The sequence below is a fragment of the Bacillus pfraonensis genome (assembly GCF_050768835.1).
In the GTDB taxonomy this organism is placed as follows: Bacteria; Bacillota; Bacilli; order Bacillales; family Bacillaceae_G; genus Bacillus_A; species Bacillus_A pfraonensis.
Genome location: NZ_JAHCDO010000014.1, coordinates 1 through 115343, shown reverse-complemented (window position 1 = coordinate 115343; position 115343 = coordinate 1). Strand labels below are relative to the sequence as shown.

Below are 115343 nucleotides of genomic sequence, written 5' to 3'. Positions count from 1 at the left end.
CAGTAGCCATTGGCGTTCCAATATTTGCAGTTGATAGCTTGCAACAAGCAGGAATTGAATTATTGCAACAATTTGTTGCTCCTGGCAAAACGATTGCCCTTGTTGGTTCATCTGGTGTAGGTAAATCTACTTTGTTAAACGCGTTAATGGGAAGCGAAGTTGCAAAAATAGGCGGTATTCGTGAAGAGGATAGTAAAGGGCGACATACTACGACTCATCGTGAGTTGTTCCAATTACCGAGTGGTGGTTTAGTGATCGATACGCCAGGGATGAGAGAGCTCCAACTATGGGAAGGAAGCGAAGCGATCCATGCTACGTTTTCTGATATTGAAGAATTAGCAAAGGGTTGCCGTTTTCGGAATTGTGAACATGAGAATGAGCCGGGGTGTGCGATTCGCAATGCTATTGAGAATGGTGTTTTAGTGGCAAAACGTTTGCAGAATTATAAAAAGCTGCAAAAAGAGATTGCATATGCAATGAGAAAACAAGATCCGGTGCTTGCGCGTGCTGAACGGGGGAAGTGGAAAAAAATAGCGAAGCAGAATCGGAAAAAGTAGGAATAGAATGAGAAACCAAAAGCTAATAAAATGCTTTTGGTTTTTTGTTATTTATTTTATCCCACTATTTTAGAACAGTAAGACTCCTATCTCAAAATTAAGCGAAAGCAAAGAAGTTAGATGGGTCTTACTGCCCGTAAAAGTTATAAGTTGAAAAATAGAAAATTATCGTCGAAAAATAAAGGAATTTGTTGTATACGTGTATAATTGTTGTAAAGTAGACTATGTATAAAGGAGAAGATTATGGGAGTGTACTGGGGAACAAAAAGACATTCTTGGCTTAGCTATGTCTCATTTTGGGTAAGTATTTCATTTTTTCTTATCTTTTTGATTGAAGTGTTTGTGTTTAAAACACTTTTAAATAGTTCAAATGGTATCGCGCAATTTATTAAATATTTTTATTTTATATTTGTGCCATTAAATATCGTGATTAGTTTAAGACTATTGTTTAAAAAGAATGAAAAGAAAATATTGCCGATTTTTAGTTTTATTGTATCATTACTCTTTGCAAGCTTAATAGCGGTATTAGCTTTAGCTGCGACAGGAAAAGTATTTTAATGGAAAACAAACAGGGATGATAAATATCATTCCTGTTTTGTTTTTGTGGATTCCTATTATAGCAGGAAAGTTATTAGGCAGATGAATAAGGAAAGAGAAGTGATGTATGGTACAATAACCTTGATAGTGATAGAGAAAAAGGGTATATAAAATACTCATTGTTTTTTAGTAAGAGAGGGGTTATCTTATGCTATACGAGGATTTGATGTTATTATTTCAAGCTGCTCCAATGGAAGATGGGAAAAATGGCTGGAGATATGTAATCCAAGAAGAAGATGGTAAGTATTCAATTGTTAATAGTGTATCAACAGAACATATGAATGTAGAGTTATTTTTTAATGAATATGACGAGTTACGAATTACTTTATATAAAGAGGGTCAGCCAATTACAACCATACAACGAATAGCAATCTTAAAAACCGAGTTAGAAGAGGATGAAGACGGAGTTCAATTTGTTTTAGAGCGTATGCCAAGCCGAATGATTCGATTACAATTCAAACCATTTCTCGCAGTGGAAATGGGGCTATATTGGGAAATCTGTGAAGATTGTGAGTGAAAAAGCATCCGTACATAACGGATGCTTTTTACTATGTTTTTTCTAGTTGTTTATATGCGATTATTGGAAGCAGAATAATGCTCACCCATCCGATGATTGGATACAAGATGTGAAGAAGTTCACTGTAACCAATATAGCTAAAGGCATAACTAATTAATAAAATAAAATAAACAATATTGTTGCTCTTCCAACCAGTGATAGATTGCATTTGTTTTGTCATCCCAAATACATTTCCAACTAATGTGGTAAACACTTCTCCGAAAATAATAAGGACGAAGAAAAAATGAAAAGTAGCATTAAACCTTCTTACTACTTCAGCCATGGGAATGTTATATTGATAAAATTGATCAACAGATAAAATGGCTAAATGACTACATAATAAAATAAAGCATAGTCCCGCTCCTCCTAAAATTCCACCCCATAGAATCGCCTTTCGATCTTTTACTTCACTTGCTAAGGGTACGAGAACACTTTGGGCGAGAGAAAGATTTAAGGCGACATATGTAAGTGGACTTGTTACCCACTTCATATTCCAGTCTTCTGTAGGAACAGTGTTAAGAATAGGTGTTGTACCATGAATAAAAGTTGTAATAGCAAGTCCGATAATGAAAATCATCATAATGGGTACGACAAGTGTATTTACTTCAAATACACCTTGCAATCCTCGGCTACCAATGATGATACATGCGATAACTGTAATGAAAATACCGAGTTGTCGTGGAAGACGAAGTTGTTCTTCGAATACAGCGCCAGCACCTGATAGCATAACACTTGTTACACCAAAAAGCACGAGTAATAACAAAGTGTTTATCACGTTTCCAAATACATCACCAAACAAATATCTGTTAAATTCCTGAGCAGAAAATGCACCGATTTGTGAAGAAAGTAACATCATTTTTGTACCTAGCCAAATGAAAAAAATTCCACTTATGCATATTCCAATTGTTCCATACAATCCGTTAATCGTAAAAAATTCAACAATTTCTCGCCCAGTTGCAAATCCAGCCCCGACGACAGTTCCAATATAAGTAGCAGCAACTTTTTTAGCTACTTGCCATTGCTGATTATCCATGTAATCCCTCTTTCTACTATGATGAGCTTGACCTATTATTATGCATATGTGTGAGCTTGGACAATTAGACATATGAAGTAAAAGAAAGGAGGCATGGATTTTCAACATTAGGGAATGATTAAAGTTGTTGCAACTTTGTTACATATAAGCGGATAATTTGGACGAGTAGGGAATTTATGGTACAATAAGAATGTATTATTAAAAGAGAATGATTATAAAATAATAAGAGGAGTGGATTGAATGAGTACGAAAACAAATGTTGTTGAAGTATTAAACAAGCAGGTAGCAAACTGGAATGTGTTATATGTAAAACTCCATAACTATCACTGGTATGTAACAGGCCCACACTTCTTTACATTACATGAAAAATTTGAAGAGTTTTATACAGAAGCAGCAACGTATATTGATGAACTAGCAGAACGTATTTTGGCGCTAGAAGGAAAACCATTAGCAACAATGAAAGAGTACTTAGAAACATCGACAGTACATGAAGGTTCAAGTAAGGAATCAGCTGAAGAAATGGTACAAGCATTAGTAAATGATTTTTCAGCAATTATTCAAGAATTAAAAGAAGGTATGGAAGTAGCGGGTGAAGCTGGAGATGAAACATCAGCAGATATGCTATTAGCGATTCATACAACATTAGAACAACATGTTTGGATGTTAAGTGCATTTTTAAAATAAGCTATAAAAAACCTATTGAAAATTCTTTCAATAGGTTTTTTTATGATTTTTCAGCTTTCCTTTTATGGTATAATATAGTAAAAGGAGGCGATGCAATGTTTCGCTTTTTCAAAAGTGGAAAAGAGGAGAGGCAAATTACGAAAGATGAATTAGAGCAAGCCATGGCTCAGTTTCTAGAAAAAAACGCAAATATTGTTTATACAGTATTAGTCAATGAAGATTATACAGTGAATTATGATTTGTTAAAGCCGTATTTACCAGCATTTCCTACAAATACGTTCATTATAACGAAGGAAACGCTTGAGGTATTTGAACATACAGAGGATAATTTAGAACTAGTAAAAGAGATTGATATTGTGCAAAGAGCAGTAGACCAATATGTTACAGAAAAAGAAATGTTTCCTATTGTAGAAAATGATCAAGATCGTCTCATATGTGGAATGAAACTAGCACCATATTTAGATCGCATATTAAAGCGGAAATTATATATTTCAGAGAAACATTATTTAGTTTCAAGTAAACCAGATAAGAGCAAAAAGAATATTGTTTAACAAAAAACAACAATTTATAAATTGTTGTTTTTTGTTTTTAAGAAATTTGAATGAGGTTATATATCGATTAATAGATTGATTATTCTGTCAAATTATGATTAAATGATAAAAGAGTAGCAGAAAGGAGTGATGTATAATGAAAAATTATAATTTAATTCATGAACGGTGCCCTAAGGATAGCGGTAGCTACTGTTAATAGATGGCGAGACTATCATAGTGCTCATCTGCTGAAGCCTTAAGATGATATAAAAGTTTTTAGAGAAAAAGGTTACGGGAGGTAATGATCGATGAGTAGCATCACTTATATTGGTTTGTTAAATGGAACATTAGAATGTTATGTAAAGAACGGTAGTTTGGAAGCGTATCAATATATTGCAAAAAACGCTGATAAAGTAACTGATGGTAATAAGGCTCAAATATATAATTTTAAATATGCATTAGCAAGCGCATCTGGGCTTGAGAAAGAAGCTTTACATATAATGAAAGAAGCGATTATAGAAAATAAGTTTTGGTATGGCCATGAGTATTTAATGACAGACGATGATTTGAAACCTCTTCATAGATATGAAGAATTTCATCAGATGATTCAGCTCTGTAAAGAGAGAGAAGAGCTAGCAAAGAAGTCTGAACAATTTCATTTGAAAATGCTACAAGGAAATAGCAAGATTCATAACAATTTATTCATTGCATTGCATGGGGATCAAGAAAATATAAAGATAGCAGAGCCATATTGGCAATCAGCTGTGTCTCAAGGTTATTTATTAGCATTGCCGCAGTCGTCTCAAATTCAATTTTCAGAAGGATATGTTTGGGGTAATGTGGAAAAAGGGTCCCAGGAGTTAAAGGTACATTATGAAAGTATTATAGCGAACAATTATGGTGAGCCAGGTCATACAATTATCGGGGGATTTTCTGCTGGTGCAAGGGTAGCGCTACATACAATATTAACAGAAAATATAGAAGTAAAAGGATTTATTTTCGTAGCACCATGGCTCCCTGAAGTTGAAGAGTGGGAAAAATTGTTGAACACATTAAAAGATAGAAATATCAAAGGATATATTGTTTGTGGAGATCAGGATGAAGATTGCTTTGAATGTACACAGAAGTTTGTGGCATTATTAAAAAAGAAAAATGTAGAGTATAAATATAAAGTTATAGAAGGCTTAAAACATGATTATCCAGAAAATTTTGAAGAAACCTTACAAGAAGCAGTTAGATATATTAAGGGGACAGATTTATAATATACAAAAAAGGGGTCCATCTAGTGTGATGGACCTTTTTTGTATATTATAAATTAAAAGCTTCTGCTAATAAACGATACGATTTTAATTTATCCTCAAATTGATGAGTGATGGTTACAATCATGAATTCTTCTGTATTATATGCTTTACTCAATTCCATGATTTGCTTTTTTACTTGTGTCTGATCTCCAACGATTATACGTTGACGATTTTCTTTGATGCGGAAAAAGTCATAGGCATTGTAAGGATAGTTTTGTGCTGTTTCAATGGAAGGCGTACCAGTTGTACGTTTTCCTTGTTCTAATAATAAAATTGATAAATCTAGACTAGACGCGATTTTCTCGGCATCTTCATTTGTTTCTCCGCAAACAACAAAAATGGAAACAATTGATTTTGGCTTGTCTCCTAAGAAAGATGGCTGGAATTGTTCTTGATAAGCTTTCATCACTTCAGGGCCACCATAGCCGTTAATAAACTGAGCAAAGGCAAAAGCAGCTCCTTGTTTTGCTGCTATCATAGCGCTTTCTCCACTTGATCCGAGCATCCATATTTCAGGTGCAGTAGGAATACTAGGTGAAACTTTTAGATTTGCATATTGGTGGTTTTCAGGAATTTTATCATGTAGGTACATTGCTACATCTTGTATTTGCTCAGGATATTGATCAAGAGAAATCATTTTTCCTTCTTGTAACGCACGTGTTGCGATGGGCATACCACCTGGTGCTCTACCTACTCCAAGGTCAATTCGATTCGGATAAAGTGCCTCTAATACCCGGAAGTTCTCAGCTACTTTGTATGAGCTGTAGTGAGGAAGCATAACGCCGCCGGATCCCACACGGATACGATTTGTTTTCGCTGCAATATGAGATATGAGCACTTCAGGACTTGAACCAGCTAAACTGACAGAATTATGATGTTCAGATACCCAAAAGCGAGTAAATCCTAGTTTTTCAACTTCCTGTGCAAGTGTTACGGTATTGGAAAAAGCTTCAGTTGCTGTACTGCCATCAGAAATAGGTGATTGATCTAATACGCTTAATTTTATCATAGAATATACCTCTCTATCTTAATGTACATTCTATTATATATTTACTTACGAAAAATGCGTAAAGAAATGCTCAAAGAAACAAGCGAATGTTTTCACATCCGCTTGTTATGAGAAATTCCTCGTTCATAATGATTCATGTCCACTAAAGTTAAAATATAGTCGTAGTTATCGATCTCCATCTTAATTTGATTTCGATCCTCTTCAGTTAAATTTACATTTAATAATTTTTTACATAATAATTGTTTTTTCAATTCTAAATGTTTTTTTGTTTCAAGATAGTCGTAAGTACGTTTCATTTGAATCAATCCTTTCCTTACATTTCCTATCTATATTTTCATTATATGATAAGAAAGATGGAATGAGAGCAAATCTCTGTGAATTATTAGTGAATATTCAGAAATATAATGTGTTGTTCTACTATGCTTGTGAATACAATTCAGAGAATCACTGTTTTGTATTTTTAAAGTAAGGGGTGGAATGATGCGAGTGCATACACAATCCCATGTTGTAACTGATGAAATGCTGAAAATTATTGATAAAGGACTACCGAAAACAGTAGAGCCAAAACAAATCATTATAATTGGTGCTGGAATGGCTGGTTTAGTATCAGCATCGTTACTTAAGAGTGCAGGACATCATGTAAAAATCTTAGAAGCGAATAATCGTATAGGAGGCCGAATTGAGACGATTAGAATGGAGGATAATGGATTATATTTAGATGTTGGAGCAATGCGTATTCCTTATATACATACACTAACGATGGCTTATATAAGAAAATTCGGGCTACAAGTAACTCCTTTTATTAATCGAAATGAGACAGATATTATTTATGTGAATGGTAGAAAAACAACATTAAGACAGTATGAAAAGACCCCTAGTGTATTACGTTATCCGGTAGCAATGAATGAGGAAGGAAAAACATCTGAGGAATTATTATTACTAGCAGTGCAGCCAATTATTGACTTCATTAAAAGAAATCCAGATAAAAATTGGAGAATTGTTGAAAAAGACTTTGGGAAGTATTCAACAGCACAGTTTTTAAAGTATCATCCTTATCAGTATAATACTTACTTTTCACCAGTAACAATTGAGATGATTGGTGTACTTTTAGATTTAGAAGGATTTTTAGAAAGATCATTTGTTGAAACATTACGTTTTATATATATACTGCAGGAAGAAAGTGGTTTTTGTGAAATTACAGGGGGCAATGATCAGCTTCCAAAAGCTTTTTTACCTCAGTTACAGGATGATATTATATATAATCAAAAATTGATGAAGCTTCATCAACATGAAAAAGGAGTAACAGCATATTGTAGGCATGAAGAAACGTTTGAATATAGTAGCATAACAGGTGATTTAGTTATTACGACAATTCCGTTTTCCACAATGCGTTTTGTTGAAATTGATCCTTTCGATTCTGTATCACATGAAAAGTGGAAAGCAATTCGTGAACTACATTATATGGCGGCTACGAAAATAGGAATTCAATTTAAAAGCCGTTTTTGGGAAGAGCAGGGCCAACTAGGGGGGAGGATTATTACAGATTTACCAATACGCTATGCGTATTATCCGAGCTATGGTATTGGGACTAAGGGACCTGCTATGATGCTCGGAAGCTATACATGGTCATACGATGCATTATTATGGGACGGATTATCAAAAGGTGATCGTATTTATTATACATTACAAAACTTAGCGACTATATTAGGTGGTCAAGTGTATGATGAATTTATGTCAGGAGTAGCAAAAAACTGGACATTGGACCCGTATGCATTAGGGGGATTTGCGATTTTTCAAGCGGGTCAAGAAACAGAACTGCAACCAGCTATTGTAAAGCCTGAAGGGAAAATATATTTTGCAGGAGATCATACGACGCTTTATCATGGATGGATACAAGGAGCCATTGAGTCTGGAATACGTACAGCGGTAGAGGTGAATCAATTGAGGTAGCGGAGCTTATAGTGTTTATTTCTTTGAAGGGAATGACTTAGCAACGAAAAATGATGGGAGAGGTATGTTATCTTAACGATTTTTGATGCGGGAAAATATGGGTAATTTGAAAAATCAGAAAAAATAATTTACTATATGTTTAAGATTAAATATTATTATGTATAAAAAAACAAGGGGTGCTTGTAATGAATCCGTTATTACTTGATTTTCCTTCTGAATTTTACACAGACAGGCTTTTTGTTCGAATGCCGAAACCAGGGGATGGAAAAGCAGTCTATGAAGCTATCAATGCATCGATAGAAGAACTAAAACCGTGGATGGTGTTCGCTCAAAAGGAGCAAACAGAAGAAGAAATCGAAGCGAGTATAAGAAGGTCGCATATTCAATTTTTACAACGTGAAGATTTGAGATTACTAGTATTTTTAAAAGAAACAGGTGAATTTGTAGCTTCTGCTGGATTGCATCGTATTGATTGGGAAATACCCAAATTTGAAATTGGATATTGGATAGATGCTCGCTTTGGTGGAAAAGGTTATATGACAGAAGCGGCGCAAGGGATTATGAACTATGCTTTTACTGAGTTAAAGGCAAACCGGATAGAGATTCGTTGTGATTCACGAAATGTAAAAAGTAGAGCGATACCTGAGAGGTTGGGTTTCAACTTAGAAGGAATTTTAGAAAGTAATAGTGTAGCAGTAGATGGTAAGGGACTCAGAGATACGTGTGTGTTTGCGATGACAAGAAACAAATATGAGAAAGCAGAGCTATAATGTATTAGCTCTGCTTTTTTAATGGTATCCTTGATAAGGAAAAGACTCATGAAGCAGTAATTCTATTTGTTCCTCAAATGTAGGATTTTGTTTATAATACAAATCTTTTATTTGCAAATCATGGTACAGGGTGTCCATTCGAACTTTCAAAAATGGTAAACCACTGTTGGCGATCTAGTGTAAGTTTTGTAGCTTCGACCGCTGTTTTCACACGGTCTAGCTTACCCGAACCGACGATTGGCATCATGTTTGCTGGATGGGCAAGTAGCCATGCATACATGACAATATCGATGCTCTCAACATGTAGTTCATTTGCAATCTTTTGTAAAGTTTCTCGTAAGCGTACAGCACGTTCGTTTTGTCCTGTAAAGATTTCTCCACCAGCAAGAGGAGACCAAATCATAGGTGCGATTCTTTTTTCTTGACATAGATCAATCGTCCCTTTTTCAAAATGTTCAAGTTGCATCGCAGATACTTCAATTTGGTTGGTAACAAGCGGGAAATCTAAATATGAGCTAAGCATATTAAATTGAGAAGGTAAAAAATTAGATACACCAAAATGACGTACTTTTCCCTCTTGTTTTAAATGTGTGAAACCTTCTGCAACTTCACTTGGGTCCATAAATGGATCGGGACGATGAATCAGTAACAAATCAATATAATCAGTATGTAAGTTTTGAAGTGATTGCTCTGCACTTTTCACGATATGTTCAGCATTAGTATTATAGTGAGCAACATATCGTTCTGGAAATTTCGGTGATGGGGGAGCGATTCCACATTTAGTGACAATCTGCATGTTATCACGTAAAGAAGGTTGTAATTGTAATGCTTCCCCAAATAATGATTCACACGTATATCCCCCGTAAATATCAGCGTGGTCAAAAGTTGTAATCCCCATATCCATACAATTTTGGATAAAAGAAAGTACTTCTTGTTTTGATATATTCCATTCTGCTAAACGCCAAAACCCTTGAATGATACGAGAAAATTCAAGGTTACTAGCCATTTGAATTCGTTCCATTTTGAGTAGACCCCCTTGATGAATGATAATGTTTTTGAAAAGGCTTTCTTGTTCGGTACTATTATATAGTTATTAGACTGTACTTACAATGGATATGTCTTTGGTGTAAAAAATGATCTTATTGTATGAATGGGCAGTAAACCTACGCCTAAAGGGTAAGAGAGAAACTAGGAAGGTGGATGAGGATTACTACCTTAAAAATTAAAATTTCATCGTATCTATATGGTATAATGTACGAAGATATAGTTATAAGAAGATGTCTTTTAGTTAATTAAAATGTATGCAAACGTAGTCATAAGCGATATAACATAATCACAAGGAGCTGATTATGTGGGAAAACATTATAAACCGAAAGTATTCTCTGAATCATTAAATGTCTTTGTGTTGACTTTACAACGTTGAGATAATCAAGGGAAATGAAAGCCTTTCTCCGCAAGAAGAACTTGTTCAAGATATGATTTCTATTCTTCATATTTTTAGTTGTAGAATTTACGGTTTAAGAAAATATAAAAAGAAAATCAAAGAGGATGAGGATGTTGAAAAAAGCATACAAAACAGAAATCAAACTCACTGATATTCAAAAAGACAAAGTTATTCAAACGATTGGAGTAAGTCGATATATTTACAGCTTCTATATCGCCCATAATAAAGAAATATACGAAAAAGAAATTCATCAGTGGAATGGAATTTTCTAAGTGGTTGAATAACGAATATATTCCGAATCATAGAGATAAAATGTGGATCAAAGAAGTATCTTCTAAAGCAACGAAACAAGCTATTATGAATGGAGAAAAAGCATTTAAAAATTTTTTCAAAGGAAAAACAAAATTTCCCCGTTTCAAAAAGAAGCGAGACCAAGATGTGAAATGTTATTTTCCGAAAAATAACAAAACAGATTGGATCGTCGAACGACATCGCATTAAAATACCTACCATTGGATGGGTACGATTAAAAGAATTTGGTTACATCCCCACGAATGCTACGGTAAGTAGTGGAATTGTTTCTCAAAAAACAGGTACATTCTTTGTATCTGTACTTTGTGAAGTGGATACAAAGAATACGCAAATAAACACACAAGATGGTATAGGTGTAGATATTAGAATTAAAGATTTTGCAATTTGTAGTCATGACATTACTTTTAAAAATATCAATACAACACAGAAAATAAAAAGATTAGAAAAATCTTTAAAACGACAACAAAAATCTTTAAGTCGTAAATATGAACATATAAAAAAGAGAGGTGAAAACTCTGCCACTAAAAAGAATATCAATAGACAAATCCTAGTGATACAAAAACTTCATAATCACCTTGCGAACATCCGCGAGGAATATATTAGATATGTTGTAAATACTTTAGTGAAAGCCAAACCGAAGTATATAACAATTGAAGATTTGCATGTTAAAGGGATGATGAAAAATCGTCATTTGTCTCGTGCAGTATTTGTACAGAAATTCTATCGCTTTAGAGAATGGTTGACGTATAGATGCAATGAATATGGTATCGAATTAAGAATAGTACATCGTTTTTATCCTAGTTCGAAAACATGTTCTTGTTGTGGATATAAAAAAGTTGACCTACGTTTATCTGATAGAATTTTTAAATGTGATAACTGCGATGTTGAAATGGATAGAGACTTTAACGCAAGTCTAAATTTGAAATATGCAATAGAATATACGATCATCACATCTCGATAACGTATATATGTAGGGTGGGCTACATCCGAATTTACGCTTGTGGAGTGCTATATCAAATTGTGGTAGCGAGTAAGTGGCGAAGCGAGGCACATAGAAGCAAGAATGATCTAACGTAGATGATTATGTTTGTCTATGTTTTTAGTAGCAGATGTACGAAATGATTCCAGTAACAATTTTAACTGGTTTTCTTGGATCTGGGAAAACAACATTATTAAATCGTATCTTGTCGGAAGAACATGGTAAGAAACTAGCGGTCATTGTAAATGAAATAGGTCAAATTGGTATCGATAACCAACTGATTATGAATGTAGAAGAAGAAATTATGGAAATGACAAATGGTTGTTTATGCTGTACAGTGCGTGAAGACCTACTTGTTGCTTTAAAACAATTATTGGATGTAAAAGCAGAGGGGAAAATGGATTTTGATGGCCTAGTGATTGAAACGACAGGTCTTGCGAATCCAGGACCGATTATCCAAACGTTCTTTTTAGATCCGGTTATTCAATCAGCATACAAAATTAATGGCGTTGTGACTGTGGTAGATAGTTATCATATACATAAACATTTTGAAAAAGGATTAGAAGCAAAAGAGCAGATTGCCTTTGCTGATATGATTTTAGTAAATAAAGTAGATTTAATTGAAGAAGCGAAAAAGGAAGAACTTCTTACTGAGTTACAAGGGATTAATCCGACGGCAAAATTAATTCCGACGACAAATTGTGAAGTAGATATCCCTGCTTTATTAGAAATTCAAACGTTTAAAACGCGTGATACATTAGAAATTTATCCGCATAAAGAGCACCATCATTTAGAAGGTGTGAAATCATTTGTATTACGTGAAGAGCGTCCACTTGATTTGCAAAAGTTAAACGAATGGATGTCAGCTGTTGTTCAAGAGTTAGGAGAGTATTTATATCGATATAAAGGAATTCTTTTGATTGATGGAGTAGATCGCCGCATTGTTTTCCAAGGTGTTCATACATTATTTGCTGCTTCTTATGATAGAGAGTGGAAAGAGGGAGAAAAGCGAGTGAGTGAAGTGGTCTTTATTGGGAAAGACATTAATAAAGAATGGTTCCAAGAACATTTTAAAGAATGTGTAAAATAAGCCTGCTAATTTAGCAGGCTTGTTTTTTATCTATAAGCAATTCCATCACAACACCAACAACGGGCCCATCATCATCAATATCACCAGTTAAGTGAAAGCCGAAAGACTCATATAGTTTCATTGCTAGTTTGTTTTCTGGATGTAAGCTTAAATAAATCTTTTTACATTGAAATTTTTGTTGTAAATACTGAATTAGCAGGCGGAGAAACTGTTTCGCATAGCCATTTCCTTGAAAATGGTGATCAATCATAAAACGATCTAGCCATACGCTATCATCTTTTGCTGAATGCCAACCATACATTGCGTATCCAATAAGTGTCTCTGCATCATACAAGCCTACTGACGTTCCATTTCCTTCATATAGAGATTCTGCTAAAGAAAATGCATTACTTTCGATAAAGTGTTGCTGCTCCTTTGCTACGTCTAAAGCAGCGACTGAACGCCAATTATTTGCTGTTACTTCACAAATGTGAAGATTCATAGTTCCAACTCGCTTTCATAAAATGTTATATCTTTAAAGCTAATATGGATAATTTTACTTGTTATTCCGTTTAAGTCAAGCAGTAGCCTATGAAAAAGACAGTTGAAAAAATTCCAACTGTCTGAAAGGTAAAGATATTTAGTTTGTAGCTTCTTTTAAAGCATTCATGTTTTCTTCCATTAATGTGAAGTAATCTTTATTTTGCTTTGCATCATCTTCAGAGATAGTAGCAAGATGATTTAAGCGTAAAATTTTCGTTCCCGTTTCTTTTTGAATTACTTCTGCTACTTTTGGAGTAGAGAATGTTTCAAAAAGAATATACTTCAAACCATGCTCTTTTGCTGTTTTTGTAATATTAGCAAGTTCTTTTTGTGACGGTTCATCGGAAGCTGAGATTCCAGCAACTGGAATTTGTTTTAAGCCATAGCGTTTTTCCCAGTATCCATATGCAGCGTGAGAAACTAGAATATCTTTCGTTTTTGCATCTGAAACAACAGATTTAAAATGATCATCTAAATCAGTGAACTTTGTTTGCAGGGCAGCGAAGTTTTTTTCAAACTCTTTTTTATGATCCGGTTGCAATTCTATGAGTGCATCTTTAATTTTTTCAGCTTGCTTCATCGCAAGTGTCGGGTCTAGCCATACGTGTGGATCTTTGTCATGATGGTGATGTTCTTCCTCTTTATGACCTTCTTCGTGCTCATGATGTTCTTCTTCTGATGAAGCGATAAGATCAAAGCCTTTAGATGCATTAACAACTTTTACATTCTCTTTTGTTAATGTTTTTTCCATTTTTTCTGCAAACGGTTCTAATTCTGCACCGTTATATACGAAAAGGTCTGCTTTCGCAACTTGAACCGTTTGTTTTTGCGTTGGCTCATATGTATGAGAGTCAGCGCCAGGTGGATAAATTGTTTCAACATTTACATAGTCGCCACCGATTTTTTTAGTGAAATCAGCAAGTGGAAAAATGGTTGTATACACAGAAAGTTTTCCGTCTTTTTTGGCCACTCCGTCTTTTTGGTTGGAACATCCAGCAAAAATTAATGTGAAAATAAGTATAAAAGAAAACACTATTAACTTTTTCTTCATGTCATTCTCCTCTTTTCTTTCTTTTCCAATTTTATTTTCTCCAAAAGTAAGAGAAAAAACATCTTTTTGTTACAAAACGTAATAATTCCGTTTTAAGTTGCGAACTTAGTATAATACATCTCTGCGAAAGTTGCAATAAATAATAATCATTCCGATTTGATTTTGTTATAAATTTGTCAAAAAGAACAGTATTATTTTTCTGTTTATTGCATATGTGACAATACTACTTTCATATATTGGGGTAGAGGGTATAAAAAGGAGATGAGAGATTGGATTACTTGATGGAAGCAATTTTATTAGTGCTAGCAATAGTCTTGCCATTGACATGTGTTTTGATTTTTTTAAAAACATTAATAGGTAATCTCGGCGATTCTACAAATATAACGAAACTACCACAAGAGAAAGAAAACGAAAAAGAGTAAGCAAAGCACTTGCATCATGCAGAGTGCTTTGCTTATGATAAAATAAGATAAAGGAAAACTCTCACAAGTGGGAGTTATGCTACCCGTTCAGACGGGATAAAAGTAGATAAAGAGGTATAAAAGTAGATGAACAAACGAACAGCCTTAGTACTGGGAGCAAGTGGTTTAGTTGGACAAGAAGTGACGCAGCTATTACTTGATTCAGATTACTATGACTCGGTTATGATTTTTGTCAGAAAACCACTGCGATGGGAACATGAAAAGTTGCAGCAGAAACAAGTCGATTTTTCTATATTAGAAGAGTATAAAGAATTTTTTGCTGTTGATGATGTCTTTAGCTGTCTTGGGACAACAATTAAGAAAGCAAAAACGAAAGCGAATTTTAAAAAAGTAGACTATGAATATACATTACGAGCAGCTTGTTTAGCAGAAAAGCAAGGTGTGCAAAATTTTCTTGTTATTTCTTCTATGGGGGCCAATCCAAAATCACTTTTCTTTTATTCACAAGTAAAAGGAAAGATGGAGGAAGAACTTCAAAAGTTGGTGATTGGTGGGATTCATATATTTAGACCATCACTACTACTTGGAGATCGAGAAGAATTTCGTTTTGGAGAAAGAATGGCTGAGAAGATATTTGGCGTCGTACCATTTGTATTTAATGGTACTTTAAAAAAGTATAAGCCAATTACAGCTGAGCAGGTTGCAAAAGGGATGTATTTAGCAGCATTACGTGAAGAATCTGGTGTTCATATTTATAATTCCACAAAGATTACAATGATGAAATAATGAGAACGAGAAGGGGAATCCCTTCTCGTTTTTATGTCGTATTAGCGGCGAGTTGGGGCTATTTTACCATGAGCACGTTGATATTGGCGTGGCTCTTGTAATTCAAATCCAAGTTCATTGGCTGCTGTTCTTGGAAAATATGGATTACGAAGTAACTCGCGACCAATAAAGATTAAGTCTGCCTCATTATTTGCTAAAATTTCTTCTGCTTGTATACCACTTGTAATGAGTCCTACTGCACCTGTCGCGATGTCCACTTGTTCTTTTATATGACTTGCATATTTTACTTGATAGCTAGGGTAAACGTCGATGTGAGCAGGGACAACTGCACCAGAGCTACAATCAATTACATCTACGCCTTGTTCTTTCATCCATTTTGCAAACTGAACATAGTCATGTACTGTTAATCCTTCAGGATGATAGTCATTTGCAGAAATACGGACGAATAAAGGGCCATTCCAAACTTCATTTACAGCATCAATGATTTCTCTTAAGAAACGGTAACGGTTTTCAGGAGATCCACCATATTCATCAGTTCGTTTGTTTGATAATGGAGAAAGAAATTCATTAATGAGATAGCCATGAGCCGCGTGGAGTTCAATAATATCGAACCCGGCTTGTTTGGAACGGTATGCAGCATCTTGAAAAGCGGAAATTGTCTTTTGGATTAGCTGTTTATTCATTTCTACTGGAATTTTCATTGTATCATTAAACGCAATAGCTGAGGGTGCTACAGCATCTGTATGTAAATCAGCTTTTCGTCCAGCATGTGCTAACTGAATAGCTGATTTTGCGCCATTTTCATGGATGAGTGACACCGTTTTTTGTAACTCTGGAATATGATTAAGATTCCATATACCTAAATCTTTATTAGAAATACGTCCCTCAGGTAAAACGGCTGTAGCTTCAAGCATAACAAGGCCTACTTGACCAGCTGCTCGAGATGCATAATGAATATGATGGAAATTTGTAACCTTTCCATCCTCGTTTTCTGAAGAGTACATACACATCGGTGACATAACAATACGATTTTTTAATGTAATATTTTTAATCGTATAAGGTGAAAAAAGATGATAGTCCATAGTTATTCCCCCTTTTGCAGTTTCCTCTATTGTAGCATTATCATTTTTGTTTCCATAATGAAACGCTTATTCTCGAAATTTTGTACATATATGTTACAATGATTGAAATGAATTAAATTGGAGGATAGGGGCATGTACCGAGCGTATTATGATAGCGAAATAGGTTTGCTTGAAATCACTGCAAATGATGAAGGAATTACGTCTGTTATTTTTGTAGAGGAACGAAAAGAAGAGACTAAAAATCAAATTGTAGAACAGTGTCTTACTGAATTAGATGAATATTTTCATCAAAAGCGAACGGAATTTACAGTACCATTGTCAGCGATTGGAACACAATTTCAAAAGAGTGTTTGGGATGCACTTTATACGATTCCATATGGAGTGAGTGCTTCTTATCTAGATATTGCGAAAAAGGTTGGTAACACAAAGGCAGTGCGAGCGATTGGAGGAGCGAATAGTCGCAATCCGATTTCTATTATCGTTCCGTGTCATCGAGTAATTGGAAAAAGTGGAAAGTTAGTTGGCTATGCAGGTGGCCTATGGCGAAAAGAATGGTTATTAAAACATGAGGGGATTTTGAAATAATGATGAAACTTTTTGCTTTAAAATGAATGGTTTCATCTATTATTTATGGGAATGTATCATCGTATGAAAGGCTCTTTCTTCAATTAACTAAGTCTTTAAGTAGGTTGAACAACAGAAATATAAGTAGGGGATAAATCACGGAAAGAGGGATTATTTTGCGTTGTATAAATTGTGGGAATCCTTGTCCTGACGGTCAGTTCAATTGTGAAGATTGTCAGCAAGTTTTACATAATAGAACAAAAGAGGAAATCTCACCAATTGAAAAAGATATGGAACAATATGTGGGAGCACACTATCCGTATTATAAAAGAAAATGGGACAAAGAAAAGAAACGAATAGCAGGATGGAGCTGGAATGGATGGGCTGCTATTTTTAATGTTGGATGGCTTGGATATCGAAAGTATTACTTACCTGCTTGTTTATTTGTAATCTTATTAGTAGCTTGTGATGCATTCTCATATTATATGGGATTCAATGTGGCACTTCCAATTATTAATATGGTTCCGCTTACTTTTTTATTACTCATTTTAATGATGATAGGAATCGGAATTTTTGCTAATGGGTTATATTATCGATTTGCTGAGCGGAAAATATATCGGATAAAAGCAAGAGGAATAAAGAATGAAGATGTTGAAGATTATCTTATTCGTGATAGTGGTGGAACAAGTAAGATGGGAGCGGCTATTGTTACAATTTTGACAGCTGCAAGTATATTTATGAGTCACTTTTTCTTTCCGACAGATCAAGATGTTATTCAAAAAGTACGAACAAGTTCTCTTTATGAGTATCCTTTCTTTTCTATTGGGGAATCGTTTGAACAGTACTTTCAGCAACCCAACTGGGTGTATTATCGTGGGGAGGATGGACTAGAATTAGTAGAATTTCATGGATACAATGGTGGAATGACAAGACAGAAAATTGTTATTCAATTTGTTGTCGATTACAGGTTACATGAAATTGAACCATATTCTCTTACAGTTAACGGTGAGCCACAAGATGAAAATGAATTCTTAAAAATGCTGGAAGATGTGTTTCGTACGCAAAATCTGTTTGAGTTGGATGATGGACTACACAAAGATGAAAAAAAAGAAATGTTATAAGAAATGAATGTAAAAGCAGATGGAGTAGCTTTTACATTCATTTCTTTTTTGTTTTATACTAGAAAAACATTTGAAATAATCAGAATTTTTTGTATAATACTATCATACATGCTTTATTGTATACATACAGATTGGGGGAAGGAAGAATGAAGAAAAAAGTTTCAACGCTTGCGGCACTTGCATTATCAACAAGTATGTTCGTTGCAGGTTGCGGGGATGGGGAGAAAGCATCGACAACGAAGAAAGAAACGAACAAGGGAATGGCCGACAAACAAGTGCTAAATTTACTAGAAGCAGCAGAAATTCCTTCGATGGATACGTCAAAATCAACAGATTCCGTATCATTCCGAGTATTTGTTAATGCAATGGAGGGTTTATATCGGTTAGATAAAGACAATAAACCAACTCCAGGTATGGCAAAAGATGTGAAAATTAGTGAGGATAAGAAAACATACACGTTTGAATTACGAGATGCAAAATGGTCGAATGGTGAACCCGTTCGTGCACAAGATTTTGTATATGGCTGGCAACGTGCGCTTGATAAAGCAACAGCGGCTGAATATGCATTTATTTTATTTGATGTGAAAAACGCACAAAAAGTAAATAAAGGAGAATTACCATTAGATCAATTAGGTGTTAAAGCAAAAGACGATAAAACATTAGTAGTTGAACTAGAGCAACCAGCACCGTACTTTCTTGAACTTACATCTTTCCCAACATTTTTCCCTTTAAATGAGAAGTTCGTTAAAGAGCATGGGGCAAATTATGCATTAGAAGCTGATAAAATTTTATATAATGGACCATTTACGTTAAGTGAGTGGAAACATGAACAAAGTTATCAATTAAAGAAAAATCCAAACTATTGGGATAAAGACACTGTAAAACTAGAAGAGATTAACGTTAGTATTGTCAAGGAAACGAGCACAGGTGTGAACCTGTATGATAGTGATCAAGCAGATCGTGTCATTTTAACTTCTGAGTTTGTAGATAAATATAAAAAGAGCAAAGCAGATGAGTTTAAAACGAAATTAGACCCACGTATGTATTTCTTACGCTTTAATCAGCAAAATCCAACTTTTAAAAACCAAAAGGTGAGAGAAGCAATTGATTTAGCTTATGACAAAAAAGGGATTGCGAATGTCATTTTAAATAATGGTTCATTACCAGCATATTTCTTAGTACCAGAAAAATTTACAACGGGTCCAGATGGGAAGGATTTCCGTACAGTTAATAAAAATTTCCGTGACAGCAAAGATAATGTAGAAAAAGCGAAAAAGTTATGGGAAGAAGCGAAAAAAGAATTGGGACAAGATACAATTACAGTTGAATTACTAAACGATGATGATGGTAGTCGGAAAAAAGTTGGCGACTTTATTAAAGAAGAGCTTGAGAAAAATTTACCTGGAATTAAAGTGAATTTAAAACAACAACCATATAAACAAAAATTAGATTTAGAGAAAAAATTACAGTATGAGTTTTCTTTATCGGCATGGAGTCCGGATTATCCAGATCCAATGACGTATATTGACATGTTTGTGACAGGAAGTTCATTTAATGAAATGGCGTACTCAAATCCAAAATATGATGACTTAGTTGCTAAGTCAAAAGGTGAGTTGTTAAAAGACGATGCTGCACGCTGGAAAGCACTGGCTGAAGCAGAAAAAATCTTAATTGGAGAAGATGTTGCAATTTCACCTACTTATCAGCAAAGTACCGCATATTTGGAAAAACCATATGTAAAAGGAATTGCAAACCATACATTCGGTGGAGATTTTAGTTATAAATGGGCATATGTTACAAAAAAATAGTACAATAAGAGGTGAGCGAATATTCGCTCATCTCTTATTTTGTAAGGAGGATTTATGTTGATAAATGGCCTTAATCATCTTTGTTTTTCAGTTTCAGATTTAGAAGAGTCTATTCAATTTTATGAAACAGTATTAGAGGGGAAGTTATTAGTAAAAGGAAAAAAACTTGCATATTTTGATGTATGTGGAGTTTGGATCGCGCTCAATGAAGAAGTAGATATTCCGAGAAGCGAAATTCATCAATCATATACACATCTTGCGTTTTCTGTTGAACAAGCGGACTTTGATAAGCTACTACAGCGATTAAAAGAAAATGAAATTCATATTTTAGAAGGCAGAGAACGTGATGTAAGAGATTGTCAGTCTATTTATTTTATTGATCCAGATGGACATAAATTTGAATTCCATTCAGGTACATTGCAGGACCGCTTAAAGTATTATAAGGAAGCAAAACCACATATGAAATTTTATTGTTGAAATAAAGGGGGCAGGGAAGAATATGCATGCGCTTGTTGTTGGAGGGACAGGGATGCTAAAAAAAGTGTCCGTTTGGCTTTGTAATCAAGGTTTTTACATTTCTGTTATGGGACGAGATAGAGATAGGTTAGAAGGTGTGAAAGATACATGTAATGCCCCAGACAATGTTACATGTATTTCTCTTGATTACCATGACAGTAACACTTTAAAACAATCTATTAAAGATACTATTAAACAAAATGGTCCTATCACATTAGTAGTAGCTTGGATACATTCAACTGCTAAAAAGGCGCTGAAAGTAATTTGTGAAGAAATTGAATTACATTCTAAATCATATAGTCTGTTTCATATATTAGGGAGTAGTGCTTCTCGATTGGAACGCCGAAAAATAGAGAGTCCTTTATGTAATTATCATAGAGTTATATTAGGATTTATTTTACAAGGTGAATATTCAAGATGGTTGACTCATGAAGAAATTGCTGAAGGGGTTATAGCAGGAATTCAGAGTAAAGAAGATGAGTGTATTGTAGGGACAATAGAGCCATGGGGATTACGACCAATTTAATGAGGAGGAAGGAAACGAATGAAAACGACTTTATATGTAACACGTCATGGAGAGACAGAATGGAATATAGCAAAGCGTATGCAAGGAAGAAAGAACTCGAATTTAACTGAGAAAGGAATGCTACAAGCAAAACAGTTAGGGGAACGTATAAAAGATATACCACTTCATGCGATATATAGCAGTCCAAGTGGAAGAACCATGCATACCGCAGAGTTAATCAAGGGTGAGCGAAGTATCCCGATTATAGCTGATGAACATTTTTACGAGATTAATATGGGGAGCTGGGAAGGACAAATGTTAGCGGATTTGGAAGCGCAGTATCCGGAGGAAGTACATACATTTTGGAATGAACCACATCGTTTTTGTTCGACATCCGGTGAGAATTTTTATGATGTGTATAATCGAGTGATAGAAGGAGTAAACTTTCTTTTAGAAAAACATAAAGAGCAAAATATTTTAATTGTATCACATGCAGCAGCGGCAAAATTGCTGGTAGGGCACTTCGCTGGTCTTTCTGTTGAAAAAGTGTGGGATGATCCATTTATGCATAGTGCAAGCCTAAGTATTATTGAATTTGAAGAGAAAAAGTCTAGTGTGAAACAGTTTGCCGATATCAGTCATTTCCAGCAAGTATAAAAAGACCGCGAGAGCGGTCTTTTTACATTTATTTTTAACAGGAAGGCATAAAGGATTAGCAATTACGCTTTTTATACCAGAAGTGATCGAATTTTTTTCTTTTGCGGGATGAATGTTTACTGTCATCGCATTCATGGCATCTTGTATGACAGTCGTCATCACAAGATGAATGTTTACGATGATCACAATCATGATCACGATAAAATACAGTTTTTTTACAGAATGATCGTTTAGTCCAGAAAAATTTCTTTTCAAAACGAACACATTTCGTAATGAGTTTACATTTTTTCACACGTGTAATTTTTGTAACAAATGTACATTTTTTTACACGTGTAACTTTTGTAACAAATGTCCATTTTTTTATATGAGTACATTTTGTTCTTGGACATCCGCAATCTTCTTTTGAATGACAATCATCGTCACAATCAAAAGTACTTGGATCCTGATGTAAAAACTCCTCCATCCCTGCACTTTTGATTTCTTCAACGGCTTTTCGAATATCACGTTTCATAGAAATCCTCCCTATCACTAATTAAAATGAAAAAGTGGCCTTTTGTGGCCTTTTACATTAATCATGATATGAAAGTGTTTATCATCCTGTATGTGACAAGAGTTTAATTTTCATAGAAAATAGATATATAGCGGATGTATGGACAAAATTATGAGCATACATTGAATGAAGAGAAAGAGAAAAAGAAAAAGAAGGGATGGGAGAACATGTTGCCTTCTTATGACTTTTTTATTCATCCAATGTATCTTGTTGAACTAAAAAAGGACATTTGGTCTGATAATCCAGTGCCTGCTAAGTTAACGTACGGAAAAAGAAAGTATGATATTGACATTGTATACCGTGGAGCGCATATTCGAGAATTTGATAAAAAATCATATCAAGTTATGTTCTATAAACCGAAACAATTTCAAGGGGTAAAAGAGTTTCATTTGAATTCAGAGTTCAAGGATCCGTCACTTATAAGAAATAAATTATCACTTGACTTCTTTAGTGATATTGGTGTGCTCTCGCCAAAATCTCAGCATGTTTTTATCAAAATGAATGGTCAAATTCAAGGCGTATATTTACAATTAGAATCTGTTGATGAAAACTTCTTGAAAAGTCGTAAATTACCGAGTGGATCAATTTATTATGCAATTGATGATGATGCGAATTTTTCATTAATAAGTGAGCGTGAAAAGGATGTTAAAACAAATCTATCTGCAGGTTACGAGTTTAAATGTGCAAATGAACATAGTGAAGAGCAACTTAGTGAATTTGTTTATCAGGCCAATGTGCTATCACGAGAAAAATATGAAAAAGGAATTGTAAATTATCTTGATGTTGAAAAGTATTTGCGGTGGTTAGCAGGTGTTATTTTGACTCAAAACTTTGATGGTTTTGTTCATAACTATGCATTGTATCATAATGATGAAACGAGTTTATTTGAAATAATCCCATGGGACTATGACGCTACATGGGGACGTGATGTAGAGGGAAGGCCACTTAACCATGAATACATTCGAATCCAAGGATATAATACGTTGAGTGCCAGAATTCTTGATATACCGGTATTTCGAAAACAATACCGCAATATTCTTGAAGAAATTTTGGAAGAAAAATTCACAATTTCTTTTATAAAGCCGAAAGTAGATGGGATGTGTGAAGCGATTCGTCCATATCTTATACAAGATCCCTATATGAAAGATAAAATAGATATTTTTGATCAAGAAGCAGAGTTTATTTTTCAATATATAAACAAGCGGCGTGAATATATACATGAACATTTAGATGAGTTGTCATAAAGTGAAAGTTTAATCAGTGGGGGGCTTACTGCTCGCAAATATATAAATGTGGATTGAAAGACCTACATAAACCCCTTCCTTTTATGTAGGAGAGAGGATCCGCTCATGGGTAGTCGCCCATGTCATGTGAAAACAGAAGGAGAAAACGAGTGAAGACCTTCTTTTCTTTTCATAACCGTGGCTTATATGTCGGAAAATTAAAATGGATATATATAGCAAGATAAAACAAGAAAGAGGTTGATATATTGTCAATCTCTTTCTTGTTTTATAGAAATTCAAATTAAAAAATCGATATTAAACTCTTTCTTTTTAGGCGAAGAGCATCCGGTTATGCATAGAAACAATCGTATCCTCTTCCGTCCCATGTCAAGTCAAAATAGGGAGAGAACATGAGTGCAAGTTACAAGTTGCCTTTTCTTCTTCGTAGCAGCAACCTGTATGTCGGGAAATCAAAATAGATTAATATATTTCATAAAAAACACTAGACTTTTATAAAATTATTTGATTTCTTTTAAATTTTTCGTGAATAGGATACTATTTGTGTAGGTGAGGTAAATAAATGCAAATATTATATTATTTATAGGATGGTGAGAATATGGAAGCGAAATGGATCGATTGGGTAAAACAAATACAAGCCATTGCTCAGGCGGGTTTAACGTATTCAAAAGATGTGTATGATATTGAACGTTTCGGGCAATTACGTGATCTTTCAGTTACGATGATGTCTCATTATACGAAGACTGATTGGGAAGTGGTAGAAAAATTATTTGCTAATGAAACAGGTTATCAAACACCGAAAGTAGATATTCGGGCTGTCGTATATAAGGATGATAAATTATTATTTGTGAAAGAAACAAGTGATGGAAAATGGGCTCTTCCAGGTGGATGGGCGGATGTTGGTTATACGCCAACAGAAGTGGCAGCAAAAGAGGTTTGGGAAGAAACGGGCTATAAAGTTGACCATTTTCGATTATTAGCAGTATTTGACAAAGAAAAGCATTTTCCATCGCCAGCAGCAACACATGTATATAAAATATTCATTGGTTGTGAAATCGTTGGAGGAGAAAAACAAACAGGTATTGAAACAGAGGAAATAAACTTTTTTGGTGAAAACGAAATCCCAGAGTTATCAACCGCTAGAAATACAGAGTGGCAAATTAAAGAAATGTTTGCTTGTATGAAAGATAGAAATAAAAATGCCATACTTGATTAAGAAAAAGGTGTACAGGTAATATTTAGTATCTTTCACCGTGTATAAATCTCTTTTTTCCTCTACTTGTGCCTGGTATATTTGTAAAGAAGTGTACATATTTTGGTAGAGAATGAGGAATATATTGGCATACATAAATCTTTGTGAGATAATAGGAGGGTATGTGAACAGAAAAGGAGATAGGAAAGCAAATGTTAGCGAATTTAATAGAGCAGTTGTTGCAATTTTTTGCAAGTTTAGGATACTTTGGTGTTGCCTTAGGTTTAATGATTGAAGTTATTCCAAGTGAGATTGTCCTTTCTTATGCTGGCTTTTTAGTCGCGCAAGGTAAAATAAGTTTCATTGGTGCAGTAATCGCCGGTACAATTGGTGGTACTTTAGCACAAATCTTTTTATACTGGTTAGGGTATTACGGAGGACGTCCAGTAGTTGAAAAGTATGGTAAATATTTATTGATTAACAAGCATCACTTAGATGTAGCTGAAAGTTGGTTTAAACGTTATGGCGCGGGAGTAATCTTCTCTGCTCGCTTTATCCCAATTGTACGACATGCCATTTCAATACCAGCCGGATTAGCGAAAATGCCATTAAAACTTTTCACAGTATATACGGTAGTTGCGATTATCCCATGGTCAATTCTCTTTATTTATTTAGGAGAAAAACTAGGTGGAAACTGGCGTCATATTAAAGAATATGCAGCTGATTATACGCATTACATAATTATTGGAGCAGTCCTCTTTATAGCACTTTATTTCGGTTTGAAAGTTTTGAAAAAGAGAAAAACTGTTCGTTAAAGTCAATGATTTCATTGGCTTTTTTTCATGTGTTTTAGTTCTAAAATAAAGAAGTTGTCCATAATGTGTAATAATAAAGCGTAGCGGAGGAATGAAATGAAAGGATCACCGTTTTTACGTGGAACATTATTTTTAACGATGGCAACGATGATATCTAAAATGCTCGGATTTATATATGTTATTCCGTTTACGGCAATGGTTGGTACGAGCGGATATGTATTATATACGTACGCATATCGGCCGTATACAATTATGTTAAGTATTGCAACGATGGGATTGCCACTTGCTGTTTCTAAAATGGTTTCAAAATATGATGAGCTAAATGATTATCATACGGTAAAACGGGTGTTGAAAAGTGGAATGTTTTTCATGATTTTTATGGGAACTGTTTCATTTCTAGTTCTTTATATGTTAGCTCCATATCTTGCAAAGCTAGTGATTGATGGAAGTGATCAAACTGGTAATAGTATGACTGCTGTTACGTACAATATTCAAATTGTTAGTTTTGCCTTATTGATTGTACCAGTGATGAGCTTATTACGTGGTTTTTTTCAAGGGTTTCAATCTATGGGACCGTCAGCATCTAGTGTAGTTGTGGAACAGTTTTTTCGTGTGTTAACAATTTTAATAGGAAGCTTTGTTGTGTTGCATGTTTTGAAAGCATCTGTTTCGTTAGCTGTTGGAGTTTCAACTTTTGGAGCATTTATGGGAGCGGCAGCGGGATTGACTGTTTTGATTGGGTTTTATATGAAAAGGCGGAAATACTTAAAACAAAAAGAGGTTGCAAGTATTCCGCAAACAACGAAGTCTTTTTTTGCTTTATATAAAGAGCTATTTACGTATTCAATCCCATTTGTTGCTGTTGGACTAGCGATTCCGTTGTATCAAACAATTGATACGTTTACAATCAATAAACTGTTAATAGAGATAGGGTATGTACAAAGTGAAGCAGAAAAAATAAATGCGATTATTGGGCTTGTCCAAATGGTTGTACTGATTCCTGTATCTGTTGCAACAGCTTTTAGTATGTCTCTTGTTCCTGAGATGACGAAAGCTTATATAGCTGGAAATGAACAATTATTGTATAAACATTTTACGAAAACAAATTTACTTGTTGTAGGGATTACCATTCCGGCAGCAATTGGAATGATGATATTAGCAAAACCTATCTACACTCTTTTATTTGGAATAGGAAATGATCCAAGTGTAGGAAGTGTGGTCTTACAGTACTATGCACCAGCATGTATATTGTTTTCGTTATTTACAGTTACTGCTGCGATGTTGCAAGGGGTTAATCAGCAACAAAAAACAGTTCTAGGTTTAATCTTAGGAATTATAGTAAAGGTCGTACTAAATATTGTATTATTGCCGCATTTTGACTATACCAGTTTTATTATCTCAACATATGCAGGCTACACTGTTTCAGTGACGTTTAACTTGTGGATGCTTTCTAAATATGTTATAAAGGCAACATGAGCTTTCGAAAAGGCAGAGCAATCTCTGTCTTTTTCTATTTTGAAAGAAATTGTGAAGAAAAGCGTTTTCAAAATAATTTTCTATTGAAATTTGAACGTTTGTTTCATATGCTGAAAATAGCGGTTCAAAAACTGTTGTTTAAGTGAGGTAGATTCCCACATGTAAAAAGAATCGGGGTGATAGTATGTTAAATATTTATTTAACAGACCGAAACGGAAAACTACAAGAAATAGAGGAAATTCAAAAAGGTTGTTGGATTAATGTACTCCATCCAACAGAAGAAGAAATTCAATTTCTCGTGCAAACATTGAATGTAGAATTGGATTTTATTAAAGACCCTTTGGATGATGAAGAACGATCAAGGATTGAAAAAGAGGACGATAATGCATTAATTATCGTTGATATTCCCACAGTAAGGCACGATGAAGAAGGAAATTCAATATACGATACAATCCCAATTGGTATGATTGTAATGCCGGAATGTTTCGTTACAATCTGTTTAGAAGAAAATCCGATTTTTGAGCGATTTATTAATCAACGTATTAAAGAATTTTATACTTTTAAAAAGACTCGTTTTGCACTTCAGCTCTTATATACGATTTCTACTTATTATTTACGATATTTAAAACAAATTAACCGAAAAACAATCGACTTAGAGCACGAGTTAAATAAGTCGATGAAAAATAAAGAAATCTTTACATTATTAGGACTTGAAAAGAGTTTAGTATATTTTACAACATCTTTAAAAGCAAACAAAATTGTTATTCAAAAGTTAATGCGTAATAATACGTTTATTAAAATGTATGAAGATGATCAAGATTTATTAGAAGATGTACTAATTGAAAATAAACAGGCCATTGAGATGGCTGAAATATATAGTAATATTTTAAGTGGTATGATGAATACGTTTAGCTCAGTTATTTCAAATAACTTAAACAGTGTCATGAAGCTCTTAACTTCCATTACCATTATCTTGTCACTACCGACGATGGTTTCGAGTTTTTTCGGAATGAACGTAGAAATCCCACTTGGTAATAATCCGCATGGTTTTATAATTGTAATGATTATATGTGCAACATTATCTTGCACTTTAGCGTTTATTTTTTGGAAAAAACGTTATTTTTAACGTTCAAGAAAGCTGCTCTAGCATAGTTGTGAAACTGCGCTAGAGCAGCTTTTTTGCTATAATAAAGTTTTTTTACATAAGAAATATGTATAAAGGGCAGGCGCTGTATTTTTATTATTAAATTTGTATAGGACTTGTTCAAATAATGAATTGAGGTTAAAATTACATATTGTTAATGAAAAGATGGAGGAAATACATCATGGAATTGTTTCAGTTACCGAAAGCATTCCTGCAAATGAATACGATCTTTATCTCAATTTTAATTGAAGCACTACCATTTGTGCTAATTGGTGTATTTATTTCAGGATTCATTCAAATGTTTGTGACAGAAGATATGGTGGCAAAATGGATGCCAAAAAATCGATTTCTGTCTGTATTATTGGCTACTTTTCTTGGCATGATGTTTCCAGGTTGTGAATGTGGAATCGTTCCGATTGTAAGGCGTTTAATTGGGAAAGGTGTCCCGCCATATGCTGGAATTGCATTTATGTTAACAGGGCCAATTATTAACCCGGTTGTATTATTTGCAACGTATGTTGCATTTGGAAGTAGTATGCATATGGTATGGTATCGTTCCATTGTTGCTATCATTGTAGCGATTATTGTTGGACTTATATTATCGTTTATGTTTAAAGATCATCAACTACGTGATGAACATTTCCCAGAAGTGGATCATAAGCGTCCGCTGCGTAAAAAAATGTGGGATGTTTGTACACATGCGGTTGAAGAGTTTTTCTCAATGGGAAAATACTTAGTTATGGGAGCTTTAATTGCTGCTGCAGTTCAAACCTTTGTACAAACTTCAACACTGCTCGCAATTGGACAAGGTCCATTTTCTTCAACAGCGGTTATGATGGGACTTGCATATATTTTATCTCTATGTTCAGAAGCGGATGCTTTTATTGCTTCCTCGTTCCAAAGTACGTTTTCAACAGCGTCACTTGTCGCGTTCCTCGTATATGGACCGATGGTGGATATTAAAAATATGTTTATGATGCTTGCGACATTTAAAACGCGATTTGTAATTGTTGTGACTGTTACCGTCACACTCGTTGTTTATGCAAGCTCACTACTCATTTATGCGATGGGGTGGTAGGTTATGTTTCGAGCATATATTTTACTCGGTTTTACAATTTTAATAGCGCAACTTCATATTTCTGGAAATATAACGAAATATATTAATATGAAGTATTCGTATTTATCAACAACTGCTGCAATCATTTTAGGGTTTTTAACGATTGTTCAAATTATTATTGTGTTCCAAAAAGAACACGGGGAGAAAGCAGAAGAGCATGCTTGTGGCTGTGACCATAATCACTGTGGACATGATCATTCAAAAGATGAAAATACATGGTGGAAACGTACTTTTTCTTATACCTTATTTTGTTTTCCTATTATTACAGGGTTATTCTTTCCAATCGCGACATTAGATTCGGATATTGTGAAAGCAAAAGGGTTTCATTTTCCAGTTTCACAGCCGGATAGTCAAGATCCATTTATGAGAAGACAATTTCTAAGACCGGATACGAGTATTTATTATGCGAAAGAAGGATACAGAGATGTAATGGAGAAAGGGAAAAAGCAATTTGTAAATAAAGATAAAGTTGCTTTAAATGATGAGAACTTCTTAAAAGGAATGGAAACAATCTATAATTATCCTGGAGAATTTACAGGAAAGAAACTTACTTTTAAAGGATTTGTCTTCAGAGATGTTTCTGCAAAGAAAGAGCAATATTTCTTATTCCGCTTTGGCATTATTCATTGCGTAGCCGATTCAGGTGTATATGGTATGCTGGTGAAAAAACCAGAGGAAGTAGAATGGAAAAATGATGATTGGATTGAAGTAGAAGGTGAAATTTCAACTGAATTTTATCAACCATTCCACGCAAATATTCCGGTTTTAGAAGTAACAAAGTGGAATAAAGTGGAACAGCCGAAAGAACAATATGTGTTTAGGGGAGCCGATTGATTATAATCGGTTCTTTTTTTATTGCAACGTTATTAACTTTATAATTGACATGTAATGAAAAGCGGACACCTAAATTTAGGTGTCCGCTCTTATAGTTTTTTCATCTACATATCGCCTTAGAGGAGCTAATTAGCAAAAGCAAGCAGCACCGACGATAATTAAGAGGATAAATAGTACAACAAGTAACGCAAATCCATTTCCATGTGCGAAGCCCATTTTATTTCCTCCTTTTATTGTAAGATACAACATACAATATGCAAATTCACTTTTGTTTGACATGGACATATATCACGAAATTGTGGATTTTTCTTGTATGTTAACGTAAGAAAAAGGAAAGATATAGAAATAACGGCTTTTGAAGAAAGGGTTTTATCCATGAAAAAATATATAGCTATCTTGTTATGTATCATAGGGGTATTCATATGGATGAACATCGATCTAGAAATGGGGAAGAAAATGACTAATGGACTTGAAAAAGCAGAAATTCGACATGGTAATTTTCAATTGTATACAAACGGGGAAGATTTGAATCGAAACTTGTTTGAAGATATAAATCGTGCCCAAAAGTATGTCTATGTTCATTTTTATATTGTAGGTAAGGATGAAGTGAGTCGCAATTTTTTACACCTATTAGAGAGTAAAGCAGCAAGTGGTGTAGATGTGAAATTATCGGTGGACCGAATTGGTGGCTATAAAATTAAGAAAAAGGTGATTCAACGCTTAAAAGAAAAGGGTGTTAAGTTTACTTTTAGTAAAAAACCTAAATTAAAGAATCTTTTTTATTCACTGCATCAACGTAATCATCGCCGGATTGCAGTGATTGATGGGAAAGTTTCTTATATTGGTGGGTTTAACATTGGAGAGGAGTATCTCGGAAAGGATCCTAAATTCGGGAGATGGCGTGATTATCAACTGCGTATTGAAGGAGATGGAGCAGTTGATATGGAGCGGAAATTTGCAGAAGATTGGCATGCGGATACTGGTGAAAAGCTTTCTTTATATAAAGGGGCTTCTATACAAGGAAGTGCAAAATATCAGTATATATTTTCTGATGGAAAAGGATTTTGGAAAGAGTATAGTGCACTATTGAAGCAGGCTAAAAAGTCAATTGTCATTGCAACGCCATACTTTGTACCAGGAAAAGAAATGATAAGTGTTTTGCAAGAGGCATTACAGCGTGGAGTTGCTGTAAAGATTCTTGTCCCTTTTAAAAGTGATGCACTGTTATTAAAACAAGCTGCTTATCCACATTTAAAAAAGATGCTAGATGCTGGAGCGGAAATTTATCAATATCGAGAGGGCTTTTTTCATGGGAAGGTGACAATCATTGATGATATAAGTGCTGATGTAGGGACAGCAAATTTTGATATGCGTAGTTTTTATATAAATACAGAGTCAGACTGTTTTATCTATGATAAAGCAGTTGTTGCGGAAGTATGGGGGAAATTACAAAAGGATTTTCATGATTCTAAACGATTAACAGACAAAGATTTTGACAAAATTAGTAGTTGGGATTGGTTTTTAGCAAAGGCGGCAAATGTTCTGGCTTTCTATTTATAGGCATATATTTAGAAGAAAGGGGGAGCTATAGTATGAGATGTATGGAAGAATTAATGAAGTGTAGTTATGAAGTAATTTATATGATCGGTGAGTGTATGAATAAGGTGAGAGATGAAGAGTTAGGAGATATATTAAAACAACATTTACCGTATATTTTACAAGCTTACAATGAACAGGTGAATTTTCAAGAGGGTGAAAATGTACAGCATATTATTTGTGAACAACTAAAATCTCCCCTTATCCAAAATAATATATCTATGAGAAACACTGGTAAAAGTGATACCGAAATTGCTATTGCCTATATTTCAAATTTAAAAAGATTAGCACTTCGGTTCGCTCAAGTTGCAGTAGAAGTTGCGAATCCAGAGTTTCGATTTTTTCTGGAAAGTTGCTTCGTTAAAATGAATCGTTATGCATATAGCGTATGGCAATATGTTGTGAAAAAAGAATATAAGATAGAGAGTATATTTGAGGATGAAAAACATGCTTAAAGAAAGTATATAATAAAATACGAATTATAAATTGTAATGAAAGAGAAGAGGATCTTCTCTTTTTTTATTTGATTGTAAATCTGGATTTGTAATTAAATGTAAAATTCAAAAAAATAATAGTAAATAGTACATTTGATGCAATATATGAAGAAAGTCGTTTTTTTCAGTAATCAAAAAATAAGGGGTAAGGCGAATAAAATATGAAGAGATATTTATAGTTGAAATTGTTGTAGGTAGTGAAATGGTAGCTAGGCATGAAATCAAAGAACATGATGTTACGAAGGTAATTAAAAAACTTGCGAATCAATATGTGGACAAGTATGAATCAGGTTCACCTCATAACTAGAAAGCTATGTAAAAGAATATAAAGCGAGTTAACAAAGATAGAGATAGTAATCCTACTTATATTAGTATTTTAAAGTATTAAATAAGGAGGAATTAGGTGACTGTCTATAGAGTGATTTGTGTTTTATGAAAGAGAAAATGTAAACAGTAGCTTAAGGTATGGTGAAGTGCTAATTTAAATCTGGATTATGTTTAGTACTTGATTTGTATAGAGAATTTGTTCGATAACAAGATGTGAGGCATCTAAAGCGAAGTAGACATCAACTTGATAGGATCCTGTCAAGTTGATGTCTTAAGTTCGTCTAGATTATATTATTGTTTATATTCTGCGTTATATGAATTTTCACCTGAATGGACAGATAGAAGAGTATTGGCATATCCAACAAGGCGATTCACAATTTCATCTGAAATTGCATAAACGAGGCGATGTAGCTCTTTTTTATGTAAAGATGGATCATCAAAAATAATGGTAGTATTAATAAAAATATGTTGTGTATCATAAAGATTATAATGGATGATTGTTTTTCCTGGTGCCCCTCCTGTTAGAGGGTCTTTAAAATTAGGTAAAAATATATACCATTCTTCTGCGGTAGGAGATCGGAAATTTTTAGTGAATGTCATACCTTTAATTTCATTTTCAATTTGTTTCTTAAGATCCGCATCTAAAACGTCAACTATGTTATTTTTCAAAGTTCATTCCTTCTTTCTAAATTAATTAATAGGCTGAGGCCAGATTTGATATAGTGAAAAACAATGAAAATCGATAGAGGGGATAAAAAGGGTTTGTAGTTAGAATTTACAGTTTCAATCTACATAATGTGTCTTAATGATTTATATTTTATCTGAAGTATAAAGGAACGATTTAGTGAAAGTAAAGGAGTAAGATCAAGATACGTAATAAGCCTCTTACAAAAGTATTTCTGATTATTGGTGCGTTGTTTGATATTGAATAGGCACAATTTAGTATTAGGGATTTGAATGTAAAGAATGGATCGCTTATTTTGAACAAAATTGTGAGGATAAGTTAAAAAATACGACATTCGCATAAAGAATGTCGTATTTTTATTGTTTTTAAAGTATGATTGTTACGGGATGATGCTAAAAATTATAAGCTTTTTACCATTCCACCGTCAACAAGGAAAGATTGTCCGGTCATGTATGTATTTGCATCGGATACAAGGAAGGTAGCAAATGCTGCAAATTCACTAGGGTGGCCGTATCTTCCAAGAGGTATAATCGCTTCATATTGTTTTTGAATCTCTTCTGCCGTAATTCCACGTTTTTCGGCAGCTGTTTTATCTAAAGAAGCAACACGATCTGTAGCAATACGCCCTGGAGCAATCGTATTAATTAAGATATTATATGGAGCAAGTTCAGATGCTAACGTTTTTGCTAAACCTGTAATTCCCACGCGGAATGTATTTGATAATAGTAGTCCAGGGATAGGCTCTTTAATAGAAGACGAAGCAATGTTAATAATTTTGCCGCCTTGCTGTTTCATATATGGAAGTACTTCACGAATCATACGAACGTAACTTAATAAATTGAGTTCAAATGAATTGTACCAATCGTCGTCTGTTAATTGTTCAAATGTACCAGGCTTAGGACCGCCAGCATTGTTTACTAAAATATCAATTGTACCAAAGGTTTGTACAGTATGTTCTACCGCCTGTTTTATGCTTTCTTTATTTGTAACATCACAAACTGTATACATGGCAGTACCTTTATTAAGAGTAATTAATTCTGTTTGTAAAGATGCTAACTTTTCTTCATTACGACTCAGCAGCATAACGTTTGTTCCTTCTTTTATGAGCTCCGTAGCAATTGCTTTTCCTAACCCTTGACTAGAAGCGACAACGAGAGCAGTTTTTCCAGCTAATCCAAGTTCCATATGTATCAACCTTTCTGTTTTATAGTACTTTTATTATATGTTAAAACACTACGAAATTAAAAAAATAAGGTTTGTGTTATCAGAAAATTTACAAACATTTACCGTATCTTTACTCTTTTCTCATATTTCCTTCAAAAAAGAGAAGTAATATGAGATTGTACATATTCTATCAAAAGGGGGATGAGCAAATGAATAAATGGGTTAAATCTTTAACTGTAATGGCACTTGCGAGCTCTTTATTTCTGGTAGGTTGTAATAATAATGGTGATGAAAAGAAAAAAGATGAAGAAACAACACAGCAAGATGAAAAGAAAGATCAGGAAACGAGTAAAGATAGCAATTCTTCAGATTCAAAGGAAAAAAATAATAGCATAGTATTGTATAGTGGAGCTTCCTCAAGTGATGAGGAAGCTTTTTTAGTTGTATATTTTTCATTTTTGAGAAAAAATAGAGAGAAATAGAGAATAAGGAGCAGAGAGATGAAAATATGCATATTTGGAGCAACTGGAAGAGTTGGGTCACAATTAATGAAACTAGCATTAAAAGATTCACATGATGTCACAGTATTAGTTCGTAATCAAAATAAGCTTGTAGTAAAACATAACAATCTACATATAGTAGAAGGGGATGTATTACAGGAAAATGATGTGAAGAAAGCGTTAAAGGGGGCTGATATCGTTTTAAGTGCTCTTGGAACTGATGGGAATGGAACCTTATCGGACAGTATGCCTAGTATTATAAAACATATGAAAGAAGATAAGATAATAAGGATTATTACAATAGGAACTGCTGGCATTTTACAAGCACGAACAAATCCGAAGATATATCGGTTTCAATCGGATGAATCAAAAAGAAGAAGTACAATAGCTGCTGAGGATCATTTATCAGCTTATGTAGCATTAAAAAATAGTGGACTATGCTGGACAGTTGTTTGTCCTACACATTTAGTTGATGGTGAAGAAACAGGGACATACCGGACAGAGATAAATATGTTACCACTGGATGGATCGAAAATTACGGTAGGAGATACGGCGCGTTTTGCGTGGTCTTTAATCAAAGAACAAGTATATGAAAATAGCCGCGTAGGTATTGCATATTAAAAAACCATCCCTGAAAAGGGATGGTTAAAAAAGAATGTAACATACAAAAATGATAATCATAATAATTTGTAAAATCGCTTTTGCCACTGTACTGCTTAAAAAGCCGACGACTGTAGCAATTCCAACCATAAACGCTTCTTGCGGTGTTTTTTTATGCATTATTTCTGTCACGAAAACTGATAGAAATGGAATGATAATGAGACCAAATGGTGGGAAGAAAAAGGAACCGACAATAATAGAAATCATTCCCACACGTTCGCTCCATTTGGTACTTCCGTATTTTTTTAAGAAGTATCCATTTGCAATAAAATCAGCAACGAAAATAATAATGGTAAAAACGATTTGAAGGACCCAAAAACTTGTTGTTAGCTCCCCGTCATTTATACCAAAATGATAAATAAGATATCCAGCCCACAGTGCAAGTATGCCAGGGATAATCGGATAGATAAACGCAATAAACGATATGATAAAACAAGCAATTATACAAAGTGTTAATAAAACAGTCACTTTATATCTCCTTTTTACTATCTAGTTTATGTACAGCAACTTTCTTAATTTGATGCCCATCAAGCTCTAATGCTTTAAATTGGAAACCAGCATATTCAATTGAATAGCCAACTTCGATATTTAAATCGATGGACTGAGATAGAAGCCAGCCACCAATTGTATCTAAATCACTATCATCAATATGTAAACCAAACATATCATTTACTTCTGAAATGAGTACTTTTCCATCTAGTACAGTGAGTTTTGGTGTGCGTTTTTCAATCATTGGTGATTCATCTGTATCAAATTCATCTTGAATTTCACCAATAATTTCTTCAATAATATCCTCCATCGTCAATAGCCCAGCTGTCCCGCCATATTCATCCATTACAATTGCCATTTGCACACGGTTCTTCTGAAGATGAATTAATGTTTTACGGATAGGCACTGTTTCAAATACAGTTAAGACTGGATGTATATAAGCTTCTAAAGGTTTATGAATCCCCTTCGTTTGATCGTGAAAAATTTCTTTTGTATTTAGCATCCCGATAATATCATCTTTATCTTTTTCAATAATCGGATAACGTGTATATTTCTCAGATGCCACGATGTCCATATTTTCTTCTAATGTATTTTCGATAGATAGACAAACCATTTCTGTACGAGGTACCATAATCTCTTTGGCAACACGATCATCAAATTCGAAAATATTATTTACATATTTATATTCAGTTTGATTAATTTCACCACTTTTAAAGCTTTCACCTAAAATCAATCGTAATTCTTCTTCTGAGTGAGCAAGTTCATTTTCTTTTGCTGGTTCTAAGCCGAATAGTTTTGTAAAGAATACGGCTGTACTATTAAGCAACCAAATGAAAGGATACATGATTCGATCAAACCAAATGAGTGGCTTAGCAAATTTCAATGCAATTACTTCAGCTTTTTGAATCGCGAAAGATTTTGGAACAAGTTCCCCTAATACGACATGGAAAAAAGTAATGATACTAAATGCAATGATGAACGATAGTGTATTAGCCATTGCACCAGTAATGTTTACTTTTTCAAATAAGGGGCGTAGTAAGTGTTCTACAGTTGGTTCGCCAAGCCAACCGAGTCCTAAAGAAGTGATGGTAATACCAAGCTGACATGCTGATAAGTATACATCTAAGTTAGAAACAACACTTCTGGCAGCTAATGCTTGCTTATTTCCTTCATTTGCAAGCTGATCAATTCGACTTTTTCGTACTTTTACCACCGCAAATTCAGATGCCACGAAAAAGCCAGAAATGAGAATAAGTACAAAAATGAGAAAAATATTTAATATGTCCAAGTGTGTTCTCTACTCCGAAGTGGGAATAAAGATGTCACCTCCTGCAAGTATGTTATACTTTTATAATAAATCGAAATGAAAATAATAGTCAAAGGAAATGAGTAAATATTGGAATGTTTTTCTAAACATTCATAAATTTGTTGGTATTTTACCCTGAATAAAAGGGGAATAACCCTCCATTTTGAAAAGGAGGGAGATTGTTTAAAGTTAATTTATTTAATCATTGTTTTTGAGATAGTGTAAGTTTGATGTTTAGACTGGTTTGTTGTCCATGCGGATTGAAGAAAGGAAAGAATGATATACGGAATATAAATGAGTAGCAGTCCAATTGTAACAACAGTTGGTGAATTCCCTCCAAATTGAATAATAAATTGCAGTAATCCTTTCGTATGAAAAATACATTCCATATAAAAGAATGACAGAATAATGGAGCTTAAAATAGATTTATGATTTGAAGCTATTGCCATAAATAACGTATTAATGAGGAACGATGAATCACGTATATTATGTTCTTCAGTGTTATTTAAAAACGGAATCCATTTTTTGATTGCTTGTATAACGATAATCATTGATGTACTACATATGATGATGAGGGAAGAAAGAAATGGAATGGTTATGTACCTTGCAATGTATAAAGAAATTAAAACAATAGAACATTGTAATAGAGCCGTACTGAATGAGTATGGAATCCAGCGCAATATTGAAATGTATTTTTTAAATTGTTTTGGTGCCTTTAAGAATAAACGCCCAATCGCTAAGCTGATAAAAAAACCAATTGCCAGTGTGAGTGTAAAGCGAATGATTGATAAAAAGTATACTTCCCACACATAAGGGAATAGCAGGGGAGAGTGTCCTGGAACATGGAGCGTTGTGGTAATAGGTTGAGATGAAAAAAGAATGGATTCATGCACCCAATCAATCATTGGAATAGAAATGGACGGGAAATGAGCAAAATTATAAAAAATCCCAAGTAAACCTTTTAAATAAGAAGATTCATGGGTTAATAATACAGCGGGAAGAGGGCTTATGATAAGAATGATTAGGAATCCAGCTAAAAAGCGATATGTGTAAGAACGAAATAATGAAGACATAATTGTTCACCTACTCTTAGAATATTCAGAAAATTCTTATTCTTATTCTAACGTTTTTTTGGATAAGTTACAATATCTTTTTCTTTATATATGGGTATGAGTTGCGATGCCAAGTAATTCATTTACAGGAAGTCTATAATTATTTGTAAAATTAAACGCAGTGATAAAAAGTAAAAGTCCATTTATAAAGGGAAACTTCCATCAGTGGAGGATTCATCCTTCAATGATGGAAAGCTTCATGAATGAGGATATTACTTCCAGTTCATGCGAGATAATTTTTTTCAGTCAGCAATTAGGTACAGAATGATTAACTATTAACTTTATCAAAAAATGAATCATTCATGAACAAATCATGACAACAATACGAAAAGTTTTCAGAAAAGTGAAATAAAATATTTATTTTTTTCTGAAAATATAATATAGTTATGGCACAGAAAGTATTTTAACATAAGGAGGCTTTTTATGAGGATTAAAGGAAACTATGTGCCTAAAAAAGAAGTACTATTTTGTTCAAATTCATTTACAGTTGGAGAAGCGCTGGACCATTTAAATAAAACTGGTTATCGTTGTGTACCAGTTTTAGATGCAAAACAAGAGAAATTTCTAGGAAATGTGTACAAAGTAGATATTTTAGAATATAAAGGATCGTTAGAAGATAATTTATCAGAATTGTTAAATGATAAAGAAGGGTATGTGAGGGAAGATTCTTCTTTCTTCAAAGTATTCTTTACTATTAAGAAGTTACCATACTTATCAGTAGTAGATGAAAAAGGGATATTCTTGGGGATTTTAACTCATAAAAAGGTGTTTGAACTATTAGAAGATGCATGGGGAGTTCATTCTAGTGTATACTCTGTCATGGTTGGAACGCAAGATTATAATGGAGCCATTCAAAAGTTATCCACCGTTTTAAAAAAATATAGTGGTATTCAAAGTTTAATGACATTTGACAATAATGCTTTATTAGTGCGTAGAATTATGTTCACACTAGGTGAAGAATTTAAGGCAGAAGAGTTAGAGATTTTATTAAAGGATTTAGAAGATCATGGATTTCGTGTTGTATACGTAGAAGAAATGAATAATCCACGTCAAGTAGAAACAATAGAGTAGGGGATGAAAGGCCATCTGTATGATTTAGATGGCTTTTCATTATATGTAGGAAAAGAAAGTTTATCTTTATTTTAAAATAATAAAATGAAAAGTTGCTTATTTGTTTATAAAATATTTTTCTAAAAGAATAATGCAAGGTTTGCATACTATTTAGTTTTTCGAAAAATTTCATATAAAAAATATGTTTCTATTTTTCAACTAAATGTGTTACTATATGTGTGACAAAAGCAAAGAGGTCTGACCTATTAACTCTGTGATATAACACTATAATGTTTTGAATATTCAAAAAAATCAAAATTATTAATCGGAGTAAGAAAAGGGGAAATGGAGAAATTATGGGGAAAGACATTGCTTTTTAAGGGGCATAAATAATCACTATGGATAGAGAGGAGGATGCATAGCATATTGTGAAAGAGATAAAAACAATAAAGACATGCTATGCAAAAGAGAGATGAAGGGACGATTAAGGCCAGGAGATACAATAGCAATCGGTTTAATGTTATTTGCATTATTTTTAGGAGCAGGAAATTTAATTTTCCCGCCGGTATTAGGACAACAGGCAGGAGAAAATGTTTGGATTGCTACAATTGGATTCCTTGTGACAGGAGTCGGACTTCCTCTATTAGCTGTAACGGCTGTCGCTTTTGTAGAAGGGGACTTGAAAGCGCTATCTTCTAGAGTTCACCCTATATTTGCATTTATTTTTCCACTGATTAGTTATTTAGCAATTGGACCATTCTTTGCCATCCCACGTACAGGAGCGGTTTCTTTTGAAATGGGGATGAAACCATTTTTAACGGAAGCGTTTGTGTCAGAATGGTACATGTTGTTTCTCTACACAGCAGTTTTCTTCGGTATTACTTGGTATTTATCACTAAATCCATCGAAATTAATTGATTGGTTTGGAAAGTTTCTTACTCCACTATTAGTATTAATTGTCGCTGTAATTGTAGGTAAAGCTATAATTGATCCAATTGGAACTCCTGCTGCACCGATAGAAGCATATAAAGATACTGCATTTTTCGGTGGATTTATTCAAGGATACTTAACGATGGATGCGATTAGTGCACTTGTATTTGGTATAGTTGTTGTACAAGTTATTCGTTCGAAAGGGATAAAAGAAAGCGAACAAATCGCAAAAGTAACAATTATATCTGGGGTTATTGCTGTATTAGGTTTAACGTTAATCTATTTATCACTTGCTTATCTTGGTTCGACAAGTACGTCACTTGGCGTTTCTGATAATGGAGGTCTTATTTTAACGAAAGTTGTAAATGAGTTATATGGAACGAGTGGAAAAATATTATTAGGCCTTGTTATTACACTTGCTTGTTTAACAACTTCAGTTGGACTTACATCAGCGTGTGCAGGATTCTTTACAAAGTTATTCCCTAAATTATCACATAAAACGATTGTAACATTAGTATGTGTGTTTAGTTTAGTTGTATCAAACCTAGGATTAACACAGCTTATTGCTGTAACATTACCAGTATTGATGATTATTTATCCTGTTGCGATTGTATTAATTGCACTGTCTTATTTCCATAAATGGATTGGACAGCGAAATACAATATATATTGGTGCAATTTTAGGGGCACTCGTTATTAGTCTATTTAACGGTTTAGAAAGTGCAAATATTAAGTTTGATGCCATAACAAATGTGTTGCAAATGCTTCCTTTATATAAGGAAGGAATTGGTTGGTTACTGCCATCATGTATTGGTGGAGTAATTGGTTACTTCTTATATAGACCAAACGAATTAAGTGAGTTACAAAAGAAAGGTGCTTAGGCATCTTTTTTTTTAGAGGAAATTCATATGTTTTGTCTAAATATTAGCTTGGAAGGATTGATAAAATGGCTAATTTTGAAAACTTTTTACAGTTAGATGTACGTGTGGGAACGATAAAAAAGCAGAAGAGTTTAAAGAAGCTCGTGTACCTGCGATTACATTAGAAATTGACTTTGGTGAGCTTGGTATGAAGCAGTCCAGTGCTGAAATAGACTGTAAGGTCGTTAAGGTGGGGAGTTCATATCGGAAGTGCTTGTGCTAGGAGGAGTGCCAGAACAAGGAGATGTAATCTTGCTTCAGCCAGATATAGAAATCCCTAATGGAACACCAATTAGTTAATAGGGGAGAGGATTAAGTATGGATGTTGGAAATGTCTATTTAGAATGTGCGATTTCAAACTTCAAGGCGATGCAAAAGCAAGGAGAAAGGACGCTTTCACAGTTATCATATGAACAAATAAGTTGGACACCTCATGAAGAAGCAAACAGTATTGCAATTATAATCAAACATTTACATGGAAATATGCGTTCGAGATGGACGGATTTTTTAACGACAGATGGTGAAAAGCTAGATCGAAATCGTGATGGTGAATTTGAAGGGGGCTATGCTTCAAAAGCAGAAGCGCTAATAGCATGGAAAGTAGGGTGGGAATATGTTTTTCAAGCGCTGCAATCATTAACACCACAAGACCTTTTAAAGATCGTGCATATTCGGGGTGAAGCGCATAGTGTTATGCAAGCGATTGAGAGACAAATCGCTCATTATGCATCACATATCGGACAAATTATTTACGTTGGAAAATTGCTGAAAGAAAAAGAGTGGGAGTGTTTAAGTATTCCAAAGGGGCAGTCTAATCGTTATTTTCAAAAGTGACGTTCAATATAATAGTAAGAAATAAAACGATATAGAACAGGCACTAAAAAAATAATCCAAATGATCGATAGTTCTGTTATTGTTAGAATAGCCCCTATAGCGAGAGTATACCAAATGAAATATACTCCAAATAGCGTATTAATAGGAATAAAACTAGAAAAGAAAAATTGTTGGCTAAAGCAAGTATTGTGAAATAAGTAGATGCGTACGTAGAACATTGTGGTAATAAGATCTTGCTTTCTGACAATTTTTTTCTGGTATTTATGACATATAAAAGTTGGTCGCATTTTTACACTCCATTTAGAATAAGTATTATGTCCTTCTTAAACTTGTTACTAGTTTATAAATAAGGAGATATAAAGAATACACTCCAATATAAGCTCCAGTGATGAGAAATAATGGGTTCAACAAGATACCGTGAATGGTTGTCATAAATACTAAGCCGTGCAGCACAACATCATATATGTTAAAAGCGATTAGTATACCAAGTATATATAATGAAAGGTACGCGCAAATATCTAAGAAAACACGGATTTTAGGGTGTGCTGCAAATAATAAAAAAATACCTGATAAAACAATAGGAACTATACTAATAATTAGCTTCAATTCATTTCACCTCTATGACAATATAGCCGAAATTTAGGCGGTCTATTCTCTATAGCTTGTACATAAGTTGGAACAGAGAGGGTGATGTTATGAATCGAGGCTTTTTTTATGTCAAATTAACAAGTGTACGTAAGCTTATTTTATTTGTTGTCTTTATGATGTTAGCAACCTTTTTCCTTATTAGTATGATGGTGACTTCATTGAAAGAAACAAAGTCAGCATATTTATATAATTGGTTAAATGAGTTATCAATGAATGGATATATGTATGTGATTGGAAAGGAAAATCATTATTTTACACAAGAATATCGAAATTTAAATCAAGACTTTTCGATTTCATCTTTTCTTTTTTCAACAGCGACAAATATTCGATTTGATGATGTACGTAGTTTCGTTGGGAAGGAACTTCCTGGGTTTGGAAAATACGATACGGAAATTGTCATTGCTGGTGAAGGGACAAATTATTCTAACTTACCTATCGAGTCGAGCGTTCCACTTGAAGAAGTGGTGAAAGAACGAACAGGAGAAACCGGACAAGTTCCGAAAGTGGATCCAAATAAAGAGAAAAAGGAACCTGCACAAACAACCGGAAAAAGACAAGTTGCATTTATCTATCATTCTCATAGTTGGGAGTCTTATTTACCTTTATTAAATTTAACAAATGATCCAGATCCGAATAAGGCAACAAGTTCTGTGACGAATATTTCTATACTTGGAGAACGGTTTCGTGACCAATTAGCAAATGAAGGAATAGGAGCAGTTAATGATAAAACAGATGTTGGGAAAAAGTTGATTAGTAAGGGGTTAAATAGTAATAGCTCTTATAAAATGTCTCGGGAAATTGTACAGGAGGCAATGGCAGGAAATAAAGAGTTACAATACTTTTTTGATTTGCACCGAGATAGTGCCCGTAAAAATGTCACGACAAAAGCAATTGGAGATAAATCGTATGCGAAGCTTGCTTTTGTCATTGGAAAAGGGAATAAAAATTACGCCAAAAACTTACAATTAGCAACTGCACTACATGAAGCGATTAATAAGAAATATCCAGGGGTAAGTCGAGGAGTTATACAAAAGGGGTTTCAAACAGGAAACGGTGTTTATAATCAGGACTTGTCAGGACAAGCAATTTTAATTGAAGTAGGAGGTGTAGATAATACATCTGAAGAATTAAATCATTCCATTGATGTATTGGCGAAAGCATTTAGTGAATATTTTTGGCAAGCAGAGAAGGTGAATGGATGAACGTAAGCGGGGTGCTTACGTTTCTTTTTGTGTTCACAAAGAAGAGAAAAATAGGAATCAAGCTCTTTTTATAAATAAAATTTCACCTTCATTATACTGATATCGAAATTTGTCTATTTCTCCTATGAAAAATAGAAAGGTATTTCATAAAAAAATAGCGAAATGCTCTTTATAGATAAAACTTTTACATTATAAAATCGACAGGGTGATAGAGATGATACGAGACATTCAAGTAGAGGACGCAGCAGCATTTTTACAGTTAGGAAAACAATTGGATGGAGAAACTTCTTTTATGTTATTTGAACCAGGGGAACGGAATATGACAGTGAAGCAGCAAGAAAATATGATTAAACGCTTTATAGAAAACTATAATTCTACAATATTTGTAGTAGTAGAAGGTGAGCAATTAGTCGGGTTTATTTTAGCTAATGGTGGTAATGCGCAAAGAAACAAACATGCAGCAGCGATTGTAATTGGGATTTTACAAGCGTATAGCGGAAAAGGAATTGGAACCATGCTGTTTAAAGAAATTGAAAAGTGGGCAAGATTACATGATGTATGGCGTTTGGAGTTAACAGTAATGGCCCACAATACAAGAGCACAGGCACTATATAAAAAAGTAGGTTTTGAACAAGAAGGTGTCAAAAAAGCTTCTCTTATCATCGATGGAAAGGATGTCGACGAGTATTATATGGCCAAATTATTAAAATAAGAGGTCGTTTTATGAAAAAAAGATGGACACTGCTGAGTGTCGTAGTAGTTGCAATTATTATTGGAGTAGCAGGCATTAATTATAAGATGTATAAAGATAAGCAAGCACAAGAAGTGAATAGTATTGTTACATTTCCAAAAGAGCAAGAAACCATCGCTAAAGTAGAAGGAGATATTGCAGTTGTGAATAATCCGGATTCTACACTTGTACTTGTAAATAAAAGCAGACGGTTACCGGATCGTTACAAGCCGCAAGATTTAGTCATTCCCAAAGTGCGTTACTCAAGTGAAGGGGATCAAGAGAAGAAAAAAATGAGGAAAGAAGCAGCACAGGCACTTGAAAACATGTTCAAGCAAGGTGATCAAGAGAGAATTTTTCTCTTTGCGGTCTCAGGGTTCAGATCTTTTGACCGGCAAAAAGCATTAAATACAATGTATAAGATTCAAGATGGAGAAGCGAAAACAGCGATGTCCAGTGCGATTCCAGGAACAAGTGAACATCAAACGGGACTTGCGATGGATATTACATCACAATCTGCCAAGTTTCAATTAGAAACCATTTTTGGGGATACAAAAGAAGGAAAATGGCTTGCTGAAAATGCGCATAAATTTGGTTTTGTCATTCGGTATACAAAAGAGAAGGAATCGATTACTGGTTATCGGTATGAACCGTGGCACGTACGTTATGTAGGGAATCCACAAGCTACGTATTTATATGAAAATCAACTTACCTTAGAAGAAGCAATGAAATAATCAATTGCGGGGAGAGGATATAGATGACGATGTTATATAAGAAAAAGGTGTACGCATATATTACAAGGGAAACAGAAGGAGTTATGCAGTTGCTTGTTTTTACACATCGTGATATGCCGGAAGCAGGTATACAAGTTCCAGGTGGTACAGTTGATGAAGGAGAAAAATTAGAAGAAGCAGCATTACGTGAAGTGTTAGAAGAGTCGGGTTTACGGCATGTATATATAGAACGCTTCATTGGTGATTATATCATTCATGTGAAAGAAAAACAGGAATATCAAAAACGCCACTTTTTTCATATTTCGTTGCTAACAGATGTAAAAGATACATGGGAACATATCGTAAGTGCAGGAGAGGAAGATGAGGGTCTAACATTTTGTTATGAGTGGATTGATATAACAAAATGTCCTGTATTGGCAGGGAATCAAGGGGAATTTATTCATTTACTTGAAGAGATGTATGTGAAATAGAAGGGTTGTTTATTAAAAAGCGTTTTAGGCAGAGGTTGTTCGTCTAAGACGCTTTTTTATTTTCCTTGAAATGGATAGCTGAAGGCTTTTTGGAATCACTTTAGCAAGTACTGATTTTAGCGAAGGGACTGCACATGCATTGGAACAAGCTGCAAACAAACCATAGAAGAGCTCCGAATTTATCATAAATACAATGCAAAAAGGATAGGGTGCCCTATCCTTTTCCTATTCTGTAAAATTTCATATGTCAAAAAACAGTGAGATTAAAGAGAAACATCCTTGCCTTGCTGTTTCGTATGTTTTAACAAAATAAAAGATAAACAAGCAGAACATAAAATGAGAAAAGCAGCAATGATATATATTGTCCGGACGCCGAACATATCGGTAATAATACCGACGCTTAGCATAGAAAGTCCGGAAACAGCCGAAGTAAGTGTGCCGTGAGCTGTATATATTTTTGATAATAGAGGTGGTGGCACGCTTGATTGTAAAACGGTTGTTTGAGAAATATCTCTAATTTGATAAGCAGGTCCCATTAGAAGGCAAAGAAGCAGTGCAATAAATCCGTTGCTTGTTATGCCATATAAGAAAGTGAGTACGCTAAATAGAAGTGATCCTAAAGCCATTGAGCGTATTAAGTTATTTTGAATATACGTACTTATTCGCCATGCTAATAATCCTCCAATTAATGTTCCCATATAATAGCTGGTGTTGATATATCCCCACCATTCTTCTCCTTTATGAAGAGCAGTTGTTACATAAGCCATCGTAATACCGCCAATCCAAATCGTTCCGGCAAACGTTTCAATTAAGTCCATATATGTAACTGTGCGTAAGGAAGAGTACTGAAATAACAGTTTCCATCCTTCTAGTAATACAGCTGATTTGGAGGCTGATTTTTCCACTTTTTGTTCAGTTTGTACAGCATGCAATGAAACATATAATGTGATACATCCAAAAATCATTAATATGTTGTTAATCATAAGTGTAGAAGTAGCACCAATAAAAAGGACAACTACACTTGTGAACGAATAAGCAGCTGCCTGAACAATTTGTGTTGAAAAGGAAAAGATACTATTTACTTTTACTAACTTTTCTTGGGGCGCTAGGCGTGGAATAACAGCGTATAATAAAGGAGAGCTCCAGCCTCCGCATAATGAAATGAGAATAATAAAAGTAAGAAGGACAGTAATGTTAGATGATAATAAAGGGAATAGCACGCTTAAAAGAATCAAAAGGAAAGTCTTAATCCCTTGTAATGTAAAAAGTAATGAATAGGATCGGAAACGATTCATTATAAGTGGCGCAGATGTACTAGCAATAAGGCTCGCGATAACTCCCAATAATGGAAAAAGGGCAGTGGTGGTAGCTGATTTTGTTGTCATATAGATATGAGTAGTAACAATCATCACATAAACAACATCAGCGAGAGTGATGCACATTTTAGAAAACCAATAAAGGGATATTGATTGTTGGGGCAATATAGATATCTCCTTTTCATAAATGATTATTTTTTTATATTTATTTTAATTTACAGATTCATTTTTTGAAAGAATTTTATTTTTTGTAACTTTTATATAGGAATTTTCATGTATAATAAAGAATATATTAATATAATATTTTAGTAATACTCATGGTAACAGTGAATATGTATAGCAGCTTCCGTTGAAACGTCCCGTATTCATGAGGAGGACGTGATAAACAATTCTTTTTTTCATATACATATAGAAAATAAAAAAGAAAGTGAGGGTTGCATATGGCTGGATGGGTAATTTGGTTTATTATAGCTGGTATTTTATTTATTGCAGAAATGTTATCGATTACCTTTTACATGTTATGGCTTGGAATTGGAGCGGTTGTCGGAGGTCTAATTGCACTATTTGCCCCAGAAGCACTATTCTTACAAGTTGTTGTAGGGGCAGTTGTGAGTTTAACATTGACTTTCTTTACGAAACGAATCTCTAAAAATTTTCGAGAGGCAAAAGGGTTTACTGATACTGTCGATAAACTGGCTGGTAAAAAGGGAATTATCATGCAAGCGATTACAAGTGAAGAAAATGGAATTGTGAAAGTGGATGGAGATACTTGGACTGCGATTTCAGATGTTCCCATTTCCGCTGGAGAAAAAGTCATTGTTATAAAAAGGAGCAGCACTGTTTTACATGTGAAAAAGGAGAGTGAGTAAAAATGGTAGCATTAACATTAACGATTATTTTTGCATTAATTGTTGTTGTATTTGTAGCGTTAACAATTAAAATCATTTCGCAACAAAAGGTGGCAGTTGTTGAAAGGTTTGGTAAATTCCAACGTATCATGCATCCGGGGTTAAATATTTTAATTCCTATTGTAGATCGCGTTCGTGTTTATCATGATTTACGTATTCAACAAACAAATGTCCCACCGCAAAAAGTGATTACGAAAGATAACGTACAAGTAGAAATTGATACGATTATTTTCTATCAAATCGTGGAACCGGAACTTGCAACATACGGTATTTCAAATTATGAATATGGTGTTCGTAATATTACATCTGCAACAATGCGTCAAATTATCGGTAAGATGGAACTAGATGAAACATTATCAGGACGTGAAAAGATTTCAACAGAAATTCGTTTAGCACTTGATGAAGCAACAGAAAAATGGGGCGTTCGCATTGAGCGTGTGGAAGTAGTGGATATTAATCCGCCAAAAGATGTGCAAGCAGCAATGGAAAAACAAATGAAAGCAGAGCGTAATAAGCGTGCAATTATTTTAGAAGCAGAAGCAGCAAAACAAGATAAAGTCCTTCGAGCTGAAGGGGAAAAACAAAGTAAAATTTTAATGGCTGAAGGGGATAAAGAAGCACGTATTCGCGAAGCCGAAGGTATACGAGAAGCAAAAGAGCTAGAAGCGCAAGGGGAAGCAAGAGCGATTGAAACAATTGCGAAAGCAGAACAAAATCGTATTGAATTAATACGTGCAGCGGATTTAGATGAACGAGTTCTTGCATATAAATCTTTTGAATCATTAGCTGAGGTTGCGAAAGGACCTGCTAATAAAGTCTTCATTCCATCAAATGCAATTGAAACACTGGGTACACTAGGTGCAATTGGAGAGATTTTTAAAGAAAAACAAGCGAAGAAATTGCCTTCTTCTGATACACCGAAAGAACAATAGCAACGAGAAAGAGAAATGGGTCACCATTTCTCTTTTTTTAGGGAGGATGATATGAAACAAGCTTTCAAAGTTTTGTACGGCTGTAGCATTTATTTCAATTTGGTGCTTGATGATGAAAGATATTATTTTCAATACATACTTAAATTATTCTGTTTGGTTACATTGTCTGTATATCGTTTGTTTTTTTGTAAGTTCTATGAACGCGTATAGGTTAGATAAAAAGGTATTTGCATTACTATTCTTTTTAGCAGCTATATTAAATGTAACAAGTCTAGTGAAAATGTATATTATATAAAGCTTGTACATAACCATGTATAAAGAGGGTGATACATTGAAAAAATATGCAACTCGTATACATGGAAAGAAATTTTTATTTTTAATCTTATCATATGTATTTGTAGTGATAGTAGCGGCGTCTATTGTAACTTCATTTTTACATACAATGAAATCTTATTATGCGAGTCAGTGGTTTGGTAAAGTTTCGATGCAAGGTTTTGTGCAAATGTTTGAGAGTGAGAATCGCTATTTCGCATCGGATTATTTTAAAACAAATAAACGAGAATCAATTGGGAATGTATTATTTTCTATTGCAACGGACCTTAAAATACAAGATTTAAGGACGTTTGTTGGGAAAGAAGTACCGGGGATGTCAAAGTACTATTCTCATATTATCGTAGCTGGAGAAGGAACGGATTATACGAATATTCCGAATGAATCGAGTGTCCCGATTGAAGAGGTAACGAAAGAGCGGGAAGTGGCAAAAGATAAAGTCACAGAAGCAGACAAAAAGAATCCCATACAAAAAAATAAAAGTGATGTAAAAGGTGAAAAAGCTGTATATATTTATCACACACATAGCTGGGAATCCTTTTATCCACTGTTACCTGGGGCGAAAAATCCGTCAAGTCCTGATGTGAATGTTTCGCTTTTAGGGGAACGTCTAAAAGAACAGTTGGAGGGACAGGGAATACCGGTTCTTCATGATAAAACAAACATGGGGGATTTATTAGCGAATAAGAAATGGAAATGGTATCAAGCATATACCGCATCTCATGGATATGTGAAAGAAGCGTTGGCACAAAATAAAAATATTATGTTTCCGATTGATATTCATAGAGATGATCAGCGAAAGAATGTGACGACAAAAGTAATTAATGGAAAATCTTATGCGAGACTGTATTTTATTATTGGAATGGAGAATAAAGGACGCTCCCATAATGAAAAGATTGCAAGAGCAATAAATTCATATTTAGATGAAAATTATTACGGATTAAGTAGAGGGATTTTCCCGAAATATAAAAAGGACGGAAATGGGGTTTATAATCAAGATTTATCTCAAAATGCCATGCTTATTGAAGTTGGTGGTGTTGATAATACGTTGGAAGAGCTGTATAACACCATTGATGTTTTAACAGAGGCATTTAGTAAGTATTACTGGGATGCGGAGAAGGTGAATGGATGATGTGAAAGGAGCAGGGAAACTGTTCCTTTTTTATATGTCTCTTAAAAAAATTACTAGAATTTCATAATATGAAATAAGGTAGTAGTTTTGACTTGAGTTTGGTTTATAATAATTTAAAATTCTGTCGATTGAAGAGGGTGACTAGAATTTCTAAATTTATTTGTATAGTAAACTTCAAAATGTATATATTGGAGGGGAAAACATGGCGATTCGAACAGGGGCTCAGTATATCGAAGGATTAAAGGCGAGAAATCCTGAAATTTGGATTGGTGGAAGAAGGGTAACGGATGTTGTAAATGAAGATGTTTTTCGGGAACCAATTTTACAAATTGCAAACCTATATGATATGCAACATGATCCAAAATATCAAGATAAAATTACTCACATATGTGAAGAGACAGGGGAACGGGTTTCGAATGCATTTTTAGTACCAAGAAATTATGAGGATTTAAAATCACGCCGAGAATTATTTGAGGTGTGGGCAAAAGCGACGTTTGGTTTAATGGGAAGAACGCCGGACTTTTTAAATGTTACGGTCACTTCAATGGCAAGTAACTCTTGGTTCTTTGAAAAATTCGATCCTGAATGGGGGAAAAATATAAAAAATTATTATAGACATATACGTGATCAAGATTTGTTTTTAACGCATGCGATTATTAATCCACAAAATGATCGAAGCAAAGCTTCGCACCAGCAAGAAGATGCAACGATGCATTTAGGTGTAGTGAAAGAAACAGCGGAAGGAATGTATGTAAGTGGTGCGAAAATGCTAGCGACACTTGCCCCAATTACAGATGAAGTAATCATTTACTCCTATCCAAGTTTTAAACCAGGTGATGAACGTCATGCGATTTCTTTTGCAGTTCCAATTGATGCACCAGGATTAAGGATTCTTTGTCGCGAGCCAATGCAAGATGGTAAACGTTCTTTATTTGACCATCCACTGGCATCAAGATTCGAGGAAATGGATGCATTACTTGTTTTTCGTAATGTATTCATCCCTTGGGATAAAGTATTCATTTATCAAAGTGTAGAAGCTGGGAATCAACTGTATCCGAAAACAGGAATTGGGCATCAGCCTGCACATCAATCGGGAGTAAGAGGCCTGGTGAAACTTTCTTTTGCAGCTGAAGTAGCTATAAAGCTGGCAGATTCAATTGGAGTGGATGGTTTTTTAAATGTACAAAATCAGCTAGCGGAACTTATGCAAGATGTAGAAACAATTCGTGCGCTCTTACAAGTAGCAGAATATGAGTATGAAACGAATGCATATGGAGAAGCTGTTCCTGCAAGGCTACCTCTTGATACAATACGTAGTTTATTACCAAAAATGTATCCACGGGCTATTGAAATTATCCAAACCATTGGTGCTGGTGGACTGTTAATGTCACCAACAGGTGCTGATTTTATGAATCCGGAGATTCAAGATGATATGCATAAATATTATATCGGGCGTGAAGGGGTATCTTCTGAGGAACGTGTGCGCTTATTTAAATTAGCTTGGGATTTATGTGGCGAAGCTTTTGGACAACGTTTATTGCAATATGAACGTTATTATTCCGGCGACCCAGTTCGAAAAATGGGTATGTTCTATAATGCGTATAAAAAACAACAATCTCTATCGCTTGTGAATAATGCCTTGCAAACAAGTTCGTCTGAAAGTGCATTAAGTTAACTCTTAAATGATTGCGCTTACATTTTTAAATGGAAAAGGAAGGAGCAACAAATAGATAACAAGAATTTTACTGTTAGGGTGTAAATCTTCTTATATGTTTAGCTATATATGAACCTGAAAATATGTAACTGGAATAGGGGAGGTAAGTTGTTTTGATCGCTTCTATCAGTAAAATTTGTAAAATTCTAAATTGTTTCACTGGTGATGATCCAGTATTAGGAAACTCTGAAATTGCAGCGAAATTAAATATGAATCCTAGTACAGTTCACCATCTTGTTCGTACATTATGTGAAGAAGGGATGCTCATTCGAGATGAACAAAGAAAATACCGATTAGGTTGGAAATTGTTAGAGTGGGGCAATCAAGTAATGTTTCAACAAGAAATTTATAGTGGGGCAATTCCAATTGTAGAGGAACTTGTGAAGAAATTTAATGGAACAGTGCATATCGGTATGTTTGACCGTGGGGACGTTGTATTTATTTTGAAAGTTTCATCAAAGGATTCAGTTCAAATTTCAACTCATGTTGGATCTAGAAAGCCCGCATATTGTACAAGTACAGGGAAAGTACTTCTTTCATTTAACCCTTCTTCCTTAGAGTACACTTCAGAACATGGGCTTTTGCCAAGGGCACCAAATACGATTACTTGTATGAAAAAATTTCAAAAGGAGTTACAGACAATTCGTGAGCAGGGATATTCCATAAGTGATAACGAAAATGAGCACGGTTTATATGGTATTGCAGCTCCTATCCGTTCTTATACGGGAAGAACCGTTGCTGCTCTTAATATTGTTGGCCCCATATCGTATATGCAAGGAAGCAATCGCCAAATCATGATTCGAAGTGTAATGAATACGGCAAACTTGATTTCAAAGGAATTCGGTTATTTGGATATTTGATTCCGATTGTAAAAGAGAGGTGAAAATCATTTATATACATGATCATCGCATACCTGAATTAACAAAATCAATTATCTCAATCGGTGCTTTTGATGGTGTTCATAAAGGACATCAGACAGTTATTAGAAATGCGGTAGAGAAATCTAAAGAACTACAGATTACAAATGTCGTGTATACATTTGATCCACCACCACGTGCTTATTTTCAAGGAGCTCAAGTATTAACATCAATCGATGAGAAATTAAATCGATTTGAAGAGCTTGGGGTTGAACATGTAATTGTGATTCGTTTTGATGAATCGTATGTAAAGAGAACGGCTAGTCACTTTATTCAAGAGTTACAAAGATTATGTCTAGCTAAAATTTATGTAGGAGAAGATTTTCGATTTGGAAAAAATCGAGTGGGGAGTATAGAGCTACTGAAAAAATATTTCGATGTTTCTATTGTTGAAGAGATTTGTTGTGAAGATGGGGAACGAATTTCTTCAACGAGGATCCGGAATCATTTATTTCAAGGAGAATTACAGAGGTCTCATTCCTTATTAGGATGGCCTATGAAAACAATATGAATGAATTATAAGGAGGAAAAAATATGTCAAAAACATTACAATCTTTTAATTTACTAAAATGGATTGATGAAAATAAGGAGTTATTGAAACCACCGGTGAATAACAAGGTGATTTGGCAAGATTCAGAGTTTATTGCCATGATTTTAGGGGGACCAAATAAAAGACGTGATTTCCATGTGGATCCTTCAGATGAATTCTTTTATCAAATAAAAGGTGAATGTTATGTGGAATGTATTACGGAAGAAGGAAAACGTGAAGTCGTTACAGTGAAAGAAGGTGACGTGTTTATGTTGCCAGCTATGGTACCGCACTCACCGCATCGCGTTGCAGACACATATGGATTAGTAATTGAAAGAAAGCGTAAGCAAGGAGAACTTGAAGATTTTGTTTGGTTCTGTGATGAATGTAATCATGAAATGCATCGTGTACGCGTTCAATTAAGCGATATTGAAAAACAAGTAAAAGAAGCAATTCATAGCTTTAATTCAAATAAAGAAATTCGAGCGTGTAAAAACTGTGGACATATTATGCCGGAAGAAGTGGAGGAATGGAAGTGCGAATAGATTTTCATACACATATTATTCCTGAGATATTTCCGGATTTTGAAGAGAAGTTTGGTGGTGGTCGGTGGCCGATATTAAATCGAACCTGTACATGTGGTGCGGCGATTATGGTTGGAGGGAAGAATTTTCGTGATGTGACAGACCAAGTATGGTGTCCGGAGAAAAGAATTGAAGATATGAACCGCGAAGGTGTTGATATACAAGTATTATCACCGATCCCTGTTACATTTTCTTATTGGGCAAAACCAGAAGAAGCTGAAGCAATGGCGCGTATTCAAAATGATTTTATTGCGGAAACAGTCGCCGCATATCCAGATCGTTTCGTTGGGTTAGGGACAGTGCCGATGCAAGATGGAGAAACCGCAGTTCGTGAGATGGAGCGATGCATAAAGGAATTACAGTTACATGGAATTGAAATTGGAACGAATGTAAATGGAAAAAATTTGGATGATCCTTCATTTATCGAATTTTTCCGAATGGCTGAAAAATGGCAGGTGCCAATTTTTATTCACCCGTGGGAAACGTTAGGACGAGATAGAATGCCACATCATAATTTTATGTATACCGTTGGGATGCCGAGTGAAACAGCTCTTGCAGCAGCTACACTTATTTGGAGCGGCATGATGGAGAAATTTCCAGGGTTAAAGATTTGTTTTGCTCATGGTGGAGGTTCTTTCCCTTATATTTTGCCGCGATTAGATCAAGGCTGGCAAGTATGGCCACATCTAAGGTTAACTACATATCCGCCTAGCTATTACGCAAAGAAATTTTATTTCGATTCTCTAAACTATGATCCTATGAATCTTAAATATATGATTGAGCGATTTGGGCACGAAAAGATTTTTATGGGATCGGATTATCCATTTTTACTAAGAGAGATTCATCCAGGTAAAGTAATTGATGAGACACTTGAGTTATCAGAGGAGCAAAAGGAAGCGATGCTTGGCGGAAATGCAGCGAACTTCTTAAATATTGATATGAAAAAAAGAGGTGTAGTATATGCAAAAAGTACAAACACCAGAGAGTAAATTAAATGAAATGGGACTCATGCTACCAGCTATTCGTCCAGTGGTGGGGAATTATGTTGGATGTGTAAGAGTAGGGAATTTATTATTTACAGCTGGACAAGGTGTTGACCAGTACCACGGGAAATTAGGTAAGGATGTATCAATAGAAGATGGATATAAGGCAGCAAGACAGTCAATGTTGAACTTATTAAGTGTCGTAAAGAATGAACTAGGTGATTTAAATAAGGTAAAACGAGTTGTGAAGTTACTTGGTTTTATCAATAGTACGGAAGATTTTATTGATCAACCAAAAGTGATGAACGGGGCATCAGATTTATTAGTAGACGTTTTTGGAGAAAAGGGGAAACATGCTCGTTCGGCTGTGGGAATGGCTCAATTACCAAATAATACAACAATTGAAATCGAGATGATTTTAGAAATTGAAGAGTAGGAGGCAAGAATATGAATAAAGAACTATTAGCTGAAAAAATAAAAGTAAAAGATGCAAAGTTATTTATTGATGGTCAATATGTTGATGCGCTGTCCGGCGAAACGTTTGATACATTCAATCCATCAACAAATAGCAAGCTTGCCTCTGTTGCACAAGCAAATGAAGAGGACGCTAAGCGAGCAATAGACGTGGCAGGGCGCACATTTACAAGTGGTATCTGGAGTAAAATGCCTGTGGAAGAACGCTCAGCTATTTTATGCAAAATGTCAGATTTGATTATGGACAAGGTAGATGAATTAGCGTATATAGAGACACTTGATGTCGGAAAACCAATAAAAGAAAGTCGTGGCTTTGATATTCCGCGGTCTGCCCATAATTTTCGTTTCTTTGCTGAGATGGCAAAGTATATGGTGCATGAACATTATGATAAACATAACTTTATGTCGTATGCAAAATATGCACCAGCAGGGGTAACGAGCTTAATTATTCCTTGGAATTTACCATTTATGCAGATGACATGGAAGGCGTCAGCTGCGTTAGCTGCTGGTAATACAGTCGTTGTAAAACCAGCATCATACACGCCACTAAGTGCAATCATGCTTGGCGAAATTGCGAATGAGGCTGGGTTACCTCCAGGTGTATTAAATATCATTACAGGACCAGGAAGTACGGTAGGAACGAAAATGACGACGCACTCCTCTGTAAGACGTATTTCATTTGTTGGAGAGAGTAATACAGGAAAAACGATTATGCGGAATGCTTCGGAAAATTTAATACCAGTTTCATTAGAATTAGGCGGGAAATCAGCAAATATTGTATTCGAAGATGCTGACTTAGATGAAGCGGTACAAGGATCAGTTGAAGCAATTTACCGAAATCAAGGAGAAATTTGCTTAGCTGGTTCTAGGTTGCTTGTGCAAGAAAGCATCTATGAACAATTTCTAGAGAAGTTTATAACAGCGGTGAAAAAGATAAAAGTAGGAGATCCTCTTGATGAAGATACAGATATGGGAGCACTGGTTTCAAAATCACATTTAGAAACAGTTGATCAATACGTACAAATAGGTCTTTCAGAAGGAGCGAAATTAGCTCACGGCGGAAAAAGAATCGAAAGTTTAGCACAAGGGAATTTCTATGAACCAACTGTACTATATGATGTTGATAATTGTATGCGTGTAGCTCAAGAAGAGATTTTTGGTCCAGTTTTAGTTGTTATACCATTTAAAACAGAAGAAGATGCAATTCGTATCGCAAATGATTCTATTTATGGTTTAGCAGGAGTTGTTTGGACAAATGATTTGAGAAGAGCACAGCGAGTTGTTTCGCAAATTGATTCAGGACTATTATGGATTAATTGTTGGTATGTGCGAGATTTGCGTACCCCATTTGGTGGTTCTAAGGCAAGTGGTATTGGCCGCGAAGGTGGACGACACAGCTTTGAATTTTATACAGAAGCAAAGACAGTTACGATGAAATTATAAAGTGAATCTTCCATCAGTGGAATAGTATTTCCACTGATGTGTTATAAATATAGATTTTAAAAATGAGGTGAGATATATGCAAGTGTTAGTAAAGAAATTAGCAGATGAATTATTGCAGGCAGAACAATCATGTAAACCAATTTCTCCTTTTACGGAAAGATATCCAAATCTATCAGTTTCAGATTCGTATAACATTCAGCTCGAAGTAGTGGGACAAAAGTTAAAACAAGGCCGTACGGTGATTGGAAAGAAAGTCGGACTTACGAGTGATGCAATGCAGCGAATGCTTGGAGTAGATGAACCGGATTACGGACATTTGCTAGATGATATGAAAGTAGAAAGTGGAAGTGTAATCTCAGTAGATTCATTTGTATCCCCAAAAGTAGAGGCGGAAATTGGATTTGTTTTAGCAGAGGATTTAAGTGGACCTAATATTACATATGTGGATGTGTTAATGGCAACGAAGTATGTTGTACCTACGCTTGAAATCATTGATAGTCGTATTGCAGATTGGAAGATTAAGCTCGTTGATACAGTAGCAGATAACGGCTCATCAGCGAAAGTTGTGGTTGGTAATCAGTTTTCAAACGTATCAGAAGTAGATTTGCGTACAGCTGGAATGACGCTCTATAAAAATAATAGTTTAATTGCTACTGGTGCAGGAGCAGCGGCATTAGGGCATCCTGCGCAAGCTGTTGCTTGGTTAGCGAATAAACTTAGCGAATTTCAAATTTCATTGAAAGCTGGAGAATTAATTTTACCAGGTGCATTATCAGGAGCTGTTTCGGTTGAATGTAATGATGTTATTCAAGCTGATTTTGGCTCTCTTGGTTCAGTGTCTATTAAATTTGTATAATTCTATGGTTGTTTGAAAAGGAGGGGAATATATGTGGGAAAAGTGAAGGCGGCTATTATAGGCTCTGGAAATATCGGTACGGATTTAATGTATAAAGTAAGAAAAAGTGAAGTCATTGAAATGGCTGCTATGATAGGGATAGATTCTGAATCAGACGGATTAAAGAGAGCGAAGAAAGAAGGGTATGAGATTTTTGATACTGGTATACAAGCAATCATTGAGAACCCTAGCATAGCGGATATTATATTTGATGCTACTTCAGCGAAAGCTCATATGTATCATGCAGAAGTTTTAAAAGAGTTAGGGAAGTTAGTAATAGATTTGACACCAGCGGCATGTGGACCATTTGTTTGTCCAGCTATACAAGAAGGTAATGATGTAGATGCGCGAAACGTCAATATGATTACATGTGGTGGGCAAGCAACAATTCCAATTGTTCATGCTATTAACGAAGTGGCGGATGTTACGTACGCGGAGATAGTTGCTACAATTTCTAGTTTAAGTGCAGGCCCAGGTACACGGGCAAATATCGATGAATTTACAATTACAACAAAGCGGGGAATTGAAGAAATTGGGGGAGCTGATTACGGAAAAGCACTTATTATATTAAATCCTGCAGATCCCCCTATCTTAATGAGAGATACAGTATATTGTGAAGTTAAGCATATGGATGAATTATCAATTAGTCAAGCAATCTACAAGATGATTGAAGTAGTGAAATCGTATGTTCCAGGATATGCTTTAAAACAAGAACCGATGTTTGATGGGAACCGTGTGACTGTATTTTTAGAGGTAGAAGGAGCTGGGGATTACTTTCCTCATTACGCTGGTAATTTAGATATTATGACAGCAGCGGCATTGAAAGTTGGTGAGAGGTTTGCAGCACGAATAATCAGGGAGCAGAAGCGAGGTGTAATGAATGAAACGAAATAGCGATATGCCAATTAAAATAACGGAAGTTTGTTTGCGTGATGGAAGTCATGTGATGAGGCATCAATTTACAGAGGAACAAGTTCGTTCTGTCACTAGAGCGTTGGATGAGGCTGGTATGCATTATATTGAAGTTAGCCATGGAGATGGATTAGGTGGTTCTACGCTGCAATATGGAAAATCGTTAGTAGATGAAATGAAACTCATTGAAGTAGCAGTAGAAGAGTGTAAACAGGCCAAGGTAGCTGTTTTACTTATTCCTGGAATTGGTACAATCCATGAATTAAAACAAGCACGAAGTATTGGAGCAAGCTTTGTTCGTGTAGCAACTCATGTAACGGAAGCGGATGTTTCTGCACAACATATTCATTTTGCACGGGAGTTAGGTATGGAAGTATGCGGATTTTTAATGATGGCACATTCTGCCCCTGTTGAAAAATTAGTAGAACAAGCAAAGCTTATGGAAAGTTACGGGGCACAAGCTGTTTATGTAACGGATTCAGCTGGAGCTTTATTACCACATGAAGTACGGGAACGTATTCAGGCATTACGTCAATCTTTAAATATCGAAATTGGTTTTCATGGTCATAATAATCTTTCTGTTGCAGTAGCAAATACAATTGCTGCAATTGAAGAAGGGGCAACGCGCATTGATGGCAGTGTCCGTTGTCTTGGAGCAGGGGCAGGGAATGCACAAACAGAGGTATTATTAGCTGTGCTAGATCGGATGGGATATAAGTTAGATATAGATTTGTATAAAATGCTGGACTTGGCAGAAGACATTGTTGCTCCTTTGTTACCAGGACCGCAAGAAATCCAAAAAGGCAGTCTAGTTATGGGATATGCTGGTGTATATTCAAGCTTCTTACTACATGCTGAGAGAGCTGCTCATAGATTTAATGTAGATGCTCGTGATATTTTAATAGAACTTGGTAGACGAAAAGTAGTTGGTGGACAAGAAGATATGATTTTGGATGTAGCAGCTGAATTAGCGAAGAGAAAAATGGAGGTGTAAAATATGGCTTTAGTTAAAGGCGCAGATTCAGAGATTATTGAATATTTACTTCAGGCAGAGAGAGAACGAAAAGAAGTGGTAAAGGTAACGGATCAGCATCCTGATTTAACAGTAGAAGATGCTTACATATTACAAAAACGATTAATTGAACAAAAGATAAAAAAGGGATCCAAACGAGTTGGTATAAAGCTTGGATTAACGAGTAAAGCGAAGCAACAAATGATGGGGATCGAGGAAGCGATTTACGGTTATTTATTAGATAATATGTTAGCTTTTGAATGGGTTCCGGTTCAGTATGAATCATTGATTCATCCAAAAGTAGAGCCGGAGATTGCCTTTTTAATGGGAGAGGATTTACAAGGCACTAACGTTACAGCAGCTGATGTATTAAAGGCAACAAAATATGTTACGCCAGCGTTGGAAATTATCGATAGTCGTTATCTGAATTTTAAGTTTACATTACCTGATGTAATTGCAGATAATTGTTCATCTTCAAAATTTTTACTAGGAAGTAAGTGGGTTAACACTCAGGAAGTAGACTTAGCCAATGTTGGAATGGTGATGTCGAAAAACGGTAAAGTGGCTACAACGGGAACAGGAGCAGCTGTACTTGGGCATCCTGCATCGGCAATTGCTTGGGCAGTAAATAAGCTTGGGTTACAAGATGAAGGGTTAAAAAAGGGTGATATTGTGCTAAGTGGAGCGTTGTCTGAAGCAGTTGCTTTCAAAGCTGGTGACGCTATGATTGCGCAGTTTGATGGTTTAGGTAGTGTATCGATGTTTTGTGAATAAACAGTAAAGTGAGAGATGGATATGCCAATTGTACAAATTCAAGTGATTGAGGGTAGAAAACAGGAGCAGATTCACGATCTCATTTCAAATGTTACAGATGCAGTCGCGAAAAGTTTGAATGTGGACGCTGAACGTGTACGTGTACTAGTAAATGAAATCCCGGGTTCGCATTGGGGAGTTGGAGGAAAAGTAAGAGGTAGTGTGGAAGAAAAATAATATTTGTAAGTAAAAGCAATTCTTTATGATAAATGAAGAATTGCTTTTTTGTTTTGATATGACGGAAAATTATATTTACAATTGTATTAGTATAAAGAAATTTGTTAATGGGAGAGAAGAGGTAATATGTATAAAGTTGTCTTTTTTGATGTTGATGGCACTTTATTAAGTGAAATTGATAGAAGTATGCATGCAAGTACGAAAGAAGCCATACGGAGAGTAATTGATAAAGGTATCAAAGTAGTAGTTACAACAGGAAGGCCTTACAGTTTATGTTTAGAATTTAAAGAGTTAGGTGTTGATACGTTTATTTCCGCAAATGGTGCACATATCAAATGTAATGACACAGTTATACATAAATCAGTGCTTTCGAGAGAAACAGTTCATGATATCACAACTTTTGCTGAGATAAATGGTCATAGTGTTTCTTATTTTACAGAGGAGTTCGCAATGAATGGTGTAGCTTCTAATGATGAACGGGTAATGAAAGCGCTAAAAGAGACTTTGCATCTACAACAATATCCTGAAAAGATGAAATCACTTTTAGGAGAGGTGTATTGTGTGTGCTTGTATGCAGATGAAACAGAAGCTCAAAAATTTCTAGAAAAATTTCCGAATCTTAAATTTGAGCGTTTTCATAACTATGTGATGAATGTACTTGAAGATACTGAAGTTTCGAAGTTAACAGCTATTAAAAAGGTATTGGAATATCTAAATGTTTGTAAATCGGAAGCAATTGCTTTTGGAGACGGTGGAAATGATGTTGATATGTTAGAGTATGTAGGGTTAGGAATTGCGATGGGAAATGGAGGAGAAAGGCTAAAGGAAAAGGCAGACTTTGTTACAAAAAAGGCAAGTGAAGGCGGGATAGCCTATGCATTAAAGGAGTTTAGTGTCATTTAAGTTGATGCAATCCAGCTTGAACAAACATTGTAATTCTCCTTATCTCCATATATAATAGTTTCTTGAGAGTATTATATCACATTAAAAATTTTGAAAATTCTAGTAGTTTGACTAGAAAAATGAAAAGTATTATATTGTAAAAGGTCATATGAAACGAGAAATAGAATGGAAAGCAATTATTGAGTTAGGAGTTTAGACCAATGAGTTCGAGATATGGAAGAGATACAATTGTTGAAGTAAATTTAGATGCTATAAAACATAATGTAAGAGAATTTGAAAAACGTGTAAACGATAAAAATATTGAAATGATGGCAGCTGTAAAAGCAAATGCATACGGACACGGGGCGGTTGAAGTCGCAAAAGCAGCAATTGAGGCAGGAGTGAATCAACTTGCTGTTGCTTTTGTAGATGAAGGTATTGAGCTACGCGAGGCAGGAATTTCTGTACCGATATTAATTTTAGGGTATACACCAGTAGAAGCTGCTAAAGATGCTGTTGAATATGATATTATGATGACGGTATATAGAATAGAAGATTTAAAAGAAATTAATGAAAATGCTAAGGAAATTGGAAAAAAAGCGCGTATTCAAGTAAAAATCGATACAGGAATGAGCCGTATCGGTTTGCAAGAAGAAGAAATCGTGCCGTTTTTAGAAGAACTAAAAAACATGAAGTATGTGGAAGTAGAAGGTATATTTACACATTATTCTACAGCTGATGAAATAGATAAAACATATACAAATATGCAAACAAGTTTATTCGAGAAGGCTGTCGATATAGCGAAGAAAATGGGTATTCATCTTCCGTATATCCATAGTTCAAACAGTGCGGGATCAATGGAACTAAGCAATACATTTCAAAATATGGTTCGTGTTGGAATTGGGATTTATGGTATGTATCCTTCAAAAGAAGTAGATCATACCGTTGTGTCATTGCAGCCAGCATTAGCATTAAAGTCAAAAGTAGCACATATTAAACATGCGAAAAAAAATCGTGGTGTAAGTTATGGGAATACGTATGTGACAACGGGTGAAGAATGGATTGCAACTGTTCCGATTGGCTATGCAGACGGTTATAATCGCCAATTGTCTAATAAAGGATATGCATTAATAAATGGTATTCGTGTACCTGTAATTGGCCGTGTTTGTATGGATCAATTGATGCTAGATGTTACGAAAGCGATGCCTGTACATGTAGGGGATGAAGTAGTTTTTTATGGTACACAAGGTGAGGAAGAAATCGCTGTAGAAGAAATTGCAGATATGCTTGGAACGATTAACTATGAAGTAACTTGTATGCTAGATAGAAGAATACCGCGTGTATATAAGGAAAATGGTGAAACTACTGCCGTTGTGAATATATTAAGAAATAAATGAAATAGAAAAGACTGAATCGTTAAGGTTCAGTCTTTTCTATTTCATATTAATTTTTAAAACTGGGCGCACGCCGTAACCAGCCACACTGACATTTGCGTAGCTACGAATACTGCAACTTGTACCGACAAAAAATGCACGCGAAGGCTTATTTCCTTGTGTTCGCAGCCACCACCAGGAACAGCCAACTTCTTCACCGTTTCTGATGATATAGTTATCTTTGTTCGTTTTATCATATACATATAAGCTACATCCATCGTTTTTTTAAATTTTGGCAAAGTCCGTTCCAATGGCGCGCCGCAAATCATTGCCGTGTATATCAGATAAATCCTTTATCTCGGTAACGCTAAGCAAAAAAACTTTGTCCTTGGTATCTGGGGTGCCTTCTCCATTGTCCATGCAATGAGTCGTCTTTATAAACTCCTTTTCGGCGGCAGTGAATGCGGTGTTATAGAATTCACTGTTCAGCCACTTGCGCAAATCACAGTCATGCCATGTAATATCCACGCAATCACGCCACTTAATATCCGCTGACTCGCCATGATATCTTCTGCAGTCCAAAAAATACTCGCTCAAAATAAATAATTCGTTATCTGAACTTTTCAACACCCTCCATTTTATCGGTGTTTTATCTGTTCCCTCCGCTGTATGTGGATAAGTACCAAAAGTAATGACTTCACCCGGCTTTATATTCTCGTCTAGCATAATAGCTTCCTCCTGATTCGTTTCTAATTTAATTATATAACATTGATGCAAGTGCTTTATGCCACCAAGAATTCTGAAGAGTATTTTAGAAAAAGGCGGGATGTTGTAACCATTCCTCTAAATCCACATTTCCTTGAACGGATAATAATCGATATAAATATCGGTATGGTGCTCTGCATCGTTCTAAATAGGGAATGGGCAGTATTGTTTCGTAACCTTTCCGGAAAGCGTTGGCCTCTTTTTCTGTAAATACATATTCTAATCCGATAAAGTCAAGCTCTCTTGGTGCAACCACGTAAGCCTCAGTATCTACTAATCCAGTAATCTCTATACCATCTGTTAAAAATTGAGTTGGGTCCATGTCGGTTAAAATAAGAGTTGTTTCTTTTGGTGTCGGTAGTGCATAAAGTTGTGATTGAAAAACTTCGAATGAGTCATTTATTTTAGAATTATTAGAGTAAAACATAGTTACAAGTTGTTTACTTACGTCTGTTATATGTTGGTGAAATTTATGAAGTGGAATTTGAAAAGTTCCAGACGGATTTCCAATATAATTTGCTTTATACTGATGGATTTGTGCTAAGCCTTTTCCAAGGTTATATAAGATAGAATCGGGTTGTCCTATAAATGATGTGAGTACTTGACCGTTTAACTTTTCAACAACAACATACTCTCGCTCTAATGTATGTTTCTGTAATATTTTCGGAATAGGGAGTGTTGTATGCTTTTGTAACAATGTATGTATTATCTCGAGATCATGTACGTTTCTTGGATCAATTCCAAATAAATTTTTACACCCCCACCAAAAATCATTATTTGGTTCCTCTTTCATTTTAGAAGTGCGGACGATTACTTCTTCCTTCTCTGTTTTTACGAGCCAGACATCGCTTGCATGATTTTCGTATCCTGGATGTAATGTGTCTATTGATAGAATAGGGGAAGTAAAGAGTTGTTGGAACATGAAGATTCTCCTTTTTCTGTAAAGTTAATAAATTCATTATATAACATAATGGAAAAAGAGGGATAATCCACTTAGATTATACATATTTGAACACAACAATAGTGTATTTAATTATTTAAAGAGTGTTACAAGACCATGATGAAGTGGTCTTGTTCGTTTTTGAAGTATTTTACTTTTTGATTTTTGAAAGATAGGGACATAGCTGAGTACTGATGTTATATAAAAAATTGTATTTCTTCATTTTTATATGAATTATCTGAATAATATTTTTCAATCTTTTATTTTTAATATTAGTGATATATGAGTAGGAAATGAACGAAAGAATTTGAATTTATTTTTTAGAGGGAATGATGAAATGAGTTTGATTAGAAATATATTTCTCAATAATGAATGTAAGATAATATATGAAAAATTAAGAAATTTTCATATATAATAGGTATCGATTAATTAATAAAATTAATTATTAGATTAATATTGTTAATTATTAAAAAGGAGAGGTTATTATGGCGAGAGTTCTTGTAATTCATTTTCCTGGAGAAGGGCATATTAATCCGACAATAGCAGTTTTAAGTGAGTTAATACAAAGAGGTGAAGAAGTTGTTGCGTATTGTATTGAGGAATATAGAAATAAAATTGAAGTAACAGGTGCCGAATTTCGAACATATGAAAACTTTCTGTCACAAATCAATATAATGAATCGAATAAATGAAGGGAGTAGCCCTTTGGAAATGCTATCTAAAATGATTGCAGCGACAGATAGCATTGTGAGCGAGATTCTAGAGGAAATAAAGGAAGAACAATATGATTATGTTTTGTATGATAATCACTTCGCAGTAGGACACATTATAGCAAATGTGTTGCAGTTACCGAAAATATCCTCATGTACAACTTTTGCTTTTAATCATTACATTTCTTTTCATGATAACGTTGAAAGTAGAAAAATAGATGAAAGCTCTCCATTGTATCAATCTTGCGTATTAGGGATGCAAAAATGGGAAGAGAAATATGGCATTCAATGCAATAGTTTATATGATATTATGAATCATCCAGGAGATATTACGATTGTGTATACTTCTAAACAATATCAACCCCATTCCCATGTGTTTGATAATTCTTATAAATTTGTCGGTCCATCTATTGCTATACGTAAAGATGTTGGGAGTTTTTCGGTTGCCAGGTTAAAAAAGAAGCCAGTTATTTTCATTTCAATGGGAACCGTCTTTAACGAGCAACCGGAATTATACGAAAAATGCTTTGATGCATTTCAAGATATTGGTGCAACTGTTTTGTTAGTAGTTGGTAAAAAAATAAATATAAGTCAGTTTGAAAAAATTCCAGCAAATTTTCAAGTGTATAACTATGTACCACAGTTACAAGTCCTGCAACATACAGATGTATTTATTACACATGGAGGAATGAATAGTTCTAGTGAGGCTTTATATTACGGTGTTCCATTAGTTGTCATTCCCGTTACGGGAGATCAGCCATTGGTAGCTAAACGAGTAGAGGAGTTAGGAGCAGGAATTCAGTTGGATCGTACTAAGTTGACTGTTGAAATGCTACGTGAAGTAGTAGAGAAAGTGATAAATGATAAGAAATTCAAAGAAAATAGCTGCGAAGTTGGAGAGTCTTTACAGGCGGCAGGTGGCTATAAAAGGGCAGTTGATGAAATATTTAAATTTAAAAAAGAGGCTCTATCTAGTTTCCTTCAAAAATAAATAGGAAATCCATAAAAACACACTTCTACAAAAGTGTGTTTTTTAGATTGAAGTGTAAATAATATTGAAAAAAATACCAAAAAAGTGAAGGGTTTGTGTATATAAAGTAATTCCTTTGTATTTCCAGAAAAAATTCAGTATGATAATACTAAGAAAATATATCTGTTTTGGGGGTAATCAATGAAAAAAATATTTGAATATGTGTTATTAACAATTGGATCGATTATTGTAGCTGGCTCATTGGAGTTGATTTTGGCACCCAATGGACTAGTAGACGGTGGGGTAACAGCTATCTCCATTATGGCAAATAAAGTTGCTGGATTGCCGTTGTACGGTGTGTTCTTAGGACTTAACATTCCTATTTTATTATTTACTGCAAAAGTAATGGGGAAAAAGTTCTTTATTCGTACGTCCTATGCAAATATTGTAACGACCCTTGGTTTAATCTACTTAAAGCCATTTCCAGCTATCACAACATCTGAATTATTAATTGTCTTGTATGGCGGAGTGTTATTTGGGGTTGGTGTTGGAATTGTTGTGAAGATGGGCGGTGCAATTGACGGATCAGAAATGTTAGCGGTCTGGATGAACAAGCATTTTAAAGTGCCGATTAGTACATTTTTACTTGCTGTAAATGCTGTTATTTTTGTGTTTGTTGCTATTTTATTTTCAATCGAGCAAGCAATGTTCTCACTCGCAATTTTCTATATTGTTACGAAGATGATTGACTTCATATTAGATGGTATTAATCAAGGCAAGAGTGTCATGATTATTTCGAGTAAAAATAAAGAAATTGGTGAACTTCTTATGAAGGAGTTACAACTTTCTGTTACGTATCTACATGGAGAAGGTGGTTTTTTAGGGGAACATCAGAGAATTATCTATTGTATTACAAATCGTTTTATTTATCCCAAAATGAAAGATCTCGTTCTCTCTGTAGATTCAAGTGCCATCATTGAAGCTTCTTATTCAACGGAAACAACTGGTGTGAAACGTCCAGGAATTTCATCACGTTCAGGGCAAACATCAAATGATTAGACCAAAAACTGTTCCTTGCAATTATTTGTGCGAGGAACAGTTTTTTTGTCTAAACCAAGCTTTTTTTAATAATGTTACAACAGTTTCAATTGAATCGATTGGTATCCCTCCAAAGCCTAGTAATACATAAGCTTCTTTTTGTAAGTTATTTACTGAATCGTATATGGATAGAGGGTAAAGTTTTACATGTTTTTCAGCAGCTGATTGAATGAGTTCTTGTTCAGTCATGCCGTTATGAACACGGAGCACAATGTGAAGCCCAGATTGATCTCCAAGTATATCGACATTCGTGCCCATTTGGTTCATAAGTGATTTCACTAATCTATGATGTTTTTTCTTATATAATGTACGAACGCGGTTTAAGTGCCGATCCCAATCTCCTTTTTGAATAAAGATAGCAAGAGCAAGCTGTTGCATTTTAGAAACTGTTTGTTTGAAAATACCACCAAGTTCCTTATAAGCCTCTAAAAGGTGATTAGGAAGAACGATATAGCCCATTCGTAAAGATGGTAAAAATGATTTTGAAAAAGTCCCCATGTAAATAACACGTTCATTTGTATCAAGTCCTTGTAATGAAGGGATAGGTTTTCCAACGTAGCGAAACTCTCCGTCGTAATCGTCTTCAATAATATAACCTTGCTTAGCGTTGGCCCACTTTAATAACTCAAGTCGCTTTGATAAAGGCATAATCATGCCGTATGGAAATTGATGAGAAGGGGTAACGTAAGCAACGTTCGCATTGCAATCATTAAGAGATGAAATGTTGATTCCTTTCTCATCTAATGGGACAGGGTAGCTGAGAAGACCGCAGCTTTGAATGATAGCTTTTACACGATGAAACCCAGGGTTTTCTATGGCGTATGATTTTTGCTTGCCAAGTAATTGTAAGAGTAGCCAAAGAAGGGGTTGTGTACCAGCACCAATAATAATTTGCTTAGGTGTGCAATGAACTCCCCGAGCATGATATAAATACTTTGCAATGTGAGCGCGAAGTATTTGTTCTCCTTGTGGATCTTCTTTTGTAAATAAGTCGTTTTCATATTGAAGTAAAGATTCTTGTATTGCTCTTTTCCAATTTGAGAGTGGAAAAGCTGTTTGATCGATATTGCCTTGGCTACAATCAAAATGAATGAGTTCGTTTCCTGTTGTTTCTAATGGATAAGATCGTTTTTGTTGTTTATTAGGGATAACATCTACATCTACTTCAGCCACAAATATACCGCGCTTTGGTTTACTCTCTACATAGCCTTCCGCGGCTAACTGTTGATAAGCGGATTCGATTGTAATACGGCTAATACCAAGTTGTAACGCTAAATTTCGATGAGAAGGGAGACGGGTTTCAGAAGGGAGTGTTCCCTTTAATATTTCTTGTTTCATATACTCGTAAATTTGTATATAGATAGGTGTTTGACTTTCTGATTGTAGAGGGATAATTAAATCCATTGTATACACTCTCCTTTAAAGCTGGCCTTGTAAAAAAGAAATGAACTGCCACTTCAGAACAGGGCAGACTTTAATTAAAATAATGATATAACATTTAGAAAATTTTATAAATAGTTAGGAGAGATTACTGATGAATGTGAAGGAAATACAAACAGAAGAACAACTAGATGAGGTATTACCTGTTTTACAACAATTACGAACTGCACTTACAAAAGAGGAAGCTCAATCTTTATTTCGTCAGATGAAAGAAGAAAATTACCAACTGTTTTCTTTATGTAATGAAGATGGTGAAGCTGTTAGTCTTGCTGGTGTAGCTGTTTGTACGAATTTCTATAATAAGAAACATGTTTTTGTATATGATCTTGTAACAGCAGAGGCGTATCGGTCGAAAGGGTATGGTGAAGAATTGCTATCATATATAGAAAAATGGGGAAAAGAACAAGGCTGTACTTGTATTGCTCTAACATCAGCTTTTTCGCGTATAGATGCTCACCGTTTTTATGAGCGAGAAGGTTATGAAAAGGTAAGTTATTCATTTCATAAAGAGTTATAATAGAGAAGAAAATAGTAGATTCTAGATGCGATAACATATAGAATCTACTATTTTTAGTTATAGCAGAAATAAATTATAAAAAAGGTACGATAAGTTTCTTGTCGAATAGTTTTCATGACATAATAAAGGAATATTTAAATGTGTAGAAAGTTGTAAATGAAAAAAGGAGCGTCTATATTGGATAAAATAAAAAAAATATCAATTCCAAATGAGGGAAGAGTTATTGTTATTTCTGATATTCATGGCGAATTAGAGCTTTTAAAAAAATTATTAAGCAAAGTTAACTTTAGTACAGAGGATTATTTAATCATTAATGGTGATCTTTGTGAAAAAGGAAGAAATAGTATAGGTGTTGTAAACTATGTTAGGGAGCTTGAGGCTCATAATCCAAACGTACATGTGATTGAAGGGAATTGTGAAGCAATAGTTGATGCTCTCTTAAATGAAAATCCAGGGTTAATAAACTATTTATGTACGAGAAAGTACTCTATATTTAATGAATGGCTTGATCAATTAGGTTTTCATATTAACGAAGAGACGGATATTCGTGAGGTAAAAGAGAAATTAACGAGTCACTTTTCAATAGAAATAAAATGGCTTACAGAATTGCCGACTGTAATTGAAACAGATGACTATATTTTTGTGCACGCAGGACTTGAAGATATAGAAGATTGGAAGAAGACTGAACGGAAACATGCGATTGCAATGCCGGAGTTTTATACGAAATCACATCGTGCAAATAAGTATGCAATCGTTGGGCACTGGCCTGTTGTCAATTATTCTGAAGAGGCGCCATCTAATAATCCAGTTATCGATGAACATAAGAAAATAATTGCGATTGATGGGGGAAATGCGATTAAAGAAGCGGGACAATTAAATGCATTTATCATTCATAGATCAATTTCTACAGATGTGTTTTCATATACATATGTAGATCATTTTCCGCGATATGAAATATTAGCAGATTTTGATGCAGAACCAATGATGCAAGGCGGAGTTACGTATCCGCATTATCATATTGTACCAGTTGAAACAAATGTTGATTTTACAATATGTAAACAACTAGAAACAAAGAAATGCTTATATGTTAAAAATGAATATATAAAGCAAAATGAATCAGACGATTATACTGTTAAAACGGATATTTCTTGTGCACAAATCAGTGTAAGGAAAGGTGATATTGTTTCGCTTATTGATGATAGCTGTACGGGATATGATTTAATTAAAAAAGATGGTGTGGAAGGCTGGATAGAGAAGGGACTTCTTCTTAAAGTGAAAGAGAAGGAATTAAAAGTATATAGATAAAAAATAGGAGGAAGAATATCCTCCTATTTTTTATCTTGTAGACTTTGGGAGCGCATTCGTATTTCATCTAATTTGTTGCGAAGTTCATCTTCTAAATTAAAATCAAAAAAGTTAGCTAACTTACATAAATAAGCTAGACAATCAGCAAGCTCTTTACCAAGATTTTCACGAATTTCTTCCTTCGCTTGAGCATATGCTTCATGTTCAGAAACGCCTTCTTTTTTTAGTTGTTCAGTTCTGTAAAAGAGTGCCCGAAATTCCTCGGCGACTTCAGCGACCTCTGTCGTCAATAACATATGAATATATAGGAGAAATTCTTTACTGTGCTGAAATTCATTGCGTCTATCATTGTGACTCCATCCCATTTCTTCTTGAAATTGTTGATATAGTTCTTGAACATGTTTCATAATAAATTCCTCCAAAATGATATAACAGCAGTTTCGTCTAATCACATTTTTACAAATGTAGAGAAGACTGTTTTCGTTCTTCTGAAGAAACAAACGAAAAAGAATCTTTATTTTCTACATATATTTTTTGATCCTGAACAGGTTGTATCATAACTGTTTGGAAATTTCTTGATTTTAGTGCGTCTTGAATTCCAGTTGTCATGAGTTTAATGAAGAGTATTGTAATAAAGAATGTAATGAGTGTATAAAAAATAATCCATAATGAAAGATTCATTTCATAACGATTTAATCCGATAAGACCTGCCCAATCATTTGAGAGTGAAACGGGTTTGAACTCACCTTGGTCCACTTCTTTCAGTTGTACCCCGCCGATCACAATGTTAAGTAATGCCAAGTGAATCGTGAGTATGAGTGTTTGTACAATATGCTCCATAAATAAAACAAATATACGATCGATTAATAAGACACGTAAGTGTTTCTTTATAATATGGAAACGGCTTGCCCCCATTAATTGTGAACTTAATATATAATCTTTTTGCATAAATTCATCAACTTCTGATGAAATATATAACGAAATTGTAGGGAGAGCAATAAAAATGAGTATAATAGCTTGATAAAGTGCAAATGGGATATTTGGGCTTAGTCGATCCGCGTTTGATGTAATTACAATATTGACCGGTGTAATAAGTATAAATGCAATAAATACAGTTGGAATATAATAAAATACCTCTGAACATGCCTGAAAAAATCTTTTACATTTTGCGCCGTATAAACTTAATAGAACGCCTAAACATGTCCCAAATAAAATACGGAAAAAACTAATTACGATAGCGAATACAATTGTAAATTTCGCTCCGTCTAAAATTTGTAAGAAGATAGAATCCCCGAAACGGTCAGAGCCAAAAGGTGGCATTAAAGATGGTGGAAAGGGTGCCTTTCCAAGTAACTCATTCTTGTCATTATAAAGCAACAGAGGTGCTTGGGGTATACTATCTTTAAAGAAAAAACTATAAATAAAGCTAGCAATAACTAATGAGAAAAGATAAATGAATCCGACTAAAAAGCGTTTTGATTTCCAAATAGATTTCATAAAGTTTCTCCTTTCATTTGCTTTTGCCACCTATTCATCATGAAAGAAATGATTTGAAAGAGTATATAAAATGGTAAAATAATCATGATAAGTATGATAAATGTAGCAGCGGGTGAAATGAATGCTTTACTAAATAAAAATTGAATAATGCCTTTCATATTAAAAACAAATTCTAAAACGAACAAGTTAGAAAGCAAGAAAACAAAAATTGTTTTTAAATGATGGAAAAAGTGAATCGATATATTTTTGAATAAATGAATGCATAGTATATAACTTGATGAAAGGCCCTTTCCATATGCAACCTCTACATATTGTTTTTCATGTTCTTCTTTTATGTATAACACCATCATCCGAAACATTTGTAATGTAGGTAAGACTGCTAAAGATAAACTAGGAAGTAAATAAGCTCGATTTTCATTAAAAGAGATAATTGTGACAGGAGATTCTCCAAATTTCTGAAGTACCCAAATGAAAAATATTTGTAAACAAATCATCATCATCATATCAGGGATCGCTTCTAATATAAAAATAAATCTGTTAATCCATTTTTTAATAGAATCTTTCGCCAAAAAATAGAAAAAAGCCATGCTAGATGAAAGAAAAAGTGCAAGAAAAAAAGCTGCAAATAAAACAGTAAATGAATATACGTAAGGTTCTAAAACAGTTGGGAATAATGGTACTTCTTTTACATTACCAAACTTTGCGTCTGACGTTAAAACTACGAGGGATTCAGGGGAGAATACCTGTTTGAACATAGTGAAAATTTGTTTGAAAAATATAATTGGTTGAAAAGTGAAGCCGCCTTGCGTGACAAGTAAATAAGGTAGATTTAGTAATAGTAAAAGTGATAAAACAATGGATGAAAGTTTTATCACAAATTGAGATGTTTTGTTTAACATCAAATCCCTCCGTCGACTTTTTACAATATTATACAATAAATGACTTTATTATTGTTTGATTTTTCCAAAAAATAAATATAATATTATTAATATGTTTAATTCTAATATTCGATTTAATGGCATGGGAGGCAAATATGGAACGTATATATATGCAAGGGGAAAAAGTGATAGTAAGAAAAATAGAAGAGAAAGATATACAGTCGTTATATTCACAAATATATAAGGAAGAAGAACCTGAGTGGAAGAAGTGGGATGCGCCGTACTTTCCGTTTTCAATTCAGGAATATTCCGTGTACAAAGAAAATTTACAAGCACGATTAAAAGATGAACCATTATCTCAGCTTATTGTTGAGAATGAGGGGGAAATAATCGGAACTGTAGGTTTCTATTGGGAGTACAAGCCAACGCGTTGGCTAGAAATCGGGATTACCATTTATGAACCAGCGTATTGGAATGGAGGATATGGTACAGAAGCTTTGCGATTATATAGAGATTTGCTATTTAGGAATATGGAAATTGGTAGAGTTGGATTAACGACGTGGTCTGGAAATGAGCGAATGATAAAAGTTGCAGAAAAAATTGGGATGAAGCTAGAGGGGAGAATGCGGAAATGTCGCTATTACCAAGGGACATATTATGATTCTATTCGAATGGGGATGATACGTGAAGAGTGGGAAGCGTTAAAAAAGTTGAAGGAGTGAAGAGGGATGTATGCTGTTATTGCTACATTTGATGAAATATTTTCAAAGCACGTGAAAGAGATTAGAGAGGAACGAATAGATATTGGACATAACGAAGACATAGAACCTCATATTACATTAGCAGATTATCATACTTTGGATTTAAAACTGTATAGAGAGGAATTAGAAAAATTTACAGAACATATAGGGTGCTTTCCAGTTAGATTTTCTTCTGTTGGTACATTTCCTACAAATGGAACTATTTTTCTCGCACCAACAGTAACGGGAAGATTGTTAGAACTTCATCAATCATTCCATAATCATTTCGCGGATTTTCATGATCAGCCGCAGTCATATTATGTACCTGAGAAATGGGTACCGCATTGTACGATTGCAAACCGTTTAGACAAAGAACAGTTTATCCGTGTAATGGAATTTGTATATAAAGATTTCAGCGCACAAAAGGCAGTTGTAGAAAGTTTAAAATTAATTAAAGTAAACTATGAAAATGGTAATCCAGTTTCCTGTAACATATTAGCAGAATACAATTTGAAAAGAACGGAGACATCAAGATGACGTATGTAGTTAGAGATATGAACGCAAAGGATATTGCCGTTGTACAAAATGTGGCGAAAGTGGCTTGGCATGATACATATAAAGGAATTATTCCACAGGGGATTCAAGATGAATTTTTAGAGCGAGCGTATTCAAATGAAATGATGAAACGACGTATGGAACATTCGCACATATTCGTAGCAGAAATAGATGATCAAATTGTTGGATTTGCCAATTTTTCACCTATTAAATATCAAAATGAAGCGGAATTAGGAGCGATTTATATATTACCGGGACACCAAGGAAAAGGGGTTGGTACAGCTTTATTGCAAAGAGGTATTACCCTTTTAGAAGGTGTTCGAAAGATTTATATCCATGTAGAAGCCGCGAATGAAAAAGGGAAGTGCTTTTATGAAGCAAAGGGCTTTGCAGCTTTAGAGCAATTTGAAGAGAATTTTGAAGGGCATAAGTTGCAAACTATAAAAATGGTTTTATATACATAAAGAATAAAGCTAAAAGGAATTACATAATAAGAAGCAGCTGTGTCCCAGCTGCTTCTTATTGTGTAAGGAGAAGGGGAGTGTAGGTGAAAGTACAATCAGTGCATGTTGTGTTCTGATGGGATGAAGGGAAATTTCATGAAACAAGTATAGAAACAGGGTTTATGGTAATTGTAATGGAGTCAGAGAGTTTGGCTGGCAATATATGAATACCAATTGTAGAAATAGAAGAGGGAGATAATGGCAGAAAAAGTTTGGGATTTTTAATCCGTGATAAACAAGTTTTTATACAAGGAATTAAGGAGTATGTGTAAGGAAAATAGGATAATATATTCAAAAAAATTATATTTAACTATAATTTGGTAAAAAAATAATATATCGTAAAATGTTGATTTTAATATATATTTAGAATGATTGAAAAATTCCTTTTCAATTTATTATTATTATTCTATAATTATCCAGGTAGAGTTAAATTTTAGTTGATTCTACTAAATCATTCATTATTAAGGGGGAAATTTTAATGGCTGGACAAATTCGTATGAGTCCTGAGGAGCTTAAAGCAAAATCTGCTTTATATGGGCAAAGCTCTCAACAAATTGATGACATTCTTCGTAAATTACAAGGGTTACAGAATGAATTGCGAGGGGAATGGGAAGGGCGTGCTTTCGAAGGTTTTGATCGACAATTTAATGAATTAAGACCGAAAGTAGAAAACTTCGCACAATTATTACATGAGATTAATGTTCAACTTTCAAAAACTGCAGAAGCAGTCGCTTCTCATGATGAAGAGTTGTCACGTAATTTCGGCTTGAAATAAGAAACACTGATATTCTCTACATAAAAAGAAGGTTTCAAAGTTAGCCATGCGACTTCTGTTGTATGGCTAACTTACTTTCAAGAAAAGAATAAATTTTAATTTTTATGTGTAATAGGCAGGTTTTAGATTTTTTTATTCGCAGGAGTGATAAGTATTGAAAAAGTTTAAGTGGAGTGTCTTGTTGTTTATCGTGTTAGCTCTTGTATTTGCAACAGGGACGTCCTATTTAGCTTTAAATAAAAAGCTAAAGAAAGAAGATGAAAAAAACACTCCAAAAATGACGGTTGCTTTAGTAAATGAAGACCAAGGAACGGTATTTGAGGGAAACAAAATAGCGTTTGGAGATCAGTTTATAAAAAACATCAATAAAGACAATAATCAAGAGTGGTATGTAGTCAGTCGTGGGGTAGCAGAAAGTGGTTTGAAAAATAATAACTATAATATGATGATTGTAATTCCAAATGACTTTTCTAGAAAGGCTGTGTCAATTCATGCTGAAGCACCAGAGAAATTAACTTTAAGTTATAAAGTAAATGCAACTGGAAATAAAGAGTTAAAAACAGAAGCAGAAAAGACGGCAGCATCGATTTTAGAAGATTTTAATCGACGTATTATAGATGTTTATTTCGCTAGCATTATTGGGAAATTACAAGCTGCACAGGATAACGTTGGGGCAATTGTAGATAAAGAACAAGCACATATGAAAGTATATAAAACAGATGTACATAGTCCTTTGGCAAACTATACACAACAATTTAAAACAGTACAAGATTATACAGGTGTCTCGGTTGATAGTTTTAAAGGGTTTCAAGGGGTATTACAAAGGTTTGGGCAAACAATTGATGAGGGTGCGAAATCTAATGTTTCTTATTTAGATGGTTTCGGTAATCTCCAAAACTTGCAGACAAACAATAATTTGTTAGCAAATAATTTTTCAAATCAGCTCAATCTGTTTACTAGCGATCTCAACACAAATGATGTGTTAAAGCAATTAAGTGCATTAGAATCGGCGAATAAAGTAATAGCAAGCCATTTCAATGACTCAGATAAACAATCTGATGTTTTATCCGACTCAATGGCAATTCAACAATATTTAGCAGATGTCACGAATAAAATGAAAAGTTATGATGCGGAGCTAGCGGATAAGCTAAAGACAAATATCCAGGAAACAATCAATGAGAAATTAAAAGCAAAGCTGTCGGGTAATGATAAAAAAGAGATATATTTAAATACTTTAATGCAACAACCAAACGATCAAATTAAGAAACAAATTGAAAGTTTGATAAATAAGTTAGCAAGTATGAATGTTGAAGAAATTGATGGACTCACATTACCTGATGAGACAAAAACGCAACTGAAAAATGTAGTGAAAGTTTCTGAGAAGTATAGTGAAGAAAATGACTTCCATTATGAAGGCTCTAACGATATTCCATTAGAAAATACAATCAAGAATATTAAGAAGGGCTTAGCTACTGATGGAATTACTTTTGAAGATAAAGAAAAAATTTCAAAAATGGATGCAGAGCAAACGTTTAGTTTACAACTTCCAGAGGGATTTGAACTGTATTCAGGTACTGAATCTTTAATGATTAATGGGCAAGACCATACTGCAGACTATTTAAGTAATGGAAGCGTCAAGCTATCTCCCCAAGAAGCAGGGGACTTATCTGTTAGTGTGCATGTCAAATTATCAGATGAAAACGCAAATATTGATGTTTTTAAACCAGTAACATGGAAATGGGATTTGACTCATACTGCTGAAAAAACAACACCTTATCCAAAACCTGAAGTTACTTCTCCTGTTGATCCAGAAACAAACAATGGGAGTAATAGTGAACAAAATAGTCAAGTCGTTCAGCTAACAAATCGTGTGAAAACACCAGTACAGTCGATTAAACAATTGACTGATAGTACTACTGGCAATGAAACAACAAAGCCTAATAAAGATGGTGACAAGAAGCCAGGTGAAGGCGGCGGTACAACGGATCCAACGAAGCCAGGTGAAGGCGGCGGTACAACGGATCCAACGAAGCCAGGTGAAGGCGGCGGTACAACGGATCCAACGAAGCCAGGTGAAGGTGGCGGCACAACGAACCCAACGAATCCGGGTGAAGGTGGCGGCACAACGGATCCAACGAAGCCAGGTGAAGGCGACGGTACAACGGATCCAACGAAGCCAGGTGAAGGTGGTGGTACAACGGATCCAACGAAGCCAGGTGAAGGCGGCGGCACAACGGACCCAACGAAGCCAGGTGAAGGCGGCGGTACAACGGATCCAACGAAGCCAGGTGAAGGTGGCGGTACAACCGATCCAGGTGATGGAAATAAATACGGTGAAAAAACAGAACGTACAAATGACCATATTGTCCATCAGAAATCGGAAAATCTATCTTCAGCATCAGTAGCGGATGGTTTAATGAAGGATGCTGTAAACACAGTAAAAAATTATGAAGAATTATTAGGCCTATACCAACTATATTATGGGCTCGATATGAAAACAGAAGATTTATCAGGACAGTTAGAAACAGCATCGTTAAAAAATCTTGCTACACCAAATTCTCTTTATTACATGTTAAATAAACAAAATGTAATAGATATGATTACAAATCTTGTTTCATCTGAGATTCATGCAGAAGTTACGTCTGATATGGATCAAGTAAAACAAAAAATTAATGATTTACAAGTAATAGCTAACAATGCTAGCCAAAATTCAGATCGTTTAGCAGAAACATTTAAGCAAACATCAGAACAAGCTAATGTCATGAATACGAACTTAGCTGAGTATTTAAATGGTGCAGCGAAGTGGCGTGAAAATAGCTTGAAGCTGATGGAGGAACAAAAAGTATTAATAAGTAATCGTGAGGGAGAACAGACAGCTATATTAGCATTAGATACTGGGTTGAAATCGTTATTCACGCAGAGTCAATCGCTAGCTGAAAGTTCCAAAGGGACGTTGTTAGCCTCTGATGAGGTATATAAAACATTTGATCAAATTAATAATCAAGCAAAAGAGATTCAAGATAGTGGTGTAACGATTGTGTCAAAAGCTGATACATTATTAAACAATTTAACTGAAAAAGTATCAGATGATAAATCATTCTCGAAAAACTTCAGTAAAGTATTAGCGAATAGCCGCATTGGTGAACGACAAAATGAACAGTTATACCAATTTTTAGCGAATCCAGTTTTAAAACAAAATGATGGTGTTATTACAGCTGGAAATACCTTCACACCATATTTAATTGTATTAGTATGTTTTATTGTTTCTTTATTTACGTCATACGCGATTGCGAATCAAGAAAGAAAGCGGAGTCAAAAAGATGATTTTGAAGAGAAATTATCGATTTTAGATATGAACTTACCAGTTACGGCAATTACATTTGGAATAGCTATTGTTGAAGGAATAATAATTGGTATGATCGCTGGAAAACTATTGGAATTCAGCGGGAACCAAAAGTTAATTTGGATCGCCTTTATAACAATTACAATGATGGCTTTTGTCTTTGTTTCAACATATCTATTACGTCAAATAAAAATGATAGGTATGTTTATCTTATTGACATCCTTAAGTCTGTATTTATTTTTAACAGAAGCTGTTGGAGTCAAAGTAACTAAGACATCCCATCTTGGTAAGTTACGCGAATTTTCACCACTACAGTATATAGAAGACTTCTTCAACAATTTTATAAGTGGTAAAAATGATGGGCATGTCACTTTCGCAGTACTTCTTGTAATCGCAATTGTTGGATTTATTATGAATTTATTTGTATGGCATAAAAGGTGGGAGGAAAATAAGGACGATGATGAAACAGTGCATAAAGCTAGTTAAGTTATCATTTGTCTTTTTTCTTTTCTTGTTTGCCGCGTTACCCATGAGGGGCGCGGCAGACAGTTACCTGAATGACAATGGTAAACTTGAGTTTAAAGTGGATCGTGTACACCAAGAGAATCAAGAAGGAAATGAAAAAGGGCAACAAGAGACAGAACTTGATAAAGCGGCCATTCAACTATTTAACCCAGAAGTTGAAAAGCAAATTCATGAAAAACAAAAGAAAGAAACGAAAGAGATGAAAGAGTTGAATGACTCTTTATTTTTAAATACGAAAAAAATAGATGATATGAAAGACACACAGCAAAGCTTATTTTCAAAAGATTATAATGTGAAGGAAAGTTCTGGTGAAATAGATAGTAGCCAAGCAAAAACGGAAGAACCAATTAGTCCAACATTGATTGGATTAATCATTATTGGGATTATATTCATTTTTATTGGATTTGGAATCATCATTCGGAAAATTTTGATGTAAGGAGAATCACGAATGGCTATACAAACACATATTAACGTCACTGTTGATTTTCATAAATGGAATGGAAATACATACGATTTACGAATTCCAAATCATCAATCTGTTAAATATTTGCTTAAAAATTTAATTGAAACATTGAATATCGAACAATACGATACATCAAATCATGTAATTAAAGTTGTGAATAAATCGTTATTATTAACAGATGATGATAGATTGGTAGATTATCAAATAACAGATGGGGATATATTACAAGTAATATAAATTACATAATTATGAACAAAGCACGTAGCCTATTCAATGGAAATAGGTTTATGGTGAAAAAGGAGAAGAGGTAGAACATGACGGAGAAAATAATTCAGATTGATTCAATGGAGTATCGATTTGAAATAGAAGAAGATACTTGGAAATTAGAACTTGCTAAATCACAAACGCAAGTAAAAGATAACCGTCAATTGGAGTTATTAACAGATGTATCATCTATTTTTCTACCAGTAACTATAGAAGAACAAGATGATACATTTATTTTTACATATACAATAGAAAAGAATTTATTGAAATGGGGAGATTTAAAGGGATTAGGAAGAAATGAAAAATTACGTTTAATTCGAAATGTAGCCCATTTTCAAAAGTATTTACATAGAAGAATAACTTTCTTTTTACACCCTGACAATTTAGTATTTGATGCAAATTTAATGCCATTTATTATACATCGCGGAATTCGAGATATTGTCCCGCCAAAACCACTAACAGAAGATCAATTTTTATTCCAATACAAATGCCTTATTGTAGCGCTGTTTTCTAAAAAACATAGTTATGATGATTTATATGCTGGTTTATTAGAAAATGCAAAAGAAACGACATTTGAACAGAATGTCGTGAACATGGAAAGCTTTGAGGAATTGCTACAGTTTATTGAAGTGAATTTTCTAAAGGAACAAGAAAAGGCAGAAAAAACAATGCAGCTTGTTCCGAAAAAACAGTTTCAATTATTTAAATACTTAGCATTCTCGTTTGCGGCAGCAACAGTTATTCTAGCAGCACCAGTCGTTTACTATACCTTTATGAAAGTACCCTATCAAAATAAGCTTTTAGAAGCGAATAAAAATTTCCTAGCAACGGATTATGACAAAGTAATTAATAATTTGAGCGAAGAAGAGTTTGAAACATTACCATTCGCATCTAAATATGAGTTAGCGTATTCCTACTTGAAAGTAGAAAAACTATCTGATGCGCAAAAAGCAGCAATTATGAAAAATGTTACTTTAAAAAGTGATGAAAAGTATTTATTGTACTGGATTTATAACGGAAAAGGTAATTTTGATAAATCGTTAGATTTAGCGAAAAGTGTCGATGATCCACAATTAATTATGTATGGGTTAATTAAACAAATAGAAGCAGTAAAAAATAATCCGGATTTACCAGGAAAAGAGCGCGATGAAAAGCTAAAAACATTTGAACAACAATTAAATGAATATGAGAAAAAATATAGGGATTCATCCGATGAAAAAGATATATCGAATACAGAAAAGGCAAAGTAAACGGAGGGAGCTTTTGCTGAATACTGGATATATAAGCAACAAGAAAAGATAGGGAGTACGTATACATCCAACCTACGTATGTAAACTCCTTATAGATAGAGCGAACAAAAGGAGAAGTGGAGAAGTATGGAGCAGCTACTTGCACTAAGTTACGGCAATCGGTTACATAAATGCCGCTTGCATCCAACTGAACGGCCTACAGTGACGATTGGGAAAGAATGGTCAAATCATATTACTGATTTTGATTTAGAGGAATCATTAGTACTGAATTGGGATAATGAATTGGCTGCTTGGAAAATAGAAGAGAAAACTCTTTATTTTAATAAAGCAAATACGATTCAATTAAAAAATGGCAAAACAATGCGTATTTGGATTGCAACGGTAGAAGAAATGATTGTATATGATACATCAGGAAAACTTTCCATAGCAGTTAGTACAAATGACTATGATGACATAACAATTCAAGATACTGCTACAGATATTTTGTTTATTCGTGAAACTTTAAGTGAGCCCTTTAAAATAAACGTGTATGAAGGGAATGTGTTTCATAATTATTCTAAGTTAGAAGAGGCAGCTGAATTAGAAACGGGCGATCACTTATATTTTGATGGCATAACAATTCAAATGGGAAATGAAGATGTGCAAATATTCGGAGTGAAGAATCGGGTGAATTCCCAATTACCTAGTCTACTAGAAGCGGATAACTTATATCATGATGAGTATCCAGATTATCATCGTTCACCACGAATTATTTATCGTGAACCAGTTGAAAAAATGAAAATTGCAAGACCTTCCAGCAAACCAACAAAACCGACTGAACAATTAGCGAGAATTATTGCTCCATCTCTCGTAATGATTGCGGTAACTGTATTGTTATCTATATTCCAGTCATACGGCTTATTCATTTTTGCATCGCTAGCAATGACGATTGTGACTGTTGTTGTTTCGATCACATCGTACATAAAAAACTTAAAGCAATACAAAATTGATATTGCCGAGCGAGATAAGAGTTATAGGGAATACTTAGTACAAAAAACAAAGGATCTGTATGCTGAAAGTGAGAAACAACGTCATGCACTTCATTATCATTATCCAGACGTTATAGAAATTCGACAAATGGCGATAGAAGTGAATCCTCGTATATACGAAAAAACGATCATGCACCACGATTTCTTAACATACCGAGCAGGAAAAGGAAATGCGGATTCTAGTTTTGAAATTGAGTTTAATGAAGAAGAATTTAGTCAATTTAAAGATGAACTCACTGCAATGGCACGTGAGTTAAGGCAGCAATATCTTTCTTTAGCAGACGTTCCAGTTGTAACAGATTTAATGAATGGACCAGTTGGCTATATTGGACAACGTTCGTTAGTACTAGAACAATTACAACTATTAGTGATGCAAACCGCTTTATTCCATAGTTATTATGACTTACAGTTTATTACTGTTTTTCCTGAAGAGGAGAAGAAAAAGTGGGATTGGATGCGCTGGCTCCCGCATGCAAGTGTAAGAGATATTAATGTGCGCGGTTTTGTATACCATGACCGAAGTCGAGACCAAGTACTGAATAGCTTATATCAAATATTAAAAGAACGAAAACTGAAAGTAGATGAAAAAAGCAATTCAAGTGAAAAAATACATTTTTCACCGCATTATGTTGTCCTTATAACGGACGAAAAACTCATCTTAGATCACGTTGTAATGGAATTCTTTAATGAGGATCCAACTGATTTAGGTGTATCGCTTGTGTTCGTTCAAGATGTGATGCAAAGCTTACCAGAGCATGTGAAGACAGTTGTAGATATAAGAGACTCGAAAAAAGGAAATATTATTTTAGAACAAGGAGAACTTGTTAATCGTCAGTTCGTACCAGATCATTTTCCGGAAGGATTTAACTTAGAAGATGTGTCACGCGCACTTGCACCACTCAATCATTTACAAAATTTAAAAAATAGTATTCCAGAAAGTGTTACATTCTTAGAAATGTACGGCGTCGAAAAAGTGAATGAGCTAAATATTACAAGCCGCTGGGCAAAAAATGCCGCTCATAAATCATTAGCTGTTCCTCTTGGTCTTCGTGGTAAAGAGGACATTGTAAATTTAAACTTACATGAAAAAGCACACGGACCACACGGGTTAATCGCTGGTACAACAGGTTCTGGTAAGTCGGAGATTATTCAGTCATATATCCTATCTCTTGCAGTCAATTTCCATCCGTATGAAGTTGCCTTTCTATTAATTGACTATAAGGGTGGGGGTATGGCGAACTTATTTAGAAATCTGCCACACTTATTAGGAACGATTACGAACTTAGATGGTGCGCAAAGTATGCGTGCACTTGCTTCAATTAAAGCAGAATTACAAAAACGCCAACGCTTATTTGGCGAAAATAATGTGAATCATATTAACCAATACCAAAAGCTATACAAAGAAGGCGCTGTAACAGAACCAATGCCGCATCTATTCTTAATTAGTGATGAGTTCGCGGAGCTGAAGGCAGAACAGCCAGACTTTATGAAAGAATTAGTTTCCACAGCGCGTATTGGTCGTTCTCTTGGTATTCATTTAATACTCGCTACGCAAAAGCCAAGCGGGGTTGTCGATGACCAAATTTGGAGTAACTCGAAATTTAAACTAGCGCTTAAAGTGCAAAACACGTCAGACAGTAATGAAATATTAAAAACACCTGATGCAGCAGAAATTACACTGCCAGGACGAGCATACTTACAGGTCGGAAATAATGAAATCTATGAATTATTCCAATCTGCATGGAGCGGTGCTGATTACGTAGAAGATAAGGACGATCAAGATCGTCTTGATACAACCATTTATGCGATCAACGACTTAGGTCAATATGAAATCTTAAGTGAAGACTTAAGTGGACTTGGAAATAACAAAGAAGTTGCAACCGTACCAAGCGAACTGGATGCAGTTATCGATTATATTCATGATTACGCAGAAGATAGACAAATCGAAGCACTCGCAAGACCGTGGTTACCACCGCTTCCAGAAAAAATATTCCTGCAAGACTTACACCCAGTTCACTTTAAAGAAGCATGGAATGAAGCGAAGAAACCATTGCAAGCAACAGTTGGTTTACTAGACCAACCTGAATTACAGTCACAAACACCATTAACATTAGACATAAGTAAAGATGGACACGTTGCCGTCTTCTCAAGTCCAGGTTACGGTAAATCAACATTCTTACAATCTGTCATTATGGATGTAGCGCGTCAAAATAGTCCGGAGCATTTGCATGTGTATTTAGTAGACCTTGGTACGAATGGTCTCTTACCATTAAAAGGACTGCCACATGTTGCGGATACGATTACGATTGACGAGGCAGAAAAGTGCTTAAAATTAGTTGAAAGATTAACGCAAGAGATGAAACAACGTAAACGTATGTTAAGTGAATATGACGTCGCAAGCATAGAAATGTATGAGAAAGCTAGCGGTAAAAAAATGCCGAATATCATCGTTGCAATCGATAATTACGATGCAGTGAAAGAAGCTAAATTTTATGAGGAATTTGAAATGCTGATTATGCAAATCGTCCGAGAAGGTGCTAGCCTAGGAATTCATACCTTAATTAGTGCGGGACGACAAAATGCACTGCGTATTCAACTATACAACAACATTAAACTGCAAACATGTCTATATATGATTGACCAAAGTGAAATCTCAGGCATTGTAGGTCGATCTGATTTGAAAGTAGAAGAAATGGCAGGACGAGCAATTATAAAACTAGATTCACCGACATTATTCCAGTCGGCATTACCAACAAAAGCAGAAGACGAATTAGAGCAAATTCAATTACTCCAACAAGAAGCAAGTGAAATGGATCAAGAATGGGATGGAGAACGTCCGAAGGCAATTCCAATGATGCCAGAAGTTATTGACCTTCTAACATATCGTAAAAACAAGGACGTTACCAAAGCATTACAAGCAGGACAAGTTCCACTGGGTCTTGATTTCACAAATGTAGAAGTTGTTGCGCATGATATTGCGATTAACGATCATTTAATGATCTACAGCGTAGATGATAGTATGAGAAAACAAATCGTATCAAGTATACTTTCTCAAATGAATAAAGAATATTTTGAGAGTGTAACATTAGTAGATACAGCCGAGTATAGCTTCGTTCAATATAAAGACAATGTGACACATTACATCGTAGAAGAAAATGAAGTAAACGTTCATGTGAAATACTGGATGGAAGTGATTCGCGAACGATCTCTTGAACTATCACAAGCAAGACAAGAAGGAAGAGAAATACCAGTATTTACAAAACAACTTATCATCATGACAAACGTTGAAGAATTTAGTAGACTTGTTTACCTAGAAACGGACGACGCAACAACTTTAATAGATCTATCTCGTACAGTTGGTATTTACTTTGTCCTAGCAGGCCATCATGACTATGTAGATCGAAACCGAGATGCCTTACCGATGAAAATGAGAAGTAAACTAACAGCAGGCATCATCGCCATGCCATTAAACGACCAAAGTATCTTTAATATCAAATATATAAGTAACGAAGCACCTTTAGGAAAAGACGAAGTCTATTACTACCAAAAAGGAAGCATTATGAAACTTAAAATGCCAAGAGTAACGAACGAGGTGACCGTATGAAAATGAAAAAGAAAGCTAAGGTGATGATTGTTATGACGATAGTTGCGAGTTTATTTAGTGGGTGTGGTTTTGGGGAAACGAAAATAGACTACGAGAAATTTGTAAAAGCGTTGGATGAAGGCGATATGAAGACGGTTATGTCTGCGAGTGATGATGGATATGCGAGTGTAGAAGAACAAATCATACACTCCATTATAGAAGAAAAAGAAGATGGAGAATATAGAAGAACTATATATCAAACTACGGATGGTATATACAATACGAATGATAAGAGTTTATATGGAACTACAACACAAGAAATAGCTGATAAAACAACTAATAATAAAAATAAGGAGAACGATAGTTATAAATCAGAAGAAAAATATAATACCTATATTATTTATAACAATGATCAAGCGCAAAGTTTGAATCCAAGCTTAGACGTTTCTTCGATTAAGCTAGTTATAGATAATTTAGAAGGAATAGGGAAATTAAAGCCAGATAAAGATACAAAGGGGTTTGACGAACCAAACAGTATTGGTATCGGATTAACAGAAGTGCAATTTAAAGACATGATAAATGATAAATTAAAACTACAATATGATAAATTTCAAGATGCATCGATTGTTATAGATTTTAATTCTGCCAAAGACAGAAAAGAAAAAACGATGCGAATAAGTGAAATTACGATATCAATAACGTACGATAAAAGGAATGAGGAAGGCAAGATGTTGAAACATATTCAACAAATAGCAGTTAGATTTAATGGTAAAGAAGAAAACACTAAAAATGCTAAAAAAGAATATTTAAATTATAAAAAACAATATTACGATAACAAATAAAGTAAGGGGAGGTATGGTGAAATATGTCGAACAAGTTGAAAATATCCTCTGATTTAGGAAAGTTAGAGTTGGCTGGTGATGATATTTATAAATTTAATGCAAGAGAAAAGCCTTATAATAAACCTTATAATGAAAACAAAATTCAATTAGAGGATAAATTTAATGCTACACTCATAGACTTTGAAGACGATAAAATTACTGGATTCGGAGCTTATGCACTTAAAGATAATAATACAGGTGACATTACAATAGTATATGTAGGAACACAGCCAAAGCAAACATACTTTGGTATTGGAGCGATTGACTCTCCTGATGTCTGGGCAGATGCGTCAATTGGACTTAATAATTTGTTTAATACAGACTACCCCGTTAGGCAGTACGATATGGGGGGAGATTTTTATGAAAGAATTAAGAGAAATCATGGAAAAAATAATAATATAACGTTAATAGGACATTCGTTGGGTGGAGGCATAGCAAATACAGTTGCATTAAGAAATCAAAAGGATAATATTCCTGTATTAACTTTAAACCCTGCACCTGTATTGAATACGGATGTTGCCAAATACGGTGACGGTTCCAATATGAAGAATAACCTCAGTATTGTAAATGAGAATGACCCTTTGTATGGTGGCATAAAAGTTGCAGATTTTGTTATCCCTGGAAGGGTGTATATGATGCTGAATGGGGAAGGACATTCTTTTGTTGAGAACGGTGAATATTATGATGAAAATAAAGATTTACGTTTAAACAAGCTTAAAGCTGGGAATAGTACGGGGCCGGATTGGACTCCTGCTTTTTTTGAGATGTCAGGATCAGCAGGAAATTTGTATAAGGGGCTTGCTGGGAAAAAAAATCTTAGTGCAAAGGAAGAAGCTATAGTAGATATAGTGGTAAATGGTACGCCAGTTGGTGCACTAATATTTGCACTAACGACTGCGGGAGACTTTAGTCAAATAGCTAATAAATTCGAAAGTATAAAGTCAACAGCTACAACAGAAGCTATCAAATTTAGTATAACAGCTACGATAGAAATTAAGAGTGCAGTAGATACAGCTGTAGATTGGATTGAGACGACACTCGCTAAAGGTAAAGAAAAGGTATTAGAAGTACTAGAGAGTGTATTTAATGCAGCTGTAGATTTTTTAGCTGGACGCATCGTGGTGTATCTAGTGGCAACTGAAATTTTAGAGATTGCCAAAGAAGTAGCAGGTTCTTATGTGCAGGATTTACTAGATATGTTTAAAGGTGATTTTACAATAGATACAAATGTTACTGCAATTGCAGCAGAGCACATTTTAACTCATCGCCACTCATTGCTTCATCTCTTTATGAATGATGGTAGTAGAGGAATAAACCGTTCATTATTAGGTGAAATCTCAAAAGATGTAAAAGAGCTCTCAAAAGATTTGAAACAATTGAATGAAGATGTTTCAGAAGCAGTGTTTTCTATGATGGCAAAAGATGAAGAATTAGGTGCGGTTGCATATTATTAAAAATTGATATTGATAGAATGGAAGAAGGGGTAATAAATATGGATTTACATATGATAATGAATAAAGTTCATAGTACATTTCCAGATAACGGTGGACGAGATCAAATTATGAACGTAGTAATGCAACTTGAAAAAGCAGCATCAGCTTTAACGAGTGATATTAGAAGATTGGAAAGTAGTATCGATAGCAACTTGCAAGGAAAAACACGTGATGCCTTTATTGATCGGATTCGTCAACTAGAAAAAATGAGACAAAAAATAGAAGAGAAAATCGTAGTATTAAAAGGGACGGTTAATTAATATGAAAGATTATATGGAAAAAGTATTACCTTTAGGTAGTGTAGTGAGAGTAAGCTTCGCGGAAGAAGATGCAGATTATGTAATCACTACAAGAGGTGTTTTGTTAGATGATGAGACGTTCTATGATTATGGAGGAGTACTACATCCAGTCGGTTTGACAGGAGAAACATATAAACTATTTAATCACTCTGAAATTGTAGAAGTGAAGTTTGAAGGGTATCGAAATAAAATTGAAGGTCAATTTGCGGTTAAATTTAAAATATGGCGGAATGAGTTTGTAGAAAAAGTAATAGAGAAAAATAAAAGAGAGCAAAAAGATCAAGCGATAGAAACGCAAGAGCAATAATAAATAAGAAGGAAATAAGCTTTCCTCTTCCTGTATGGAAAGAGGGGAGCTTATTTTGATTGTGGGAAAAGATGGCTTTGAATTTGCTACACAACTAGGAATTATTTCTTACGTAAGGAAGGGGTATTAGGGGTTATATGAAAAGAATGAAAAATGTAATGTGGTTAGTGGTATGTTTCTTATTTTTGAGTGGTTGTAATTATGAAAATGAAGACCAGGTAAAAAAATACATAAAAGAAAAACATGGAATCGATGTTGTTGTAACAGATTGGGACGGTATACATGAAGGGAATATGGGACATACATATCATACTGTTCAAGCAAAAACAACAAAAATATGCAATTTCGAGTAGAGGTAGATGGCTTCTTCTATTCAACAATAAAAGGAGATGAATACCAATACGGAAAAAATACATATGAGGAATATAAGAAATTTAAACCAATTTTAAAAGAAATTAAAAAATTAGGTTACGAGGAATTTGAAAAAGAAAGTGTTCTTCAGTATATAGTTGATTATGAAGAAAAACCAACTGATGAGTTGTTACTAACTTTAAAAACGAGTAACAAGATTAATTATAGTCAATTTGAATCAGCAGAATTAGATTGTTTATATGCTCTATTTCAACTCATTCAGAAGAGTAATAAAAAGATTACAGAACTTGAAATTAAAGATCATAATGGTGAATATATAGGTCTCCCTTTTGAAAATGTACAAAAAGTTATAACGAAGGAAGAACTGCTACTAACAATGAAAAACACTTTAAGAAGTTATTGGACATATTTGATTCAAACTCAAACAAAAGTAGGAGATCGATTAAAGGAAGTTCAAAACGACCGTTTTGTATTTGAAGGTATTACTTGTTCACATCCGAAAGATGGGGAGTGTCCGGAGTATGAGGTGACTTTAGTTATTATGGACCAATATAAAAATAATCCCGATTTTTTTACCGAGGATATGACAAAGGTGACCACTATCCTTAAAGAGGAACTATATAATAAAGAATTTACTATCTTTTTAACCAACAAGGATAGAACAAGGGGGACATCCTGGTTATCATCAGAAGAAATCAAAAAAAGTAATAGCATCGAAGAATTTATAAAAGAACGGTATCCTAAGGAATAAACCTAAAGCACTTTTTACGTTTATTATTTGGTGTGAAAGCATGATATAAGTTCGTAAAATGAATCATTTGTATTAAAAGTGTAAGAGCATGTTTTAATCGTTTTTTCCAAATATGCTCTTTCTTTTTATGCACTTGCTAAGATCAATAACAATAAGTGAAGTAGGTATATTATTATTCTGTAGATGATGGTAGACTTCAATTTGAAAATGAGAAGTAAACTAACAGTGGATATCATCACTATACCATTAAACGACCAAAGTGTTTTCAATATTAAATACGTAAGTAACAAAACATCTTTAGGAAAAGACGAAGTGTATGACTACTAAAAAGGAAACAGTATGAAACTCAAAATGCCAAGAGTAACGAAAGAGGTGACAGTATGAAAAAGAAAGCTAAGGTGCTGATGCTTATGGCGATCGTTGGAAGTTTACTTAGTGGGTGTAGCTTTTTTGAAACGAAAATTAAATATGAACCATTTGTAAAAGCGTTGGATGAAGGGGATATGAAAACGGTCATGTCTGCGAGTGATGATGGATATGCTCATTTAGAAGAACGAGTGATACATAGTACATTTGAAGAAAAAGAAGATGGCATACACGAAAAAAATGTATATCAAACTACTGATGGAGTATATAACACGAAAGGGAAAAACTTATATGGTAGTACAACGCAAACAGTAATTACAGAAATTGATACAAGAAAAGAAAAGGATAAAATTAAAAACTATAAAAAAGAAAAAATATATAGTACAAATATTAAATATGAAAACGGCCAAGTACAAAGTACAAATCTGAGCTTAGATGTTTCTCAAGTGAAGCTTCTTATGGATCGTCTTCATGGAGTAGGGAAACTAAAGATGAAACCGGGTGATGATAAAAAAGGATTTGATGAACCCAATTCAGTAGGATATGACTTAACTGAAGCGGAATTTCAACAAATGATAAATGATACGTTGAAGCTACAATATGATGAATATGGTGGTGCGTCAATTGTATTTAATTTCGATGCTGCAAAAGATTCGAAAAAAAATCCAATGGAGCTATCAGAGATGAGCGTCTATGTAAACTATAAGAAAAAGAATGAAGAGGGAAAAGTAGTTACATATATGTTGCAAATTAATACATATTTTGCTGGGGGAAAATATAATAATCAAAGTGCATTAAAAGACTATAAAAATTATAAAAAGCAGTATGAAAATAATAGATAATTGTGGATATTACATGGGGGATAAAATGAGAAAGTTAATGAAATTAACAATTAAGATGTTGACTTTAGTTGTAATCCTTGGTGGATGCGGTATGGGGGAAACAAAAATAGAGTATGAAAGATTGGTAAAGGCCTTAGATGAAGGAGATATGAAAACGGTCATGTCTGCGAGTGATGATGGGTATGCGCATGTAGAAGAACAAAGTATACAATCTGTTATGGAGGAAGAAGGGGATGGCACTCATACTAAAAGGCTATATCAATCAACAGATGGAATATACTTTTTGAAAGAAAGAAATATATACGGTACTACAAAGCAAACTACAACAGAGGTAATAGAGAATGCTAATAAAACGCATAAAGGTGATGATAAAAAAGACGAAGTATATAGGACGAATTTCATGTATAAGAATGGACAAGTACAAAGCACAAATCAAAATCTTGATGTTTTACCGGTTAAATTCATTATAGATCGTTTACAAGGAATTGGAAAATTGAATCCAGAAGATGATAGACAAGGATTTGATGAACCGAGTAGAATTTCGTACAGTTTAACAGAATCGCAGTTTCAACAAATTATTAATGATAAATTACATTTACAATATGATAAATTTGGTACAGCTTCAATTGTTATTTATTTTAACCGGGCTAAGGATTTAAAAGAAAAACCTATGGAAATAGATGAATTAAAGATATCCGTGGATTACGAGAAAAAGAATGACCAGGGAAAGATGGTAACACATATTCAACAAATATTAGTAGGGTTTGATAATAAAGAAGAAAATACTCGAAATGCAAAAAAATATCTAGAATATAAAAATCAATTCAATAGTACTAAATAATTAGAAAAGAGTTAAGGTTAATTATGGAGCGTTATAATCCATCTTCCGACGAAGGAAAATTACAATTAGTAGCGAAAGATATTTATGGTTTTAATGAAATTAAAAGTTAAAGACGGAACTGTATCGAGGGGAACTGTTAGTGCCCTAGCAAAACAGGAGCCCCCATCTCAATTTCTTGTAGAGGTAGATGATATTTCATCACCGATACATCGTCCACGTCCCAATATCCTTAAATCCTAACCACTTATAAATCCGTCCGGCAGCTGGATTGTTATAAAATAAGCAAAGTGTTCTTCCTTCTTGAGTAAAATCCTGAATCATTTTTTGTAAGATGAGCGAAGCATATCCTTTGCCGCGATAATCTGGATGCGTACATACTCCAACGACCATTCCAGATAAGGAATTTTCAGCTGATGTGGAAGCGGAAGCAACGATTTCTCCTTTCTTTTCAATGTAGTACGTACGTCCTGTATTTGTTTCAAGTGATTGCCTTAAAATTTTTTCTGATTGTTCTGTGTGAGGGAATTCTTCAATGTTATTTCGAAGTTTCATAATTCGCTTAACATCATCTATGGTTGCTAGTTGAATTGTTGTATGAAGCTTTGTTGTTGGTAGTGCAGTATCATCTTTACATTCGCAAAAGTACATTTTATTTTTTGTGCCCAGATATATACCATGTATATCTTCAATTTTTTCTACAATGTCTGATTTACCAGAGATTTTCAGTGGCTTGTGAGGTGAAAGAATTACCTTATAGTCAGTAATTGAAAAATCATCTTTTCCATATGGAATAAATGAATCATGAAAGCGCAGTAATACGGATTGTAACGCTCCATTCTCTTCAAATTGCCCCCATAACTCTTGAAAATCTGCATCGTAACCAAAGGCTTCTATATCGCCGATTATGAATAGGTTAATGGCTGCTTCCTCGGATAAAAATGTCAGTACTTGTTCATGATCATCCTTTGTTAATTTTCGTATCATTAATATCCCCTTCTTTATTTTGTTTTTTCTAAATATTATTACTTATTGTTTTTGAAATCAATATAAAATTTTATGTTTAGTTCACAAGGTTTCGGAAAAACTAGGAAAGATATGACAAAGGAGGTTATGAACGGTGGATCATCCAATTCAAGGATTAATGAAAGCAGCAATGGAAAATTTAAAGGAAATGGTCGATGTAAATACGATTGTTGGAGAGCCTGTTCAAACGGCTGACGGTGGTGTAGTGTTAACTGTTTCCAAAGTAGCGTTTGGATTTGGAGCAGGAGGATCGGATTTTCAAACAAATGATGGTCTGAAAGCGCAAGGCAATCCAGCATTTGGCGGTGGTAGTGCAGGTGGTGTTTCAATTACGCCAGTAGCTTTTCTTGTAGTAAATAAAGACGGAGTGAATATTCTTCATTTACAAAATGCAACGCACCTAGCTGAAAAAGTGATTGAGTTAGCTCCACAAACGATTGATAAGATTCAATCTATTTTTCAAAAAAATGCAAAGCAGAATGAAACCCATCCCCCGCAAAATCCAGATGAAATCGCGTAAAAAAGCCTGTTTTTTAACAGGCTTTTTTTCTTGTAATCAGTATGTAATAAAACTCATGAAATTGTAAATAGTTTTTGAAGTTTTTTCTATGTTTCTAAAATTTTTCATGTTAAAATATGCTATAGAATTGAAACATATAAAACGAAGGTGGCTAGGTGCTTTGTCTGGAGGATCTGACCAAGTAAAGAATATGATATATATTAATGGTAATCGTCGGGGTCATTGTTTTATTACATCTGGAATTACATTTGAAGAGTTTGCAAGTAATATCCCTTCACCGCTTCATCAAGTATTGCTTTTAAAACATAATTTTGAGTGGACTGATTTTCACTATCATACTTTATTCGAATATGTTGAAGAAGAAAACATACATAAATTAATGAAAGCAGAGATTGATGAATTTGATGAATTTTGTTGGGTGGATTTTGATGATGCAAGCGATTTAGATGAATTAGAGCCAAAGGAAATTGCAGAATTGTTATATTTGGCTCACAAAAAAGAACCACTTGGGAGAGCGTTTTTCCCATTATTGAAAAATAGATTTGTCTACTTTTCACATGATGACGGCTGGTACAACAAAGTGTATTACCGTAGAATTGCTGATTTTGTAGGAATGCTTAGCAAAGTAATTCCGTACAAACTCGGTTCATTTGGAAAAAAACGATTTTCTTTCTTTCAAAAATCAAAAATATTCCCAGCAATTTCAAAAGAAGTGATTCTTGGGCTTGTTCCATTAATGGAAGATGGTCTGTACATTGATTTGGCAGGGAAAATTGAATCAAGAAGAGGTTTAGAGATTCCTGTATATGTAGTTGGTTCGTATGAAAGTACGGATGAAGTACTAGACAACGTAGAGGAATTAAAAGAAGCTGCAACCGAGACGGGCTGGCTTATTTTTGATAAGAAAGAACAAGAGTGGCAATGGGTTGTCGACTAAGAGAACTTGACGATTTAGGTCAAGTTTTCTTGTTTTTTGAAAGGAGAAAAAATGAAGAAATATTATACAGCAGTAGGTATTGTGAGCATTATTCTTGTTGCAGTACTACTTTTAACTTGTCCGAAAGAAGCTGATTTCAGGTCTTATTTAGAGGACAAGCATGCATTGATTTGTAATCAAGATAGCTTTGAATGTACACAAAATGTAGATGAGAAAGAACAAAAAATGAAGTTTGTAAGTACGGATACACGAAACGGTGTATTTTTTATAACAGTGAAACAAACTTTTGAAACAGAAGCTGGTAAAAAGAAAGAGTATAGCGGAGTAGGTATGTTTGGTACATTTCTTTTTGTTAAGGAAAAGACTTTCTAATGATAGAAGGTCTTTTTTTTATGCGTATGTTCATATAGATGAAGTAAGACAAGCATAGGAGGGATAAGAATGAAAAAAATATGTGTAGTTTGTGGCGGAGAGGAATTCTTTTCATCTACATTATATGCACGTACGAAACAAGACTGGGCATACGCCCCAAATATGTATCGTTTTGAAAAGGTATTCATTGAACAACGGGATGAAGAAAACTATCCAGTGTTTCAAGAAATTACAGCCAAACATTGCTGCGGATGCGGACATATTATGTTGTATCATGAGTGAACACACCAAGTAATACTTGGTGTGTTTTATAATGCTGATAAAGCAAGTGGATACAATAACGTAAATAAAACAGAAAAACTACCAAATCCAATAGCTGTATATCCAAGTGTTTTTGCTCCAAAATTAACAGCCAATAAGCCAATTAAGATGGAAAGGGAACCGAGGGTGACTGGATAAAAGGCAATTGAGAATAAAGAAAGAAATAGTGCTACATAACCGATAAGTGTACCAGTGTTTGTACCTTCTATTTCATGTGCAATTTCTTTACGTCTATGTTTAACCGGAAGATGTCCTGGCGTGATTTCAGCTGCATATTCTTCGTTTTTTTCACCACTTTTAAAATGATGTGTTCGCTTTTTAGGCATGTACATCTCTCTCTTTCAATTGGGTGTATCTTTATTATCTTTCATAAAGAAGAGAACATGAGTATGAGTTATATCCAAGTAAAGCAAAATTTGGAGAATGCATAAGTCTGTTGCTATCTTATCCATCTCTCCACGAGAATAAACAGGAATATAGGAAAATGATGTAGAATGGAATGAATGAAAACGAGTGAAAGTAGGGAGAAACATGACAAAGTTTAATTGGCATAAATCCGCAGAAAAAAAGTGGGATGATAATGCGGAATCTTGGAATCAAAATAGCGGGGAAATGTGGGATCATGGAAGTCGTAGTACGATCATCCCATTTTTTGAAAAGTATGTAGACAATGGTGTGGCAGTTCTAGATGTTGGTTGCGGTGATGGATATGGTACATATAAATTAAGTCTCGCAGGATATAAAGCGTGCGGTGTGGATTTATCTGAGCAAATGATTCAAAAAGGAAAGGAACGCGGAGAAGGGCCTAATTTGTCATTTGTAAAGGGAGATCTTTCTTTATTGCCTTTTGAAAATGAGCAATTTCCAGCAGTATTGGCAGTGAACTCGCTAGAATGGACAGAACAGCCATTACAGGCGTTACAGGAGATAAAGCGTGTTTTGAGACCTGATGGATATGCGTGCATTGCTATTTTAGGACCAACAGCCAAACCGCGTGAAAATAGCTATCCTCGTTTATATGGAAAAGATGTTGTTTGTAATACAATGATGCCTTGGGAATTTGAACAGCTTGCAGAGGAACAAGGATTTCACATCGTAGATGGTATAGGAGTATATAAACGAGGGGTAAATGAAAAAATGCTTGGACAATTATCAGTAGAACTGCAACAAGCACTAACATTTTTGTGGGTATTTATGCTGAAAAAATAATGCCTGAAGAAATGTGCAAAATTTAGGAGGGAAATAAGTGCAGAAAATACAAAAAACTGATACAATATCAGCAGAACCAATTAAAGGGGGACTAGGGTATATGACAACTACTACAACAGTTAAATCCGATATTGAAATTGCACAAGAAGCAAGTATGAAGAAAATTCAAGAGATTGCAGCGGAGTTAAACATTTTAGAAGAAGAACTAGAGCCTTATGGTCATTATAAAGGAAAATTATCTCTTGATATTTTTAAGCGCTTACAAACTGAAAAGGACGGAAAAGTTGTTTTAGTAACAGCGATTAACCCGACTCCAGCAGGAGAAGGTAAATCAACAGTAACAGTTGGTTTAGGTCAAGCTTTTAATAAAATTGGTAAAAAAGCAGTTATTGCACTTCGTGAACCATCTCTTGGACCAACAATGGGACTAAAAGGCGGTGCAGCAGGTGGAGGCTATTCACAAGTTGTACCAATGGAAGACATCAACCTTCACTTTACTGGTGACCTTCATGCCATTACAACTGCAAATAACGCGTTAGCAGCGTTTATCGATAACCATATTCAACAAGGAAATGTACTGAAGATTGATACAAGAAAAATCGTATGGAAGCGTTGTGTTGATTTAAATGATCGCGCACTGCGTAATGTAGTAATTGGTCTTGGCGGACCAGTTCAAGGTGTACCGCGTGAAGACGGTTTTGATATTACAGTAGCGTCTGAAATTATGGCTGTATTCTGCCTTGCGACAGATATTCAAGATTTAAAGATGCGTTTATCTCGCATTGTCGTTGCTTATAATATGGACAATGAGCCTGTAACAGTTAAAGATTTAGGTGTAGAAGGAGCGTTAACACTTCTATTAAAAGATGCGTTAAAACCAAACTTAGTACAAACATTAGAAAATACACCAGCAATCATTCATGGCGGACCATTCGCTAATATCGCTCACGGTTGTAACAGTGTTATTGCTACAACAATGGCAGCAAAATTAGGTGACTATGTGATTACAGAAGCTGGTTTCGGCGCAGACTTAGGTGCCGAGAAATTTTTAGATATTAAAGCGCGTGCAGCTGGTATTAAACCAGAAGCAGTCGTTATCGTTGCGACAATTCGTGCGCTTAAAATGCACGGAGGCGTAGCGAAAGATCAGTTAAAAGAAGAAAATGTAGATGCGTTAGCAAAAGGAATGGAAAACTTACAAAAGCACGTTGAAACAATTCAAGCGTTCGGTGTTCCATTCGTAATCGCCATTAACAAATTCATTACAGATACAGATGCAGAAGTTGCATACTTACAAGAATGGTGTAATGATCGTGGCTACGAAGTATCCTTAACAGAAGTTTGGGAAAAAGGTGGCCAAGGCGGTGTGGATCTTGCTGAGAAAGTATTAAAAGTAATTGAAAAAGGTGACAATAAATACGCACCACTTTATGAATTAGAATTGCCATTAGAAGAAAAAATCCGTACAATTGCTCAAAAGGTATATGGCGCAAAAGACATTGAATTTGCTCCGAAAGCACGTAAGCAATTGACTCAATTTGCAGGAGAAGGTTGGAGTAACCTCCCAGTATGTATGGCAAAAACACAATATTCTCTTTCTGATGATGCGACAAAATTAGGTCGACCATCTGACTTTATTGTTACAATTCGTGAACTGAAACCATCTATCGGTGCAGGGTTTATTGTAGCGTTAACGGGAACAATGTTAACAATGCCAGGTCTGCCAAAACAACCAGCTGCACTTCAAATGGACGTAAATGAAGATGGAAAAGCAGTAGGGTTATTTTAAAAGGTTGTAATTCATCTCGTTTATCTGTAAACTATATATACATCAAGTGGCGCCTTTCCATCGAAAGGCGCCTGTTTTTTGGAGGAAATTATGTTTGATCCAACTGCTTTTGACAACTTAAAAGTGATCGTTGAAGGGGCTGTCTATGATTTTGACTTACATGGCGATATTCTTGTAACGGATCGAAAAGATATGATGGACCTTGCCTCGCTAAGTCGTATATACAATATTTCATTTCAATTAAATGAACCGTTTGAAACGCTAGTAGAAGCGATATTTTCATTATCTGTAGATGCGAAGAATTTATCGGGTGAGATATTGGAAGTACCCCAGTTTATACCAGGGTGTGAAATGAAATTAGGGTTTACATTTTCCTTACAGCACCCGGAAGAAGACTGTAAAGAAATTGAAGAATTGTTACAATCTATCTGGGGAAAAGAGCGAATGATTACGCAACAAATTTCATACGAATATAATAAGCAAGCGATTTCATATCATAATAAGGTAGAAGTTCTATTTCAAAAAGCGATTACAGAAGACCATGTTGATGATTTAATAGCTGTTATTTCTCACATGATAGAAACGGTGCGAGCAATACAACATTTTCTTCAAAAATAGAGATAAAGGAGAAAAACAAATGATAAAAGATATGCAACCATTTTTACAACAAGCTTGGGAGAAGGCTGGTTTTAAAGAGTTTACTGAAATTCAAAAGCAAGCAATTCCAACCATTTTAGAAGGACAAGACGTTATAGCTGAATCTCCAACTGGAACAGGAAAAACATTAGCGTACTTATTACCACTTTTACATAAAATTAATCCTGAAGTGAAACAACCACAAATTGTAATCCTAGCACCAACACGTGAACTTGTTATGCAAATTCATGAAGAAGTTCAAAAGTTTACAGCTGGAACTGATATCTCAGGTGCGTCTTTAATTGGTGGTGCGGATATTAAGCGCCAAGTGGAAAAATTGAAGAAACATCCGAAGGTAATTGTTGGTTCACCAGGACGTATTTTAGAATTAATTCGTATGAAAAAGTTAAAAATGCATGAAGTGAAAACAATTGTATTTGACGAGTTTGATCAAATTGTAAAACAAAAGATGATGGAATCAGTCTTTGATGTAATCAAATCAACAATGCGCGATCGTCAATTAGTATTCTTCTCTGCAACAATGACGAAAGATGCTGAAGAAGTAGCACGTGATTTTGCGGTAGAACCGCAATTCATTTGCGTGAAACGTGCGGAAACAAAAAGTTTAGTTGAGCATACGTATATCGTTTGTGAACGTCGTGAAAAAAATGATTACATTAGAAGAATTATGCATATGGGGAATGTAAAAGCAGTTGCCTTTTTAAATGATCCGTTCCGCCTAGATGAAATTACTGAGAAGCTGAAATTCCGTAAAATGAAAGCTGCGGCTCTTCATGCGGAAGCAAGCAAACAAGAACGTGAAGCGACGATGAGAGCATTCCGTCAAGGGAAATTAGAAATTCTACTTGCAACTGATATTGCAGCGCGTGGATTAGATATCGATGATTTAACGCACGTAATTCATTTAGAATTACCAGACACAGTAGATCAATATATTCACCGTTCAGGTCGTACAGGACGTATGGGGAAAGAGGGGACGGTCGTTTCTCTAGTTACACCGCAAGAAGAGCGCAAATTACTTCAATTTGCGAAGAAACTAGGCATTGTGTTTAAGAAGCAAGAAATGTTTAAAGGAACATTTGTAGAATCGAAACCGAAAGCACCAAAGAAAAAGAAACCAGCATTCACTGGGAAGAAGAAGCCTAGATAATGTGAAGCTTCCATTTATATTGGAATAATAAGAGTAAAAAGGCGTGTCGGCATGTATAAAGCAGTCACGTCTTTTTATTGTTTTTGTATGTAATATAAAAAGCTATGTCAAATAACGATGTTGATATTTGAATGACAGGAACGTTCGTTCTATAATGGAAAGAGCTATTAAATATATCGAAAGAGGGTTGATGTAGTATGGATACGCAAGTGATTACGAAATTTAAAATATTCAAATCGGCTAGTGAGGTGTTTGAAACTATAGTAGATCCTGAAAAAATGTCTAATTATTGGTTTTCATCCGGAACTGAAAGACTGGAACAAGGCAAGACGATTACATGGAGATATGATGAATATAATGCAGAAGTTGTAATACGTGTATTAGAAATTGAGAAAAATAAAAAAATCGTATTCTCATGGGGAGGATATGATGAAGAAACCGTTGTTACAATTACATTGAGTGAATTGGATTATACGAGTACAATGATTGAGGTAAATGAATCAGGTTTGAAAGAAGATGACCCGGAAATCGTAAACAAAATGCTAGGACAAAAAGAGGGCTGGGTATATGTGTTAACTTGTTTAAAAGGCTATTTGGAAAATGGGGTTAATAATTTGAGAGCGTCATTAATTCATTGATAAAATAACTTCACGTTTAAAAGAACCTTTCGGCTCTTTTAAACGTGAAGTATCTAATTTTCAAGAAGCACCCACTCCAAGCAACCCGTAAGAGTGTTAAGTGGTGTGTAGTTCACTAGTAGTTTTTAAAAAGAAGAAGCCTTTCTCAATAGCAGTTTCTATATAACCGACGATTTGATTAAATGTAAACACTTGTAAGTCTGCATGTAAATCTTGCTCCGGATACAACATATCATCGAAAATAAATTTTTAAAAAGCTAGAACGTTTTCTTCAGTCACTTCCTCGATCTTTGGTATGTTTGCTTTTTGATTAAGAAAAGAAAGAAATTGCTGCTCTTTATCGTAATGATGTAATAGTTTTGCATTCAACAATTTAAAATCGTTATGATATAGGGATAACATTGTTTTGTCATGCTCGATTCTATGTTTGAGCCAAGGAAGAAAAAATCCGTTCAACCAATTATCATCAGCGATAAGGTGTGTGTAATAACCTAAAATAAAAGGGGAGTCTATAAATGATTCATATTTATGAAGAAATGCATCATAATCGATTCTTCTCGTATAGTTTTTTGTAGTACCAGCGTAGAAATGGGACTTTTCTTTTTCGACTTTTGAATAAACTGCATCAGGAGCGACTCCACCGAGTAGGAAAGATGTTCGATCTTGAATGGATAATTTCTCTGCAATACCATCAGCAATAATTAAGTGCATAATTCGTGATCCCATATATAACACCTCTATTTCATATCCAAAATGATTTTCCCCGTACTTTTTCTACTTTCGACCCACTCATGTGCTTTCCCTGCATCTTGCAATGGAAAACGTTTACCGACTTTAATTTGCAGGAGGCGGCCATCCCGTAAATATTGAAACACTTGATCGGCGGTATGACGGAGCAAGTGAGGACGCTCCTTACGAGTTGTTCCAAAACTAAAGCCAAGAATGGAACGGCAACTTGCATGTAAATCTTTTGTCTGGAATGTGCCAATTTCGCCACTGGCATTCCCAAAGTGAACAAGACGGCCATAGTAAGCGAGACATTCTAAGCTTTTTTCTGATACTGCACCGGAAATGGAATCTAATATGACATTTGCGCCTTCTCTATTAGTAAATTCATTTACTTTCTCTACAAAATCTTCATTTTGATAACAGATTACGTGGTCAGCACCAGCCTCTAAAGCAATTTTTCTTTTTGCTTCTGTTCCGACTGTTCCAATAACCTTCTTAGCACCCAATAGCTTAGCCAATTGAATTGCAGTTGTACCAATTCCACCAGCTGCTGCATGAATCAAAACCGTTTCATTTTGCTGTAATCTTGCTACATTTGCAAGCAAATTGTAACTTGTAAAAGATACAATAGGACAAGCAGCGGCGGTCGTGAAGTCAACTTCATCAGGTAACACAAACGTAAGGTTTTCATTTGCAACAACATATTCAGCATATGATCCATTAAGAGGAAAAGCGATTACGTGCTGTCCTACGCGGATGTTTTTTACATCCGAACCGACTTGTTCTACAAGTCCTGCCGCATCTATATCAGGGATAAATGGTAGTTTGCGATTTCCTTTTTTTCCATAGCGAGATTTAATATCGGCAAAATTGACGCTTGTTGCGATAACACGGATCAACACTTGTTTTTCTGTAATAGTGGGCATATCTATTTCTCTATACTTCATTGTTTCTGGACCACCAAATTCAGTTACGACAATAGCCTTCATCATATATCCCCCTTAAAATAGATTGTACATTTAATTTTAAGCACTGATCATAAAATGGAAAATTATATAATTGTTATGGTGGATTATAAGCTAACGTTATGAAGTAATTGAGTTTAAATCAATTTATATAAAAAATATGTTAAAAAATCGAACGGAATGTTTTTTACTTGCCAATATATAGTGTAAGACAAAGGAGGGACAATGAATGGATCAGGAAAAAGACTATCATCATCTCATCCAATTAACTCTATCAGGAAATCAAGATGCATACAGTGAATTGTATGATAAGACAATTCAAGATGTTTATAAGACAGCACATTTTTTGATAGAGGAAAAAACAGATGTAGATGATGTAGTCCAGGAAATATACATACAGTTATATCAATCACTTAGTAAATATAATCGAGAAAAACCTTTTCGGCCGTGGTTAATAGGGCTCGCAATCAGACAAATTCACTCATATCGGAGAAGAAGATGGATGCGTTTACGTATTGTCAAGAAAGCTGAAGAACAGAGAAAACCGATTGAATTTGCTTTTTCTAATGATGTTGTGGACAAGATTTCGAATCAAAAGCTTATCGCTCTCATTCATAAATTACCTTACAAATTGAAACAAGTCATTATCTTGCGGTATTTACACGATTATTCACAAGAAGAAGTAGCGAATATTTTACATATTCTGGTTGGAACGGTTAAATCACGAATTCATGCGGCGCTAAAGAAATTACGTCAAAAAGAGCAAGTAGAAGAAATCTTTTTAGGAGAGGTAGGGGATGCGAAGTGAGTTTAGAGTATCGGGTAAGGGAATCTATACAAGAAGCAAAGGGAATTATACCGCCACCTGAGTTGAAAGAAAAAGTAATGATTCAAATAAAAGTAAAGCGCGGAGGGAAAACGATGAAAAAGCGTCTTATCACAGGAGTACTAGCAGCAGCACTATTAATTCCAACCACTGGTTTTGCGTATCAATCTATTATGGCTGATGGTATTTATGGATCGTTTGATAATTTGAAGAAACATGCAGCAAACGCCACATTGCAAGGGTATTTGCGATTAGATGCTAAACTATCACAAGCAAAAGGAGAAATTGGTGAAAAGGAATATGAAGAATTTACAAAGCATTTGAAAAAACTTACAAATGCAAAGCTTACATATGGAGATTCTAACGGTAATATTGATTATGATCAATTATCACCGGCGAAAAAAGAGGAAATGAAAAAGATAGTGATGGTACTTCAGCCGTATTTTGATAAATTGAATGGGGATAAATCTAGTAAAGAAGTATTAACTTCTAAAGAGTATGAACAGTATATAGATGCATTAATGACCTATGAGAAAGTGCAGGTGAAAATTAAATCAAGCGGACATGTAACGGTGGAAGAAGTTCCCGAAGCGTATAAAGAGGAATTTGTACAAGCGGATCGGTTTATGGAGTATGTAAATGGAAAGGTTCAACAAATAAATTAAGAGTATGAAAAGAAGAGCCGTTGTTTAATCACAGGGTTCTTCTTTCGTTATTACTTAAATTTTTTCATCGCATGTATAGCTACTCTCAGAAGGAGAAGCGCACTAATAAATAACCGACGTAGTCAAATACATTTAAAAATTGATCGTTTGGCTCTTTTGCATTGCTTGCTAAATGTGAGACTCTCACAGATATACATACAGAAGATAGGGGAGGGAGGCTCGTATCATGTTAGCTTTCTTTTTTTATCATTTCCCGACAGAAAACTCCCACCTTAATGAATGGGTAGGCCATGGTCCAATGAAAGGAATTGTTTCATCATAAAAGTCTTTCAATATGTATACATTTTTGAAGGATGACAGAGGAATTTCGACAAAAAAGAAGAAATGATATACGAGAGAAGTATTTTTTGAATATATTATGATATCGTTCTCATACATATCGTGAAAAAAGTATGTAGAAAAACCAAAATAGGAAGTGAGGTGGAACGTGGTGCTCGTCCATAAAGCGTATAAGTTCCGGATCTACCCTAGCGCAGAACAAAAAATACGTATTGCGAAAACAATTGGTTGCTCTCGTTTTGTATTCAATTACTTTTTGGCAAAATGGAATGATAGATATAAAGAAACAGGAAAAGGATTAACCTATGGCACCTGTTCTTCACAATTACCTGCTCTCAAAAAAGAATTTGTATGGCTAAAAGAAGTGGACAGCACGACTTGCAATCTTCTCTTCATAACCTCGCTGGCTCGTATTCACGATTCTTCAACAAACAAAACAAAGCACCTCGGTTTAAATCGAAAAAGCATAAAGTTCAATCATATACAACGAAGCATACGAATGGGAACATCGCAATTATAGGTAATAAAATAAAGTTACCGAAACTAGGCCTTGTTACGTTTGCCAAAAGTCGTGAGGTAGAAGGACGTATTTTGAGCGCTACTGTCAGAAGGAATCCAAGTGGAACATATTTTGTCTCGATTCTTGCCGAAGTAGAAGTGCAAGAATTGCCAAAGACAGGCTCCGCTGTTGGTGTGAAAAACTTTGCGATTCTTTCAACTGGAGAGGTATTTGGCAATCCGAAATGGTTTCGGGTATTAGAGAAGAAGCTCGCTCATGCCCAACGTATTTTGTCTCGCCGTACAAAAGGTGGAGCGAACTGGCATAAACAGCGAATTAAAGTGGCTCGTATTCATGAACGAATCACAAATGCAAGAACCGATTACTTGCAAAAACTTTCTACTATGATCATCAAAAACCACGATGTGATTGGGATAGAAGATTTGCAAGTATCCAATATGTTATAGAATCAAAAGCTAGCGAAAGCAATTCAAGAAGTATCTTGGTCACAATTCAGAGCGATGCTTGCGTATAAGGCAGAGTGGTATGGGAAACAAGTCGTTGTGGTAGCAAAAACATTCGCCAGCTCTCAACTTTGTTCGCATTGTGGCAACAAAAACAAAGGCGTGAAAGATCTGAAATTGCGTGAATGGAAGTGTCTTTCTTGTGGTATGCATCATGATAGAGATGTCAACGCAGGACAAAATTTAAGAAAAGAGGCCTTAAGGCTTCTAACCGTAGGGACTACGGGGATTGCCTACTCATAAAGCCGAGGGATACTTTGGTGTTCGTAGGAATCCCCCACTTCAAACAGTTTGTTAGATTGTTAAGTGGGGTAGTTCAAGAAACAATCTAAGAAGGAGTAACCAGCTATTATGTTTATTATTACAGAAAATGTTGTATTTAGAAGAATGATAGTAGCTAAGTAAGGAAAGAAGTGTCCGAGGGGTGAAAAGTATAACATAGGTGAAAAACCAATCAATATTGAAGGAAGGACAAGGCCTATAAATTTATCTAGTTGAAATTTCCATACATGTTGATTTTTCTTGTTATGAATAAGCTGGCAGAAGCGCAGTACACCACCAATGAAAAAGGGGAAAAATACAAAGAAAAATATTCGAGGATATATATGAAAGGATAGCTCAGCTTGTTGATCTAAATAGAATTGAATTTTCCCTCCTGTAAATAGCAATATAACAATGAATAAAGTGAAACATAAGTATTTGATTATTTCTTTCATCGTTTCCCTCCTTTTTGTATATGTGTATTATTCAAAAAATATATTCAAAGAAAGAGGATATATGCTTGAAATAGAGCATGATATCCTCGGGTGTTTTTTCACTTAGTTAGTAGTCGTTTTAGCCTTTTCTTGCTTTGTAAGATAATCAATAATTCCCATCGCACTGATTTCCATATCTAGTTTTATCACATCGTAAATAGAATGAGTTGCTGGTACGTCTTGCTGTGAAAGGTGTAAGGATACCTTTTCAAGCAGCAAAACATATAGTTCATGACTTGCCGTTTCAAAATCCTGATTTTTTTCAAATACTTGTTTTCCAGTCTCAACAAAGATAGGTAGCCAATACTCAAGCTGTTTATACACTTCAGAAACATGGGAAGATGCACCGTAATGTCCAAAATAGATGGAGTCAACTTTCATACTTCGGATGCGATCTTTTGCCGCCATCATCGCATCTGGTTGAAACTGTGATGGAGATGTGGTGGGTAAATATAGTTCAACGCCAAGTTCAACTAGTTCTCGATAATAAATACCAATTGTGTCACCTGTGAAAATGCCATTTGTTAAAGAGTCATGGATGCTAATATGGTGTTTTGCATGTCCTGGTGTATCATAAAATGTGAGCGTCCGATTTTTTGAAATTTGTAGTACATCACCATCTTGTACAATATGGACGCGTTTTTCTGGAATAGGAAGGATTGGACTGAAGAGTTCATCAAAAGCATCGCCATATACAGCTTTGGCACCTTGGATTAATTTTGTAGGATCAATCATATGACGTGCGCCACGTGAATGGACGAATAGAGTAGCATTTGGGCACTTTTCCATCATTAAACCAGCGCTACCAGCATGATCAAGATGAACATGTGTAACAATAATATTTTTAACATCTGCTAAGTCGATACGTAATTGATGTAAGCCGTTTAGAATGTACGGAAGAGAAGGGGCTGCGCACGTTTCGATTAAAGTAATATCATCACCTAGTAATACGTATGTACCTGTACGCTCGTTATGTTGTAAATCGTAATCATCAATGATATATAACTGAGAGGATAATTGTTCTATCTTTTTCATATGAATCACTCCTTATAGTCTTTATATTCTTTTATTATAAAATAAAAGGCAGAAAACGAAAAATCGTTTTCTGCCCTTATGTAATGTTGTTATTTACTTTGTTCTTTGCTAATTGACATAATAAAAAATCCGACAATTCCGCCAACTAGTGGGAGAGAAATCATTCCTGCAAGTGTAAAATACTTGCTTAAAAATAGCCCATTTACATCCATAAACCAACCGACAACAAATAATAACATCATGTATAGTACGAAATAAAACTCGCGATTTGAAAGCATTTCACGTTGTGCAGTTTTCATTATCAACACCATCCTTTATTCATTATAATGGAATTGAAAATGTCACAATTTAGAAGGTAAACTGTCACATTTTGTTCACAATTTAATTGTAAAACTTTCCAAGAGAAATGTCTAGTAGTTTGTGTCGAATTTTCGAACGGAAATAAAGCGCTCTCATTAGACGGGAAAGTTAAATACATATATGATGAGAATAAGTAAGAAATGATAGAGAGGGGCTGATATATATGACAGTATATAATTTTTCTGCAAAAACGATTAACGGGGAAGAAAAATCATTGCGAGAGTATGAAGGTAAAGTTCTTCTTATTGTAAATGTCGCAAGTAAGTGTGGATTTACACCGCAATATAAAGGATTGCAAGGTATTTATGAAAAGTATAAAGAGCAAGGATTTGAAATCTTAGGTTTCCCGTGTAATCAATTTGGAGGACAAGAACCAGGTACAGAAGAGGAGATTACAAGTTTTTGTGAACTAAATTACGGTGTATCTTTTCCGATGTTCGCGAAAGTTGATGTAAAAGGTGATGACGCGCATCCACTCTATACATATATGACAGATCAGGCTCCGGGCATACTTGGCATGAAGGCAGTGAAGTGGAACTTTACGAAATTTTTAATAGGGCGTGATGGGAAAGTGATTGATCGTTTTGCGCCGCAGACGAAGCCGGAAGAGTTAGGGAAGGAGATTGAAAAGGTATTGTAAAAAAAGAAGCTCGAATATGAGCTTCTTTTTTATGTATACTAGCGTTCATATATATCCATGTTGTACATTATATAGCTGCATTTTTTACTTCTGCATCGTTCGTATAGAATATATGTTTAGTCGTTAACGTTTGTAGGTTGTATTTGTTGTATAGTCTGCTGTTCTTCTTTTACAGCAGTTATTGCTGATGTGTTTTCATGGGGAGGTTTTGCGATACTTGTTAAACCTTCAAAAGCTACAAATAAAACAGCCGCAATTATAAATTGTATTTTTGCTACACCTGTTTTCTTAATAACAGATAGTATTGCGAGAGTGAGGAAAAAGATACATAAAATGAAACTTAGATTAGCAAAAAAGTTAACAATTGGATGTTTAGTTGTGTCAGCAGCAGTTGCTATTGATAAAATTGAAATCATAAAACAAATAACAGAAGGTCTGCCGTAGTTCATTGCCTCTCCATTTCTCCTAAAGAATGCAATGATACATAGAATTAGTAGAATGAAAGCGATTATGAATAAAGACCCACCTATACTACCTAAAACTGCCATTTTAATACCTCCATTCGCAAGATTACTCTCTATTAATTATATAGGAATAAATTAGAAATTACATGATTTCTAGAGGGAATAAGAAAATTTTATTTCTTTTTGATGGGCTTTTAATTAAATTTCTTTATATAAGGAAAAATAGATTTAATTACTATTACTTTTTTGTAAGAAATTCATAGATTAATAGTAACTCGTCTGAAAGGAGGGTTCTAATGGACTTACAATTGTTGGTGACGTGTATTTTAGAAGAAAACGGAGCATTCTTTTTAGTAACAAAAGTAGATGATGTTATCACGTTAAAAATACCAATCACAGCAAACTTAGCAGCTTTATTTTTAGCATTAGGTGTTCCAAGATGCGAGTAGTGTGAGGTAGGATAGTAGATAGATGAAGTAAATCTTCATCTATCTACTAAATAAACATAATATTATTATGTAAACAAATTGAATTTTAAAAATGTCACCTCACTTATTTTATAAGGAGGTGGCACTTTTATATTTTACAAAACAAATAACCTTAAAACTGCTCATTTTTCTCCCAAGACTCTACAATATAATGAGCAATTGTCGGATTAAATCCTTTTCCAACTAAAAACATAATCGCAGCGACCTCTGTCATAGCATGTTTGTGAGAGGTATGTTTTGCTTCATTCATTCCGTACTCTACCCATGGTTTTACGAAGTCCAATACAGGTTTCTTTAAAGATAAAAATTGTGTTCCAACCACTTGTTGGATTTGTTGTTGTGTTGGCTCAGTGGGAATAGCTGTAGTAGGACCTGGAGGCAAGATTTGTATTTGCGCCGGATCAAATGGAGCTGGTGGTAAGATTTGTGGCTGAGTTGGATCTAATGTTGGTGCCGGTGGTGAAACACGCGGGGCCTGGAATGGTTGATACATTTGTGGTTGTTGATATGGAAAATGTTGAGCTGCGTATGGATTCTGCTGATATTGGGGTTCTTGAAATTGTTGAGCTGTGTATGAGTCCTGCTGGTATTGAGTTTCTTGAAATTGTTGAGCGACGTGTGGACTCTGTTGATATCGTGTTTCTTGAAATTGTTGAGCGCTGTGTGGCTCCTGTTGATATTGAGTTTCTTGGAATTGCTGAACTTGCTCTGTTAAGTATGGATTTTGCTGGTATTGAGCTTCTTGTGTGTTTGGTGCCAAGTGTGAATTTTGTTGATGTTCAAATTCCTGTTGCTGTGGTTCTTGGTCTTCAAGCTGCGGCTCTCGAAATTGTTGTTCTTGATTTTGAGGATAGTATGGTTGCTGCGGGTAAGGATGTTGATTGTTATAGAACATTTTATTTCCTCCTTCAGATCCTTCATGATTGTGCATACAACATAGCGTATGGGCGGACAAGAAAATATGTGATGAAAAAATGTAGGCGTGTTACAATAAGAAATTGGGTGAAGATAAATGAAAAAACAAGAACAAATACAAAAAACAGTCGGCTTTGTAAAAAACATTTTAGAAAAGGATGCAAGTGGACATGATTGGTACCATATTGAACGTGTACATAAATTAGCGATTGTTTTGTCTGAACAAGAAGGTGGGAATCGTTTTGTAATTGAGATGGCAGCTTTACTTCACGATGTAGCGGATGAGAAATTAAATGAAAGTGAAGAAGCTGGTATGAAAAAAGTTTCTGATTGGTTAGAAGGATTGGGTGTTGCTGAAGAAGAAAAAGAACATATCCTTCATATTATTATGAATATGTCATATAAAGGTGGACATGGTGGTAATGTAGACACTTTGGAAGGTAAGGTTGTTCAAGATGCGGATCGATTAGATGCACTTGGGGCAATTGGGATTGCTCGTACGTTTGCTTACGGCGGTGCAAAAGGTCGTTTAATGTATGATCCAAATATTCCCCCGCGTGAAGTAATGACGAAAGAAGAGTATCGAAAAAATAATGACCCATCATTAAATCATTTCTATGAAAAACTTTTGAAGTTGAAAGATTTAATGAATACAGAGGCTGCAAAAAAAGAGGCTGAAGTTCGTCATCGCTACATGGAAGAGTTTATCGAACAATTTATGAAAGAGTGGAATGCACAAATATGAAAATGCTAACAGTAGAAAACATATCAAAATCGTATGGAGATAAACCATTATTCGACGGATTATCATTTAGTATTGCAGAGGGACAACGTGCAGGGATTATTGGTGTGAACGGTACAGGGAAATCTACATTATTAAAAATTATTGCAGGGGTAGAGATTCCTGATACAGGTGATATGACGCATACGCGTGGTTATACAATTAGCTATTTATCACAACAACCGGATTTTAATGAAAATTTGACAGTACTTGAGCAAGTATTCCACGGCGATACGCCGCTAATTCGCCTTCTTTGTGAATACGAACAAGCGTTGCTAAACATAGAACAAGACCCAAGTAATGAAAAAGTACAAGAGCACTTATTTGCAGTGCAGCAACGTATGGACGCGATGAATGCATGGGAAGCAAATGCGAATGCCAAATCACTTTTAACGAAGTTAGGTATTACAGATTTCACAGCAACTGTTGGAAATTTATCTGGTGGACAAAAGAAACGTATCGCAATGGCGCAGTGCTTTATTGAAACACCGGATTTATTAATATTAGATGAGCCAACGAACCATCTTGATCATGAAACGGTAGAATGGCTAGAAGAGTACTTAGCGCGTTATACAGGAGCAGTTTTACTTGTAACGCATGATCGTTATTTCTTAGACCGTGTTACCAATCGTATTTTTGAGCTAGATGGCGGTAAGTTGTACAGTTATGAAGGAAACTATAGTACATTTTTAGAAGCAAAGGCACTTCGTGAAGAACAAGAATTAGCACAAGAATCAAAACGTCAAAACTTATATCGTCGTGAACTTGCTTGGATTCGCCGTGGTGCGAAAGCTCGTTCGACAAAACAAAAAGCGCGTATTCAGCGCTTTGAAGAGTTAAAAGAACAAGAAGGTCCAGCAGCGAAGCAGTCTGTGGATATTTCACTCAGCGGGAGCCGCTTAGGAAAGAAAGTGCTTGAGTTAAAAGATGTAACGAAGAAATTTGGTGATAAAACGGTATTACATAATTTTAATCATATCGTGAAACCAGGAGATCGAATTGGTATTATTGGGGCTAATGGTAGCGGGAAATCATCTTTATTAAATATGCTTGCAGGCAAATTATCACCTGACAGTGGTGAAATTGAAGTTGGACAAACTGTGAAAGTGGCTTATTATACGCAAGAAAATGAAGAGATGAACTTAAATCAACGTATGATTGAATATATTAAAGAAATTGCAGAAGTCATTCATACAACGGATGGTAAAGTTATTGGAGTATCCCAAATGCTTGAGCGTTTCTTATTCCCACCGCATTCACATGGAACACCGCTAGGTAAACTATCTGGTGGTGAAAGAAGACGTCTGTATTTATTACGTCTTTTAATGGGAGAGCCAAATGTACTACTATTAGATGAGCCGACCAACGATCTAGATACACAAACGTTAACAGTACTAGAAGATTATTTGGAAGATTTCCCAGGTGTTGTTCTGACTGTATCACATGATCGCTATTTCTTAGATAAAGTGGTAGATGAACTGTTTATCTTTACTGGTGGTGGCGAAATTCGTGAATTCCTAGGAAGCTATAGTGATTACTTAGATATACAAAAGACTCAAGAACTATTAGAAAAAGTAGAAGTACAGAAAGAAAAGAAAGTAGAAGAAGCTCCGAAGCAACAACGCAAACGTAAGCTTTCTTATCATGAACAACGTGAATGGGAAACGATTGAAGATACGATTGCGACGCTTGAAGAAAAGCTTGAAGCAATTGGGGAAGAACTTGCGAATGTAGGTTCTGACTTTACAAAGGCACAAGAACTTTCAGAAGCGCAAGAGCAAACGGAAGAAGAGCTAGAAAAAGCGATGGAACGCTGGAGCGAACTATCTGACATCGTTGAAGGTTTAAAATAAAAACAAGCTGCATATATTGAAATGTAAAGAGAAAAACTTTACACTATTGGTAGAACCTATTTTAGGAGGGAAAAAATGAGAACATCTAATCCAATGTTGAAGAAAGAGGCATTTCGTAAAGAAGGAGCAAGTGCATCTGCAATGACAATTGGCGGAGCGGTAGGTAAAACATTTATTATGCTTGTCTTGCTTCTTGCAACGTCTGTCTATTCATACATACAGATGTATAATGGGAAAATGCAAATGCCAGTTTTAATTGGGGCATTAATTGTGGCTGCAATCATCGCATTTGCGTCTATGTTCTTCCCAAAAATGGCACCTATTACTGCACCTATTTACGCAGCGGTTGAAGGGATTGTTTTAGGAAGTATTTCAGCAGTATATGCAATTCGCTTTGAGGATTCTATTATTTTAAATGCTGTATTACTAACAATTTCAATTTTATTTGCGATGTTAGTGTTATATGCGACTCGTGTTGTAAAAGTAACAGATAAATTCCGCACAGGTGTAATGGCTGCAACGTTTGGAATTTTGATTATGTACTTAATGGTTTTCCTATTAAACATGTTTGGTGTTACTGTTCCGTATATTCATCAAGGCGGAACAATTGGTATCATTATTAGTGCAGTTGTTATTGTAGTAGCTGCATTAAATTTACTACTAGACTTTGATTTAATCGAAAATGGTGCACGTAGTGGCGCTCCAAAATATATGGAGTGGTACAGTGCAATGGGACTAATGATGACATTAGTGTGGCTGTACTTAGAAATTCTTCGTTTTGTTTCTTACTTTACGAAAAACGACTAATTGAAAGAAATCCTGCATGTTTGAAACATGCAGGATTTTTTGTTTTTTAGATTTAAAGTAAATGCTGTTTGTAATTCAGGAAGAGTTTGTTTTCGGTGGTATAATATGGATGATGAGAGTGGTGAAAATTATGAAATAGCAGGAGGGAAGAGGTTATGATACAAGAAAAGAAAAGTCTACTAAAAAAACTATTAGGAAAGAGCTTTTTTATTGAATTAGACGCCGCATTGATTTATCCATCTACTGAAATCATTTGTAAGGCTATTGAAACATATGCTGCTGAATCTAAGGAAAAACTAGAATTTGAAAGTAAAGTAAAACCGATTACTTTTTATTTAGAAAATACACTGTATCAAGTTGACATACGGATGGCTCGCGGAGGATATTACATATCTTGCACTGAGGTATAAGTGAAATAATGAAATGTAAACATTTTAAGAAATTCTGCATGATTGAAACATGCAGAATTTCTTTTTTTATTTTATTAGATTCAAAGTGCTTATTTTCTTTTAGAAATACAATATTTTACAGTTTTTACCTAACTTCTATTTTTTTCTACAATAAAGGAAAAATGTGAGGTGGTATAAATATGATGAATCGAGTTGTATTAATTGGAAGATTGACGAAAGATCCAGAACTATACTACACAAAGCAAGGGATTGCCTATGCACGTATATGTGTTGCGGTAAATAGAGGATTCCGAAATAGTTTAGGGGAGCAGCAAGCTGACTATATTTACTGCGTCGTCTGGAGAAAATCGGCTGAAAATGTATCAGAGTATTGCCAGAAAGGTTCGTTAGTTGGGATTACAGGTCGTATTCATACGAGTAACTATGATAATGAACAGGGGAAGAGGGTGTATAAAACAGAAGTTGTCATTGAAAGAATTGCGTTTTTGGAGCGAAAGAAAGAGGGGGCATCAAAGTAAAATCAGAAAATATAAGTGAAAGAAATATGCTTTATAAAATAGATATTTTAATAAAAAAACAAACACAAACAAGCTGCTTTCGATATTTTATCGGAACCAGCTTGTCTGTGCTTTTAATCCTCTGTTTTTAAATGTTGTATAAAACGAACAGTCTGAATTTCTGTTTTGGTTTACACACATCTTAATGAGGTCTAACCTGAAATAGGTCTTAAGTCTGATTGGAAAACGGTTCTTAAGCTCGTTATGGGAAATCAAAAAAATAGTTAAGATAAGAGTATCAAATCGAAGGGAGGCAAGCACAAGATGAAACAATTTCTAGTGTTTATCGCAGCCGGTATTTTGGCTTTAATTGCTCTTGGTAGTCTTGCTGGTATTGTAGGATTCGCAATTGGAGCAGGAATTGCGTACTGGAGCTATAAATCATTTGTGCGAGCACAATCATTTTTTGGAAAGTTAGCTTGGGG

117 protein-coding genes and 10 pseudogenes (1 of these 127 running past the window's edge) are annotated in these 115343 nt (G+C 34.8%); 95 read left to right on the top strand and 32 right to left on the bottom strand.

The window, feature by feature from the left end; all coding sequences use genetic code 11:
* From rsgA to KFD70_RS15165, 3 genes are all read left to right on the top strand, one after another.
* On the top strand, nucleotides 1-557 hold the 3' portion of the coding sequence (gene rsgA, locus KFD70_RS15175; RefSeq protein WP_336453513.1) for a ribosome small subunit-dependent GTPase A. 493 nt of this gene lie to the left of the window's left edge; 557 of the gene's 1050 nt are visible here — the last part of the coding sequence; the start codon falls outside the window, past its left edge; the stop codon is at nucleotides 555-557.
* A gap of 243 nt (nucleotides 558-800) precedes the next feature.
* A complete protein-coding gene (locus tag KFD70_RS15170; RefSeq protein WP_336453512.1) occupies nucleotides 801-1115 on the top strand; it encodes a hypothetical protein in 315 nt (104 codons plus the stop codon).
* Between the two features lie 187 nt (nucleotides 1116-1302).
* Nucleotides 1303-1671 carry a DUF3979 family protein gene (locus KFD70_RS15165; protein WP_336453511.1) on the top strand — a complete coding sequence of 123 codons (369 nt, stop codon included), beginning with the start codon at nucleotides 1303-1305 and terminating at the stop codon, nucleotides 1669-1671.
* A 31-nt stretch (nucleotides 1672-1702) separates the two neighbouring features.
* On the opposite strand, the gene KFD70_RS15160 is transcribed toward KFD70_RS15165, so the two are convergent.
* Nucleotides 1703-2743 carry a YkvI family membrane protein gene (locus KFD70_RS15160; RefSeq protein ID WP_336453510.1) on the bottom strand — a complete coding sequence of 347 codons (1041 nt, stop codon included), beginning with the start codon at nucleotides 2741-2743 and terminating at the stop codon, nucleotides 1703-1705.
* A gap of 240 nt (nucleotides 2744-2983) precedes the next feature.
* On the opposite strand from KFD70_RS15160, the gene KFD70_RS15155 reads away from it, so the two are divergent.
* From KFD70_RS15155 to KFD70_RS15145, 3 genes are all read left to right on the top strand, one after another.
* Nucleotides 2984-3427 (top strand): Dps family protein, encoded by a 444-nt coding sequence (locus KFD70_RS15155; protein ID WP_336453509.1) that lies wholly within the window; start codon nucleotides 2984-2986, stop codon nucleotides 3425-3427.
* Nucleotides 3428-3522: 95 nt separating this feature from the next.
* A complete protein-coding gene (locus KFD70_RS15150; RefSeq protein WP_336453508.1) occupies nucleotides 3523-3978 on the top strand; it encodes a DUF3939 domain-containing protein in 456 nt (151 codons plus the stop codon).
* A gap of 287 nt (nucleotides 3979-4265) precedes the next feature.
* Nucleotides 4266-5219 (top strand): alpha/beta hydrolase, encoded by a 954-nt coding sequence (locus KFD70_RS15145; RefSeq protein ID WP_336453507.1) that lies wholly within the window; start codon nucleotides 4266-4268, stop codon nucleotides 5217-5219.
* Between the two features lie 46 nt (nucleotides 5220-5265).
* Here KFD70_RS15145 and KFD70_RS15140 read toward each other — a convergent pair whose 3' ends face one another.
* A complete protein-coding gene (locus KFD70_RS15140; RefSeq protein ID WP_336453506.1) occupies nucleotides 5266-6267 on the bottom strand; it encodes an LLM class flavin-dependent oxidoreductase in 1002 nt (333 codons plus the stop codon).
* A gap of 92 nt (nucleotides 6268-6359) precedes the next feature.
* Nucleotides 6360-6563 (bottom strand): DUF3896 family protein, encoded by a 204-nt coding sequence (locus KFD70_RS15135; RefSeq protein WP_000831893.1) that lies wholly within the window; start codon nucleotides 6561-6563, stop codon nucleotides 6360-6362.
* Between the two features lie 184 nt (nucleotides 6564-6747).
* On the opposite strand from KFD70_RS15135, the gene KFD70_RS15130 reads away from it, so the two are divergent.
* On the top strand, nucleotides 6748-8217 hold the full coding sequence (locus tag KFD70_RS15130; RefSeq protein ID WP_336453505.1) for a flavin monoamine oxidase family protein: 1470 nt from the start codon (nucleotides 6748-6750) through the stop codon (nucleotides 8215-8217).
* A 185-nt stretch (nucleotides 8218-8402) separates the two neighbouring features.
* Nucleotides 8403-8987, top strand: coding sequence for a GNAT family N-acetyltransferase (locus tag KFD70_RS15125; RefSeq protein WP_336453504.1), 585 nt, complete (start codon nucleotides 8403-8405; stop codon nucleotides 8985-8987).
* Nucleotides 8988-9105: 118 nt separating this feature from the next.
* Here the strand turns inward: KFD70_RS15125 and KFD70_RS15120 are convergent, their stop codons facing one another.
* On the bottom strand, nucleotides 9106-10008 hold the full coding sequence (locus KFD70_RS15120; protein ID WP_336453503.1) for an aldo/keto reductase: 903 nt from the start codon (nucleotides 10006-10008) through the stop codon (nucleotides 9106-9108).
* A gap of 403 nt (nucleotides 10009-10411) precedes the next feature.
* Here KFD70_RS15120 and KFD70_RS15115 point away from each other — a divergent pair.
* From KFD70_RS15115 to KFD70_RS15105, 3 genes and pseudogenes are all read left to right on the top strand, one after another.
* Nucleotides 10412-10582: pseudogene (locus tag KFD70_RS15115) on the top strand (IS607 family transposase); the annotation flags it as partial.
* Nucleotides 10545-11703 (top strand): annotated as a pseudogene (locus KFD70_RS15110) (RNA-guided endonuclease InsQ/TnpB family protein). The pseudogenes KFD70_RS15115 and KFD70_RS15110, both read left to right, overlap by 38 nt.
* Nucleotides 11704-11860: 157 nt before the next feature.
* Entirely contained in the window at nucleotides 11861-12811 is a 951-nt protein-coding gene (locus tag KFD70_RS15105; RefSeq protein ID WP_336453720.1) for a CobW family GTP-binding protein, read from the top strand.
* A gap of 10 nt (nucleotides 12812-12821) precedes the next feature.
* On the opposite strand, the gene KFD70_RS15100 is transcribed toward KFD70_RS15105, so the two are convergent.
* A complete protein-coding gene (locus KFD70_RS15100; protein ID WP_336453716.1) occupies nucleotides 12822-13292 on the bottom strand; it encodes a GNAT family N-acetyltransferase in 471 nt (156 codons plus the stop codon).
* Between the two features lie 138 nt (nucleotides 13293-13430).
* Nucleotides 13431-14384, bottom strand: a complete 954-nt coding sequence (locus KFD70_RS15095; RefSeq protein WP_336453715.1) for a metal ABC transporter substrate-binding protein — start codon at nucleotides 14382-14384, stop codon at nucleotides 13431-13433.
* Between the two features lie 548 nt (nucleotides 14385-14932).
* Here KFD70_RS15095 and KFD70_RS15090 point away from each other — a divergent pair.
* Nucleotides 14933-15592 (top strand): oxidoreductase, encoded by a 660-nt coding sequence (locus KFD70_RS15090; RefSeq protein WP_336453714.1) that lies wholly within the window; start codon nucleotides 14933-14935, stop codon nucleotides 15590-15592.
* A 41-nt stretch (nucleotides 15593-15633) separates the two neighbouring features.
* Here KFD70_RS15090 and namA read toward each other — a convergent pair whose 3' ends face one another.
* A complete protein-coding gene (gene namA, locus KFD70_RS15085) occupies nucleotides 15634-16674 on the bottom strand; it encodes an NADPH dehydrogenase NamA (RefSeq protein WP_336453713.1) in 1041 nt (346 codons plus the stop codon).
* 132 nt (nucleotides 16675-16806) lie between these two features.
* On the opposite strand from namA, the gene KFD70_RS15080 reads away from it, so the two are divergent.
* The 6 genes from KFD70_RS15080 to KFD70_RS15055 all read left to right on the top strand — a co-directional run bounded on the left by KFD70_RS15080 (nucleotide 16807) and on the right by KFD70_RS15055 (nucleotide 21845).
* Nucleotides 16807-17259: a methylated-DNA--[protein]-cysteine S-methyltransferase gene (locus KFD70_RS15080; RefSeq protein ID WP_336453712.1), complete on the top strand. Its 453-nt coding sequence runs from the start codon at nucleotides 16807-16809 to the stop codon at nucleotides 17257-17259.
* 155 nt (nucleotides 17260-17414) lie between these two features.
* Complete coding sequence (locus tag KFD70_RS15075; RefSeq protein ID WP_336453711.1) at nucleotides 17415-18359, top strand: DUF2628 domain-containing protein; 945 nt, start codon at nucleotides 17415-17417, stop codon at nucleotides 18357-18359.
* A gap of 146 nt (nucleotides 18360-18505) precedes the next feature.
* Entirely contained in the window at nucleotides 18506-20167 is a 1662-nt protein-coding gene (locus tag KFD70_RS15070; RefSeq protein ID WP_336453710.1) for a peptide ABC transporter substrate-binding protein, read from the top strand.
* A 57-nt stretch (nucleotides 20168-20224) separates the two neighbouring features.
* The gene (fosB, locus tag KFD70_RS15065; protein WP_336453709.1) at nucleotides 20225-20644 is read left to right on the top strand and encodes a FosB/FosD family fosfomycin resistance bacillithiol transferase; all 420 of its coding nucleotides are present in this window, start codon (nucleotides 20225-20227) and stop codon (nucleotides 20642-20644) included.
* A gap of 22 nt (nucleotides 20645-20666) precedes the next feature.
* Nucleotides 20667-21209, top strand: coding sequence for a short-chain dehydrogenase (locus tag KFD70_RS15060; RefSeq protein ID WP_336453708.1), 543 nt, complete (start codon nucleotides 20667-20669; stop codon nucleotides 21207-21209).
* Between the two features lie 18 nt (nucleotides 21210-21227).
* On the top strand, nucleotides 21228-21845 hold the full coding sequence (locus KFD70_RS15055; protein ID WP_336453707.1) for a phosphoserine phosphatase 1: 618 nt from the start codon (nucleotides 21228-21230) through the stop codon (nucleotides 21843-21845).
* A 55-nt stretch (nucleotides 21846-21900) separates the two neighbouring features.
* Here the strand turns inward: KFD70_RS15055 and KFD70_RS15050 are convergent, their stop codons facing one another.
* Nucleotides 21901-22356 (bottom strand): CotG/ExsB N-terminal domain-containing protein, encoded by a 456-nt coding sequence (locus KFD70_RS15050; protein WP_336453706.1) that lies wholly within the window; start codon nucleotides 22354-22356, stop codon nucleotides 21901-21903.
* 206 nt (nucleotides 22357-22562) lie between these two features.
* Here KFD70_RS15050 and KFD70_RS15045 point away from each other — a divergent pair, with 206 nt between their 5' ends.
* The 7 genes from KFD70_RS15045 (at nucleotide 22563) to KFD70_RS15015 (ending at nucleotide 30214) form a co-directional block, all read left to right on the top strand.
* Nucleotides 22563-23639 (top strand): CotH kinase family protein, encoded by a 1077-nt coding sequence (locus KFD70_RS15045; protein ID WP_336453719.1) that lies wholly within the window; start codon nucleotides 22563-22565, stop codon nucleotides 23637-23639.
* A gap of 595 nt (nucleotides 23640-24234) precedes the next feature.
* On the top strand, nucleotides 24235-24852 hold the full coding sequence (locus KFD70_RS15040) for an NUDIX hydrolase (protein ID WP_174102559.1): 618 nt from the start codon (nucleotides 24235-24237) through the stop codon (nucleotides 24850-24852).
* A 188-nt stretch (nucleotides 24853-25040) separates the two neighbouring features.
* A complete protein-coding gene (gene uptA / locus KFD70_RS15035; protein WP_174102560.1) occupies nucleotides 25041-25643 on the top strand; it encodes an undecaprenyl phosphate transporter UptA in 603 nt (200 codons plus the stop codon).
* Between the two features lie 96 nt (nucleotides 25644-25739).
* The gene (locus KFD70_RS15030) at nucleotides 25740-27119 is read left to right on the top strand and encodes a putative polysaccharide biosynthesis protein (protein WP_336453705.1); all 1380 of its coding nucleotides are present in this window, start codon (nucleotides 25740-25742) and stop codon (nucleotides 27117-27119) included.
* A 184-nt stretch (nucleotides 27120-27303) separates the two neighbouring features.
* Entirely contained in the window at nucleotides 27304-28245 is a 942-nt protein-coding gene (locus KFD70_RS15025) for a magnesium transporter CorA family protein (protein ID WP_336453704.1), read from the top strand.
* A gap of 199 nt (nucleotides 28246-28444) precedes the next feature.
* The gene (locus KFD70_RS15020; protein ID WP_336453703.1) at nucleotides 28445-29341 is read left to right on the top strand and encodes a permease; all 897 of its coding nucleotides are present in this window, start codon (nucleotides 28445-28447) and stop codon (nucleotides 29339-29341) included.
* A gap of 3 nt (nucleotides 29342-29344) precedes the next feature.
* Nucleotides 29345-30214: a TIGR03943 family putative permease subunit gene (locus tag KFD70_RS15015; RefSeq protein ID WP_336453702.1), complete on the top strand. Its 870-nt coding sequence runs from the start codon at nucleotides 29345-29347 to the stop codon at nucleotides 30212-30214.
* A 129-nt stretch (nucleotides 30215-30343) separates the two neighbouring features.
* Here KFD70_RS15015 and KFD70_RS15010 read toward each other — a convergent pair whose 3' ends face one another.
* The gene (locus tag KFD70_RS15010; protein WP_000505094.1) at nucleotides 30344-30430 is read right to left on the bottom strand and encodes a YjcZ family sporulation protein; all 87 of its coding nucleotides are present in this window, start codon (nucleotides 30428-30430) and stop codon (nucleotides 30344-30346) included.
* 159 nt (nucleotides 30431-30589) lie between these two features.
* Here KFD70_RS15010 and cls point away from each other — a divergent pair, with 159 nt between their 5' ends.
* On the top strand, nucleotides 30590-31774 hold the full coding sequence (gene cls, locus KFD70_RS15005) for a cardiolipin synthase (RefSeq protein WP_336453701.1): 1185 nt from the start codon (nucleotides 30590-30592) through the stop codon (nucleotides 31772-31774).
* Between the two features lie 32 nt (nucleotides 31775-31806).
* Nucleotides 31807-32265: a spore coat protein gene (locus KFD70_RS15000; RefSeq protein WP_336453700.1), complete on the top strand. Its 459-nt coding sequence runs from the start codon at nucleotides 31807-31809 to the stop codon at nucleotides 32263-32265.
* A gap of 657 nt (nucleotides 32266-32922) precedes the next feature.
* Here the strand turns inward: KFD70_RS15000 and KFD70_RS14995 are convergent.
* Both KFD70_RS14995 and KFD70_RS14990 read right to left on the bottom strand, forming a co-directional pair.
* Nucleotides 32923-33300, bottom strand: coding sequence for a hypothetical protein (locus tag KFD70_RS14995; protein WP_336453699.1), 378 nt, complete (start codon nucleotides 33298-33300; stop codon nucleotides 32923-32925).
* A 415-nt stretch (nucleotides 33301-33715) separates the two neighbouring features.
* Nucleotides 33716-34501 carry an SDR family oxidoreductase gene (locus KFD70_RS14990; RefSeq protein WP_336453698.1) on the bottom strand — a complete coding sequence of 262 codons (786 nt, stop codon included), beginning with the start codon at nucleotides 34499-34501 and terminating at the stop codon, nucleotides 33716-33718.
* A 188-nt stretch (nucleotides 34502-34689) separates the two neighbouring features.
* Here KFD70_RS14990 and KFD70_RS14985 point away from each other — a divergent pair, with 188 nt between their 5' ends.
* On the top strand, nucleotides 34690-34962 hold the full coding sequence (locus tag KFD70_RS14985) for a hypothetical protein (protein WP_336453721.1): 273 nt from the start codon (nucleotides 34690-34692) through the stop codon (nucleotides 34960-34962).
* 18 nt (nucleotides 34963-34980) lie between these two features.
* Nucleotides 34981-35601, top strand: coding sequence for an NAD(P)-dependent oxidoreductase (locus KFD70_RS14980; RefSeq protein ID WP_336453697.1), 621 nt, complete (start codon nucleotides 34981-34983; stop codon nucleotides 35599-35601).
* Nucleotides 35602-35625: 24 nt separating this feature from the next.
* Here KFD70_RS14980 and KFD70_RS14975 read toward each other — a convergent pair whose 3' ends face one another.
* From KFD70_RS14975 to KFD70_RS14965, 3 genes are all read right to left on the bottom strand, one after another.
* Nucleotides 35626-36108, bottom strand: coding sequence for a DUF456 domain-containing protein (locus KFD70_RS14975; protein WP_336453696.1), 483 nt, complete (start codon nucleotides 36106-36108; stop codon nucleotides 35626-35628).
* 1 nt (nucleotide 36109) lies between these two features.
* Nucleotides 36110-37417: a hemolysin family protein gene (locus tag KFD70_RS14970; RefSeq protein WP_336453695.1), complete on the bottom strand. Its 1308-nt coding sequence runs from the start codon at nucleotides 37415-37417 to the stop codon at nucleotides 36110-36112.
* Between the two features lie 212 nt (nucleotides 37418-37629).
* Nucleotides 37630-38508 carry a hypothetical protein gene (locus KFD70_RS14965; RefSeq protein ID WP_336453694.1) on the bottom strand — a complete coding sequence of 293 codons (879 nt, stop codon included), beginning with the start codon at nucleotides 38506-38508 and terminating at the stop codon, nucleotides 37630-37632.
* Nucleotides 38509-38970: 462 nt separating this feature from the next.
* Between KFD70_RS14965 and cbpA the strand changes: the two genes are divergently transcribed.
* The 4 genes and pseudogenes from cbpA (at nucleotide 38971) to KFD70_RS14945 (ending at nucleotide 42280) form a co-directional block, all read left to right on the top strand.
* Nucleotides 38971-39618, top strand: coding sequence for a cyclic di-AMP binding protein CbpA (cbpA, locus tag KFD70_RS14960; RefSeq protein ID WP_336453693.1), 648 nt, complete (start codon nucleotides 38971-38973; stop codon nucleotides 39616-39618).
* A gap of 451 nt (nucleotides 39619-40069) precedes the next feature.
* Nucleotides 40070-41407, top strand: coding sequence for a branched-chain amino acid transport system II carrier protein BrnQ4 (brnQ4, locus tag KFD70_RS14955; RefSeq protein ID WP_336453692.1), 1338 nt, complete (start codon nucleotides 40070-40072; stop codon nucleotides 41405-41407).
* 65 nt (nucleotides 41408-41472) lie between these two features.
* Nucleotides 41473-41746 (top strand): annotated as a pseudogene (locus KFD70_RS14950) (tRNA-binding protein).
* An 18-nt stretch (nucleotides 41747-41764) separates the two neighbouring features.
* The gene (locus KFD70_RS14945) at nucleotides 41765-42280 is read left to right on the top strand and encodes a DUF1572 domain-containing protein (protein ID WP_336453691.1); all 516 of its coding nucleotides are present in this window, start codon (nucleotides 41765-41767) and stop codon (nucleotides 42278-42280) included.
* On the opposite strand, the gene KFD70_RS14940 is transcribed toward KFD70_RS14945, so the two are convergent.
* Together KFD70_RS14940 and KFD70_RS14935 are read right to left on the bottom strand one after the other, a co-directional pair.
* Nucleotides 42271-42567 carry a permease gene (locus tag KFD70_RS14940; RefSeq protein ID WP_336453690.1) on the bottom strand — a complete coding sequence of 99 codons (297 nt, stop codon included), beginning with the start codon at nucleotides 42565-42567 and terminating at the stop codon, nucleotides 42271-42273. The two genes, KFD70_RS14945 and KFD70_RS14940, sit on opposite strands and share 10 nt — an antisense overlap.
* Nucleotides 42568-42592: 25 nt before the next feature.
* Nucleotides 42593-42886, bottom strand: coding sequence for a hypothetical protein (locus KFD70_RS14935; RefSeq protein ID WP_336453689.1), 294 nt, complete (start codon nucleotides 42884-42886; stop codon nucleotides 42593-42595).
* Between the two features lie 89 nt (nucleotides 42887-42975).
* On the opposite strand from KFD70_RS14935, the gene KFD70_RS14930 reads away from it, so the two are divergent.
* The 4 genes from KFD70_RS14930 (at nucleotide 42976) to KFD70_RS14915 (ending at nucleotide 46064) form a co-directional block, all read left to right on the top strand.
* Entirely contained in the window at nucleotides 42976-44130 is a 1155-nt protein-coding gene (locus tag KFD70_RS14930) for a stage II sporulation protein P (RefSeq protein ID WP_336453688.1), read from the top strand.
* A 214-nt stretch (nucleotides 44131-44344) separates the two neighbouring features.
* On the top strand, nucleotides 44345-44842 hold the full coding sequence (locus KFD70_RS14925; RefSeq protein ID WP_336453687.1) for a GNAT family N-acetyltransferase: 498 nt from the start codon (nucleotides 44345-44347) through the stop codon (nucleotides 44840-44842).
* An 11-nt stretch (nucleotides 44843-44853) separates the two neighbouring features.
* On the top strand, nucleotides 44854-45594 hold the full coding sequence (locus KFD70_RS14920; RefSeq protein WP_336453686.1) for a M15 family metallopeptidase: 741 nt from the start codon (nucleotides 44854-44856) through the stop codon (nucleotides 45592-45594).
* A 23-nt stretch (nucleotides 45595-45617) separates the two neighbouring features.
* Nucleotides 45618-46064 carry an NUDIX hydrolase gene (locus KFD70_RS14915; protein ID WP_336453685.1) on the top strand — a complete coding sequence of 149 codons (447 nt, stop codon included), beginning with the start codon at nucleotides 45618-45620 and terminating at the stop codon, nucleotides 46062-46064.
* Nucleotides 46065-46327: 263 nt separating this feature from the next.
* Here KFD70_RS14915 and KFD70_RS14910 read toward each other — a convergent pair whose 3' ends face one another.
* Nucleotides 46328-47506, bottom strand: a complete 1179-nt coding sequence (locus KFD70_RS14910) for an MFS transporter (protein ID WP_420792373.1) — start codon at nucleotides 47504-47506, stop codon at nucleotides 46328-46330.
* Between the two features lie 314 nt (nucleotides 47507-47820).
* Here KFD70_RS14910 and KFD70_RS14905 point away from each other — a divergent pair, with 314 nt between their 5' ends.
* The 17 genes from KFD70_RS14905 to alr all read left to right on the top strand — a co-directional run bounded on the left by KFD70_RS14905 (nucleotide 47821) and on the right by alr (nucleotide 63414).
* A complete protein-coding gene (locus KFD70_RS14905; protein WP_336453683.1) occupies nucleotides 47821-48249 on the top strand; it encodes an NfeD family protein in 429 nt (142 codons plus the stop codon).
* A 2-nt stretch (nucleotides 48250-48251) separates the two neighbouring features.
* Complete coding sequence (locus tag KFD70_RS14900) at nucleotides 48252-49220, top strand: SPFH domain-containing protein (protein ID WP_336453682.1); 969 nt, start codon at nucleotides 48252-48254, stop codon at nucleotides 49218-49220.
* Between the two features lie 310 nt (nucleotides 49221-49530).
* A complete protein-coding gene (spoIIP, locus tag KFD70_RS14895; RefSeq protein ID WP_336453681.1) occupies nucleotides 49531-50682 on the top strand; it encodes a stage II sporulation protein P in 1152 nt (383 codons plus the stop codon).
* A gap of 202 nt (nucleotides 50683-50884) precedes the next feature.
* Nucleotides 50885-52357, top strand: coding sequence for a 4-hydroxyphenylacetate 3-hydroxylase family protein (locus KFD70_RS14890; RefSeq protein WP_336453680.1), 1473 nt, complete (start codon nucleotides 50885-50887; stop codon nucleotides 52355-52357).
* Nucleotides 52358-52509: 152 nt separating this feature from the next.
* Nucleotides 52510-53256 carry an IclR family transcriptional regulator gene (locus KFD70_RS14885; RefSeq protein ID WP_336453679.1) on the top strand — a complete coding sequence of 249 codons (747 nt, stop codon included), beginning with the start codon at nucleotides 52510-52512 and terminating at the stop codon, nucleotides 53254-53256.
* A gap of 19 nt (nucleotides 53257-53275) precedes the next feature.
* Nucleotides 53276-53824: an FAD synthetase gene (locus KFD70_RS14880; RefSeq protein WP_336453678.1), complete on the top strand. Its 549-nt coding sequence runs from the start codon at nucleotides 53276-53278 to the stop codon at nucleotides 53822-53824.
* A gap of 23 nt (nucleotides 53825-53847) precedes the next feature.
* Nucleotides 53848-54387, top strand: coding sequence for a 3-hydroxyanthranilate 3,4-dioxygenase (gene nbaC, locus KFD70_RS14875; RefSeq protein WP_336453677.1), 540 nt, complete (start codon nucleotides 53848-53850; stop codon nucleotides 54385-54387).
* The gene (locus KFD70_RS14870; RefSeq protein WP_336453676.1) at nucleotides 54372-55415 is read left to right on the top strand and encodes an amidohydrolase family protein; all 1044 of its coding nucleotides are present in this window, start codon (nucleotides 54372-54374) and stop codon (nucleotides 55413-55415) included. The genes nbaC and KFD70_RS14870 overlap by 16 nt, the downstream gene beginning before the upstream one ends.
* Complete coding sequence (locus KFD70_RS14865) at nucleotides 55387-55845, top strand: RidA family protein (RefSeq protein ID WP_336453675.1); 459 nt, start codon at nucleotides 55387-55389, stop codon at nucleotides 55843-55845. Before KFD70_RS14870 ends, KFD70_RS14865 begins: the two co-directional genes overlap by 29 nt.
* An 11-nt stretch (nucleotides 55846-55856) precedes the next feature.
* Nucleotides 55857-57326 carry an aldehyde dehydrogenase gene (locus KFD70_RS14860; RefSeq protein WP_336453674.1) on the top strand — a complete coding sequence of 490 codons (1470 nt, stop codon included), beginning with the start codon at nucleotides 55857-55859 and terminating at the stop codon, nucleotides 57324-57326.
* A 76-nt stretch (nucleotides 57327-57402) separates the two neighbouring features.
* Nucleotides 57403-58182, top strand: coding sequence for a 2-keto-4-pentenoate hydratase (locus KFD70_RS14855; RefSeq protein ID WP_336453673.1), 780 nt, complete (start codon nucleotides 57403-57405; stop codon nucleotides 58180-58182).
* Nucleotides 58183-58215: 33 nt separating this feature from the next.
* Nucleotides 58216-59115, top strand: coding sequence for an acetaldehyde dehydrogenase (acetylating) (locus tag KFD70_RS14850; RefSeq protein ID WP_336453672.1), 900 nt, complete (start codon nucleotides 58216-58218; stop codon nucleotides 59113-59115).
* Nucleotides 59102-60127 carry a 4-hydroxy-2-oxovalerate aldolase gene (gene dmpG, locus KFD70_RS14845; protein WP_336453671.1) on the top strand — a complete coding sequence of 342 codons (1026 nt, stop codon included), beginning with the start codon at nucleotides 59102-59104 and terminating at the stop codon, nucleotides 60125-60127. Before KFD70_RS14850 ends, dmpG begins: the two co-directional genes overlap by 14 nt.
* Nucleotides 60128-60130: 3 nt before the next feature.
* Nucleotides 60131-60919, top strand: a complete 789-nt coding sequence (locus KFD70_RS14840) for a 2-keto-4-pentenoate hydratase (RefSeq protein ID WP_336453670.1) — start codon at nucleotides 60131-60133, stop codon at nucleotides 60917-60919.
* Nucleotides 60920-60940: 21 nt separating this feature from the next.
* The gene (locus KFD70_RS14835) at nucleotides 60941-61135 is read left to right on the top strand and encodes a 4-oxalocrotonate tautomerase (protein ID WP_336453669.1); all 195 of its coding nucleotides are present in this window, start codon (nucleotides 60941-60943) and stop codon (nucleotides 61133-61135) included.
* A 126-nt stretch (nucleotides 61136-61261) separates the two neighbouring features.
* Nucleotides 61262-62038: a Cof-type HAD-IIB family hydrolase gene (locus KFD70_RS14830; protein ID WP_336453668.1), complete on the top strand. Its 777-nt coding sequence runs from the start codon at nucleotides 61262-61264 to the stop codon at nucleotides 62036-62038.
* A 200-nt stretch (nucleotides 62039-62238) separates the two neighbouring features.
* Nucleotides 62239-63414 carry an alanine racemase gene (gene alr / locus KFD70_RS14825; RefSeq protein WP_336453667.1) on the top strand — a complete coding sequence of 392 codons (1176 nt, stop codon included), beginning with the start codon at nucleotides 62239-62241 and terminating at the stop codon, nucleotides 63412-63414.
* Nucleotides 63415-63450: 36 nt separating this feature from the next.
* On the opposite strand, the pseudogene KFD70_RS14820 reads toward alr, so the two are convergent.
* Both KFD70_RS14820 and KFD70_RS14815 read right to left on the bottom strand, forming a co-directional pair.
* A pseudogene (locus KFD70_RS14820) lies at nucleotides 63451-64116 on the bottom strand (DUF6273 domain-containing protein).
* Nucleotides 64117-64201: 85 nt separating this feature from the next.
* Nucleotides 64202-65077 (bottom strand): phosphotransferase, encoded by an 876-nt coding sequence (locus KFD70_RS14815; protein WP_336453666.1) that lies wholly within the window; start codon nucleotides 65075-65077, stop codon nucleotides 64202-64204.
* 503 nt (nucleotides 65078-65580) lie between these two features.
* Between KFD70_RS14815 and KFD70_RS14810 the strand changes: the two genes are divergently transcribed.
* Nucleotides 65581-66795 carry a macrolide family glycosyltransferase gene (locus KFD70_RS14810; protein WP_336453665.1) on the top strand — a complete coding sequence of 405 codons (1215 nt, stop codon included), beginning with the start codon at nucleotides 65581-65583 and terminating at the stop codon, nucleotides 66793-66795.
* Between the two features lie 180 nt (nucleotides 66796-66975).
* Nucleotides 66976-67833, top strand: a complete 858-nt coding sequence (locus KFD70_RS14805; RefSeq protein ID WP_336453664.1) for a YitT family protein — start codon at nucleotides 66976-66978, stop codon at nucleotides 67831-67833.
* Between the two features lie 21 nt (nucleotides 67834-67854).
* On the opposite strand, the gene pdxR is transcribed toward KFD70_RS14805, so the two are convergent.
* Complete coding sequence (pdxR, locus tag KFD70_RS14800) at nucleotides 67855-69276, bottom strand: MocR-like pyridoxine biosynthesis transcription factor PdxR (RefSeq protein ID WP_336453663.1); 1422 nt, start codon at nucleotides 69274-69276, stop codon at nucleotides 67855-67857.
* 130 nt (nucleotides 69277-69406) lie between these two features.
* Between pdxR and KFD70_RS14795 the strand changes: the two genes are divergently transcribed.
* On the top strand, nucleotides 69407-69829 hold the full coding sequence (locus tag KFD70_RS14795) for a GNAT family N-acetyltransferase (protein WP_336453662.1): 423 nt from the start codon (nucleotides 69407-69409) through the stop codon (nucleotides 69827-69829).
* Between the two features lie 177 nt (nucleotides 69830-70006).
* Complete coding sequence (locus KFD70_RS14790) at nucleotides 70007-71134, top strand: metallophosphoesterase (RefSeq protein WP_336453661.1); 1128 nt, start codon at nucleotides 70007-70009, stop codon at nucleotides 71132-71134.
* 23 nt (nucleotides 71135-71157) lie between these two features.
* Here KFD70_RS14790 and KFD70_RS14785 read toward each other — a convergent pair whose 3' ends face one another.
* The 3 genes from KFD70_RS14785 to KFD70_RS14775 are packed head-to-tail and all read right to left on the bottom strand — an operon-like array spanning nucleotide 71158 to nucleotide 73530.
* Entirely contained in the window at nucleotides 71158-71541 is a 384-nt protein-coding gene (locus KFD70_RS14785; protein WP_336453660.1) for a MazG-like family protein, read from the bottom strand.
* A 49-nt stretch (nucleotides 71542-71590) separates the two neighbouring features.
* Entirely contained in the window at nucleotides 71591-72631 is a 1041-nt protein-coding gene (locus KFD70_RS14780) for an ABC transporter permease (RefSeq protein ID WP_336453659.1), read from the bottom strand.
* Nucleotides 72628-73530 (bottom strand): ABC transporter permease subunit, encoded by a 903-nt coding sequence (locus KFD70_RS14775; protein WP_336453658.1) that lies wholly within the window; start codon nucleotides 73528-73530, stop codon nucleotides 72628-72630. The genes KFD70_RS14780 and KFD70_RS14775 overlap by 4 nt, the downstream gene beginning before the upstream one ends.
* Before the next feature lie 134 nt (nucleotides 73531-73664).
* On the opposite strand from KFD70_RS14775, the gene KFD70_RS14770 reads away from it, so the two are divergent.
* The 17 genes and pseudogenes from KFD70_RS14770 to KFD70_RS14690 all read left to right on the top strand — a co-directional run bounded on the left by KFD70_RS14770 (nucleotide 73665) and on the right by KFD70_RS14690 (nucleotide 92690).
* On the top strand, nucleotides 73665-74231 hold the full coding sequence (locus tag KFD70_RS14770; RefSeq protein WP_336453657.1) for a GNAT family N-acetyltransferase: 567 nt from the start codon (nucleotides 73665-73667) through the stop codon (nucleotides 74229-74231).
* Nucleotides 74232-74237: 6 nt separating this feature from the next.
* Nucleotides 74238-74786: a 2'-5' RNA ligase family protein gene (locus KFD70_RS14765; protein WP_336453656.1), complete on the top strand. Its 549-nt coding sequence runs from the start codon at nucleotides 74238-74240 to the stop codon at nucleotides 74784-74786.
* A complete protein-coding gene (locus tag KFD70_RS14760; RefSeq protein WP_336453655.1) occupies nucleotides 74783-75268 on the top strand; it encodes a GNAT family N-acetyltransferase in 486 nt (161 codons plus the stop codon). Before KFD70_RS14765 ends, KFD70_RS14760 begins: the two co-directional genes overlap by 4 nt.
* A 517-nt stretch (nucleotides 75269-75785) precedes the next feature.
* Nucleotides 75786-76082 (top strand): WXG100 family type VII secretion target, encoded by a 297-nt coding sequence (locus tag KFD70_RS14755; RefSeq protein WP_241815638.1) that lies wholly within the window; start codon nucleotides 75786-75788, stop codon nucleotides 76080-76082.
* 154 nt (nucleotides 76083-76236) lie between these two features.
* Nucleotides 76237-79911 (top strand): type VII secretion protein EsaA, encoded by a 3675-nt coding sequence (esaA, locus tag KFD70_RS14750; protein WP_336453654.1) that lies wholly within the window; start codon nucleotides 76237-76239, stop codon nucleotides 79909-79911.
* Nucleotides 79883-80386, top strand: coding sequence for a type VII secretion protein EssA (essA, locus tag KFD70_RS14745; RefSeq protein WP_336453653.1), 504 nt, complete (start codon nucleotides 79883-79885; stop codon nucleotides 80384-80386). The genes esaA and essA overlap by 29 nt, the downstream gene beginning before the upstream one ends.
* Before the next feature lie 12 nt (nucleotides 80387-80398).
* A complete protein-coding gene (locus KFD70_RS14740; RefSeq protein ID WP_336453652.1) occupies nucleotides 80399-80650 on the top strand; it encodes an EsaB/YukD family protein in 252 nt (83 codons plus the stop codon).
* 77 nt (nucleotides 80651-80727) lie between these two features.
* Nucleotides 80728-81927, top strand: coding sequence for a type VII secretion protein EssB (essB, locus tag KFD70_RS14735; RefSeq protein ID WP_336453651.1), 1200 nt, complete (start codon nucleotides 80728-80730; stop codon nucleotides 81925-81927).
* A 126-nt stretch (nucleotides 81928-82053) separates the two neighbouring features.
* Nucleotides 82054-82338 (top strand): annotated as a pseudogene (locus KFD70_RS14730) (FtsK/SpoIIIE N-terminal domain-containing protein); the annotation flags it as partial.
* Nucleotides 82330-86559: pseudogene (gene essC / locus KFD70_RS14725) on the top strand (type VII secretion protein EssC); the annotation flags it as partial. The pseudogenes KFD70_RS14730 and essC, both read left to right, overlap by 9 nt.
* Nucleotides 86556-87380, top strand: a complete 825-nt coding sequence (locus tag KFD70_RS14720) for a DUF3952 domain-containing protein (protein ID WP_431613215.1) — start codon at nucleotides 86556-86558, stop codon at nucleotides 87378-87380. The pseudogene essC and the gene KFD70_RS14720, both read left to right, overlap by 4 nt.
* Before the next feature lie 23 nt (nucleotides 87381-87403).
* Nucleotides 87404-88873 carry a lipase family protein gene (locus KFD70_RS14715; protein ID WP_336453648.1) on the top strand — a complete coding sequence of 490 codons (1470 nt, stop codon included), beginning with the start codon at nucleotides 87404-87406 and terminating at the stop codon, nucleotides 88871-88873.
* A gap of 38 nt (nucleotides 88874-88911) precedes the next feature.
* On the top strand, nucleotides 88912-89172 hold the full coding sequence (locus KFD70_RS14710; protein WP_336453647.1) for a hypothetical protein: 261 nt from the start codon (nucleotides 88912-88914) through the stop codon (nucleotides 89170-89172).
* 1 nt (nucleotide 89173) lies between these two features.
* Nucleotides 89174-89518: a DUF4176 domain-containing protein gene (locus KFD70_RS14705; RefSeq protein ID WP_336453646.1), complete on the top strand. Its 345-nt coding sequence runs from the start codon at nucleotides 89174-89176 to the stop codon at nucleotides 89516-89518.
* A gap of 137 nt (nucleotides 89519-89655) precedes the next feature.
* Nucleotides 89656-90641 (top strand): annotated as a pseudogene (locus tag KFD70_RS14700) (hypothetical protein).
* Nucleotides 90642-91021: 380 nt separating this feature from the next.
* Nucleotides 91022-91849: a DUF3952 domain-containing protein gene (locus KFD70_RS14695; RefSeq protein ID WP_336453645.1), complete on the top strand. Its 828-nt coding sequence runs from the start codon at nucleotides 91022-91024 to the stop codon at nucleotides 91847-91849.
* Between the two features lie 37 nt (nucleotides 91850-91886).
* The gene (locus tag KFD70_RS14690; protein ID WP_431613214.1) at nucleotides 91887-92690 is read left to right on the top strand and encodes a DUF3952 domain-containing protein; all 804 of its coding nucleotides are present in this window, start codon (nucleotides 91887-91889) and stop codon (nucleotides 92688-92690) included.
* 198 nt (nucleotides 92691-92888) lie between these two features.
* Here the strand turns inward: KFD70_RS14690 and KFD70_RS14685 are convergent, their stop codons facing one another.
* A complete protein-coding gene (locus tag KFD70_RS14685) occupies nucleotides 92889-93674 on the bottom strand; it encodes a GNAT family N-acetyltransferase (RefSeq protein WP_336453644.1) in 786 nt (261 codons plus the stop codon).
* Between the two features lie 133 nt (nucleotides 93675-93807).
* On the opposite strand from KFD70_RS14685, the gene ytfJ reads away from it, so the two are divergent.
* The 4 genes from ytfJ to KFD70_RS14665 all read left to right on the top strand — a co-directional run bounded on the left by ytfJ (nucleotide 93808) and on the right by KFD70_RS14665 (nucleotide 95824).
* Nucleotides 93808-94233, top strand: a complete 426-nt coding sequence (gene ytfJ, locus KFD70_RS14680) for a GerW family sporulation protein (protein WP_336453643.1) — start codon at nucleotides 93808-93810, stop codon at nucleotides 94231-94233.
* Nucleotides 94234-94393: 160 nt separating this feature from the next.
* On the top strand, nucleotides 94394-95170 hold the full coding sequence (locus KFD70_RS14675; protein WP_174102119.1) for an oxalate:formate antiporter: 777 nt from the start codon (nucleotides 94394-94396) through the stop codon (nucleotides 95168-95170).
* 51 nt (nucleotides 95171-95221) lie between these two features.
* Entirely contained in the window at nucleotides 95222-95542 is a 321-nt protein-coding gene (locus KFD70_RS14670; protein WP_336453642.1) for a hypothetical protein, read from the top strand.
* A gap of 69 nt (nucleotides 95543-95611) precedes the next feature.
* On the top strand, nucleotides 95612-95824 hold the full coding sequence (locus KFD70_RS14665) for a hypothetical protein (RefSeq protein ID WP_018783022.1): 213 nt from the start codon (nucleotides 95612-95614) through the stop codon (nucleotides 95822-95824).
* A 26-nt stretch (nucleotides 95825-95850) separates the two neighbouring features.
* On the opposite strand, the gene KFD70_RS14660 is transcribed toward KFD70_RS14665, so the two are convergent.
* Entirely contained in the window at nucleotides 95851-96189 is a 339-nt protein-coding gene (locus tag KFD70_RS14660; RefSeq protein ID WP_336453641.1) for a permease, read from the bottom strand.
* 205 nt (nucleotides 96190-96394) lie between these two features.
* Between KFD70_RS14660 and KFD70_RS14655 the strand changes: the two genes are divergently transcribed.
* The 5 genes from KFD70_RS14655 to KFD70_RS14635 all read left to right on the top strand — a co-directional run bounded on the left by KFD70_RS14655 (nucleotide 96395) and on the right by KFD70_RS14635 (nucleotide 101306).
* Nucleotides 96395-97072: a class I SAM-dependent methyltransferase gene (locus KFD70_RS14655; RefSeq protein WP_431613213.1), complete on the top strand. Its 678-nt coding sequence runs from the start codon at nucleotides 96395-96397 to the stop codon at nucleotides 97070-97072.
* Nucleotides 97073-97172: 100 nt separating this feature from the next.
* Entirely contained in the window at nucleotides 97173-98861 is a 1689-nt protein-coding gene (locus KFD70_RS14650) for a formate--tetrahydrofolate ligase (protein ID WP_431613235.1), read from the top strand.
* A gap of 90 nt (nucleotides 98862-98951) precedes the next feature.
* A complete protein-coding gene (locus KFD70_RS14645) occupies nucleotides 98952-99479 on the top strand; it encodes a hypothetical protein (RefSeq protein ID WP_336453639.1) in 528 nt (175 codons plus the stop codon).
* 19 nt (nucleotides 99480-99498) lie between these two features.
* Nucleotides 99499-100668, top strand: coding sequence for a DEAD/DEAH box helicase (locus KFD70_RS14640; RefSeq protein WP_336453638.1), 1170 nt, complete (start codon nucleotides 99499-99501; stop codon nucleotides 100666-100668).
* A 197-nt stretch (nucleotides 100669-100865) separates the two neighbouring features.
* Complete coding sequence (locus tag KFD70_RS14635; RefSeq protein WP_336453637.1) at nucleotides 100866-101306, top strand: SRPBCC family protein; 441 nt, start codon at nucleotides 100866-100868, stop codon at nucleotides 101304-101306.
* A 96-nt stretch (nucleotides 101307-101402) separates the two neighbouring features.
* Here KFD70_RS14635 and KFD70_RS14630 read toward each other — a convergent pair.
* Both KFD70_RS14630 and KFD70_RS14625 read right to left on the bottom strand, forming a co-directional pair.
* Nucleotides 101403-102032: pseudogene (locus tag KFD70_RS14630) on the bottom strand (hydrolase).
* Nucleotides 102033-102043: 11 nt separating this feature from the next.
* Nucleotides 102044-103024 carry a quinone oxidoreductase family protein gene (locus tag KFD70_RS14625; protein WP_336453636.1) on the bottom strand — a complete coding sequence of 327 codons (981 nt, stop codon included), beginning with the start codon at nucleotides 103022-103024 and terminating at the stop codon, nucleotides 102044-102046.
* A gap of 205 nt (nucleotides 103025-103229) precedes the next feature.
* Here KFD70_RS14625 and KFD70_RS14620 point away from each other — a divergent pair, with 205 nt between their 5' ends.
* The 3 genes and pseudogenes from KFD70_RS14620 (at nucleotide 103230) to tnpB (ending at nucleotide 106096) form a co-directional block, all read left to right on the top strand.
* A complete protein-coding gene (locus tag KFD70_RS14620; protein WP_336453635.1) occupies nucleotides 103230-103808 on the top strand; it encodes a sigma-70 family RNA polymerase sigma factor in 579 nt (192 codons plus the stop codon).
* A complete protein-coding gene (locus tag KFD70_RS14615) occupies nucleotides 103805-104491 on the top strand; it encodes a DUF3600 domain-containing protein (RefSeq protein WP_336453634.1) in 687 nt (228 codons plus the stop codon). Before KFD70_RS14620 ends, KFD70_RS14615 begins: the two co-directional genes overlap by 4 nt.
* Before the next feature lie 490 nt (nucleotides 104492-104981).
* Nucleotides 104982-106096 (top strand): annotated as a pseudogene (gene tnpB, locus KFD70_RS14610) (IS200/IS605 family element RNA-guided endonuclease TnpB).
* A gap of 59 nt (nucleotides 106097-106155) precedes the next feature.
* Here the strand turns inward: tnpB and KFD70_RS14605 are convergent.
* The 3 genes from KFD70_RS14605 to KFD70_RS14595 form a co-directional block, all read right to left on the bottom strand.
* Nucleotides 106156-106569: a hypothetical protein gene (locus tag KFD70_RS14605; protein WP_336453633.1), complete on the bottom strand. Its 414-nt coding sequence runs from the start codon at nucleotides 106567-106569 to the stop codon at nucleotides 106156-106158.
* Between the two features lie 102 nt (nucleotides 106570-106671).
* Entirely contained in the window at nucleotides 106672-107643 is a 972-nt protein-coding gene (locus KFD70_RS14600) for an MBL fold metallo-hydrolase (RefSeq protein WP_336453632.1), read from the bottom strand.
* 89 nt (nucleotides 107644-107732) lie between these two features.
* Nucleotides 107733-107942 (bottom strand): DUF3925 family protein, encoded by a 210-nt coding sequence (locus KFD70_RS14595; RefSeq protein WP_336453631.1) that lies wholly within the window; start codon nucleotides 107940-107942, stop codon nucleotides 107733-107735.
* Nucleotides 107943-108166: 224 nt separating this feature from the next.
* Between KFD70_RS14595 and KFD70_RS14590 the strand changes: the two genes are divergently transcribed.
* Nucleotides 108167-108643, top strand: a complete 477-nt coding sequence (locus KFD70_RS14590) for a glutathione peroxidase (protein WP_336453630.1) — start codon at nucleotides 108167-108169, stop codon at nucleotides 108641-108643.
* Nucleotides 108644-108825: 182 nt separating this feature from the next.
* On the opposite strand, the pseudogene KFD70_RS14585 reads toward KFD70_RS14590, so the two are convergent.
* Nucleotides 108826-109191: pseudogene (locus KFD70_RS14585) on the bottom strand (excalibur calcium-binding domain-containing protein); the annotation flags it as partial.
* A gap of 212 nt (nucleotides 109192-109403) precedes the next feature.
* Here KFD70_RS14585 and KFD70_RS14580 point away from each other — a divergent pair.
* Nucleotides 109404-109556 (top strand): exosporium protein G, encoded by a 153-nt coding sequence (locus tag KFD70_RS14580; RefSeq protein ID WP_336453629.1) that lies wholly within the window; start codon nucleotides 109404-109406, stop codon nucleotides 109554-109556.
* Between the two features lie 151 nt (nucleotides 109557-109707).
* On the opposite strand, the gene KFD70_RS14575 is transcribed toward KFD70_RS14580, so the two are convergent.
* Complete coding sequence (locus KFD70_RS14575; RefSeq protein ID WP_336453628.1) at nucleotides 109708-110490, bottom strand: hypothetical protein; 783 nt, start codon at nucleotides 110488-110490, stop codon at nucleotides 109708-109710.
* Between the two features lie 117 nt (nucleotides 110491-110607).
* On the opposite strand from KFD70_RS14575, the gene KFD70_RS14570 reads away from it, so the two are divergent.
* The 6 genes from KFD70_RS14570 to KFD70_RS14545 all read left to right on the top strand — a co-directional run.
* Complete coding sequence (locus tag KFD70_RS14570; protein WP_336453627.1) at nucleotides 110608-111255, top strand: HD domain-containing protein; 648 nt, start codon at nucleotides 110608-110610, stop codon at nucleotides 111253-111255.
* On the top strand, nucleotides 111252-113144 hold the full coding sequence (locus tag KFD70_RS14565) for an ABC-F family ATP-binding cassette domain-containing protein (RefSeq protein WP_431613212.1): 1893 nt from the start codon (nucleotides 111252-111254) through the stop codon (nucleotides 113142-113144). The genes KFD70_RS14570 and KFD70_RS14565 overlap by 4 nt, the downstream gene beginning before the upstream one ends.
* A 75-nt stretch (nucleotides 113145-113219) precedes the next feature.
* A complete protein-coding gene (locus KFD70_RS14560; protein ID WP_336453625.1) occupies nucleotides 113220-113951 on the top strand; it encodes a Bax inhibitor-1/YccA family protein in 732 nt (243 codons plus the stop codon).
* 155 nt (nucleotides 113952-114106) lie between these two features.
* Nucleotides 114107-114361, top strand: coding sequence for a DUF4318 domain-containing protein (locus tag KFD70_RS14555; protein WP_336453624.1), 255 nt, complete (start codon nucleotides 114107-114109; stop codon nucleotides 114359-114361).
* Between the two features lie 179 nt (nucleotides 114362-114540).
* Nucleotides 114541-114879: a single-stranded DNA-binding protein gene (locus tag KFD70_RS14550; RefSeq protein WP_336453623.1), complete on the top strand. Its 339-nt coding sequence runs from the start codon at nucleotides 114541-114543 to the stop codon at nucleotides 114877-114879.
* Nucleotides 114880-115182: 303 nt separating this feature from the next.
* The coding region (locus KFD70_RS14545) for a lmo0954 family membrane protein (RefSeq protein ID WP_489618140.1) at nucleotides 115183-115343 on the top strand (161 nt) is incomplete at its 3' end.

Bases quoted from the DNA above. Each gene is read 5' to 3' on its own strand.
- KFD70_RS15010 (WP_000505094.1), bottom strand. From the start codon at position 30,430: ATGGGCTTCGCACATGGAAATGGATTTGCGTTACTTGTTGTACTATTT.
- KFD70_RS14930 (WP_336453688.1), top strand. From the start codon at position 42,976: ATGAATCGAGGCTTTTTTTATGTCAAATTAACAAGTGTACGTAAGCTT.
- KFD70_RS14695 (WP_336453645.1), top strand. From the start codon at position 91,022: ATGAAAAAGAAAGCTAAGGTGCTGATGCTTATGGCGATCGTTGGAAGT.
- essA (WP_336453653.1), top strand. From the start codon at position 79,883: ATGATGAAACAGTGCATAAAGCTAGTTAAGTTATCATTTGTCTTTTTT.
- KFD70_RS14740 (WP_336453652.1), top strand. From the start codon at position 80,399: ATGGCTATACAAACACATATTAACGTCACTGTTGATTTTCATAAATGG.
- KFD70_RS14560 (WP_336453625.1), top strand. From the start codon at position 113,220: ATGAGAACATCTAATCCAATGTTGAAGAAAGAGGCATTTCGTAAAGAA.
- KFD70_RS15040 (WP_174102559.1), top strand. From the start codon at position 24,235: ATGGAAGCGAAATGGATCGATTGGGTAAAACAAATACAAGCCATTGCT.
- KFD70_RS14755 (WP_241815638.1), top strand. From the start codon at position 75,786: ATGGCTGGACAAATTCGTATGAGTCCTGAGGAGCTTAAAGCAAAATCT.
- essB (WP_336453651.1), top strand. From the start codon at position 80,728: ATGACGGAGAAAATAATTCAGATTGATTCAATGGAGTATCGATTTGAA.
- nbaC (WP_336453677.1), top strand. From the start codon at position 53,848: ATGTCAAAAACATTACAATCTTTTAATTTACTAAAATGGATTGATGAA.
- KFD70_RS15020 (WP_336453703.1), top strand. From the start codon at position 28,445: ATGGAATTGTTTCAGTTACCGAAAGCATTCCTGCAAATGAATACGATC.
- KFD70_RS14905 (WP_336453683.1), top strand. From the start codon at position 47,821: ATGGCTGGATGGGTAATTTGGTTTATTATAGCTGGTATTTTATTTATT.
- KFD70_RS14605 (WP_336453633.1), bottom strand. From the start codon at position 106,569: ATGAAAGAAATAATCAAATACTTATGTTTCACTTTATTCATTGTTATA.
- KFD70_RS14900 (WP_336453682.1), top strand. From the start codon at position 48,252: ATGGTAGCATTAACATTAACGATTATTTTTGCATTAATTGTTGTTGTA.
- KFD70_RS14685 (WP_336453644.1), bottom strand. From the start codon at position 93,674: ATGATACGAAAATTAACAAAGGATGATCATGAACAAGTACTGACATTT.
- KFD70_RS15125 (WP_336453504.1), top strand. From the start codon at position 8,403: ATGAATCCGTTATTACTTGATTTTCCTTCTGAATTTTACACAGACAGG.
- KFD70_RS14945 (WP_336453691.1), top strand. From the start codon at position 41,765: ATGGATGTTGGAAATGTCTATTTAGAATGTGCGATTTCAAACTTCAAG.
- KFD70_RS14720 (WP_431613215.1), top strand. From the start codon at position 86,556: ATGAAAATGAAAAAGAAAGCTAAGGTGATGATTGTTATGACGATAGTT.
- KFD70_RS14775 (WP_336453658.1), bottom strand. From the start codon at position 73,530: ATGTTAAACAAAACATCTCAATTTGTGATAAAACTTTCATCCATTGTT.
- KFD70_RS15090 (WP_336453714.1), top strand. From the start codon at position 14,933: ATGAACAAACGAACAGCCTTAGTACTGGGAGCAAGTGGTTTAGTTGGA.
- KFD70_RS14710 (WP_336453647.1), top strand. From the start codon at position 88,912: ATGGATTTACATATGATAATGAATAAAGTTCATAGTACATTTCCAGAT.
- KFD70_RS15135 (WP_000831893.1), bottom strand. From the start codon at position 6,563: ATGAAACGTACTTACGACTATCTTGAAACAAAAAAACATTTAGAATTG.
- KFD70_RS14965 (WP_336453694.1), bottom strand. From the start codon at position 38,508: ATGTCTTCATTATTTCGTTCTTACACATATCGCTTTTTAGCTGGATTC.
- KFD70_RS15070 (WP_336453710.1), top strand. From the start codon at position 18,506: ATGAAGAAAAAAGTTTCAACGCTTGCGGCACTTGCATTATCAACAAGT.
- KFD70_RS14620 (WP_336453635.1), top strand. From the start codon at position 103,230: ATGGATCAGGAAAAAGACTATCATCATCTCATCCAATTAACTCTATCA.
- KFD70_RS15030 (WP_336453705.1), top strand. From the start codon at position 25,740: ATGAAAGGATCACCGTTTTTACGTGGAACATTATTTTTAACGATGGCA.
- KFD70_RS15000 (WP_336453700.1), top strand. From the start codon at position 31,807: ATGAGATGTATGGAAGAATTAATGAAGTGTAGTTATGAAGTAATTTAT.
- KFD70_RS15120 (WP_336453503.1), bottom strand. From the start codon at position 10,008: ATGGAACGAATTCAAATGGCTAGTAACCTTGAATTTTCTCGTATCATT.
- KFD70_RS14870 (WP_336453676.1), top strand. From the start codon at position 54,372: ATGGAAGTGCGAATAGATTTTCATACACATATTATTCCTGAGATATTT.
- KFD70_RS14855 (WP_336453673.1), top strand. From the start codon at position 57,403: ATGCAAGTGTTAGTAAAGAAATTAGCAGATGAATTATTGCAGGCAGAA.
- KFD70_RS14910 (WP_420792373.1), bottom strand. From the start codon at position 47,506: ATGTGCATCACTCTCGCTGATGTTGTTTATGTGATGATTGTTACTACT.
- KFD70_RS15130 (WP_336453505.1), top strand. From the start codon at position 6,748: ATGCGAGTGCATACACAATCCCATGTTGTAACTGATGAAATGCTGAAA.
- KFD70_RS14635 (WP_336453637.1), top strand. From the start codon at position 100,866: ATGGATACGCAAGTGATTACGAAATTTAAAATATTCAAATCGGCTAGT.
- KFD70_RS14860 (WP_336453674.1), top strand. From the start codon at position 55,857: ATGAATAAAGAACTATTAGCTGAAAAAATAAAAGTAAAAGATGCAAAG.
- KFD70_RS15015 (WP_336453702.1), top strand. From the start codon at position 29,345: ATGTTTCGAGCATATATTTTACTCGGTTTTACAATTTTAATAGCGCAA.
- KFD70_RS14660 (WP_336453641.1), bottom strand. From the start codon at position 96,189: ATGCCTAAAAAGCGAACACATCATTTTAAAAGTGGTGAAAAAAACGAA.
- KFD70_RS14565 (WP_431613212.1), top strand. From the start codon at position 111,252: ATGAAAATGCTAACAGTAGAAAACATATCAAAATCGTATGGAGATAAA.
- KFD70_RS14890 (WP_336453680.1), top strand. From the start codon at position 50,885: ATGGCGATTCGAACAGGGGCTCAGTATATCGAAGGATTAAAGGCGAGA.
- KFD70_RS14770 (WP_336453657.1), top strand. From the start codon at position 73,665: ATGGAACGTATATATATGCAAGGGGAAAAAGTGATAGTAAGAAAAATA.
- KFD70_RS14830 (WP_336453668.1), top strand. From the start codon at position 61,262: ATGTATAAAGTTGTCTTTTTTGATGTTGATGGCACTTTATTAAGTGAA.
- KFD70_RS14690 (WP_431613214.1), top strand. From the start codon at position 91,887: ATGAAATTAACAATTAAGATGTTGACTTTAGTTGTAATCCTTGGTGGA.
- KFD70_RS15165 (WP_336453511.1), top strand. From the start codon at position 1,303: ATGCTATACGAGGATTTGATGTTATTATTTCAAGCTGCTCCAATGGAA.
- KFD70_RS14810 (WP_336453665.1), top strand. From the start codon at position 65,581: ATGGCGAGAGTTCTTGTAATTCATTTTCCTGGAGAAGGGCATATTAAT.
- KFD70_RS14805 (WP_336453664.1), top strand. From the start codon at position 66,976: ATGAAAAAAATATTTGAATATGTGTTATTAACAATTGGATCGATTATT.
- KFD70_RS14865 (WP_336453675.1), top strand. From the start codon at position 55,387: ATGCAAAAAGTACAAACACCAGAGAGTAAATTAAATGAAATGGGACTC.
- KFD70_RS14760 (WP_336453655.1), top strand. From the start codon at position 74,783: ATGACGTATGTAGTTAGAGATATGAACGCAAAGGATATTGCCGTTGTA.
- KFD70_RS15060 (WP_336453708.1), top strand. From the start codon at position 20,667: ATGCATGCGCTTGTTGTTGGAGGGACAGGGATGCTAAAAAAAGTGTCC.
- KFD70_RS14650 (WP_431613235.1), top strand. From the start codon at position 97,173: ATGACAACTACTACAACAGTTAAATCCGATATTGAAATTGCACAAGAA.
- KFD70_RS15095 (WP_336453715.1), bottom strand. From the start codon at position 14,384: ATGAAGAAAAAGTTAATAGTGTTTTCTTTTATACTTATTTTCACATTA.
- alr (WP_336453667.1), top strand. From the start codon at position 62,239: ATGAGTTCGAGATATGGAAGAGATACAATTGTTGAAGTAAATTTAGAT.
- KFD70_RS14645 (WP_336453639.1), top strand. From the start codon at position 98,952: ATGTTTGATCCAACTGCTTTTGACAACTTAAAAGTGATCGTTGAAGGG.
- KFD70_RS15145 (WP_336453507.1), top strand. From the start codon at position 4,266: ATGAGTAGCATCACTTATATTGGTTTGTTAAATGGAACATTAGAATGT.
- cbpA (WP_336453693.1), top strand. From the start codon at position 38,971: ATGAGGATTAAAGGAAACTATGTGCCTAAAAAAGAAGTACTATTTTGT.
- KFD70_RS14555 (WP_336453624.1), top strand. From the start codon at position 114,107: ATGATACAAGAAAAGAAAAGTCTACTAAAAAAACTATTAGGAAAGAGC.
- KFD70_RS14655 (WP_431613213.1), top strand. From the start codon at position 96,395: ATGACAAAGTTTAATTGGCATAAATCCGCAGAAAAAAAGTGGGATGAT.
- KFD70_RS14590 (WP_336453630.1), top strand. From the start codon at position 108,167: ATGACAGTATATAATTTTTCTGCAAAAACGATTAACGGGGAAGAAAAA.
- KFD70_RS15055 (WP_336453707.1), top strand. From the start codon at position 21,228: ATGAAAACGACTTTATATGTAACACGTCATGGAGAGACAGAATGGAAT.
- namA (WP_336453713.1), bottom strand. From the start codon at position 16,674: ATGGACTATCATCTTTTTTCACCTTATACGATTAAAAATATTACATTA.
- KFD70_RS15080 (WP_336453712.1), top strand. From the start codon at position 16,807: ATGTACCGAGCGTATTATGATAGCGAAATAGGTTTGCTTGAAATCACT.
- brnQ4 (WP_336453692.1), top strand. From the start codon at position 40,070: ATGAAGGGACGATTAAGGCCAGGAGATACAATAGCAATCGGTTTAATG.
- KFD70_RS15155 (WP_336453509.1), top strand. From the start codon at position 2,984: ATGAGTACGAAAACAAATGTTGTTGAAGTATTAAACAAGCAGGTAGCA.
- pdxR (WP_336453663.1), bottom strand. From the start codon at position 69,276: ATGGATTTAATTATCCCTCTACAATCAGAAAGTCAAACACCTATCTAT.
- KFD70_RS15100 (WP_336453716.1), bottom strand. From the start codon at position 13,292: ATGAATCTTCACATTTGTGAAGTAACAGCAAATAATTGGCGTTCAGTC.
- KFD70_RS15025 (WP_336453704.1), top strand. From the start codon at position 27,304: ATGTTAAATATTTATTTAACAGACCGAAACGGAAAACTACAAGAAATA.
- KFD70_RS14550 (WP_336453623.1), top strand. From the start codon at position 114,541: ATGATGAATCGAGTTGTATTAATTGGAAGATTGACGAAAGATCCAGAA.
- KFD70_RS14925 (WP_336453687.1), top strand. From the start codon at position 44,345: ATGATACGAGACATTCAAGTAGAGGACGCAGCAGCATTTTTACAGTTA.
- KFD70_RS14705 (WP_336453646.1), top strand. From the start codon at position 89,174: ATGAAAGATTATATGGAAAAAGTATTACCTTTAGGTAGTGTAGTGAGA.
- KFD70_RS14840 (WP_336453670.1), top strand. From the start codon at position 60,131: ATGGCTTTAGTTAAAGGCGCAGATTCAGAGATTATTGAATATTTACTT.
- KFD70_RS15045 (WP_336453719.1), top strand. From the start codon at position 22,563: ATGTTGCCTTCTTATGACTTTTTTATTCATCCAATGTATCTTGTTGAA.
- KFD70_RS15105 (WP_336453720.1), top strand. From the start codon at position 11,861: ATGATTCCAGTAACAATTTTAACTGGTTTTCTTGGATCTGGGAAAACA.
- KFD70_RS14990 (WP_336453698.1), bottom strand. From the start codon at position 34,501: ATGGAACTTGGATTAGCTGGAAAAACTGCTCTCGTTGTCGCTTCTAGT.
- KFD70_RS15160 (WP_336453510.1), bottom strand. From the start codon at position 2,743: ATGGATAATCAGCAATGGCAAGTAGCTAAAAAAGTTGCTGCTACTTAT.
- KFD70_RS14915 (WP_336453685.1), top strand. From the start codon at position 45,618: ATGACGATGTTATATAAGAAAAAGGTGTACGCATATATTACAAGGGAA.
- KFD70_RS14815 (WP_336453666.1), bottom strand. From the start codon at position 65,077: ATGTTCCAACAACTCTTTACTTCCCCTATTCTATCAATAGACACATTA.
- KFD70_RS14640 (WP_336453638.1), top strand. From the start codon at position 99,499: ATGATAAAAGATATGCAACCATTTTTACAACAAGCTTGGGAGAAGGCT.
- KFD70_RS14600 (WP_336453632.1), bottom strand. From the start codon at position 107,643: ATGAAAAAGATAGAACAATTATCCTCTCAGTTATATATCATTGATGAT.
- KFD70_RS14785 (WP_336453660.1), bottom strand. From the start codon at position 71,541: ATGAAACATGTTCAAGAACTATATCAACAATTTCAAGAAGAAATGGGA.
- KFD70_RS14625 (WP_336453636.1), bottom strand. From the start codon at position 103,024: ATGAAGGCTATTGTCGTAACTGAATTTGGTGGTCCAGAAACAATGAAG.
- uptA (WP_174102560.1), top strand. From the start codon at position 25,041: ATGTTAGCGAATTTAATAGAGCAGTTGTTGCAATTTTTTGCAAGTTTA.
- KFD70_RS15140 (WP_336453506.1), bottom strand. From the start codon at position 6,267: ATGATAAAATTAAGCGTATTAGATCAATCACCTATTTCTGATGGCAGT.
- KFD70_RS14665 (WP_018783022.1), top strand. From the start codon at position 95,612: ATGAAAAAAATATGTGTAGTTTGTGGCGGAGAGGAATTCTTTTCATCT.
- KFD70_RS14580 (WP_336453629.1), top strand. From the start codon at position 109,404: ATGGACTTACAATTGTTGGTGACGTGTATTTTAGAAGAAAACGGAGCA.
- KFD70_RS14765 (WP_336453656.1), top strand. From the start codon at position 74,238: ATGTATGCTGTTATTGCTACATTTGATGAAATATTTTCAAAGCACGTG.
- KFD70_RS14980 (WP_336453697.1), top strand. From the start codon at position 34,981: ATGAAAATATGCATATTTGGAGCAACTGGAAGAGTTGGGTCACAATTA.
- KFD70_RS14575 (WP_336453628.1), bottom strand. From the start codon at position 110,490: ATGTTCTATAACAATCAACATCCTTACCCGCAGCAACCATACTATCCT.
- KFD70_RS14780 (WP_336453659.1), bottom strand. From the start codon at position 72,631: ATGAAATCTATTTGGAAATCAAAACGCTTTTTAGTCGGATTCATTTAT.
- KFD70_RS14835 (WP_336453669.1), top strand. From the start codon at position 60,941: ATGCCAATTGTACAAATTCAAGTGATTGAGGGTAGAAAACAGGAGCAG.
- KFD70_RS14795 (WP_336453662.1), top strand. From the start codon at position 69,407: ATGAATGTGAAGGAAATACAAACAGAAGAACAACTAGATGAGGTATTA.
- KFD70_RS15150 (WP_336453508.1), top strand. From the start codon at position 3,523: ATGTTTCGCTTTTTCAAAAGTGGAAAAGAGGAGAGGCAAATTACGAAA.
- KFD70_RS14940 (WP_336453690.1), bottom strand. From the start codon at position 42,567: ATGCGACCAACTTTTATATGTCATAAATACCAGAAAAAAATTGTCAGA.
- spoIIP (WP_336453681.1), top strand. From the start codon at position 49,531: ATGTATAAAGAGGGTGATACATTGAAAAAATATGCAACTCGTATACAT.
- KFD70_RS14920 (WP_336453686.1), top strand. From the start codon at position 44,854: ATGAAAAAAAGATGGACACTGCTGAGTGTCGTAGTAGTTGCAATTATT.
- cls (WP_336453701.1), top strand. From the start codon at position 30,590: ATGAAAAAATATATAGCTATCTTGTTATGTATCATAGGGGTATTCATA.
- KFD70_RS14595 (WP_336453631.1), bottom strand. From the start codon at position 107,942: ATGAAAACTGCACAACGTGAAATGCTTTCAAATCGCGAGTTTTATTTC.
- KFD70_RS14670 (WP_336453642.1), top strand. From the start codon at position 95,222: ATGAAGAAATATTATACAGCAGTAGGTATTGTGAGCATTATTCTTGTT.
- KFD70_RS15050 (WP_336453706.1), bottom strand. From the start codon at position 22,356: ATGAAACGTGATATTCGAAAAGCCGTTGAAGAAATCAAAAGTGCAGGG.
- KFD70_RS15170 (WP_336453512.1), top strand. From the start codon at position 801: ATGGGAGTGTACTGGGGAACAAAAAGACATTCTTGGCTTAGCTATGTC.
- KFD70_RS14985 (WP_336453721.1), top strand. From the start codon at position 34,690: ATGAATAAATGGGTTAAATCTTTAACTGTAATGGCACTTGCGAGCTCT.
- KFD70_RS14715 (WP_336453648.1), top strand. From the start codon at position 87,404: ATGTCGAACAAGTTGAAAATATCCTCTGATTTAGGAAAGTTAGAGTTG.
- KFD70_RS14570 (WP_336453627.1), top strand. From the start codon at position 110,608: ATGAAAAAACAAGAACAAATACAAAAAACAGTCGGCTTTGTAAAAAAC.
- dmpG (WP_336453671.1), top strand. From the start codon at position 59,102: ATGAAACGAAATAGCGATATGCCAATTAAAATAACGGAAGTTTGTTTG.